This is a genomic window from Prochlorococcus marinus str. MIT 1214, assembly GCF_027359355.1.
In the GTDB taxonomy this organism is placed as follows: domain Bacteria; phylum Cyanobacteriota; class Cyanobacteriia; order PCC-6307; family Cyanobiaceae; genus Prochlorococcus_B; species Prochlorococcus_B marinus_F.
The window spans coordinates 1,592,230-1,707,572 of sequence record NZ_CP114777.1; the positions used below are offsets into that span (position 1 = coordinate 1,592,230).

Genomic DNA, 115,343 nt, shown 5'->3' on the forward strand with positions numbered 1-115,343 from the left:
TTGGTGGGAAAATAATCAGAGCTAATGAATTAATGCATGGTAAAACATCTAATGTTTTGCATAGAGGTACTGGAATATTTAAAGATTTGCCGAATCCCTTAGTGGCAACTAGATACCATAGCTTAATTGCGGAGAGAGAGGGATTCCCAGAATGCTTAGAGGTTATAGCCTGGCTAGAGGATGAAACAATTATGGGAATAACTCATAAAGATTATCCGCATATATACGGGGTACAATTTCATCCTGAGAGTGTATTGACCGAATCTGGTCATAAATTACTCTCCAATTTCTTGGATATAGCAGACGCTACCTAGTTAATCTCAAGTTATATCGACGTTATAAATTAGTCTAAACTACATTTCATCGACAATCTTGAAAGCTGACCAGAATCTTTTCATCTGCTCAATTGTTCCAATACTCACTCTAATAGAGCCTTTTAGATTTTCTTTCTTATCCATATTTCTAATGAGAATTCCAGATGTCTTTAACTTTTGCTCAACTTGTTTTGGGTTTGATTTTGGCCAAAGTAGAAAATAGTTTCCTCCATCAATATGATGCTTAACATGGTACTTCTGGAATTGATCTTTGATCCAAGTACGAGCCTCAAGTACTGCGTTTACATACGAATCAATATAGGAGTGATCTTTAAGTGCTGCAAAAGCAGCAATGACAGCAAAGCTGTTGACGTCATAAGGACCAGTCACTCTATTCACTATATTAATTACTTTAGAATGACCAATAGCAAATCCAATTCTTAAACTTGCCAAACCGGCAGTTTTAGAAAGCGATCTTAATATAACAAGATTAGGTGTATTTTGGAAATTCACAAATGGCAGAACACTATCACCTGTAAATGCCTCATAAAGTTCATCGACAACAACTAGTGTTTTAGATGAAAGTTTGCTGATCTCTATAATTCTTTCTGGGCTTAATCTTGTTCCAGTGGGGTTATTCGGGTTGCAGATGAGTAAAATTTTTGGATTATTTTGTGTAATGAATTCGCAAATACTATCAAATGGATATTGAAAATCTTTCCCCTCATAAGGTATTGCGTTGATTTGCATTCCTCGCATTTGTGCGCAAGGAGTATAATATCCAAAAGTAGGCGATGTTGTTAGCATTAGATCATCAGAATCGCCATAGGCATGAAAAATAGCATTTATTGCTGCATCTACTCCATTAAAAATACCAACTTCAGATGAGTTTATATTCACGCTTGAATTTTGTTTAATTAGAGTTTCTACTACTTTTTCTTTTAAACCAGAGTATTCAGGATAAATAGAGATTTCATCTCTGCTTATTTCTCTGAGAGATTTAATTACTAGTGGGCTTGGTCCAATGGTGTTTTCATTAAAGTCTAGTCTTAGTAAATTTCGTCTTCCTTCCAGTGGTGCAGAATATGGCTGTAAATCTTCGATATCTTTCCTGGGATTGGGTAGATCAACAAATGAATTTTCTGTTTTTTCCATTACATTCTTTCCAGAGTAGGGATGCCTAACAAACTCATTCCCAGTTTAAGTGTATCTGCAGTAATAGAGCATAAAGCAAGTCTACTGGTCCTTGCAGGCTCACTTGCTTTTAAAATAGGAACTTGATCATAGAATCTGTTAAAAATCTGACTTAATTCAAATAAATACGCGCAGAGACGATTAGGAAGCAGTTCTTTTTCGACTTCAGCGATAATACAATCAAGTTGCAATAGCTTGCGAATCAAGGCCCATTCTTGTGGTTCATTGAACTGAATATTCTGACTTGATACATTTAAATCTCCACCATTGCGCGATATTCCAGCTATTCGTACCAATGCATAAAGTAAATATGGTGCTGTATTCCCCTGCAAAGAGAGCATCTTATCAAAACTAAATTGGTAATTCGAAACTCTATTTTGACTTAGATCCGCATACTTGATGGCTGCAATCCCTACAGTCGTAGAAACTTTATCTATAAAACTTTTATTTTCGGATCTGCTTTCAGTGTTGAGACGATCTTCAAGATCTGCTCTTGCTCGTTGAATTGCTTCATCCAGAAGGTCTACTAATCTAATTGTTTCTCCTGAACGAGTTTTTAACTTCTTACCATCTTCTCCTTGCACAAGACCAAAGGGAACATGCTCAATTTGACAATCTGCAGGAATCCAATTTGCAAGCTTTGCAATTTGAAAAACCCCAGAGAAATGTGAAGCTTGACCAGCATCTGTGACATAAATCAACCGGAAAGCTCCATCTCCATGCGGAGGAGTCGTTAATCTATATTTTATCGCTGCCAAGTCAGTGGTTGCATAATTAAAACCTCCGTCACTTTTTTGAATAATTATTGGTTGAGGTTTCCCGTCTTTCCCAACTACGCCATTAAGAAAAATACATTGAGCTCCTTGATCATTTATTAGTAAATTTTTATTTTTTAAATCATTAATAACCTCTACTAAAAATTTGTTATAAAATGATTCACCTCTTTCAGTCAGTTTGATATCAAGTCGATCGTAGATCTTTTGAAACTCTTTTCTAGATTGTTTGCAGAGTAATTCCCACGCAATTAGACTTTCTTGGTCACCTGCTTGTAAATTAACAACCTCATTTCTGGATTTACTTTGAAAGATTTGATCTTCATCAAATCTCTTTTTTGCTTGACGATAGAAATTCACGAGATCGCTTATTTCCACTGCATCTTTTGTATGGAGTGCCTCTGGTAAAACCTCTTTCAGATGAGTGATGAGCATGCCAAATTGTGTACCCCAATCCCCCACATGATTGAGTCGTAAGACTTCATAACCACGGAATTCAAGTACACGTGCTAATGAGTCTCCAATAATTGTTGATCGTAAGTGCCCAACATGCATTTCTTTCGCAATGTTTGGACTGGAAAAATCAATAATCACGCGGTTATTGTTTTTCCCCTCTTCTATTTTTTCACTTCTGAATTTTTTTAGAGGCACTCCCAATCTTTTATCATTTAGACGAAAATGGATTTCCGATATAAGTGTTTTTGAATTTATAGATAGGTTTATAAAACCTGGACCTGCAATAAGTGGTGGATTGCATATTTGAACAAAATCATTATCTTTTTGTAGTTGATCAGCTATTTGTTGTGCAATTTCTCGAGGAGCTTGTTTTAGTTCTTTTGCCAGTGATAAAGCACAATTTATCTGAAAATCTCCAAATTCCGGCTTGGATGCGGGGACTAAATTAGAACCTGTAAGTATTGAAGAAGTTTTTGAACTGCGATCCTCTTTTGGGAATACTTTGATGAAAGCTCTATTAAGGGCTTCTTCTAATCTGGCGGATATTTCAATCATGATGTTTATGGTTAGGTAGATACTTTTAAGATTTTTTTGTTTTTAGGATGTTGCCAGAAAACTGTTTTTTCATCGTTTAGTCAAAGCGCATACTGAAATCTATCCATTTGCTTTTAGTCATTGGAGCACTAGTTGAGATTAGATCAATACCTGTGAAAACATAATCTGACAAATTATTTGGGTTGATTCCAGAAACTTCAATAACAATATTTTGTGAGACGTATTTGGAATTACTAATTTTTGAAAGTTGACGTAACTCTGGAACTAATTTCTCTATGGTTTGAACAGACATTTCATCAAGTAAAATCCCATCAGCGCCTGCCTCTACAGCTTCTTTAGCTTGTGAGGGAGTTTCTGCTTCGACTATTATTTTTTTTGTCCATGGAAGAGTATTTTTTAAGATTTTGATACTCTCGCTAATCCCCTGAGACCATTCAATATGATTCTCTTTCAACATGGCAGCATCATCCAACCCAAGTCTATGATTAATTCCGCCACCACAATGAAAAGCATATTTTTCGAATATTCGTAGACCTGGAGTCGTTTTACGTGTGTCTGCTAACTTAACATTGGATCCTGATAGTTTAGTTACCAGTAAAGCTGTCGATGTAGCAATGCCAGAAAGATGCATGGCTACATTAAGAGTTACTCTCTCTCCTGCTACTAAGGAAGAGGATGATCCTTTTAATTCTAGGAGTTTTTGGTTCTTTTCAAACTTTTGACCATCCTCTAATAGAAGTTGAATATCAACTTGGGGATCAATTTTTTTAAATATTAGTTTGACAAGATCTCCACCACAAAAAGTGCCATCCTCTTTTGCAATCCAATGAGCTGATGCACTGCTGTCGTTGAGGACAGATCTTGTGAGGTCTCCATCACCAAGATCTTCCTCAATCCAGGTATCTAATATTTTATGTAGCTTTGGTGAGCGAAGATCCACAATACAACAAATACATTCATCACTATAACAATCCTGAAAGCAGTTATAAAAAATATTTTTTTCTATTTTTTAAATTTCATCTAATATCTTTTTCTTAAATATATTTAAGAAAATAGAAATTTTTTAATATTTTTTCTTTCTGATATGTTACGCATATGCTTTAATTAGCTTACTCTCGACTGTTTGGATCAAGTGGACGTAGTTCATAGTGTGAATATTATGGTTGCTCTATTGATTGGAGGAGTTTGCTATTACTTATATTATATTTTTACAATCGACAATAACTAGACGAAAAAAAAATTGCTTGATTATTTGCCAATACAGAATTTTGAAAATATATTATCAAGTAAGCTTTCAGTTAAATCCTCTCCTGTTAGTTCTCCTAAATAATTAATAGCTTGTCTTAAATCGATCGTCCAGAAATCCCATGGTAGCTTTTCATCAAAAACTTTATTAATATTTTCCAGGGATTCCAAAGTTGACTTAGCTAGATCAAGTTGTCTTTCATTTAGAGCAATATCGAATCCATGCATTTGATCAGAACCACATATTTTTAGTAGGTAATTAATTAGATCGTCTTCTCCATTTCCGGTTTTTGCACTTATAATAACAAGATTTTCTTTTTCTAATATATATTTTGGAACTTTTTCAAAAGATTGATTATTCTTTAAATCAGATTTATTGCCTACAATCAAAAGTGGAATATTTAAGGGTAATTGTTTTAGTATTGATTCATCCTGGCTATTCCAACCGTTTGAATAATCAAAGATTAATATGATGAGATCAGCTTGAAATAAAGTTTTTTTAGTTCTTGAAATACCAATTTTTTCGATGATATTTGTAGTCTCTCTTAGACCTGCTGTATCAATAAAAGTTATTGGTATTCCCTCTAAAACAATCTCACTTTCCAAAAGGTCTCTAGTAGTTCCAGGTAGGTCAGTCACAATGGCTTTTTCTTGCTTGGAAAGCCTATTAAGTAAGGAGCTTTTCCCTACATTAGGTTTCCCGGTCAGTGCAACTTTTAAGCCAGAACGAACCCAAGATCCTCTTTTAGCATTATCAATTAGTTCGTTAAGATCTTTTTGGATTGCGATAATTTTATTCTTTACCTGTGTTTCATCTAAAATTGGAAGGTCTTCTTCAAAATCTAGTCTTGCTTCGATTTCCGTGAGTTCTTCTATCAATCGATTCCGGATTAAAAGCATCGTAGTTTGAATATTTCCTTCAATTCCTTTAATAGCGAGCTCTGCTGCTTTTCTACTTCTTGCTGCGACTAATTCGCTAATTGATTCTGCTTGAGTCAGGCTTATACGACCATTCAGTACTGCTCGTTGACTAAATTCACCTGGTTCTGCTCTTCGAACGCTTGGCATATCCAGTATTCTTTCCAGGATCCTCTGGACTGCAATAATTCCACCATGGCAATGAATTTCCACCACATCTTCACCTGTAAAGCTTCGTGGACCTTTCATTATCAGTATTAATACTTCATCGATATATATTTTTTGATTTGTTTCGGTTACATGTCCGTATAGCACTTTGTGAGTGGCCCAATCGTGCATTCCAGGGATATGAACAATATTTTGAGTTATCTCAATTGCTGAGGAGCCCGAGATCCTAATGACAGCGATGCTTCCTTGGCCGGGAGAAACGGCAGTTGCAATTGCAGCAATAGTATCTTCAGTAGGGGAAAACGAATTCATTAATCAATAATCACGCAATCTTCACTAAGATCAAATCTAGTTTTCTTTTTTATGACCAAGATTTTTAAAATATGAAAAAAATCTTTCTAAATCTAATACAAAGAATTCGTAAATTTATCTCTTGGCTGTGGAAACAAGAAGGTTCTCCGTCTCAAAGAGCATTAGGGTTGGGCGTGGGGATATTTAGTGGTTGTTTCCCATTCTTTGGCTTGCAAACCTTGATGGGTGTTTTTTTAGCAAAAATTTTTAGGGGAAATAGTATTTTGGCGGCTGTTGGTACCTGGATTAGTAACCCATTTACTTATGTTCCTCTTTATTATTTTAATTATAGAGTAGGCTCTTTAATACTTAACAAAGAAAAAAATATAGTTGATTTTAGTCATATAACTACTAACCAATTGTGGTCTCAAGGTTGGTACTTAAGTTCTCGACTGATAATTGGCTCGATATGTATGGGTCTTTTGGCTGGAATCGTTGGTGGACTTGGTTTGTATTTTTTACTCAAAAAACTTTCTAATAAAATTTAAATTTATATATTAGATATCATTCAGTTGTTATAAATAATCTTTCGGATTATTTATAAGGTTAATTAATTCCTGTCCGTGCAATATCTAAGACATCAGCCATTGAACGTATTTGATTGATAGTGATTTCTAATTGATTAGCGCTTTCCAGTTCAACTCTAAGGTCTATGCATGCAGGTTTGCCATGAGATGTCTTTACTCTTGCATCGATTACATTAATTCCTCTATCAGAAAGTCTCATTAATATGTCTTTAAGTACTCCCACTCTATCAATAACTTCAATTCTTAATTGAATAGGAAATTTCTCTTCTTTGATAGGTGTGTTGCTATTCCACTTGACTGATAGTCTTCTATTGTTAGGGACTGATTGTATATTGACACAATTAGTCCGATGTATCGTGATTCCATGATTACCAAGTGCAACTGTTCCGAGTATTGATTCTCCTGGCAAAGGGCTACAACATCCCCCGAGTCTATAGTCAAGTCCTTCAAGGCCAACTATTGGCGAATACTTTGTTTGAGATGTTTTTGATTTGTTTGAAGCTAGATTTGCTTGTGATCCAATTTGATTCGCCAGCTCGATATCACTTAATTCAGCCTCAGGTAGCTGGTTTTGTATTTTGATCTCTTCTCTAAATCTATTAATCACTTGATGTAGGGTTAATGCTCCAAATCCAAGTGCAGCTAATAAATCTTCCGTAGACTTTAGATTACATCTCTCAGCAACTTTTGTTATCGCATCACCTTTGAGTAAATTATCAATTCCTTTACGACCAAATTCTTGTTCTAGGAGTTCCTTTCCTCTTAATATTGTTTCTTGACGATGACTTTTTTTGTACCATTGTCTAATGCGATTCCTAGCTGTGGGTGTGGCTACATAGTTTAGCCAATCTAAACTTGGATGAGAGCTCTTGTGAGTGAGGATCTCAACGAAATCTCCATTTTCAAGAGGTGTTGATAGAACGCAAAGACGATCATTAATTCTAGCACCATTGCAATGATTTCCTACTTCAGAGTGAATACGATAAGCAAAATCGATTGCTGTTGAACCATTTCTTAATCCTAAGACATCTCCTTTTGGAGTGAAAACAAAAACTTCTTCATCAAATAAATCCTCTTTAATTGATGCAAGGTAGTCATTGTGATCATTAACCCCATCTTCTTGTTGCCATTCAACTAGTTGGCGTAACCAATTAAATTTTTCTGAATCTGGATTAGCAGGAGATCCTCCTTCTTTATACTTCCAGTGAGCTGCAATTCCAAACTCTGAAACCCTATGCATTTCTGGAGTCCTGATTTGCACTTCAATAGGTCTGTGCCGGCCAATTACAGCTGTATGTAGCGACTGGTATCCATTTGCTTTTGGGAGGCCTATATAGTCTTTAAATCGACCAGGAATTGGTCTGAATGTGTCATGGACAACGGCAAGAGCTCGATAACATGTCTCGACATCTGAGACAAGAATTCTTAGAGCAGCAACATCAAAAATTTCATGAAATTCTTTTTGTTGTCTTTGCATTTTGCTCCATATTCCATATAAATGCTTTGGCCTTCCACTAACCTCACATTGGCTAAGTCCTGCTGAGCTCAGGCGGTCTTTTAGTAATTGAACAGTTGTATTTAATCTCTCTTCCCTTTCACTACGCTTACTAGCTATTTGTTGTTGAATTTCTCTGAAGGGATCTGGCTCTATAAGTTTAAATGCTAGGTCTTCTAGTTCCCATTTGAAGCGTCCTATTCCTAAACGGTTTGCGAGTGGAGCATAAATTTCTCTCGTTTCTTTAGCTATTCGTGTTTGCTTCTCTTTGTCTAAGTAACTAATAGTTCTCATATTGTGTAGCCTATCTGCAAGCTTCACCAATACAACTCGAATATCGCTAGCCATAGCTAGAAACATTTTACGTAAGTTTTCTGCTTGCGCTTCTGTCCGATTATTAAAATGGATTCCGCCCAATTTAGTTACACCTTCAACTAGATATCTAACTTCACTACCAAAATACCCCTCGAGTTGTTCTGGTGTGATGTCTGTATCTTCGACGACGTCATGTAAAAAAACTGCTGCAATCACACTAGCGCTTGCACCTATCTCTCTTAGCAAGTCCGCTACCGCAACTGGATGGGTTATGTAAGGTTCGCCACTTTTTCTGTATTGCCCTTTATGTAATTGAAATGCAAGGTCAAATGCGGCAACTAAAAGTGCTTCTGAATCTCTTGGGCAGCTTGCTCCTATCCCCGGTGGAATATTTTCAATGCAATTTTTTAACCACTCTGGCAGAATAATTTCATAATCATCAATATGTTTGATTTGATGAGTTCTAAGTTGCGGCTGGCCATCAAAAAATTCATCACAGACGATATGAGTCTGGTTTGAGTTGTGCGCAGAGGTGACTTTAGGCATCAGCACTGAAGCTTAATTTATTTTATTCAGACTCAACATTTCTTGCTACCTTTTTATGAATAATTCATCAAAAGAAGTTTTAAAGATAAATAAATTAAATGCTATTTATCCAAACACTTCATCTTATGTGTTAAGAGGACTAAATCTGCATATAAATCGTGGCGATAGGCTTGCATTAGTTGGTAGTTCAGGATGTGGTAAAAGTACTGTTGCTAAGGCTGTAATGCAGCTTCTTCCCAATGGATGTGATTGTGATGGCGAGATTGTTTTAAATGGAAAAAATGTATTGGATCTAGACAAGGCTTCTTTGCAAACTATTCGAGGGAAAGAGGTGGGATTGATTTTTCAGGATCCAATGTCACGTTTGAATCCTTTAATGACTGTTGGTGATCATTTGGTTGATACTTTTAAAGCTCATGATGATTCTGAACCAATGGATAACTTAGTGAAAAAAGCTAAAAGCATATTAGAAAAAGTTGGAATAGACCCTTTAAGATTTAATTCTTTTCCGCATGAATTCAGTGGAGGGATGAGACAACGTGTAGCAATTGCTTTGGCAATTTGTTTAAGACCTCCTTTGATAATTGCTGATGAACCTACAACTAGTTTGGATACAATCGTAGCTGATCAAATCATGAGTGAACTGAGTTTACTTTGTGATGAAATTGGAACGGCCTTACTATTAATTAGTCATGATTTATGTATGGCATATAAATGGTGTAATAAGATTGCAATACTTGATTACGGTCAAATAGTAGAATCTGGAAATATAAAAGAGATCGTTGGTAATCCAAAAACTGAGATTGCTCAAAGATTAGTGAATTCAGCAAGAATTTTAGAAGGTTCTCAGAGAGAAATAATGAATAAAAGCGATGCATTATTGAGAGTAAATAGATTACGTTGCTGGCATGATTTAGGCTTTTGGCCTTTCAATTCTTTTTGGTTGAAAGCTGTTAATGAAGTTACCTTCTCTTTGTATGAAGGTGAAACCCTTGGTATCGTAGGTCCATCAGGATGTGGCAAGAGTACTCTTTGTAGAGCGTTGACTGGCTTATTGCCTACTAGAGGTGGAAGTGTTTTTTTTCTTGGAAAGAATATTTCAAATATGAATAGAAAATCTTTAAAACAATTACGTAAATATATTCAAATTATTTTTCAAGATCCTTCTGCCTCTTTGAATCCTAAGATGTCAGTAATGGATGCAATTATAGATCCAATTCTTATCTATAAATTGCTAAGTCGATCTCAAGCTAGAGAAAAAGCTCGTAATCTTTTAGAACTAGTTGGTTTAACGCCTACAGCAATGTATGAACAACGCTTACCTTCTCAGCTTTCAGGAGGACAACAGCAAAGAGTAGTTATTGCAAGAGCACTTGCACTTAGTCCCAAAATACTTATCTGTGATGAAAGTGTCAGTATGTTAGATACTGAAATTCAAGCAGAAGTTTTGGAGTTACTACGCTCTTTGCAAGAAAAATTCAAATTGTCTATGTTGTTCATAACCCATGATTTATCTGTTGCTGCAGGATTTTGTCACAGAGTATTAGTGTTCGATAAAGGGGAAATTATCGAAGAGAATTCTGGTAAGAATTTGTTCATGAATCCTAAAAAATATCTCACAAAAAAAATGGTAAATGCATGCCCTAGACTTCCGAAATAACATTATTTTTATATTGTAAAATTTTTAAAAGTCGTTCAAAATCTGCAGGTAATGGAGCTGTAAATTTCATTTTTTTTAATGTTATTGGGTGTATTAAACCCAATTCAACTGCATGTAAAGCTTGGCCACCAAGCTTAATAGGTAATTTTTTACACCTACTGTAAGTTTGGTCTCCAATAATAGGATGACCTATGTGTGCACTATGAACACGAATTTGATGCGTTCTACCCGTATCAAGTTTGAATTTAAGAAGAGAAAAATTTCCCAGATTTTCAATTAATTTCCAATGTGTACATGCATATCTACCAGATTCCTCATCAACTACAGCATATTTTTTTCGATCTTTTGGATGTCGACCAATACATCCAACAATCATCCCTTCATTGTCTTTAATAGATCCATGGACAACAGCAATATAATTTCTTGAGGCTACTCTTTTTTGAATTTGTATTTGTAGTTTAACTAAGGCTTCTTGGGTTTTCGCTACGACAATGCATCCAGTTGTGTCTTTATCTAAGCGATGAACTATTCCAGGCCTTAATTTACCTCCGATGCCTGGTAAGTCTGGGCAATGATTGATTAAACCATTAACTAAAGTTCCTGATTTATTCCCTGGTGCAGGATGAACTGCTATCCCAGCTGTTTTATTGATGACTATTAAATGATTATCTTCATATAAAATATCTAAATCAATTTTTTCTGGTTTTAAGTAAGGAAGAGGCTCAGGTGGCGGAACCCAAAGTTGAATAATGTCACCTGGCCTAATGGGAGTTTTTGCTTTTCCAGTTTTACCGTTCACTCTTGCAAAACCCGCTTCAATGAATTTCTGAATATGAGCCCTACTTTGTTCGGCTCGTTGACTTACCAGCCATCTATCAAGACGCATAGGCAAAGGTTTGTTATATTCACTCTCAAATAATTCACCTGGTCCCTGCCCAAATTCATGTTTGATTTCTTTATTCATTAGGGGAGTTCAAGAGAAATATTACCCAACAAATTTTTGCGAAAATCATCAAGTAATCTTTGAGACATTCTTCGAGTATCTCCAGAAGTGTGACGTTCTGCGGCTGAAAGTAGCCATAAAGATTTGTCTTTAATAGTTTCATTGACAAATATTCCATATCTATTTTGAAGACACATTGACTTGATTCCCGCTTCTTGGGTGGTTTCTAATGTCTCAAGAAGTTTCATAAAGTTAATGGCTACTTGTTCAGTATCGTATGCGGCTTGACCAATATCATCACAAATGGCCAATTTTAACGCGGCATTTTGATCTTCAATTCTAGGCGGCAGAACACCAGGAGCATCCAATAGATCAAGATCTTGTCCCAATCTTACCCATCTCAAACTTCTTGTGACCCCAGGTTTTCTTGAGCTAGATACAACCTTCTTTTTAACGAGTCTGTTAATGAGAGCAGATTTCCCAACATTTGGGAAACCAAGAGTTAGAACTCTAATTGCACGATTTTTCATTCCTCGGTCGAGACGTCTTTGATTTAATTCTTGCCCAGCTCGAATAGCGGCTTGTTTTATTTGGAGAACGCCTGTTCCAGTTTTTGCATCACACCACCATGGGACTTTCCCTTCTGACCTTAATTTTTTATCCCAAGCTTTATGGGCATCAACATTAATCATGTCTTTTCTATTAATAACTAATATTTGCTTCTTTCCTTTTAACCATTTTTGAAGATATGGATGAGAAGTGGCGAGAGGTATCCTTGCGTCTCGCACGTCGAAAACTAGATCAACTTTATTCAGATGCTCCTTTAACTGTTTTTCTGCTTTAGCAATATGCCCTGGATACCATTGTATAAGCTGCTTGTTCACTGAATTTTAAAAGGAAGTTGGATTAAATTGACTAATTTAAAAAATTGTCAAAGTTGATTTTTGATTTCTTTTGGGAGTGTAGTTTTACAAATTCTAAGTTCAACTTATCATCTGAAAAGATTAAATAAATTGATAATAATAATTGAATTATTCAGAATATCCCGATAGGAGTTAAATTTTTTGATGAATCTAGATTAACAGAATTACAATATTTAATAACTTGCCGGTGAAAAAATTTCTCATGCATTAAGGTTCAAAAAAAATTGATTTGTTATCCTTGAATTAGAAGTTTACTTTGTCTAGTAATTACAGTAATTCTAGTGGTAATTAATTATAGTAACCATAGATTTTAAATATCTAAAAAGCCGTTTTTAGTTTCTTTGGCGTTTAGGCAGATTTTTTCTGTGTCTTAGTAATTACCCAATTAGTGCCTTTCAAGAGCTATGGTCACTCAGTTTCCTTTCTGAATCCCATACATTATGTCTAAGCGTTCCCTGTCAAGTCTCGGCGCTGATGACTTATGCGGCAAACGTGTTTTAGTAAGAGTTGATTTTAATGTCCCATTAGGAGATGAGGGGCAAATAACTGATGACACAAGAATTCGTGCTGCTTTACCAACTATTAATGACCTGCTTGAGAAGAGTGCAAGAGTTATTCTTTCTGCTCATTTTGGTAGGCCAAAGGGAGCGGTTAATGAAACAATGCGTTTGACTTCTGTTGCTCAAAGACTAAGTGAATTGCTTGGTAAAACAGTTGTGAAAACTGAAAGTTGTGTAGGAGCTGAAGCCAAGTCAAAAGTAGATGCTATGTCCAATGGCGATGTTGTTCTTTTGGAAAATGTTCGATTTATTGCTGGGGAAGAAAAAAACGATACAGAATTTGCAAAGGAATTAGCTTCTTTGGCAGAAGTTTATGTTAATGATGCTTTTGGAGCTGCCCACCGCGCTCATGCTTCAACCGAGGGAGTTACAAAGTTCTTAAGTCCTTGTGTTGCTGGTTATTTAATGGAAAAAGAACTTAAGTACCTTCAGGGAGCTGTAGATCAACCTAAAAGACCATTGGCAGCTATAGTTGGCGGTTCAAAAGTAAGTAGTAAGATCGGAGTGTTGGAGTCTTTGATTGATAAATGTGACAAGATAATTGTTGGTGGAGGGATGATATTTACTTTTTATAAAGCTAGAGGATTATCGGTTGGTAATAGTCTTGTAGAAGAAGATAAGCTTGAATTGGCAAGTGCTTTGGAGAAGAAAGCGAAAGATAAAGGAGTTGAGTTTCTTTTGCCTAGTGATGTTGTGTTGGCCGATAATTTTTCTCCTGATGCAAATAGCAAATCTTCAAAAGTTGATGCTATTAGCGAAGGTTGGATGGGATTGGATATTGGTTCAGAATCAGTTTCACTTTTTCAGGATGCGCTGAAAGATTGCAAAACAGTTATTTGGAATGGACCAATGGGTGTGTTTGAATTCGAGAAATTTGCAAATGGAACCAATGCGATAGCAAATACTTTGGCTGAATTAAGTGCTCAAGGATGCTGCACAATTATTGGAGGTGGAGATTCAGTGGCAGCAGTTGAGAAAGCAGGTTTAGCGAAAAAAATGTCTCATATCTCGACTGGGGGTGGTGCTAGCCTTGAACTCTTGGAAGGGAAAGTTCTTCCTGGTGTTTCTGCTTTAGATGATGCTTAATAATTTCAATTTAATTTTATGATTAATAAAAGTAGGTTTTATAAACCTACTTTTATTTTTTTTGTAATTAAATAAATCCCTTCTGGATGCGTTATGATTGCTGATATAGTTTGAGAACCAGGGTTTAAGGGCGCTTGAATATATTTAAATAGACCACCTGATTGATTCGGCTTAATACCAAAGATATCATTTGATACTTTTTTATTATCCTCGTCTTTAAGTACGATCATTCCACTAGCAGTTAAAGAATTGTCTAATGGGCTTTCAATAATTAAATTCATTTCATATTTTTCACCAGTACGAACTTTGTCTGGAGAAACAATTTTTATAATAAGAGGTGAATTTTGGCTATTCAGAATTGATTCTTCATCAATAACTTCATATCCTTTGATTTTATTTTTGTAGGTCTCTAACTTGACAGTCTGTTTAGTATGTAGATGATAAATTATATCATTAATTTTTCTTTTAGATATGATTTTGATATCTAGAAATGATTTATCTTGATCATTGCTTAATGGTTGAATTGACCATTTTGCATTTTTATATTTTTTTCTGAAGTCTAAATACTGTTTATTAAATTGATTGAATGATTTGTGCAGAAATAGATCTTTTAGCAAATTATCCTCTCTTTTATTAAGATGTTTCTCCAATTGGTTAATTAATAACTGATTATCTATATTTTTACTAAAAGCAGAATTGATCATTAGGGGATATAGCAATAAAAAAACTATTGATTTCGCTATGAGTGAATTTCGCACGCCTACCTTTTTTACTCAATATAACTTAGCCTTCAAGGATAAGTTATATTGAGTTTATGCCTCGCCTTTTAATTGCTGCAAGCGGAACGGGTGGGCATATTTATCCTGCATTGTCTTTTGCGAATTCACTTCCAAATTCTTGGAAAATTGAATGGTTAGGTGTTCCAAATAGGCTAGAGATTGAACTGGTTCCCAAGAAATACAATTTAATAAAGCTTAGAGTCGGAGGATTACAAGGAAATATTTTTAGAAAAATGTTTGATTTATATAAATTACTCTTTGCTTCTATCCGGGTCTCTTTTCTATTACGTCAAAAAAAAATTAATGTTGTTTTTACTACTGGGGGGTATATCTCTGCTCCTAGCATTCTCGGTGCAAAACTGACTGGCATCCCTGTAGTGTTGCATGAATCTAATGCTATTCCAGGGAAAGTAACTAGGTTATTAGGTAGATTTTGTGACCATGTTGCGTTAGGAATTTCATCAGCATCTGATTATTTGCCAGGGTGTAGAACAAGTTTTACTGGAACACCTGTAAGGTCAGAATTTATTTTGGATCAGTCTCTTCCACCTTGGGCTCCCCTTGGAGAGGGGATATTGATTGTAGTTATGGGAGGCAGTCAAGGCGCAATAAAAATGAATGAAATGGTGAGGAATATCTTACCTTGGTTGCTTGCTAAGGGTTGTAGAGTTATTCATCTGACCGGTAAAAATGATTATTTCTATAAAAAATTAGATAAAGTTGATACTAACGCTAATTTGGTTGTAAGAGAATTTAGTAATGAAATCTCGGCCTTGCTTCAAAATGCTGATCTTGCAATAAGTAGATCAGGATCTGGTGCTATTTGTGAATTAATGGTATCTAAGACCCCTTCAATCTTAATACCTTTCCCAGCTTCTGCTGATCAACATCAAGAACTAAATGCTGCTTATATGGCTAGATATGGAGGGGCTGTAATAGTGAATCAACATGATCCAGAAAAAGATATTTTGAAAAAAACTATATCTCATTTGATTGATTCTAATTCTCTCATTGAAATGAAAGCAAATATGAATAATTATGATTATATTAATCCTGAAAAAAAGATATTTGAGATTATCAATTCGATTAGTTAATATAATCTTTTAAAGTATTAATAATTTTAATATTTTGCTTTCGTTTTTGGAGACTTATTCTAATCCAGTTTTCATCTAGAGTTTTAAATGATCTACAGTCTCTTAATAAAATTCCTCGCTTTTTTAAATTTTCAATAAGATTTAATATAGAACTATCACTTTGAATTAATTGAAAATTCGTAGTTGTGGGTAGAGGCTTAATAGTCGAAAAATCTGACAAACTTTTATGTAACCAGTTACCTTCTTCTTCTACCCATCTATGGATTTTAATTAATCTTTTTTTATGCATTTTAGAATCTTTCATGATCATATTAGTTACATTTATTGCTAGCGTATTTACTGGCCATGGATCTCTTATCTCTTTCCATTTTAATAATCTATCTGAGTTCGTTACGGCGTATCCAATTCTTAATCCTGCAATACCTAGAAACTTAGTTAAACTTCTTATCACTATTAGGTTATTATGGCTTTTCGTTAAATTAATGACTGATTGATTTTCCCCACCGGGTGTAAGAGGAATAAATGCTTCATCGCAAATTATAAGCTTATAGTTATTTAATAATTTTTCTATCGATGAACGACTCCATAATTGCCCCGTTGGATTGTGTGGGTTTGTAATCCATAATACATCTGTTTTTGGTCTAATTGGAAATGATTGTGGATTGCTATTAGTCCAAGATAAAGGAATAGGACTACGTATATAAGAAGCATTCCAGCATTTTAAAGCTCTTTGATAGTCTCCAAAGCAAGGCGAGGGTAAGGAACTTATTCCATTTAAACTTGCATCTCTTGCGGCCCATGTAAATAATTCAGAGGCTCCATTACCAGGTATGACCATTGAAGGGTGAATATTATGCCATTTTGCAATAGAATTTTTGACTTCAAAATAACTTCTATCAGGATAATATTTTATAGATCCTTTCTTAAGACTATTAATGAGATAATTATTTAACTTTTTAGGTAATTTAAAAGGGGCTATTGATGCACTTGCATCGATTATTTTATCTTTAGATAGTCCTAACTTCCTTGCTTCTTTCTCAATATTACCCCCATGAATATCAAAGTCTATTTTCATTATATTTGTTATAGTATTGTGTTCAGTTTAAACATAACCATCATTAATTATTGAAATCATTTGTGTTTTTATTTCCATGGTTCTTCCGAGCCGATTACCTCTTTAATATTTCGGAATCCGTGTTTTTCCATTTGCAGGATTAATCCATCTAAGATTTCTGGAACTAAATTTGGCCCTTCAAATATCCAACCTGTATACACCTGAACCAGTGATGCCCCAGCGGCAATTCTTTCCCAAGCTGTTTGTGCTGAACTGATTCCACCTACACCAATAAGCGGTAAAGCCTTATTAGTACTACTCCTTAGCCTTCTAATAACTTCCAGTCCTCTTTTTTCTAAAGGGAGTCCACTTAAGCCTCCATTTTCTTGTTCTAAAGTATTTCCTGTTTTGATTCTTAAGTTTTTTAAGTTAAATCTATTTAAGCTTGTATTGATTGCAATTATTCCATCAATACCATTCTCAATTGACACTCTCGCAATTTCGTCAATTTCTTCATTTGAGAGATCTGGAGCAATTTTCACAAGCAAAGGAGGACAATTTGAAAAATCTTTTAGCGTGCATATTAACTTTTTAATTTCTTTTGTTCCTTGTAATGAGCGAAGGCCTGGGGTATTCGGCGAACTAACATTGATAACGGCATAGTCTGATATAGGAGCCAAAAGTCTTAAAGATAAAAAATAGTCTTTATGGGCTTCATCTAGAGATGTGATTTTTGACTTTCCTAAATTGATTCCCAGGACACACGGTCTATTTCCAGGCGCTGGGATTTGTTGTTTTTCTATGGTTTTAAGAAATTTTTCAGCGCCTTCATTATTGAACCCCATTCGATTCAATGCAGCTTTCTCTTTGGCAATTCTGAAAAGTCTGGGTTTTGGATTACCTTTTTGTGCATGCCAAGTAATGGTTCCTAATTCTGCGAAACCAAATCCAAAATAATTCCAAAGACCTGCTCCTACCCCATTTTTATCAAATCCAGCAGCAAGCCCTATAGGGTTTTTAAAGTGCGAGCCAAAGATGATTTGATTTAAGCTTGAATTGCTTCTTTGCAAATCACTTGATGCTTTTAGAAGGATATTAGAAATTATTGGAAGATTTCTATTTAATGAAGCAAATTTAATGGCGTTAAGAGCTGAATTGGTAAGTATTTCTGCATCAATACCCTCGTCTTGAGATAGAAGCTGACCAAGCAGAATATTGTAAAAATCGTTTTTTTTATTATTATTTGACAAAATCTTTTAGCTGTATTTTTCGACCTTTAGAAAAAGCTACAGCAATTGCATCAACTCTATCATTATCCTTCTCTCCGCTATGTCCCTTGACATATTGAAGTTTGATTTTTGGCAGTTCAGGGTGGTCAAGAGCTTTCCACAAATCTTGATTGAGAACTTGTTTACCAGATGCAGTTTTCCATCCTTTTTTTTTCCAATTCGACATCCATCTTTCCATTCCATCAATTAAATATTTGCTATCAGTTTTGATGGTTATAGAAGGGTGACATTTTATTTTTTTTAATTTCTCAAGAACAAATAATGCCGCCTGCAATTCCATGCGATTATTTGTTGTTTCTGGGCTGAAACCACCAAATTCAACTTCGCTTCCATCCTGGAATCTAATTAATGCTCCCCATCCACCTGGACCAGGATTTCCGCTACAAGCACCATCAGTTGCTGCAGCAATAGCCAATTTTTCTTCTTTAGACATAAAAAAACCGGTCTGAATAGACCGGTTTTATATAAGCAGAAATCAGGTGTTTTTCCAGTAACAATTTTATTTTAAAGTTACTTTTCCACCAACAGCTTCAATTGCTTTCTTTAAAGCTTCAGCATCTTCTTTTGTTGCTCCTTCTTTTATTGTTTTTGGAGCAGCTTCCACTAAGGCTTTTGCTTCGCCAAGGCCTAGACCTGTAGCATTTCGAACTTCTTTAAGGACTTTGATTTTAGATGAAGCGTCAAAGCTTTCTAAAACCACCTCAAATTCAGTTTTTTCTTCGGCAGCATCAGCACCATCGCCACCAGCAGCAGCTCCTGGAGCTGCCATGACAACGCCAGCAGATGCGGCGGCAGATACACCAAAAGCTTCTTCTATTTGCTTGACAAGCTCTGAAGCTTCAAGCAAAGAGAGGCTTTTTAATGAATCTAAGATTTCATCGGTTTTTGCAGACATGGTTTAAATCAGCAACTAAGTAAGTAGAAAACAAATTGTGAAACAAGGAGTATCAGCTCTCGCCGCTCTCGGAATGTTGTTTAAGAGATCTCGCAAGTCCAGATGGAACCTCATTTATACCAATAGCAATTTTGCTTGTTATGGAATTCATTGCACCAGCAATTTGTGCCATAAGTGCTTCCTTGCTAGGAAGTTTTGCAATCGCTTTGATCTCATCTTGAGATAAAAGTTTGCCTTCGAAAAGACCTCCTTTAGTCTCAGACTTTTGAGTTTCCTTTTGAAATGCTTGAACAGCTTTAACAGCGCTCCCAACATCTCCTTTGATTAAAACAAAGGCGTTAGTTCCAGTAAGCAATGAATCCAAACCAGTCCAGGAATCTTTTCCTTTTATGGCTTGACGCATCAAGGTGTTTTTCGTGACCTTGCATACGCCATCGCTTTTTTGCAATCGTGAGCGCAAGTCGGACATCTCTTTTGTGGATAAGCCCTTGTAATCAAGAACTAAAGCCATTTCGGAGTTGTCTAGTAGACCCTCTATTGTTTTGACGATCTGTTTTTTGCTTTCCAGCGTGCGGCCCATAATAATTGGATCGAATCGGGGGAAGAACTGGACATACGGCCATATTCCCTAGGGGAATCGAGGCCGCTAACGATTCAATCCAGAAAGATAAAACCTGCGTATACCTCGGCGGGATTTATAGTGTCCATTAAACGATAAAGTTTAATAGATTCAGACCTGCTGTCTTTGGTTGGGCGCATGCCCTTGTGGCTATACCACTGAGCTAATTTACAACAACAAGGGTCACTTTTCTTTTTGCAAGTCTTGTAATTCGCTGATATCTACTTCTACTGATGGTCCCATGGTGGATGTAATAAAGAAGCTTCTCCAGAATTTTCCTTTTGCTCCACTTGGTTTATTTTTTTCTATGGTTAATTGCAATGTCTTCAAATTTTCAAGGAGAGCATCTTCCGAAAAACTTGCTTTACCAAATCGAACATGCACTATTCCTGCTTTGTCTGCTCTAAATTCAAGTTTTCCTGCTTTAAATTCTTTAATAGCTCCTGCTAAATCGGTTGTAACTGTTCCCGCTTTTGGATTAGGCATAAGTCCTCTAGGACCAAGGACTCTTCCAAGTTTTGCGACCTTTGGCATCATATCTGGAGTCGAAATTAGGAGGTCGAAGTTCATCTCTCCTTTGTTTATTGAATCGACTAAATCTTCCTCTCCAGCCAGATCAGCACCTGCTTTAGTTGCTTCAGAAACTTTTTCACCGCGTGTAACTACTGCTATGCGTACTTTCTGGCCTGTACCACTTGGTAAGGCAACTGTCGTTCTTAGTTGCTGATCAGTATATTTGGGGTCAATGCCTAATCTTATGTGAGCTTCAATAGTCTCATCGAATTTTGCATTTGCATTCTCCTTGACTAGCTTTATGGCTTCAATTGGAGAATATGAACGCTCTTCCACTTTGGAAAGTAACGTTGTCATTCTTTTAGAAAAATTTTTCATAATAATTGGGGTCCATTCGACTTTTAGTCTCCCCCTTTAAGAGAACGTTTGATAATTTTACGATTTAATTAGTCCTTTATGGAAACTCCCATATTTTTAGCGGTTCCCTCAATAACTTTCATCGCTGACTCGATGCTACTGCAATTGAGATCTGGAAGTTTTGTTTTAGCAATTTCTTCAAGTTGACTTTTACTAATCGAACCAGCAGTTCCTTTCGCTGACTCTCCTGAACCTTTCGAAATACCTGCTGCTTTAGTTATCAAAACCGAAGCAGGAGGAGTTTTTGTTATGAAAGTAAAACTTCTATCTTCGAAAACTGATATTTCTACAGGGATAACAAAGCCAGCTTTGTCTTGGGTTCGCGAATTGTATTCCTTACAAAATGCCATTATGTTTACCCCATGTTGACCAAGCGCAGGGCCAACGGGAGGGGCTGGGTTTGCTTTGCCAGCCTGTAAGGCCAACTTGATCAGGGCTACTACTTTCTTTGCCATCGGCTAAAAATTGAACTAAAGCGGAACACCTGAAACTAATCAGGTTAAATTATCTAATAAACTTAACTCCTAGACTGACCAGACAGCAAAAGGAAATTAAAAATCAATTTTGTTTAGTTATTTGAGAAAATTCAAGCTCAACAGGAGTTTCTCTACCAAAAATAGATAAAAGAGCTTTTAGTTTGTTTCTTTCTCCTGAAACTTCAATTACTTCACCTTGGAAATCTTTAAAAGGACCAGAGGTCACAACAATCTGATCACCTTCTTCTACATCCAACTTAACGACAGTTTTCTTTTCAGCTGCACGTTTAAAAATCCTATTAACTTCTTGCCTGCTGAGAGGACGAGGTTTTATATGTCCGCGTGATTTACCCGTAGCTCTTCGGTCTTCTGCACCAACAAAATTAATTACATTTGGAGTACTTCTTACAGCCATCATTGTGTCTTCATCTAGCACCATACGAACTAATACATAGCCAGGGAAAACTTTTTCTTCTGTCGTCTGCCTGCTACCATCTTTTTTTAGCTTAACTGCAGGTGTTTGAGGAATCTCTATTTCTATGATTCTGTCACTAACACCAAGAGTTATAGATCTTTGTTCAAGTGTTGCTTTTACCTTCTTTTCGCAACTTGAGGCAACTTGAATAGCGTACCAACGAGCAATATTCGTTTTTATTGTCTGATTTGAAAAATGTGATTGATCATCCTCGATTGTTTCTGATGTATCAATTATTTTTGAATCTTTGTTAGGTGTGGTTTCAATCTCTGACACTGGAAAAAATTGTGAGTGGTTTAAGAATTTAGGTTCGTCAACTCAGCGGAATATCTGAGTAGAAGCCCATCCGTAAAAACGGCTTACAGCAGCAATTGATACTGCTGATAAAGTTACCATTAAAATCACAGCAACAGATTCGCTGAACAGTTGTTGGCGTGAAGGCCAAACAACAAGTTTCATTTCATCAATTGTAGATGACAAAAAACTTTTTTTTAAAGCAGTCTTTTCCTGTGTTTTAGGAATTACTTTTTCTTGATCCTCTTTAGAGGTTGGACTTGTCACTTTGGGAAGATTAAAAGAAAGGTACTTTTAAAAAGAATGGCTATAAAACTAGAATAACTTATGTTTGATAGATTAGTTATCTATTAAAAAAAGAAGTTTTTTAGAGTCATCATCACTAGTCTTAACCTTAATTGATCTGGCATCTGCAAAAGCCTCCTCTAAAATTTGTGTTGCCAGTGGGTTTTCTAATCTTCTTCGAATCACTCTTCTTAGTGGTCTGGCCCCATACTCAGGTTCATAGCCTTCATCAGCAAGAGTTTTAATGGTGTTTTCATCAACATAAAGATCTAACCCTTGGTGCTTGAGCAGCTTCCTTAGCTCTTCAAGTTGAAGTCGCACTATTTGTTCTAAACTTTCAGGCTTTAGTGGACTAAATCGTATTACTTCATCAATGCGGTTCAAAAATTCTGGTCGAAAATGTTTTGCTAGAGCTTCGTTGATTTTTTGGTCTAATTCTTGCGCAAGAAAATTTTTATTTGAATTTTCGCTTTGCACTTTAAGTGAATTATTTAAGATTGCTTTGCTAGCAAGATTGCTGGTCATAACAATAACTGTATTTCTAAAATCCACTGTTCGACCTTGAGAATCGGTGAGTCTGCCATCATCTAACACTTGTAAGAGGATGTTAAAAACTTCTGGATGTGCTTTTTCTATCTCATCAAGAAGTAAAACTGCATAAGGTCTTTTTCTAATTGCCTCTGTTAATTGCCCACCTTCTTCGTAGCCTACGTATCCAGGCGGTGCCCCTAAGAGTCTTGAAACAGCATTTCTCTCCATATATTCACTCATATCAAGTCTCAATAAAGCGTCCTCTTCATCAAATAAAGAACTTGCTAGTGACTTAGCAAGTTCAGTTTTTCCAACACCTGTAGGACCTAGAAAAAGAAAGGATCCTATAGGTCTTCTTATGTCCTGCATTCCTGCTCTTGCTCTACGAATTGCTGCTGAGACCGCTTGAACAGCATTTAATTGACCGATGACTTTTTTTTCTAAGTCTTGTTCTAAATGCAAAAGTTTTTGTCTTTCACCTGACAAAACTTTGCTAACAGGAATTCCTGTCCATCTTGAGACAACATCAGCTATATCTTCTGGGTCAACTTGGTCTGTTAGTAAGGAATTGGCATATTCATTATCTTCTTGAATAGAAGCTTCTATGTCTTTGATTCTTTCTTTGATTTGAAAAAGTTGTTGATATTTAAGTCTTTCTACTTCTTCAATATCATCAGAGATTTCAGCTTCTCTTATTAAATTTCTTAATTCTTCAGCTCTTATCTTTAGATCTTGTAATTCAGCTGATGTATCAATTTGATCTTGCCATATTTGTTTAATCTGAGCTAGCTCATCGAGTAGCAATTCTTTCTGTTCTTCAAGATTATTTATAGTCTCTAATGTTGTCTCTTTGTTTGCATTTTGGATTGATGACTCTAAAAGATTGATCTGAGATTCTTTCTCTTCTATGATTTTCGGTTTTGATGAAGATTCGATTCTTACTTGGGCTGAAGCCTCGTCAATCAAGTCAATAGCTTTATCAGGTAGGCATCTATCACTTATATATCTATGAGATAAACGATTTGCTGTAATTAGTGCTTCATCAGTGATGGTTACTCCGTGATGAGATTCATAATTTTCTTTAAGTCCTTTTAGGATTTCCAAACTTAAATCTAAGCTCGGCTCTTTAATTGATACTTGCTGAAATCGTCTATCAAGTGCTAGATCTTTTTCGATCGTACGTCTATAATTATCAGGAGTTGTTGCACCAATACAACGTAAGTCTCCACTGGCCAGTAATGGTTTTAATAGACTACCAGCATCAGTATTTGATCTATCTTTGCTTACAATTGAGTGTATTTCGTCTATAAATAGAATTACTCCTTTTTCCTTATCGCTGATTTCACTTAACAATGATCTAAATCGTTCTTCAAATTGCCCTCGGAATTTGGCTCCAGCTGTTAATGCACCGATATCAAGTGATATTAGTCTTAAACCTTGAAGAGAATCAGGAAGTTCGTTAGCTATGATTTTTTGAGCTAATAATTCTGCCACTGCTGTCTTCCCAACACCTGGCGCACCAATTAGCACTGGATTATTTTTGCCTCTTCGAGATAAAACTTTTGTAATTGCTTTGATTTCCGACTCTCTGCCGATCACAGGGTCTAATTTCCCATTTTCAGCTTCGGCTGTAAGGTCTTTGCAGAATAAATCCAATGCACTTGGCGTTTCATTAAGTTTTAAGGGTTCTTGTTTTGATGTGATCGCTTCCTTAGTGATAGGACTAAGTAGCTCGGGGTTCGAATTTTTTGAAGTGTTTTTGGTAGGCAAGGAAGACCTTAGATTTTTTTTTGATCTATCTTCTTTTTGTTGAGTTGTAATTCTTTTTGATTGTTTAAATGATGTAGGCGCTGGTAGTCGTCTCAATTCCGCTTCAAGAATTTCACTAGGGAGACCTGCTTGGTAAAAAAGATCTTCTCCTAAGCGCTTGTCTCTACCAATTGCGATAAGAACGTGAGATATCTCTATTTGGTTAGATCCCCATCGAGAGCGAAAATCATCAGCTGTTTCAAGAAGAATTTCTAAATCTTCTCCAATAAATAAGTCTGATTGGTTGTTTATTGGAATTTCAGCGATAAAGTTTTCTAAAATTTCATTTACTTCTTCATGATTTACAGGTAGGGAATTTGTATATTTCTGAAATTTTTTATTTCGAAAAAGAACTTGAATAAGATGCTCAACATCTAAATTCTGATGTCGCCACCTTCTGGCTGATTGTTCAGCTATGAGTAAAAGACTCCAAGCTTCATCGCTAAAAGAATCTGGTTCTGTAGTTAGACTTCCTTTCATTTTCGATCAATTTTGATTCAAAGTGGTCATGTGCCTTCTGTATTTTGATTGAGACCTTTTTATCGATACGTGTATTTCTTGTTAAGACAAATTTGATTGATTAGGTCTTGGAAAGCAAGCTAGATTGGCAATTCAGGAACATATAGGAATAATGTAGTTCATAAGATCTAAAAATCATCTTAAATTCGTGGCTGACTCTCTAGAACTAGTAATTGATACCATTATGGCTCGAGAAGTTTTGGATTCTCGTGGGAATCCAACTGTAGAGGCTGAAGTGCTTTTAGAAGGTGGAGCTATTGGACGTTCGATTGTTCCAAGTGGCGCAAGCACTGGAGCCCATGAGGCTCATGAATTAAGAGATGGTGGAAAACGTTATCTGGGTAAAGGAGTTATCAAGGCTGTTGGTCATATAGAAGAGACTATTGCGCCCGCTTTATGTGGTCTTTCTGCCTTAGATCAAGCCACAGTTGATTCGGTAATGAAACAACTTGATAATACAGACAACAAATCAAATCTTGGTGCAAATTCAATTCTTGCTGTCAGCATGGCTACAGCAAGAGCAGCGGCTAATGGATTGGGATTGCCTTTGTATAGGTATTTAGGAGGACCCATGTCATCTTTATTGCCAGTGCCATTGATGAACGTCATTAATGGAGGAGAACATGCTGCAAATAATTTAGATTTTCAGGAATTCATGTTGGTTCCGCATGGCGCTGAAAGCTTCAGAGAAGCATTAAGAATGGGAGCTGAGGTTTTTCATACGCTTAAAAATTTATTGAGTCAGAAAGGTTTATCAACTGCTGTTGGTGACGAAGGCGGATTCGCTCCAAATCTTGAAAGTAATAAGGCAGCAGGTGACCTTCTAATGCAAGCAATTGAACAGGCTGGATTTAGACCAGGCGAGCAAATCTCTTTAGCTTTGGATGTTGCAAGTACGGAGTTTTATAAGGACGGAAAATATTTTTATGGTGGGAATTCCTATTCCAGCGAGCAAATGGTTGATGAATTAGCTGGGTTAGTTAATTCATTTCCAATAATTTCTATTGAAGATGGATTAGCTGAAGATGATTGGAATGGTTGGAGCTTGCTTACGAAAAAACTTGGTAAAAGTGTGCAATTGGTTGGAGATGATTTATTTGTGACCAATACACTTCGTTTACAAAGAGGGATTGATGAGAATATTGCAAATTCAATATTAATTAAGGTTAATCAAATAGGTTCTCTGACTGAAACACTTGAAGCTATAGAGCTTGCATCAAGATCAAGTTATACAACTGTAATAAGTCATAGAAGCGGAGAAACTGAAGATACAACTATTGCTGATTTATCAGTAGCAACTAAATCTGGTCAAATTAAAACAGGTTCATTGAGTAGGAGTGAAAGAGTCGCGAAATATAATCAATTACTTCGTATTGAGGATGAGTTAGGGAATCAAGCGACATATGCTGGACTTGTTGGATTGGGACCAAGAGGAAGTTTGCAGAGTTGATTCTCACTATTTAAAGACTTTTCTTCCTTGAAAATCATCTATACGACTTTCGTTTCTCATCTTAAATTTTAATTTAATCCAGCTTAGAGCTATTGGAAATCCAATAGTTATTGGTATGAGAAATAAAAAAGGTCTATTAGTTGAAGCTAATAAAGCAGATGATATTGCCAGTGAACCGAGAAGAACAGCATTCCCAAGTGATTGTTGAGCATTAATCATTCTTCTGAGTTGTCTGTCTGATTCACCCATGCGAACTTGAAGTTGCAAGTCTCCTTGTTCCAGTCTTTCTAAATTTTCATCCAAACGTTTTGGCAACCCGACAGCTTTACTGCCTATTTCAGTAACTTGTCTTCCTAATTCATTAAATAAGTCATTAGAGTCTGGATTCTTTGAAGTCATTAGAGGGAGAAGGAAGGGTTTTGCTATTGCTATTAAGTTAAATTCTGGATCTAAATATCTTCCAACTCCTTCAAAAGTTGATAATGCTCTAAAAACAAAAATCAACTCTATTGGTATTCTAAAGGGTTTTCCATAAGCAAGTTCAGATATATCCCCAGAAAGCTTTTCTATTATTTGAGAATCAAATGGAGGGGTAAGAGCTTCATTTAACATTATTCTAATTAATCTTCTAACTGGACCTATTTCAATATCTTTTTCTATTAACCCAGCGATTTGAAGTTCTTTGACTAGTCCGCTCACATCTTTAAGCGCTGCGGCTTTAATCATTGAATTGAGCCTGCCTCTAATACGCTCCGAGACAAAACCCATCATCCCGAAATCATAGTAAATAAGAGAACCACTCTTGGAAACAGCTAGATTGCCTGGATGAGGATCAGCATGAAAAAAACCGTAATTAACTAATTGTTTTAAATAACTCGTAGCCCCAATCTTTGCGATTAAAGAAGTATCAATATCATTACTTTTTAGTGATTTAATATCATTAATCTTGATTCCTGGTAAATACTCCAAACATAAAAGTTTACTAGTGCTTAAATCCCAAAATACACTTGGGATTAAAACATCTGAGTCGTCAATAAATTGTTGTTTAAATCTTGCAGCATATTGAGCTTCAATTCTAAAATCTAGCTCTCTGAGTAATACTCTTTTAGATTCCTTTGCAATGCCTATCCAGTCATTACCTCGACTTAGAGACTTTATTCTTTGAACTACTTTGGCAACTTGATTCATCACATCTAAGTCAAGCTTGAAAAACTTTTCTATATTTGGTCTTTGAACTTTAAAAATAACTTTCTTGTCATTAATTAACCTAGCTATATGAACTTGGGCAAGCGATGCTGAGCCAATTGGAATCTCATCAATACTTATAATTTTTTTATATGAATTTCCAAGTTCTTTTATTAATATTTTTTGAACTTTTTCAAATTCAAAAGCTGGAACTCTATCCTGTAGAGAGGTAAGCTCATTTACCCATGCAGATGGGATAACATCTGCTCGTGCAGATAAAAGTTGACCTAATTTGATAAATGCTGACCCAAGCTTAACTAATTCTTTTGTAAGCCACTTTGCTCTTAAAGTATTTCTTTTATGTCTTCTTTTGTCTGTATATCCTTTTAAATAAGACCATTTTTTAGAATCAAACCATAAGTAGAAAAGTAAACCTAATAATATTGTCCAAATCCTAAGTGCTCTAACAAATCTTTGAAGTTGACTAGCTAGAAATATCAATTTTTCTCCTCAATATCTTTATTAATATCGATAACCTTTGATCTGAGATTATCGATTTGAATCTGAATGAAATCTTCTTTAATTAATTGCTCCTTAGCACTTTTCTCTTTTGATGCATTAGTCTTTTTTTCTAGACGTTCAGATTCTTGAATAACCTCTTCTTTAAATCTAGACCATTCGTTTTGGAGTTTTTGAGGTAATTCTTCAGCAATTTGATTGAATTCTTGGGCAGAATTGATCACTTTTTCAGTTATCCGAGCTGCTATTCGGTTCATGGCTGCTTTTAGCAGTATCTCTGAGTCGCTCAATGATTTCATTAATCAGCTTTCACTTTAGAAGATCCAGGGTTTTTTGTGTCTTCAGATTGAAACTGGATATATGTAGATTTGCTCTTAATCCATTAAATCTATTTAGAAGATTGTTTGTTATCGCTCAACCTAGAATATTTTCATTAGAGTTGAAGAATACAAACATTTGATTTGATTTGATTTGATTTGGGTTAAAAGTCTAATCTATTAACCCAAGTGATCTCAAAACATCCTTTTCTCTTCTTGAAAGAGAGCAAAACCTAACCAAGAGATTTTCCATTGGAAACCATTGAAACTGATGTTGTAATAGTTGGTGGTGGGCCTGCTGGTTGCAGTTGTGCGCTTTACACTTCCCGAGCAGACTTAAGAACAGTAATTCTCGATAAGAATCCCGATGTAGGTGCGCTAGCAATAACACATCAAATTGCCAATTATCCAGGAGTTTCTAGTGAAATGAGTGGAGAGGCCCTGTTGAAATTGATGAGAGATCAAGCTACTCAGTATGGGGCTGATTATCGCAGAGCTCAAGTTTTTGGAATTGATGCTAGTGGTGACTGGAAAACTATTTTTACCCCAGAAGGGACTTTTAAAGCTAAGGCACTTGTTGTTGCGAGTGGCGCAATGGGAAGGCCAGCATCATTTAAGGGTGAGGCTGAATTCCTTGGTAGGGGAGTAAGTTATTGCGCTACTTGTGATGGAGCTTTTTATAGAGATCGTGAAGTCGCCGTTGTTGGTATTAACAAAGAAGCAATTGAAGAAGCAAATGTTCTTACAAAATTTGCTTCCAAAGTTCATTGGATAACATCGAATGATCCAAAATCAGATGATCATCATGCGCAAGATCTCTTATTAAAACCAAATGTGAACCATTGGAGTAAGACTAGGTTAATGCAGATTGAAGGTAATGATTCAGGTGTAACAGGCATTAAGGTCAAGAACCGTTCAATTGATACTCATCAAGACATAGCTCTTGAAGGCGTTTTTGTTTATATGAGCGGTTCAAAGCCTATTACCGACTTTCTTGGTGAACAGGTTGCTTTTAAGGAGGATGGCGGAGTTTTGGTGGATGACTTTATGTCTACAACAGTCGAAGGGGTTTGGGCGATTGGAGACATCCGAAATACCCCATTTAAACAAGCTGTTGTTGCAGCATCGGATGGATGTATTGCCGCTATGGCAATAGATAGATATTTAAATAGTCGGAAATCAATTCGCGTCGATTGGGTTCATGCTTAATTCGTGCAATTGATAAGTATTCTTAAAGAGGAGTTGCTTCAGAAACATAGGCAACACCACCGTAGTAGCTAAGCACAGTTTTTATATTGTCTCGTATCTTGTCGATTATCTCTTGCTCACAAAAAATAATTACGTGTGCATTTGATCCAAATCCAGTGAATTCCATGTCTTCAGTGACAATTCTTTCTGGACCTCTCCCGGTAGCATGCTTCATAACCGTATAACCAGGAACTTCAGCTTTTTCTAATGCTGAGAGAACATCATCTAGTTCTCTTTCACTAAAAATCAAGTCGAGTCTTTTCATGAAAATGATTTATCCAATTGATGGAATCATTGTGTTTACTAAGCCCATATATACTGGTATCCCTATGATTATGTTAAAAGGAAAGGTTAATCCAAGAGTGGTCGAAATGTAATAACTAGGTCGTGCTTCAGGAACAGTCATTCTCATTGCTGTTGGTACAGCTAAGTATGAAGCACTAGCGCAGAGAACTACAAATAACAGAGCATTGCCTGGATCTAAATTTAAAAATCTAGCTACTATTGATCCAAGTACAGCATTAATTATAGGCATGAATATTGAAAACAAAATGAGAAAGGCACCAGTCTTGTTTAGACGAGCGAGACGTTGAGCAGCCACAATTCCCATGTCAAGAAGGAAAAAGCATTCTGCGCCATAGAACAATTCAGCTGTGAACGGTTCCATTTTTTTTATGTCAGATGGATCAATCGCGGATGTTAAAAAACCTATTAAAAGGCTTCCGAGTAATAAATAGACAGAACCATTTAACATCGACTCATGCAAAATTGATCCCCATTTCATTTTTCTTTTGATGGGCCTATCTTTGGGGGCTCCAAATTTGACTAAGAGAAGACCAATTATTATTGCTGGAGACTCCATTAGTGCTAAAGCTGCAACCATAAAACCATCAAAGGGTATATTTTGACTTTCTAGAAAACTTTCAGCAGTAATAAATGTCACTGCACTTATTGATCCATATGCTGCTGATATTGCTGCTGCATTAAAAACATCGAATTTAAATCTCAGTACAAAAAAGCAAATAAGTGGGATTAGTAGGGACATTAATATTGCTGCTATCACAGTTGGAAGAACTGGATAACCAAAGCCACTTTTTTGAAGCTCAATTCCGCCTCTGAATCCTATTGCAAGTAAAAGATATAAAGAAAATAATTTTGGTAGGGGCGCAGGAATTTCAAAATCAGACTTTAAAGCATATGCAATTGCACCCAAAAAGAAAAACAGTATTGGTGGACTTAAAGCATTTTGAATGAAAAGGTTTTGTCCCATTTCTTCTTAGTTCTTAAAACAATCAATTAGTTGAAAATATTAATTATCAGCCATTTAGGCTGTCAATTGCAGCTGTGAGCGCTTCTTTCCTTGTACCAATTACATCGACTCCAAATTTAGCAAGTCTGTCTTTTACTCTTCCTGTTGCACCAGCTACATATGCTTTCCTTGAGTTGTTTAGCGCTTCCTGAACCATATCTTCTATTGCGAGGGTTGCAGTAACTCCAAGCCTAGGAACATCAGTTATATCAAGTATTAGAACTTTATAGTTTCTTACAAGCATCATTCTTTCAGTAATTCCTTTTGCTGCTCCAAAACTAAGAGGCCCTTTCAATCTAAATAGCATTACTTCTCCCGCACAACGATCTAATAGTGCTTTTTCATCTGAGGGGAGTTGTGCATTTGCTGCATTGTTATTTGATGTTGAATCAAATGGGTTGTCAGCTTCCATCCCCTCCAATTGTGTCTCTGTAATGGAATCTATCGTGAGCATATTGGCGATGAATACCCCAACTAGTACAGCCCATATCAAGTCCCAGAAAACTGTCATCAAAAGGACTCCATACATCACACTTGCGGTTTTAAGTGAAAGTCTATGAGCTCTTAATAAAAATCCCCAATCAATAATGTCTAAGCCAACTTTTATTAAAATCCCCGCAAGAAGTGCTGTAGGTATCTGAGCCGCTAGAGGACCAGCCCCAACTAGAACGAATAGCAATACAACTGAATGCACCATCCCTGAGATTGGTGTGGAACCTCCAGATTTGACATTTATTACTGTTCTCATGGTTGCCCCTGCTCCAGGTAAACCTGTGAAAATCCCAGCTACTGCATTTCCAATACCTTGTCCAATTAGTTCTCTATCAGAATTGTGCCTGGTTTGAGAAATATTATCGGCTACAAGAGATGTAAGAAGAGAGTCAATAGCGCCAAGAACAGCAAGGACTAGTCCGGCTTTAAGAATTATTGGGAAGAAATTGTCAAAGCTTGGATCTGGGAGACTTAAAGAAAGACCACCCTCTGGTATTTCACCTATTCGGTCTATCGAACTATCGCCAAAAAGAAGTATTGATAAAGGAGTAACTATTAATAATGCTAAAAGAGGAGACGGGACCCATTGACTTATTTTACGGGGGGTGAGAAAAACTATCGCAAGTGTCATTAATGCCACTCCTATTGCAGCCCCATTTGGTTCGAAATTGTTAACTAAAGTTGAAAGAGACTCTAATACTCCTCCTCGAGTTGATATTCCAAGTAAAGGACCTATTTGAAGCGTGATTATGATTACTCCAATTCCAGACATAAAGCCTGAAACGACAGAGTATGGAACAAGTGTTATGTATTTACCAAGTCTTAGTAGACCAAATAAAATCTGAAATAATCCTCCAATGACTACCGCAGCCATTACTAAGGGAAGAATTTCGCCAGCAGATAAATCTCTAGGTACTCCTACGGCCGCCAAGCTCGCAACTACTCCAGCAACTGTTACGCTCATCGGCCCAGTGGGACCACTTACTTGTGCAGGAGTTCCTCCAAATAAAGCTGCGAGGAATCCAACGACAACTGCTCCATAAAGCCCATAAATAGCGCCCCCAGGGCCAAGTGCCGCATTACCAAACGCTAAAGCTAGTGGTAGGGCTACAACTGCGGCAGTCAAGCCGCCTAATACATCACCTCTAATATTTTTAAGGTGAAAGCCATTAATTAACGCCAATCGACTCTCCTTACTTGATTTGACTTGAATTAGCCTATCTCTTCAAGGTTCCATTAAGTTTTGGAATCTCTACTTTTAAATACTTATATTGAATAAGAATCATTGAAAAAATTGATTTTTTCTAAGAATGCAGCGTGATTTCGATGGCATTAGATGATTTTAAGGATTATTTCAAAATCCTTGGCGTTAGTAGAAATGCTACCGATAAAGAAATCAAAAGTGCTTTCAGGAAACTTGCTAGAAAATTTCATCCTGATTTACATCCACATGACGAGAGGGCAGAGTATGAGTTCAAAAAAATAAATGAAGCTTACGAGATTCTTTCAGATGAGAATAAAAAAAAGTCTTATGAACAATTTCTAAATTATTGGTTCAAAAATAGAGATGGAAAGTCGAGAGATTTTTCTAGGGAAAATAATGATCAGGGGTTTGATGAATATATAAACTTTGATGATTTTTTGAGTGATTTAATTGGAAGATTTAGTGATGTTGGTAAAGAAATTTACTCAAATATATCTTCAGATAATAGTGCTCATTCATTAAATCTTGATGCTGAATTTAATTTGCAGATTAGTTTTAGAGAGGCTTTGAATGGAACAAAAAAGAATCTTTTAGTGAATGATGAACGTATCGAGGTGAAAATTCCAAAAGGAACTGAAACAGGATCAAAAATACGTCTTGAAAATAAGGGTAATATACAGTCCGGGAAAGGGAAAAGAGGAGATTTATTGATTGAAGTCAGCATTAAGTCTCATCCGATTTGGAAAGTGAAAGGTTTAGATGTGTATGCAGATTTACCTATTTCTTTAGATGAATTAGCTTTGGGAGCAAATATTTCGGTTGCATCCCCTCAAGGAGTAACATATTTATCAATACCTTCTGGAAGTTTACCTGAGCAAAAATTGAGATTAAAAGGTCAAGGATTACATAACTTAGATACCCAAGGAGATTTGTTTTTTACTCTAAAATTGAAGTTCCCTAAAAATTGGTCAGACAAGGAGTTGAGACTTCTTGAAAAGCTTAGATCTGTTCGAATAGATGAACCTCGTTCGACTTGGTTCGATCAGGCTAGGACTTAAAGGAAGTAAAATGTAGTTATCTCTCATGTAGTTATCTCTATTGGTTAATATGGATCTTACTTATCGGCCCCGTCGTCTTCGAAGAACAAACTCTTTAAGAGATATGGTTAGAGAGCATAGTGTCTCTGCTTCTGACTTTATTTACCCTCTTTTTGTTCATGAAGGTTCAGATATTCAAGAAATAGCAGCGATGCCAGGTGCATTTCGCTGGTCAATGGATAGCTTGGTTGATGAAGTTAAACGTGCTTGGAATCTAGGTATTAGATGTGTCGTTCTATTTCCAAAAGTTCCGGAAGAGCTGAAAACAGAAGATGGAGCTGAATGTTTTAATGAAAAAGGTTTAATACCAAGGGCTATTGAAAGATTGAAAATAGAGATACCTGAAATGTGCATCATGACTGATGTCGCTTTAGATCCTTATTCTTGTGATGGTCATGATGGAATAGTTAGTAATCAAGGAATAATTTTGAATGATGAAACCGTTGATTATTTATGTAAACAAGCAGTGGTCCAAGCACAATCAGGAGCAGATTTAATTGGACCTAGCGACATGATGGATGGAAGAGTAGGAGCTATAAGAGAAGCCTTGGATGATGAAGGTTTTGAACATGTAGGAATAATTAGTTACACCGCAAAATATGCATCTGCCTATTACGGGCCTTTTAGAGAAGCTTTAGATTCTGCCCCTAGATCATTATCAAATAAGCCTATACCGAAAAATAAAAATACCTATCAGATGGATCCAGCGAATGCCAGAGAAGCCATAACAGAAGCTCAACTTGATGAACAAGAGGGATCGGACATCCTAATGGTTAAACCTGGTTTGGCTTACTTAGATATTATTTATCGTTTAAGGGAAGAATCAGAATTACCAATCGCTGCATATAACGTTAGTGGAGAGTATTCAATGGTTAAAGCTGCTGCTCAAAGAGGTTGGATTGATGAAAAGGCAATAGTTTTAGAAACTTTATTGAGTTTTAAAAGAGCTGGAGCAAATCTGATCCTTACGTATCATGCGTGTGATGCCGCAGGATGGTTAAAAGAACAATAGAGTCAATTAAGAAAATTATTAAAAATTTCAATTTTCAATCAAAAGTAATGCTAGAAAAACACTCTGACTTAAATAATGAAAGAGTTCATCGGCTCGGCCATGTAGCTATAAGAGTGGATGATGTTGATAGGGCTAAAAGTTTTTATTTGAGCTTGGGAATGAAGCTTGTGTGGGATGATCCTGATTGGTGTTACTTAGAGACAGGAGAGCACAAAGATGGCCTAGCTTTGCTCGGTCCGAGCTATAAAGCGGCTGGTCCACATTTTGCATTTCACTTCACTAAAAAGGATGAAATAGAAAGAATTCATTCTTCTCTAAAAAATCAAGGTGTACAGGTTGGCGCTTTGCATGATCATCGAGATGGAACTTCTTCTTTTTACTTGAAAGATACAGAAGGTAATTGGTTGGAAATGCTTTATCACCCATCAACAGGAATTCCAACAAATCAATAGAATTCAGGTAGACGAATGGAATTTACAATAAATCATGATGAGTCTGCAAAAACACAAATAATTCTGGAGTCTTTGGAGTTACTTGAATGGCCAACTGTTTGTAACCATTTGTCTACATTCGCGGTTACCCAACAAGGTCGTAATAAATGTAAAAGCTTTGATTTGCCATTAGATATATCTCTTAGCCAAGAGCTATTGTCCCAAACGTTAGAAATTGGATCATTAGATATTTCTCTTGATGGAGGAATATCTTTTGAAGGTATTCATGATTTGGAAAATATTCTTTTTATATGCTCCAAAGGTGGTGTCGCAATAGGTGAGGATTTATTAAAAGTTGCTGATACTTTAAGAGCTGCTAGAAAATTACGAAAACTAATATTTGATCAATTAATACGTCCACGACTTTCTGAATTACTCAAAGATGTTGCAACTTTGCCTGATTTGCAAAAACTACTTGAATTTGGCCTGGATGAAGGTGGGCGAATTGCAGATCGTGCTAGTCCAAAACTTTCTGAATTACGACGCCATAGGAATTCGGTACGTCTTCAAAGAAAAGATATTCTTCAAGATATTATCCGGAAATATGGAGGATTACTTCAAGATAGTATTATTTCAGAGCGGTATGGAAGACCTGTTTTAGCATTTAAAGCTGGGACTTCCGACCAGATTAAGGGAATGGTTCATGATAGTTCCGCTTCAGGAAATACGATCTATGTCGAGCCACAAGTTGTCATATCAATAGGGAATCGTTTGGCAAAAATAGATTCTGAAATCTCAGATGAAGAGAGGAGACTTTTAGCTAATTGGAGTAAAGAGGTTGGGTTTAATGCCGATGTAATAGCTCATTTAGGAGAGATTCTTTTACAGATTGAGTTTGCATTGTCACGAGCTCGTTACTCTAGATGGCTTAACGGGGTACCAGCAATTCTTGATGAGAATGAAAATACACTATTTGAGATTAAAGATTTTCGTCATCCTTTATTAGTATGGAATGATTTTCATGAGAAAAAAAATACAGTAGTTCCAACCACTTTTGATGTTCCAGCTGATTTAAAAGTTGTTGCAATTACAGGTCCTAATACTGGAGGCAAAACAGTTGCGTTAAAAAGTATTGGTCTAGCAGTTTTAATGGCAAAAGCAGGAATACTTTTACCATGTAATGGCACACCAAGATTACCTTGGTGTAAAAATATTTTAGCCGATATTGGTGATGAGCAATCATTACAGCAAAATTTATCTACATTTAGTGGACATATTCTTCGTATAAGTCGAATACTCGATGCGATAGCTTCTTCCCATGGGACGACTCTTGTTCTTTTAGATGAAGTTGGAGCAGGAACTGATCCCTCTGAAGGTACAGCTTTGGCTATGGCTCTGTTAAAGATAATGGCAGATAGAGCACGACTAACTATTGCTACTACTCATTTTGGAGAATTAAAAGCACTGAAATATAGTGATTCAAGATTTGAAAATGCTTCAGTTTCTTTTGATAGTGAAACAATAAAACCAACCTTTCATTTGCAATGGGGCATTCCTGGTAGGAGTAATGCAATTGAGATTTCACAAAGACTTGGTCTTGATTCGGAAGTGATAAAACGTGCTCAAGAGTTTATCAATCCTGCAAGCGTTGATAATGTTAATCAAGTTATTAAAGGCTTAGAAAAACAACGTGAGCGGCAACAATCAGCAGCTGAAGATGCCGCGGCTTTATTGGCAAAAACTGAATTGTTACATGAAGAATTACTTGATAGTTGGCAGAAACAACGTCAACAAACGGAGAGGTTTAATGAACAAGGAAGGTTCAAACTGGAGTCATCAATTAGAGAAGGTCAAAAAGAAGTTAGACATTTGATTAAACGTTTGCGCGATCAAAATGCTAGTGGTGAAACAGCAAGAATTGCTGGTAAACGATTACGGCAAATGGAGAAGGGATATCGAAGTAATAGGCGGGTTCCGCATGTGCCGGGCTGGGTTCCGAAAATTGGGGACAAAGTTAGATTGTCTTCTATAGGTAAAGCAGGTGAAATAATTTCTTTCTCAGATGATGGAATGCAATTAACAGTATTGTGTGGGGTATTTCGAAGCAAAGTCAATTTAATGGAAGTAGAAAGTCTTGATGGTCAAAAGGCCGAAATAAATCCAAGTGTGCAAGTAAAAACTTCGCAGGTAAGAAAGAATTTTTCTTTAGTACGTACTAAAAAAAATACCTTAGATGTGAGGGGGTTACGCGTACATGAAGCCGAGGGAGTAATTGAAGAAAAATTGAGAAATTGTTCCGGAGCTTTATGGGTTATTCATGGAATTGGTTCTGGAAAACTAAAAAAAGGTTTGAGGAAATGGTTTGATTCACTTTCATATGTTGAAAAAGTAGCCGATGCTGAACCTCATGATGGAGGCCCTGGATGTAGTGTTGTGTGGATGGTTGATTGAAATTCAGGTGAAAGTTATAAACAGTGTTTTCAGTTCTTTAATTGAGCAAGGATAAATGTAAGAATTATTATTTAGTTAATTGATTAGAGATATTTTTAAATGCAATTTATTGATCAGGCTATTATCGATGTCAAAGCAGGTTCAGGTGGTGATGGTATCTCTGCTTTTAGAAGAGAAAAGTATGTTCCAGCAGGTGGTCCTGCGGGAGGAGATGGAGGGCAAGGAGGAAATGTTGTTTTAGAGGCTGATGATAATTTGCAAACTCTTTTGGATTTCAAATTTCAGAAATTAATTTCTGCCGAGAATGGCCAACGAGGTGGTCCCAATAAATGCACTGGAGCATCAGGAAAAGACACTGTACTTAAAGTTCCATGCGGAACAGAGGTAAGACATCTCTCTACAAATATTATTCTTGGTGATTTAACTCATAAAGGCCAACAACTCGTTGTCGCGTTTGGTGGAAAAGGAGGTTTCGGGAACGCTCGCTATTTATCAAATAGCAATAGAGCTCCAGAAAAATTTACTGAAGGAAAAGCAGGTGAAGAATGGTCATTGCAATTGGAATTAAAACTTTTAGCAGAAGTAGGAATTATTGGTTTGCCTAATGCAGGCAAAAGTACTTTGATTTCTGTACTCTCTTCTGCAAGACCAAAGATTGCTGATTATCCATTTACAACTTTAATTCCTAATCTCGGAGTAGTAAGAAGACCCTCAGGAGATGGAACAGTTTTTGCAGATATTCCTGGTTTGATTTCTGGAGCCTCAAAAGGTATTGGACTAGGGCATGATTTTCTTCGACATATTGAACGCACAAAGGTTTTACTGCATTTAATTGACTCAGCATCAACCGATCCGATAAATGATTTTGAAACCATTAATGAGGAATTAACGTCTTACGGTCATGGTTTGATTTCTAGGCCTAGAATTTTTGTTCTGAATAAAAAAGAACTCTTAAAAGAGAATGAAATTAAAAAACTTCTAAATAAAATTGAGAAACTAACTATGAAAAAGGTACATATAATTTCCGCAGTAACGAAATTTGGTCTGGATGATTTGTTGAGTTCTATTTGGAACGAACTTGGATATTAATTAATTGTTATGAGTGAATCATACCTACTTGTCTTACAGTTGATTGTTGGTCATAACTAAAGAGAGTTATTAAAATTATGGATTTTTACAGTTGTTTTGATGGACAAGGAGAAATTATTGCTCGCTGCCAGACTGATCAAGATATTGATGTTCTAAAGAAAATGGGTAGACCAATCGCTGAAGTACGTCAGATGAAAAATGAAGAGGCAGTTGTCTGTTCTTTAACTGGAAGTCCTTCAGATTTTAATATGGATTATTAATAGGATCTAATAGAAAAAAAGGGGGAGGCTATAGCCTCCCCCTTTTTTGCTGTTGATTGTTTTTAAATATTAATCGTCGTATACCAAGCATTCAGGTTCGTCAGGGTTGGCGTCGCAGAAAAGTTCAAGTGCATTTGGATCATGCTTGTCTTCAGGATGGTGTTCCTTATATTCCTTAAGAGAGTTAAGTTCATCTTCTAAGTGATGCAGCTTAGATTCATTCCCCTGGGCTTTGGCTTGTTGGATTTCAGATTCATCTTTTTTAATATGCTCGTCAATGGTTTTCATGGCTTCTTGTTAAGAGCAGGATTATTGATTTATACAATAATTATGACGGAGGAATAATGCACGTGGTTTGTAAATTTGGTTGGATTTCCTCACCATTTCCTGACTTAAGACCTCCAAAAGGGATATTTTTTAAGTTGCTTCCTTGAATTGATAATTGGTTGGTTTTCTAAACTATTGAGATGCTTTTAGCTTCCTTTGGATTTCTAAAAAATCAAAAACGCTCTTATCTCCTATATCTGCCTCTGCTGGTAGGTTGAATTTTCTTATTCCCAATATTAGCAATAGAAAGGACGACACCACTAGCATTGTAAAAGTAAAACTTTCATTAGCTAATTCAGTTAAATATCCAGTTAAAGCAATTGGAATAAAGATCGTTATACCTATTGCTTCAATTCTTCTAAAACAAAAAAACTCTTTGAAACCAATCCCCGTTAAAGAGGCAAAAAGTGGACCTATAAGTAATATCGATTTTGGATTTTCTCTAATACCATCGATGAGATTTGTTACTCCAAAATGATATGAAAGTATTAAAAATCCAATACAACCTAGTCCCCAGAAAATTGTTAGTATTTGATGTAAAGGTCTTAAATATATGTGAATCCACTTAAGACTAAATCCCGTACTTATTAACATGCCAATTAGCCAAACCCATATTTGATCAGATCCATTTGCATACCATTGAGCTATTCCTATTGAAAAGAATAATCCGCAGAATAAAATTGATAATCGGTAAAATATAACTTCTTTTTTATCGTTAGAAGTTACTATGAAATCCCCATAAACTCCTTTAATTGAATTTGAAGGTTGAAGATAGGAATTTAATGTTTTCATGTTTGATAATTACTGATTGACAATTTTTCTTATACTTTCACCTTGTGGAATAATACTACTTGGATTTAATGGAAATAAAGCTCCAAAATAATCTTTTCTCCAAGTATCTGCATTACATGTTTCTTCAATATTGTATAAATTAAAAATAGTTTTTCTCCATTTTATTATATTTGAAAATGATTTAATTGGCTGCTTGCTGCACTTGAATAGTGGCTCATAAACAGATTCCCATCTGATTAGAGTAGGAAACAGCCTTATATCGGCAATTGTTAAATCTTCTCCACATAGCCAAGGCCCATTTAACTTAAGACTCTCTTCGATAATATTAAGAGTTGAGAACAAATCTTTAGATGCTTTTTCATAAGCTTTTTGGTTTCTTGCAAATCCACATTTATAAACTCCATTATTAATATTTTCTTGAATTAGATTCTGCCAATTCAATATTTTTTTATGATGTATTTTGGGATTGAGGTCCATATTATTAGTATTTACAGGCCATTTGTTTAGAATCTCTAATAGGTCAGCGCTTTCATTATTTATTATTCTGAATTTTGATTTAGCCTCTTTACCTGGATCAAATAACATTGGTACAGTAGCTCTTTTGATTTGGTAGTTATTACATTTTTTATATAGATCTTGAAGTGTTTTGCATCCTTTTAGCTTGGGTTGAAATATCCATCTACCGCTAGAGGTGTTCACTTGAGCGATATTTAGATTAATAGTAGCTTTTAAACCTTTTATTTTATGTATTATCCATACCCTGTGAGCCCAGGGACAACTTTTGCCAACAATCAAATATGGCATTTGATCCATATCTCTATTTTCTAAATCATCTTTGGTGGGGATTTGAATTTTTGGTTGGACGTTCTTAGGCCTCTTGTAGTTCCCTTGAGAATCTGAAGGTCCAAGCCCATTCATCAAAATCTTCCATTCGCAATTCCAAATTTCTTTAGCTGCTTTAACAAGTATTGGTGGTGTAGCCATGAATTCCTTTTAAGCTTATAAGTATAAATTAATTTTTTATTGATGATGCAGCTACAGGTGCTTCTAGTGGCTGGTACACATGGTAATGAGATAAACGGTATTTTTCTTTTCGATCAATGGAAAAAATCACCTTTTTTAATCAATACTCACGGAATTAAAACTTTTAAGGTAATTGGAAATCCAGAAGCGCAAAAGGCTGGAAAAAGATACATCCACCAAGATTTGAATAGGAGTTTCCAAGAAGAATCAATGCTATCTATTAGTTCTTCAAATTTTGAGGGAAATAGAGCAAATGAATTAGTCAATCTTTACGGAGAGGAAGGAGAAAACCCCTGTCAAATAGCATTAGACTTCCATACGACAACAGCTTCCATGGGAAGTTGTTTGGTTGTTTATGGCAGAAGAGATGCAGATTTAGCTCTGGCTGCTTTAATTCAAAATCAATTAGGCTTACCAATATATATTCATGAATCTGATCAAAAACAAACAGGTTTTTTAGTTGAATCTTGGCCTTGTGGACTTGTTATTGAAATTGGCCCTATAGGACAGGGCCTTTTGAATTCAAGAATTATTTCGCAAACAAAATTGATTCTTGAGGCTTTTATGGAACAAATTCATCAAGTTCAGAACTTAACTTTCTATCCCCCTGAAAAGTTAATAATTCATAGGCATATTAAAAGCATTGATTTTCCAAGAGATGAACAAGGCAATATTGATGGATATGTTCATTCTCTAAGACAATCAAAGGATTGGCAGGAATTGAAGAAAAACGATGAATTGTTTTTTAAATTAAATGGAGAAATAATTGGATTTGAAGAAGAAGAACCTTACGTGCCTGTTTTTATTAATGAAGCAGCGTATGTGGAAAAAAACATCGCTATGAGCTTTACTAAAAGAGAATTATGGGATTGTAAAAAAGAATGGAAACAATCACTTATTGATCTAGTACATCAGAAATAAGTTCTCTCGCTCCAATAAACAACCGCCCCTTTTGCCTCTAATTCATATTTTCTGTGTCGCGCATCACACAAAGGGACTCTGTCTTCACCCCTATGCCCGTTAATCAGCCACTTGATTAGAACCAAATTCGAGACCTCAGAGGTTAAATCTTAAAAGAATCTTAAGCCCTCTTGAGTGCGCATTAAGTTCAGCTTACTGATTCTCTTCATAAATTGTCCTACATATTGGCCACAGAAAGGATCATTCTCATTTAATATCACTGCTGGCAGTCTAATTAGCTGCTCTTATTTACTCGTCCCGTTAGGGACATATACATTCGTCCTCATGACCACCATTCAGCAGCAACGTTCTTCGTTGCTCAAAGGTTGGCCACAATTCTGCGAGTGGGTTACTTCTACCAACAACCGTATCTATGTCGGTTGGTTCGGTGTATTGATGATCCCTTGTCTTCTTGCGGCAACAACTTGTTTCATCGTTGCATTTATCGCTGCTCCTCCAGTTGATATCGACGGTATCCGTGAGCCAGTAGCTGGTTCATTCATGTATGGAAACAACATCATTTCTGGTGCTGTTGTTCCTTCAAGTAACGCTATCGGCCTTCACTTCTACCCAATCTGGGAAGCAGCAACTCTTGATGAGTGGCTATATAACGGTGGCCCTTACCAGCTTGTAATCTTCCACTTCCTTATCGGTATCTCTGCATACATGGGACGTCAGTGGGAGCTTTCATACCGTTTAGGTATGCGCCCATGGATCTGTGTTGCTTACTCAGCTCCTGTATCAGCAGCTTTCGCTGTATTCCTTGTTTACCCATTCGGTCAGGGTTCATTCTCTGATGGTATGCCTCTAGGAATTTCTGGAACATTCAACTTCATGTTCGTTTTCCAGGCTGAGCACAACATCTTGATGCACCCATTCCACATGGCTGGTGTAGCAGGTATGTTCGGTGGTGCTTTGTTCTCTGCAATGCACGGTTCTTTGGTTACTTCATCACTTATCCGTGAGACCACAGGACTTGATTCACAGAACTACGGTTACAAGTTTGGACAAGAAGAAGAGACATACAACATCGTTGCAGCTCATGGCTACTTCGGTCGTTTGATCTTCCAATATGCAAGCTTCAACAACAGCCGTAGCCTTCACTTCTTCTTGGCTTCATGGCCAGTGATTTGTGTTTGGTTGACATCTATGGGCATCTGCACCATGGCGTTCAACTTGAACGGTTTCAACTTCAACCAGTCTGTAGTTGATACTTCAGGCAAGGTTGTACCAACCTGGGGTGATGTACTTAACCGTGCAAACCTTGGTATGGAAGTAATGCACGAGCGTAATGCTCACAACTTCCCACTTGACCTAGCAGCTGCTGAGTCTACTTCTGTAGCTCTTGTTGCACCTGCAATCGGTTAAGTCTTTAACTTGATTTTTTAAAGCCCTCTTTTAGAGGGCTTTTTTTTTGCCTTTTTGCTCTATACATTTGCTGATTGGTTTGTTTTTTATCAAGTATTGATTAACATTTTGTAGATAGGTTTATTTATGGGAAGTAGTTTCGGAAAACTTTTTATTATCAGCACCTTTGGTGAATCCCATGGTGGAGGTGTTGGTGTAATTATTGATGGCTGTCCACCAAGGTTGAAGCTTGATATCAATCAAATACAAAATGAGCTCAATCGAAGAAGACCAGGACAAAGCAAAATCACTACTCCAAGAAAGGAAAGTGATGAGGTTGAAATTCTAAGTGGTCTCTTAGGGAACAAAACCTTAGGGACGCCAATTGCGATGCTTGTAAGAAATAAAGATCATAGGCCGAAGGATTATTCAGAGATTAAAAAAACTTTTAGACCATCCCATGCGGATGCTACTTATCAGAAAAAATATGGAATTCAGGCTTTAAGTGGCGGAGGGCGAGCGTCCGCCAGAGAGACGATAGGTAGAGTCGCCGCTGGTTCTGTCGCAAAGCAACTCCTCCTTCAGTCTTCTAATACGCAAATACTCGCTTGGGTAAAAAGGATTCATGATATTGAAGCTGATATTCAACCCAGTGAAGTTACTTTTGATGATATTGAGAAAAATATTGTTCGGTGCCCCAACCAAACAGCTGCAAGTTTAATGATTGAGAGAGTGGAGGCTTTTGGTAAAGAAGGAGACTCTTGTGGCGGAGTAATAGAATGTGTTGTTCGAAATCCGCCAGTAGGCCTTGGTATGCCTGTTTTTGATAAGTTAGAAGCTGATTTAGCAAAGGCATTAATGTCTTTGCCTGCCACTAAAGGCTTTGAGGTAGGCTCTGGTTTCGGAGGTACTTATCTGAAAGGAAGCGAACATAATGATCCTTTTTTGCCATCGGATTCTGATCAATTGAAAACTGCTACAAATAATTCAGGAGGAATTCAAGGAGGTATTACTAATGGTGAGAATATAGTCTTGAGAGTTGGATTTAAACCAACAGCAACGATTAGGAAAAGTCAAAAAACAATTGATGAAGATGGTAACGCCACAACTCTTAAGGCAACAGGAAGACATGATCCTTGTGTTTTGCCAAGGGCAGTACCAATGGTTGAAGCAATGGTTGCTCTTGTTTTGGCTGATCATTTACTTAGACAGCAAGGCCAATGTACTGACTATTGTTCAAAGGATTAATCATCTCCTCCGCTAAAACCTCAATAAGGAATTAATTTTTGATTTTAAAAATCGATTATTAATAATCTTTGAGCCATATCTCTAGATCTTTGTCAGGTATTTGATTGCGTAATTCTCTCCCAAGAACCAATGCATCATATCCACTTTGTAGTAATTTTTTTAAGTTTTGACTTTTAATTCCACCGGCACCAATAAAAAAAATATCTTTTTTTTTCAATTCTTGTAATTCGTTCACAAAGTTAATTCCCAATTTTGATACAGGAAAGATTTTTATTATTTTATATCCTAGGTTGATAGCTTCTTTGAAATTTTCAATATTAGAGATCCCTGGAATGAGTAATTGGTTGTATTTGATTGCTTGAAGATGAATTTCTTTGTTAAAGTAGGGACTCATGGAATAATTTAGATTTAATGGAAGAATTGTGTCTAAAGCTTGTTCTGATGAAATTGAAGCAGCACCAATATTAATTGACTGAAAATTCTTTTTTATTTCTGATATCAAATTTACCCATTCTGGATTTGAATCCCATCCTATCTCAATATTTTTTATACCATAATTAGAGAGATTTTCGATTTTTAATAGTAAATTTTCTCTTTTTTTTGAGATATTAAAAAAATGACTTTCCAGTCTAATTACAACTACAAGAGGCTGTATTTTCAGAGAATTTATTAAATTATTTTGTTTAACTTCCAAAAATTATATTTTCAAATTATGCATACTCAGCAACTTTGACTTCATGGCGAATTAATAAATCCTGGAATTCAAGAGAATCAACGGTTTCAGTTTCCATAAGCATTGCTGTTAACTCTTCAAGTACTTGACGATTTTCATTTAATGCCTTTTTAGCTCTTTCATATGCAATTTCAACAAGTATTGAGACTTCTGAATCAATAGTTGCAGCTGTATCTTCAGAAAAATCTCTTTCTGCAGAGATATCTCTTCCAAGGAACATCCCACCTTGTGATCGTCCAAGAGCTACAGGTCCTAACTTGTCACTCATGCCAAATTTAGTAATCATTTGCCTTGCAACTGAAGCTACTTGCTTTAAATCATTTGATGCACCAGTAGTCACCTCATCTTCTCCGTAAATAATTTCTTCTGCAACTCTTCCTCCTAGAGCAACAGCCATTTGATTTTGAAGATAAGACCTTGAATAAAGACCAGATTCCATTCTCTCTTCACTAGGCGTGAAAAAAGTTAAGCCTCCAGCCTGCCCTCTTGGAATGATTGAGATCTTTTGTACAGGGTCATAATCGGGCATTACAGCACCAACTACTGCATGACCAGCCTCATGATAGGCAACTAGCCTTTTACGCTTTTCACTAATGACTGTGTCTTTCTTCTCGGGCCCAACCATGATTCTCTCAATTGCAGCACCTATCTCTTCGTTACTGACTTCTGTTAGCTCTTTTCTAGCAGCTAATATCGCAGCTTCATTTAAAAGGTTTGCTAAATCTGCCCCAGTAAAACCAGGTGTTCTCCTAGCTACTTGATCAAGATCAACTCCTTTGGAAAGAGTTTTACTTCTTGCATGTACTTTAAGTATTTGCAATCTTCCTGCATAATCAGGCCTATCTACGGTTACCTGCCTATCGAATCTTCCTGGTCGCATGAGTGCTGAGTCGAGCACGTCAGGTCTATTAGTTGCGGCAACAATAATTATTCCTGAATTCCCTTCAAACCCATCCATTTCTGTTAGTAGCTGATTTAGCGTTTGCTCTCTTTCATCATTACCTCCTCCAAGGCCTGCTCCTCGCTGACGACCTACAGCATCTATTTCATCAATAAAAACTATGCAGGGTGCATTCTTTTTAGCTTGTTCAAAAAGATCTCTAACTCTGCTGGCACCAACTCCAACAAACATTTCTACAAACTCAGAACCAGATATGGAAAAGAAGGGAACTGAAGCTTCACCTGCTACTGCCTTTGCAAGCAAAGTTTTACCTGTACCTGGAGGACCAACTAATAAAACACCTTTAGGAATTTTCGCACCGACAGCTGTAAAGCGATCAGGGTTTTTTAGAAAATCAACTACTTCAGTAAGTTCAAGCTTTGCTCCTTCAATACCAGCAACGTCTCCAAAAGTAATCTTAGTTTCTGGCTCCATTTGAAGTCTTGCTTTACTCTTTCCAAAACTCATTGCGGGATTTCCACCACCACCAGAGCCAGCTCTTCTAAATAGAAAAAATAGGCCTCCTAATAAAAGTATTGGGAAAATTAGGCTACTAGCGGCTTGCTGCAGTGGATTTGCTTGAGTAGTTGGTTGTACAGCAATATCAACGTCGTTATCAGTTAATAGTTGAAGTAATTCTTGATCAGGAGCCAAATTAACTAAAGCTCTGTTCCCATCACTTTCAACAATTTGAGCTGTACCTTTATCTGGAGATATTAGTACTCTGCTTACCTGTCTTTCTTGAACAGCTTCTATGAAGTCACTATACCTAAGTGTTCTAGATGCTTTTATAGGACTTGGCTTATCGAAAAAAGCACTTCCAACAAAAATCACTACTACAACAATTAGGACATAAAGACCAATGTTTCTCCAGCGTTTGTTCAATGTTCTTCTATATCTTTTAAGAGTTTAATAGTATTAGGTCCAACTATGCGGCTCTTAGTACATCAACGACGCTTTTAAATGCAAACCATTCAGGAATTTCTTCTCCACTCCTAAGCATTTTCCTGAATTGAGTGCCGCTCAATTTTTTTATGTGTAAACCTTTTTCTTTAGCATAATCAGCGGTTACGTAGCCTTCCTCCTCAGTAAATACAAGATTTAAAGATGGAACTGTTTGCATTTCTAATTCTTCGCAGCACTCGTTTGCAAAATTTTGAGCATCATATGGTCCATAAAAATCTTCTCCGCTGAGAGATGACTTGCAGCCAGCCATGTCTCTTCCGATGATGAAATGAGTGCACCCATAATTCCTTCTGATAATCATGTGCTGTAGAGCTTCTCTTGGCCCAGCCATATGCATCGAATAAGGAAGATATGACCACCTAATTTTTGGATTATTTACTTCAGAAGCAAGTTTTTCATAGGTTTGAAACCTTACTGATCCAGGGATGTCATCTTCTTGAGTTGGTCCACAAGTTGGATGAACAAGAACAACCCCATTTTCACTGACATTATTGGCTTGTAATGCTCTTGTGAAAAGCTCATAATGGGCTCTATGAATTGGATTCCTACACTGGAATGCAACTACATCTTCTCCCGAAGGAAGGTTTTTTCTTACTTGAGAAGGAGTTTGGCAGGTAAAAACTCTTTTAGGTAATTCTAGGCCTTTTATTGAGCCCCCTAAATAATATTTTTTCCTCTCCATGGAGATCATTCTTACAGCAGGATGTTCCAAAGAAGTTGTTCCATAGCAAAATTTGGCCTCAATAACTTTGTCAGGGGTCCATTTTTCTTGTACTTCCAAAATTGCTAGTTCTTGATCTTGGTAATTGAGTAAAACTGAATCTCCTGGTTTTATATCTTCTCTATCTGTATCCATCACAATTGGCAAACCAAAAAGCAAGCCTGATTCGAGTCGATTTTGTTGAACAACTGAATTGTAATTTTTCTCACTCATGAAGCCATTCAATGGAGAAAAAGCACCAATCAAAAGAAGTTCAATATCACAAGCATTTCTATCTGAGCACTTTAAAGTTTTAAAAGAATTTTTGTTTAAATCTTTTGCTTCTTGATTAGAAGCCATAAGGTTTATAAGTTCTCCGCCATAGGGTTTGATCAAACCTTCGAGATTTTTATTAGAGCTTTGCTTGCTAGTCATTTTCCCTTAAAGTAACCGGCAAATTCTCCCAGATAAAGGGCCCATATTTTAGAAATTGTTTTCATTAAATCCAGCCAAAAAAAAAAAGGGGGTTTTACCCCCCTTTTTTTAATTGATTAAGATGGTTATTTTTTAGGCTTTGCGACCATAGAAGATACCCTTAATTTTGATATCAACAGGATCTTTTGATCCAAGGTCATTGTCTGAAGGTTGGATAGCAACAAACTGGCCGCCAAATTCATCAGTGTCTTCATCAACACTATCGACAGTAAGTGTTATTTCACCTTTGCCGCCTAGATCATCTTTAACATTTTCCCTTGCAAGATCCTCATCATCACCACCACGAGCAATGAGAGCTTGAGCATATTCAACACCAGTTGATTTAGCTCGACTCTTTGGATCAAGAAAGTCTGCAGATCTATAACTTGGAGTTGTTGTTGGACCTGAAAATTCTGCTCCTGGTTCAATTGATTTTCCTTTTTTGGATTCAGCAACCATCTCTTTAACAGAGAAGGCAAAAGGAAATTCCTCTCCATTCGGAGCTAGAACTGTAATGAGAGAGAAGTCAATACCACCTTTTTCAGTGAATTTCCCTCCAGAAAGATCTCCATAAACTTCATCCAGACTTGTATTGAAGCGAGGACTGATAATTTTTGCTATCGCAAAATCAGATTTGTTTCGCTTGTTAGCTGGAAGTTTTACTGAAACTTCTGTTGGCTGAAGGCATAAGCTTTTAAATTGACCATCAGCATTAATAGAACCCGATGACCCCGCTGGTAAAACAGTGCAAGCATCAGCTTGGCCAGTATTAACAACATTGCCAAAACGAGCATTACCTTGCTCGCGCCCTTTTAAAGCTGCAGATGCGCTTGATGGGAGAGTTGTAAAGGTGAGACAAAAAGCCAGCATCAAAGCCAGCAGAGGACGAAATCGCATGAGAGGGCTAGATGACTGCGGTCGAAACCGCCCAAATAATTCAGTTGGGATATTACAGGTGTCAAATACTTCTTATCACAAGCATTTGACAGCTCTATACAACCCGTAGCTTTTGCTTTATCAGATTTGGTGCTCAGATTTCATTCAAAACCCTTTTGCAGCAGCCATTGTTGGCGTTAAGACTCTAATTTTTGGAAAAAAACAAATTCGGAAAAAATCAATAAATTGTCGATTTTATATTTCGAATTTCATCTAAAAGTTGATGGGATATTGCAAGTTTTGTTGAGAAAGGTAAGTTTTTGACCATTTTCTTTGGGCCTAGCAAAAAACCACTATTGAAGTTTTTATTAAATCCTTGCCCAGCTCTATCAATGGGATTTGCCATGAGAAGGTCACAACCTTTTAAAACCATTTTTTTCTTACCCTTTTCAATGATTTCATTATCACTTCCTGTTTCAGCAGCAAAACCGAGGAAAATTTGATTTTCTAATTTTTTTCTCGTTTGATTTTTTATTAGGTCTGGAGTCATTTCTAAATCATCAAAAATGGACTTTAAAAAAAATTCTTTAGAGATTTTTTGCTCACTTGGACTATTTTTTTTGAAATCTGATATTGCTGCAGCCATAACAATGACTTGAGCAGATGGTTGTAAATCATCAATCTTTTCACCCATTTCTGATGAGCTTCTCACTGGATATGTATTAATTCCTTCAAGAAGATCTTCTTGGACGCTTATTGGACCATGCACTAAATCGACTTCTGCCCCTCTTAACTTTGCAGCTTGCGCTATCAAAACTCCCATCATTCCACTACTTCGATTTGTTAATTGTCTTGCGGCATCAAGATCTTCGACTGTAGGACCAGCTGAAACGAGAAATCTTATGTTTTTTAGATCTTTGGTGAGGAATTTTTTTTCTACGTTGAAAATAAATGCACTTTCAGAAGCTAATTCAATAATATCTAAATTAACCATTTTCCCATCACCAATCCTGTCGCAAGCTAAAAGTCCCTCGCTAGGTTCTAGGCTAATCACTTGGTCAATAGTCTTTACGTAATTCCAATTCTTTTTTACTGATTGATTTTCCCACATTGAAGTGTTCATTGCAGCAGCAAAAACCATTTGAGATTTACTAGCTAAGAGAATGCTCGCTAAAAGTCCCTCACCATTTCCACTGGTAAATTTGGATAAAGAGGTGGCGCTCAAAGGTGCAACAATAATGAGCTCTGCCCATTCAGCCAAAGCAATATGCAAAGGCTTGGTTTGAGAGTCATCCCACTGATCTTTATCTTGATAACATTTATTTCTGCTTAAAGTAGATAAAGATAACGGACTAACTAACTTAGATGCACTTTGCGTTATTACGCATTTGACTTCTACTCCGGCTTTAATTAGGCGACTAACTAAAATAGGAGCTTTAACAGCTGCAATACTTCCTGTGACAGCAACTAATATTTTTTTTCCAGATAAAGAGGTTAGATTATTCATGATATTTTTATTTTATATCAAATAGACCTTTAAAAGATATTTCTCAAATTTTAAATAATGTGGATATTTCATATTATAAGAAATCTGATTTTTAAATCTCTTATGTAAATAATTTATTTTTGCTTTATTAGATCTTTCATTTATTATATTTATGTTAGTGATTTGTCTAATGAAAAAATTCTGAGTTAATTTTTTATCTTTTCTCTTATGGCTCCAAGAATACAGAAAACATTTTTATATAAGTCATCCACACTTTTTGTTGACAGGTTAGCAAATTGGGCGATAAATCCATGGAGAAGGTATTCATTGTTAGCAATAATTTTTTTGATAGGTTTTTTAATAGGTAGTTCTCTAGGTATGATTAATGGTGTACTAGCGTTGATGGATCCTGTTGGAGCATTTATTGCATTAATATTTTTGGAGATACTAATTAAAGCTAGATTTATTTTTCTAAAGTCTAAAAAACAAATAATACTGGTTAGGCTTTTTGATATGTTTAGAATAGGATTAGCATATGGACTCTTTTCCGAGGGTTTGAAACTCTTATAAATATAATTAATTTTTTTGATTTAACCCCAGTAAATACAACAAAGCCATTCTTATTGGAATACCATTTTCTACTTGCTTACTTATAAGATTGATTGAATTGTCTTCCACTAATTGACTGCTTATTTCTATTCCTCTATTCACTGGCCCAGGATGAAGAACAGGAACTTTCTTGTCACACCATTGTAAGCTTTCATGTGTTATTCCATATTGTGAAAAATAACTATCAAGATCAGTAAGCATATTTTGCTTCATTCTCTCTTTCTGTAATCGAAGTGTCATAACTGCATCAGTATTTTTTAATGCATCTTTTAGTGATCTTTCGATCAAAACTGATCCTCTCTTGTTGATTGGATCTAATCTTTGCCCTGGGGGGGGATTGAGAACAAAATCAACGAATTCATTTGGAAGAAGGCTTGGAGGTCCACATAGTGTTACCTCAGCCCCACATGCAGTAAGAGCCCAAAGGTTTGATCTGGCAACTCTAGAATGAAGAATATCTCCAACTATTGTGATCTTTTTATTTAAAAGACTATTAGTTGATGGTTCGCTTGGATTAAAGAAAGTAGCAAGTGTAAATAGATCCAAAAGACCTTGACTTGGATGGCTATGAAATCCATCACCGGCATTAAGAATGGATGTATTGATGTTATTTATGTCTACGTAATTAGCCAATTCTGCGGGCACATTTGTTGATTCATGCCTAATTACTAAGATATCAGCGCCCATTGAGATGTAAGTGAGAATCGTGTCTAAAGGAGTTTCTCCTTTGCTTAGAGAACTTGCTGATACAGAAAAATTTTGAACATCAGCAGATAGTCTCTTCGCTGCAAGTTCAAAGCTTGTTCTTGTTCTTGTACTTGGCTCGAAAAATAAGTTGGCGATTAATCTCCCTTGAAGCGCGGGAAGTTTTCGAGAGCTTGATTTATGGACATCTTTAAATCTTGTTGTTAGTTTTAAAACTGTGTTGTAATCCTCCAGAGAAAACGTAGATAGATCAAGAATGTGATTATGTTTCCAATTATTCATAATCCCTCAAATGTGGATGGTGACCAACACTTATTTTTTGGTGGAATTCTATCTCCTTTAACCCTTTTGCTAACACTTCTACTACTTTGAAGGTACCAACGCCAAGGTATATCTTTAGCTTGCGAAATGCCAATTCTTGTGGTCTGAACAATATTTCCCATTCTTGTTATGTTTTCTCCCTCTTTTAACCAAAAATCATTTGCAGGTGACAAGGGTAAATTATCAAAATTCCTATTTAATCCAAATCTTTTTGCCAATAATCCTGGCCCAGAAGCAATTCTTTCGTTTTCTCCTTTTATCGCTATAGATCGAAGAAGTACGCCATTTGCCCAGTTTTTCTTTCCGGTAACAATATTTACGCAACTATTAATGCCGTATGAAAGATATATATAAAAGTTGCCAGGTTCACCAAAGAGGGTTTCGTTCCTTTGAGTTCTTCCTGAGAAACCATGGCATGAGGCTTCTTCTTGAGAATAAGCCTCGGTTTCAACAATTACGCCAGAAAGATAGCTGTTTTTTGATATACGCTTAATTAAAAAACAGCCAATTAGGTTAGGCGCGACCAAATGAGATGGCCTTGAGAAGAATTCTCTTGTAAGAAGTGAGATTTGCTTACTATTCCTTTTTAATTCATATTACTGACTGAATAATAGATTTCTCTATCTTGTGGATCAATCTACTAACACTTAGGATTTCCTAAAAGGCATTCAGATGGCAGAATGGTGCACGAACTTATTCTTCTAGAGGAAAGTCCTAGATCTTTTACTAATAAGGCCTCCTTCTCATTATCTAATTATCTTCTTAATTTTCTAACATAAAAATGACTAAAATCTCTTCATCTGATGTCCGTAAGGTTGCAAAGTTAGCTCGTTTAGAACTTCCAGAAGATCAAATAGAAACGTATACAGATCAACTAGAAGAAATACTTTCATATGTTGATCAACTGAAAGAAATAGATACTGACAATATCCTTCCAACTACTAGAGCTGTAGAGGTGGTTAATGCAATGAGAGAGGATTTAGTTGAAGTTAATTGTTCAAGAGAAGATCTTCTTAATCAAGCACCTCATAGGGAAGGTGATTTTTTTAGGGTTCCGAAAATACTTTGAATTTTGTAATTATCTTTTACTTTCTGTTCTAATTCTTGTTTTATGGATTAATTTTATATATTTTTTTCTCCAATTATTTTTTGGTAATATTCTTGCCATTGTTCTCATATTACTTCGGCTTTCTTTGTGACTTCTAATTCCAAAAAAAACATCATAAATAAAATTTAGACTATCTTTTTTACTTTCAAAAATCCCCATTCTTTGAGGTGAACCTTTTTGATCTAAAAGTGGTTTTGTGGCCTCGTAAGCTGGCTTATATTCAAACCATGGAATAGAGGGCCATAAATGATGAACTAAATGATAATTTTGTCCCATTATTAGTAAGTTCATTAATTTACTTGGATAAACTCTTGCATTTCTCCATCTATTCCTAGAATCAAAAGGTCGATGTGGTAGATAATCAAAAAATATTCCTAAAGTCACTCCAACCATTAATGCTGGTCCGAACCATAAATTATAAATAACATTCATAAAATTATATTTAACTCCTGCAATTATGATGCAAATAAAGATTCCTCTCTCAATTCCCCATTGCATTAGTTCAAACTTTCTCCAAAGTTTTCGCTCAAAGAAAAAATATTCATGGTAAAAAAATCTTGGAGCAATTAACCAAATAGGACCAAAAGTGCTAACTATGTGATCGGGGTCGTTTTTTGGGTCATTAACGTATTTGTGATGCTCTAGATGAACTCTTGTGAATACTGGGAAACTAAAACCTAGTAATATGGCTGATCCATGACCCATGAATTGATTGATCCATTTATTTGGATGGGCAGCATTGTGACAGGCATCATGAATAACGGTCCCTTCCATATGAAGAGCTAAATAAGCCAATGCGACCAAAATTGGTAACGGCCAGTTCCCCTGATACCACTGCCAAACAGTAAGAATTGCAAGAAAATATCCACCAAAGAAAAGACCTAAAGTTACGTTTAAAGGCTTAGGAGGATCAAGATATTCTTGGATCTCATTTTGCCAGTCGCGTAATGACTTCAGTTTTTCCGTTGCCTTATTTTTGTCAGACCTCGATAAGCACTGGGTCATTACTTGATGTGATTGAGATTAAATGAGCTAGTACAGCTTAATTAAAAAATGCCCACCGGGAGACTTGAACTCCCACGACATAAAGTCACTGGTACCTAAAACCAGCGCGTCTACCAATTCCGCCAGGTGGGCCAAAGGCTTTGACCGATTGTCAGTTAATTCTAGCAGCTCATTGATGGCTATTTAAAGACTATTTTTGATTCGTGAAGGTGAAAAAGTTTATGTGATTTTCAGATTTGTATATGAGAAGTTTGAAAATCTCTTTTTTTGACGCATGATTTTTAGTTGTTTAATCAGCGCCTTCACTACAAAATAAACTCATATTGAGAAAAATATGGTTGTTTCTATTTCTGGATACTTATTCCTTTTTGTTGGGCTTTTGATATTGGCTTTACCTTTAATGCTTGTGGAATTAAGTAGGCCTAGGGATTGGTTGATGGGCGGACTTTTTTTATTTTTAGGATTATTTCTTTTAGTAGAGAATGATCTTTTAAAAGGCTCAATAAATTTACTTGTTATTTCTATGGCAATTTTGTATGGAAAAATGATTTTAGAAATTATTCAAAACAGATGGTACCAATTAAGTTCTGAAGAAAAAAAGCGGATTGGATCGTTTAAAAGATGGTTTGAATCTTTTAAACAGCTCGGTCAAAGTTTTGCCTTAATGGGTAATGGCTTTTTAAATTTGTTTAAAGGCTTCACTACAAAATCTGAAAAACCTTTAAAAGAAAAAAAATGGGTTCATCCAGAATTGCAAGAAGAAGTTAAGAAGAAAGTAGTTGATCGATCTGGATCAATTGATTCCAATAAGCTCAGAAATAAAGAATTCTCTGAAAACGAAGAAACTTCTTGATAAGGTTAAAAGGCCTCAGGCAACCATGATGACTAATGAATATTTCTCAAAGTGAATAATGTCAATAAAGATTCTCAAAAGGATCGTCCCACTTACAAAGACACTCTCAACCTTTTGCAGACTAATTTTGGGATGAGGGCAAATGCAACTCTAAGAGAACCTGAGTTGCAAGCTTTTTGGAGTGAAAAAAAGATAGATTTTGAATTAGGCTTAAAGAATTCTGGAGAGACTTTTACGTTGCATGACGGCCCACCATATGCAAATGGGACGCTTCATATGGGTCATGCTCTAAACAAAGTACTTAAGGACATAATCAATAAATTTCAAATAATGAAAGGAAAAAAAGTTTGTTATATACCTGGATGGGATTGCCATGGATTGCCTATTGAATTGAAAGTTCTACAAGCAATGGATAAAAAACAACGAGCCGAATTAACCCCTATTAAGTTGAGAAAAAAAGCAGCTGCTTATGCAAAAAAGCAAGTTTCCCAACAAATGGATGGTTTTAAAAGATGGGGAATATGGGGGGATTGGGATCAACCATATTTAAGTTTAGACAAAAAGTTTGAAGCCTCTCAGATCAAGTTGTTTGGCCAAATGGTCTTTAAAGGATATATATATCGAGGTCTAAAACCAGTTCATTGGAGTCCAAGTTCTCAAACAGCTTTGGCCGAAGCCGAATTAGAATATCCGATCGGTCATGTTAGCAAAAGTATTTATGTGGGATTTAAAGTTGATCAAATTCCAAGAACATTAACTCAAGAAATTTCAAAGCAAGCTCCAGATCTATTTAATTCTGAAGGACAAATAAAAGAAGTTAAACTTGTTATTTGGACTACCACCCCCTGGACAATTCCTGCAAATGAGGCCATATCTGTTAACCAAAAATTAGATTATGTAATAGCACAAAGTGCTGATGGCCTATTGATAATTACTGCTAATGATCTTTTGGATGAAGTATCTGAGAGTGTGGGAATTAATTATGAGAAAAGGGTATTAATAAAAGGATCAATATTAGATGGAATTATATATAAACACCCTTTATTTGATAAAAGAAGCCCTGTTGTTTTAGGAGGAGATTATATTACAACTGACTCAGGTACTGGACTAGTGCATACTGCTCCAGGTCATGGTGTTGATGACTTTAATACTGGTAAAAAATATAAGTTACCAATTTCTTGCCCAGTTGATGCAAAAGGTTTTCTGACTAAGGAAGCTGGAAAATTTGAAGGCCTAAATGTATTAAAAGACGCTAACATTGTTATAATAAAAGATCTCATTAGTACTGGATCTTTACTTAAAGAAATTCCATATGAACATAAGTATCCTTATGATTGGAGAACTAAAAAACCAACTATTTTTAGAGCTACAGAACAATGGTTCGCTTCTGTTGAAGGATTTAGGGATAAAGCACTTTCTGCAATAGAAGATGTTATTTGGCTACCTGAATCTGGAAAAAATAGAATTGATTCTATGGTTAGAGAAAGAGGGGATTGGTGTATTTCTCGACAAAGAACTTGGGGAGTACCAATACCAGTATTTTATGAAAAAGATGGAAATCAAATTTTGCTAAATAAAGAAACCATTGCTCACATAGCTGACTTATTTTCTATCCATGGAGCAGATATTTGGTGGGAATATGAAGTGTCTCAGCTATTACCTCCTTCGTATGTAAATGAGGCAGATCGATGGCAAAAAGGTACTGATACTATGGATGTTTGGTTTGACTCTGGCTCTAGTTGGTCTTCAGTTATTTCTAAGAAAGAAAGTTTAAATTATCCAGCAGATTTGTATTTGGAGGGATCAGATCAGCACAGGGGTTGGTTTCAGTCCTCTTTATTAACTTCGGTAGCAGTAAATGAACATGCACCTTTCAAAAAGGTCCTTACACATGGTTTTGCATTAGATGAGAATGGCAGAAAAATGAGTAAATCCTTAGGAAATATTATTGACCCTTTAGTTATAATTAATGGTGGTTCAAATAAAAAAGTAGACCCTGCTTATGGAGCTGATGTGTTAAGGCTTTGGGTTAGTTCTGTTGATTATTCTGCAGATGTTCCTATTGGATCAAATATACTTAAGCAAATTTCTGATGTTTATCGTAAGGTTAGAAATACATCTAGGTATCTATTAGGAAACCTATATGATTTTGATTATAAAACTGACGCCATAGAGATTTCAGAATTGCCTTTATTAGATAAATGGATGTTGAATAGAACAGCTGAAGTAATAGATGAAATAACAGATGCATACTCTAATTTTGAATTCTCGAAATTCTTCCAAACAATTCAGAATTTTTGTGTAGTTGACCTATCCAATTTTTACTTAGATATTGCAAAAGATAGGTTGTATGTGAGCTCTAGATCTGAATTCAGGAGAAGAAGTTGTCAGACGGTTTTATCCTTGCTTATTGAGAAAATATCTGGATTAATTGCACCTGTTTTATGTCATATGGCAGAGGATATTTGGCAAAATATTCCATATAGCTTAGAGGAAGACTCAGTCTTTCAAAGAGGATGGCCTAAGGTTTCGGAATTATGGCGAAATAATAGTCTTAATGTTCATGTAGCTGAACTCCGCAAACTTAGAACAGTTATTAATCGTATGTTGGAGAGCTGTCGAAATAATCAGGAACTAGGTTCTTCTTTAGAAGCCTCAGTAAGAGTTGATACCTCTGATGAAAAAGTGAAAGATGCTATCGAATGGTTATCTCAAGGAGAATCTAATAAGGTTGATGTCTTGAGAGATTGGTTCCTTGTTTCATCTCTCCAAATTGGTGGTGAGCCTTGGGCTGAAGTTTTAGTTAGTGAGGATAATGATATCGCTTCCGTCGACATTGCTAAAGCTAAAGGATTTAAATGTGAAAGATGCTGGCATTATGAAATTGAGATGAGCAATAATAAACAACATCCTAATATTTGTAAAAGGTGCGAAAAAATAGTTTTAGCTATTTAAATAGGAATTAACATTTAATATTAAAGTTATGAGTTTTAAAATTTACCGGCGAAACGACCATTCTTTGGCAATTGGATAATTAACCATTGAAGTAAACCTATTAAATATAATATAAGAGCTAAATATGCAAAAAATGTAGCAAATCCTATGCTCCAATTACCGTCTAAAACAAATTTTATTATTGTTTTTGTTGTCATGAAAGAATGAAATGGAATTTCTCTCCAAGTATCACAATAGCTCTCATTAATTGAATTTAAGCATCTCCAACTAAATAGATGTAGTCCAGTATTTAATAGGGACCAAAAAGATAAAGTCCATCGCCAAATTCGTGTAGTTAAAGCAATGGGTTTATAAGAAGGCATTTCATCAATTTCTTCATTGAGATCAAACCAAAACCAAATAGAACCGACCATCAGTATTGGTGCAATGAATGAGATTAATTGCCCCAACTGGCTTTCAACACTAAGGAATAAAAGGTTTATCGCATAAAGACTAGAAACTTTCCAGTAAATTGATAAAAGTCGATCAATAGATCTTAAATTCGAAATTTTTGCCCAAATCAATAGGTATAATGGGAGTCCAAATGCGAAGGTAGCCGCAATTCGATATGAGAGCCAAACTAAAATTTGGAATTGAGTTTCAGTCAAAAAAAAATCACATTCAGATGTATTATCAACCTTAATGTATTCTTTTTATGATTAATCTTAATGATTAAAGTGTTTTCTATATATTTGAAGACCTTCTTAGTCTTTGCATCCAATTCAGCTCATAGATTGATTAATGATTATCTATCTACTCAAGTCAATTAATTATTAGACTCTAAGTAAAAAATTTATAAATTGGTTGGTGTTTATACTCTGTTTTGAAAAGATCAATTAACTTGCTAATATAAGAAACTGATTTATTGATATCCAGTTCAATTCTGTGAGACAACATGTAAATCCTCTAAGTCAATTTTTTCAGTTACCATTATCACTTCCAAGTAAGAATGTTCTTTTTAAGAAATCTCATAATCCAATTCATTTAGATATTGGATCTGCGAAAGGTGAATTCCTTATGGAATTAGCAATAAAAAACTCTGACTGGAATTTTGTTGGGCTTGAGATAAGAGAACCTCTTGTTAGATTATCTGAAAAAAAAAGAATAAAATTAAACTTAAACAATTTAAAATTCCTATTTTGTAATGTGAATGTCAGTCTAGATGAATGGTTATCAGATTTAGACTATGGCCAATTAAAAAGAGTTTCAATACAATTTCCAGACCCGTGGTTTAAAAGAAAACACTTCAAAAGGAGAGTTTTACAAAAAAATCTTATCAACTCAATTGCTAAATCTATGATTAAGGATGGTGAAATATTTATTCAAAGTGATATTTTAAAACTTTTTGAGTCTATGACTAATACGATTGATAAAAGTAGATACTTTAATAGAAAAGATCTAGGAGATCTTAGCTTTATTGATAAGAACCCTTATAATGTTAATACAGATAGAGAATTATTCTCTCTAAAGAAAAATTTTCCAATTTACAGAGTAATGTATATTAGGAATAGTCTATTATTCATTGATTAAGTAAATTTATTATTAAGATATAGGATATGTTTTAATTCAAAGTTTATGCATATAATTAAAAGTATAAAGTATTAATTCTGATGATTGATAAAACCAATGAAGCTAATGAAATAGGCTCCATTCAAAAAATTTTTTTAGTTTTTCTCAGCCTTTTATTAGTTGTTTCATTGTTCCTCTTTCGCGATGGGTTTAAAGCTAATGTAATGCTTGACCAATTGGCTAAGAACTCACTTGAACCAGATATAGCTTTGTCAAATGGAAAACCTACTGTATTTGAATTTTATGCGGATTGGTGCGAAGCTTGCAAGGAAATGGCTCCAGATATGGTTAATGCTGAAAAATTAAATTCAGATATGATAGATATAGTTTTGCTTAATGTTGATAATTCTAGGTGGTTTGATTTGATTGATAAATATGATGTTAACGGTATTCCTAAATTAATTTTTTTTGATGATAAAGGTGAATTTAAAGGATTTTCATTAGGAGTTAGAAAATACAATGAACTTAATGAAATCTTTCTTGCTTTAATTAATAAATCTGAATTACCATCTTTTACTAACTTATCAAATTCAACTCAATTAATTTCTAAAAATAATATTAGATTAAAAGAACCCAGAGATCATGGTTAGTTTAGCCAATTCAAAGCGGATGAAACGACAGGATATTCCTTTGAAAAAATATTTTTACATTCTTTTGCAATATTCATATGCTCTTTTTGTGTTCCATGACCAGTTCTTAGATTGATGTAATGAATCCAGGATCGGCATGATCCTGTCATGTAAATTCTGGTTGGGGTAGCAAGTGGAAGTACAAATCTTGCACATTCTTTGGCGATTCCAGCTTCTAGCATCTCTTCATAAAGTTTTTTATTTTGATCAAATTGACTTTTGATTTTTTTGTTAAATGTATTAATAATTTGTTCCGATAAGTCTGAAATAGAATTTTGTCTATTTTTATTATCTTGCCTTCTTAATTCTGGTATGGGAATTTCTCCTAATTGTCTGCTGTCCGCATAGCGTTGCGAAAACTCTTGAAAAGTAAATGATCGATGTCTTAAAATTTGGGCAGCAATTCCTCGAGTAGTTTCTATTTGCAAAGTCATATAAGCTTGCTCAAATACGCTCCAATGTTCATTCTTAATGCAATATGCAATTAATTTAGTAAAGTCATCATTGTCTTGATTCTTTGGATTGCTAACTCTGGCGATGTACGCCATGCTTTTTTCAGCGTCAGGTGTAGAAGTTATTAATTGAACACAACTCATTTTTAAACTTTTGCTAGGGTTACTCTTTCTTTTTGGTATTGATATTTGCCTTTTCTATCACTGTAAGTTGTTTCACAAGGATCTCCTTCAAAGAAAAGCAATTGGCAGATTCCTTCATCAGCATAAATCCTGCAATCTGCGCCAGAGCTATTACTGAATTCAAGGGTTAAATGACCTTCCCAGCTTGCTTCAGCAGGAGTCGTATTTACTATTATTCCTAAACGGGCGTAGGTGCTTTTCCCAAGGCAAATAACAGTAATATTTGGCGGTACTTTCATTTTTTCTAATGCAACACCAAGGCCGTAAGAATGGGCAGGCAAAATAAAATATTTACCATCCTCGTCTTCTTTTAAATCTGTAGGTTCTAAATTGGCAGGATTAAATTTTTTCGGATTCATTACTGTTCCAGGGACATGCCTGAAGATCAAAAACTCTTTAGAGGAGAGACGCAAATCATATCCATATGATGAACAACCAAAGCTTAAAACAGGAGATTTTTCTGACTCTGGCTCAAGATGTCTTATTAACTTTTCTTGAAAAGGTTCAAGCATTCCTAATGAAGCCTGTTCAGAAATCCAACGATCGTTTTTTAACATTTAATTGCAGCGTAATTCAGTGATTTGATCAGCCATTTCAATTACTTTAGGAGGGATTGATGGTCCTGTAAGAATAATATCTGTGAATGATGGTCGATTATTTATCATTAGAATTAAATCATTTTCTTCAATGAAACCAAGGCTAATAGCCATTCCTATTTCATCAAGAACTATTTTATCTATTTTTTTTTCGGTTAAACGCACGTTACAAAAATCCCAAAGGTCCTTGATAGCTTTTTCTTCATACTTTCTTTTCAAAGATAAGTGTTCTTCCGATATTTGCTCTGGTAAGCATGTTTCAATTGCTGGTCTTAGCCACTCAAGTCGCCCACAAAGATTTATTGCCCCATTTGGTCCTTGATTGACTCCACCTCTCAAGAATTGAGCTATTAAAACCTGGCTTCCCAACCCTGCAGATCTAAGTGCTTCACTTAGAACAATAGAAAAACTGCCTCTAAAAGTAGAAGTGTGGATTTGAACTTGACCTTGTGTCGCAACTAGTTGTAAAGGCTTTCTAATGGGTATAGGCCTTAGAGAATTCTCTTTTGACGGCGATGAACCCCTCTGTTCAGCATTAATGCTAACTCGTGCATTCATCTCGATCTTATAAGAATGTCTTTAAGACAATCTAGCGGTATTAAATTTCTAATCAACCAACTCAACACTATCTGTGGTGTATAAAATGATAATTCTTGGTTGTCATAACAGTTGAAATCGCAAAAGTGATTCAAAGAAGAAAATGTATCTTTTAATACTTTTTGATAGCATTTTTAGCCTTTGAGGGTTAAAAGATAGAATTTATAAGTAACCATACGCTTGGTTTTAGGAACTTAGCTTCAAAAAAGTCGCCATGGCTACATATCGTTTTTTCTCAACTTATTAACCTTCTCTGAACATTAAATTAAATATGGTCACTTCTTATCGTGGCTTTACTCGTTTCAACCAACAAAGAAATAGCCAGATGGGTGGCAATTCATCATCTTCTTTGCCACCCAACAAAACTCTCTTAGATGTAATTAAATCTTTGGAGGGTGTTTCTACTGAAGTTGTTGATAGGTCAAAGACCATTTTTTTTCCTGGCGACCCTGCTGAAAGGGTTTATTTAATAAGGCGTGGTGCAGTTCGATTGAGCAGGGTTTATGAAACAGGTGAAGAAATTACAGTTGCGTTATTGAGAGAAAATAGTCTTTTTGGAGTTTTATCTTTATTGACTGGACATAGATCAGATCGTTTTTATCATGCTGTTGCTTTTACTCGAGTTGAACTAGTTTCTGCTCCGGCCACATCAGTAAGGAATGCAATTGAAGAAGATGCTTCTGTTGGTTTGCTTCTTTTACAAGGTTTATCAAGTCGAGTACTTCAAACTGAAACGATGATTGAAACATTAACTCATAGAGATATGTCCTCCCGTCTTGCAAGCTTTTTGCTGGTTTTGTGTAGGGACTTTGGAGTGCCTGGCGAAAAAGGAGTAACAATTGACTTAAGACTTTCTCATCAAGCTATTGCTGAAGCAATAGGTTCGACGAGAGTAACTATTACACGACTACTTGGTGAGTTGAAAAGCTCCTCATTATTAGCAATAGATAGAAAAAAAATAACTATATTTGATCCAATAGCTTTAGCAAAAAGATTTAATTAAAGTCCATTACATACTAAGGTTTAGGAGGTCTGATTACTTATCCTTCTTTCTCTCTGTGACAGTCTGGCTTAAAATTCTTTTGTTATTAATCTTAGGTGGAATACTTTCTACTCTGGGAGATCGCTTGGGTACTAGAGTTGGCAAAGCGCGTTTAAGCATTTTTAAATTAAGACCAAAAAGTACAGCTGTTTTAATAACTGTTATTACAGGAAGTATTATTAGCGCTATTTCATTCGCAACTATGGTTGCATTTGATAGGGATTTAAGGATTGGATTATTTCAATTAGAGGATATTCGAGAAAAGATTCTAGAGAGTGAAAAAGAATTAAGAAAATTAGAAAAAAATCTATTTGCTTTTAGAAGTGGAAATGTAGTAATAAGTAGTGGGCAAACTTTAGTGACTAAAACTATTAGATTAAATAAAAATAGTGATACAAAAAAAATTATAGAGAGTATTTTGCAGCAAGCAAATTTTTATGCTTTTAATTTAGTAAAAACAAATCAATCTAAATATCGAAGAATACTATTAGTTCGTAAAGATGATATTGAGAAGCTTGAAAATAAAATAGCTGATAATAGAAGTTGGGTCGTTAGGATTAAATCAGCAGGGAATATACTTAGAGGTGAAAATTATGTTTATGCATTTCCTGAAGTTACATTAAATAAAATCATTACGAAAAAAGGAGAAATTATTGCTCAAGAAAATATATCTTTATCAAATTCTGATTCTGAATCAATCAGTAAGAAGATTAATCTTTTAATGGCTTCTACTTTGGCTGAGGTTAGGCGAAGAGGTTCATTAAGTTCTGAGTTAAAATTTAATCCTAATCAAATTAACAATTTAGGAAAATATTTGATTAGTAAAAAAAATGAAGATTTTCAAATTATTGCTCGGTCTATTGATAGTAGTCAAAGTGCAGATAAAGTCTCGATTTCATTGGAATTAAAATATTTAGAAAAATCTATAATAAATAAAAGTTAAATGAGTTTATATATATCTATAGATCCAGGGATGAAAAAATGCGGTTTATTATTGGCCGATATTAAATCCGGAAAAGTTCTTGAGGCAGGTATAGCTTCATTCAATAAATGTTCTGATTTGGTTTCGTTGTGGAATGAAGATTATCAAATTTGTAAGATAATAATTGGTGATGGAACTAATTGTAAGAATATAGTAAATCAATTAAAAAAAAATAAACTTACAAATATAAACTATGTTAATGAAAGAGGCTCAACATTAAGAGCAAGGTTTAGATATTGGGAGATTTGGCCTCCAAATTTTCTCATCCGTTGGATGCCGAAAGAAATTCTTTTCCCTCCTGAAAATCTTGATGCAATTGTCGCGTTGATTTTATTAGAAGATTTTTTAAATTATACATTTGATTGGCCAGATAAAGTAAGCATTAAAATTTGGCTCTAACTGTAAAAATATAATCTCCACCAGATTCAAGTTTATAATCAGATTTTACTAAATATCTCTCTAATGCATCTTTTATCAGCGCCCTACCTAGTGGTGGTTCGACAAAAAGTTGTCCCTGGTTGAAGGCCCAAATAAAACTCCATTCAAAATTTCCCGCACGGACAATCCCCTCAACTTTTTTTTGATTAAAGCATTGCTTATGAATTTGCAGATATGCAGTAGTTGATGGTTTGTTATACATTTTCCTAAAGTTATTTATTGTCAGGTTTATAAGAATTTAGCCGAGTAGTTATCTTTTCCCAATTATTAGATGCGATTGATTCAATACAACTAATAATTTCCTCAATGATGAAATTTAATATGATAAATTCTTCATTTGTAAATCTTCCTAAAACGTGCGAAATAGTTTTAGATTTTCTATCTTTTTGATCGTGACTTGGCGGGCCTATCCCAATCTTTAATCGCTTAAATTCATCAGTACCTAGATGGTTAATAATGCTTCTTAACCCATTATGCCCTCCTGAGCTGCCTTTTGAGCGAACTCTTATTTTCCCCAGGGGAAGATCCATGTCATCTACCAAGACTATTAATTGATGATTTTCATAATTAAACCAATCTTTTGCTGATCTTACTGATTTTCCACTTTCATTCATATATGTGCTAGGCATTAAAAGCCTTGTTTTTTCGATACCTGTGCCGTATTCGCAGGTCCTACCTAATAGTTTTTTGTTTTCAAGAAAACTACAATTATTTTTTCTTGCAATTTCCTCTAAAACCATAAATCCAACATTGTGCCGAGTTTTATTGTATTTAGCCCCAGGATTGCCTAAGCCAACTAATAATTTCAAGTCATCGGACAACATACCAATTGGAAATAATCGTTGTTGATTCTAATTGTTTAATATCTAGATAGTTTTGGGGAGATTAATTTTCTTTGTCCACAATGTTTTCGTTTGAAGACTCTTCTTCAGTCATGGCATTTTTTATTTCACGCTCAAATTCCGTAGAGGCGCTTTGCAGCCCTTTGAGGGTTTTTCCTATTGTTCGCCCAAGTTCAGGAAGACGTTTTGGACCGAAAATAACTAGTGCCAAACCAGCAATAACAGCTATTTCGGGTAAACCAACCCCAAAAATATTCATGGGCGAATCTCAACTTCTCAGAATTTAATCAATTCAACCGTTCCAGTCGACAGAAAAACCTTGTAAAAGAAGTGATTGATTATAAATTTGGAGCATAATCACTAGAAAAACCAGTAGTAAAACTCCTATGAAAGCCATTACGGGGACTGCTCCCCAACCTGGGACAACTTTTCCTTGTCCAGAATTGCCAATGGATTTAAGCAAAGATCCAAGTGCTGTTTTTTGTCCCATGTCGTTTCTCTTAGCTCAGATTTGTATAAGTCAAGATATTGTATGAGAACTTGTCCAAAAGAAGAAGAGACTGTAGAAACTTGTGATGGAATGAACCAAAAAAATACGATATTTGATAATTTGGTATCAAATAAGTTAAAAAACGAGAAAAATTACAAAAGAAAAAAGGAAATTAAAGATTTTAGGAATTCATATGAGAAAGAAAAATTGATCTTTCTATTTATTTCCCTTGCGATGATTGGCTTTTTGGGCTTGGACAACGAAAAAGAATTTTTTTCATTTCCAAAAGTCTGTAACACCTTTGGTTTTTTCATTGGAGTTATTGACTTCATAGGATAGGTTTAATCTCTATTTAGTTGGTTCGGATTCATGCTTGCCCTCAAGATTTCCGTATATACGGTCGTCTTTTTCTTTGTCGGGATCTTTTTGTTTGGTTTCTTGGCAAGTGATCCAACAAGGACGCCCAATAGAAAGGATTTGGAAAGTCCTCAAGACTAGAAATGACACGCTAATTACTGGTCTAAACAAGCTCCTGTAGTTATTTTATTAGGTATTATCTTTTCGTCGGCTTAATTCATTTGGCGACGAAGAAAAAATATCTATTGTCTTTAAACCTTGGAATTCTAGGGTTTAGTATTTTCTTGTATTTATTTGAGACTTCTAAAGCAAAGGAGTATTTACTTGAAAATTCATCTCAAGAGAAAAGCCATAGTTATTCTGTAGGTAAGTTAGTTGAAAACCCTAAGAGTTCGCCTTTAGAAAAATTAAAAGTAGAAAATGAAGAAAGTATTTTTTTAACTTTAAAGATTTTTGCTGATAAGCAATATGATTATGATCAAAATATTTATCTAGCTGAGGGTAATGTCAAAGCAATAATAAATGGTGGCATATTAAGATCAGACTCGCTCAGTTATGAAAAATCAACTGGTAATTTATCTGCTAAGGGCAATATTAGATTTAGAAAAGGAGGGCAATATTTTAAAGGTAAAGAATTTCAATTTAATTTATTAAATAAAGAAGGAATTATTAAAGATGTATACGGAATCATAGATATAAAGAATGTATTGAATGACTTGAAACTTGACTCTGATTCAGAAGAAATACTATTAAAAGAAAGATCATTATCTAAAAGGGAAAATAGTTACAATGATGGAATAGAATTTGCATTAGGAAATATTGAATTACCAGAAAATAAAATCACTAGATCTAATAAATCAATAGGTTTAATTAATAATTGGAGATTTAAATCGAATTCAATTACTATTGATCAAAAAGGCTGGAAATCTAATAAGATTATTTTTACTAATGACCCATTTGATCCTAATCAAATTTCCTTTGAGGGCGTAGATGTTATTGCAGAAGAAGAAGAAGATGGTAACTTACTTATTACTAGCTCTAAAACAAGTTTAATTCTAGAAAACAGAAATAAAATTTTTATAGGTAAAAGAATATTTGGAGGTAAAAAGAAAAAGAAAAATAAATTTCAGTTCATATATGATACTAAAGATCGTGATGGATTAGTCTTAGTAAGAAGAAGTAATACAAAAAATATTAATAATAATATAAAACTTGAATTACAGCCTCAGTTTTTAATTAATAGAGCTATTTTAGGTAAAACTTATAGTTACAAAAATAGTCATGATGAAAATATTAATTTTTCTGACTTATTTGGTTTAAATGTAAAAGTTACAGCAAGTGAGGGGGATTGGAGCTTCGAGAGTTTAAACGATTTAAGCACATTAAATATAGCTAGAATTTTCAGTGGATTAAGGCATTCAACCTCTTTTCGAAAGTACTTTCGAATGCCTGTTATGGAAGACTCAAGTTTTAATATTTTTACTACTTATAGATCCAGAGCTTGGAATGGAAGTATTGGAGAGACTGAGATTAAATCTGCACTTGGAAGCTTTATTGAAAAGACGAAGTATTTTACCAATGGTGAAGTAAAAAATAACTTAAACATTCGGATAGGAACCGCTAAATATGAATCAGAAAAATTGACAAGCAGCGAAGTGATAAGTCTTTGGCGTTCGAGTCTTTTTGCTTCTTTAGATAGTGAATATACAATCTGGAAGAATAATACAAACAATCTTGATAAAAAGAATGAGAAGCTTTTATCTCCTGTTTCAATCACTCCTGAACTAGTCTTCAGAACTAATATTACGTCAGCCTATTATAAATATATAAATTCAATTGATCAAGGCTTTCTCAAACTGAGTCTTGGCCCTGAAATTAGACTAGGTAATTTAGAGAAAAATTTTCTTGATTATACAAAACTTTCGCTTATGCCAGGAGTGAAAATTAAGTTTGGAAATAGTCCATTTAAATTTGATAACGCTATTGATTTAAAAACACTAAATATAAGTTTAATACAACAAATATATGGACCTTTAATGTTTGATGTTATCTCTAATTTAAATATTGATAGTAGTTCAAAAAAATATGGAGATTATTATGATACAAAGTTAGGCCTTTTGTGGCAAAAAAGATCTTACGAATTTGGAATGTACTTTCATCCTAATAATGATGAGGCAGGATTATATTTTCGTTTAAATGGATTTAAATTTGGTGATTCTGTTAAAGCAGAATTTTAGATTTATTGTTTGAAATTATTTAGATAAGGTAGATTTTTGACTGTATGATTGATTTTTTCCTCTGCATCCAATAGTTGAGAAGTAGCATCCCATTTCCCTGAATAAAGCATTTTGTATGCTCCTCCTTCCAGTTCGAGTCTAAAGCTTTCTTTTTGATTAGAAATTGAAAGTTCTTTAAGATTAAAATCCCAAATTTGATTGGAGTTCTCAATTACTAGGTTTTGTAATTTATTAATTTCTTGTTTTGAAGCTGTCATACAAGGTATGCCAAGTGCAAGACAATTTCCAAAGAAAATTTCAGCAAAGCTTTCCCCGATAATTAATCTTATCCCCCATCTCATAAGAGCCTGTGGAGCATGCTCGCGACTTGAGCCACAGCCAAAATTATCATTAACAATAAGAATATTGCTTCCGTGATGCTGGTCGAGATCAAAGGGGTGATTGCCATGAAGTTCTTTTCTGTCATCTGCAAAGACTTGTTCGCCTAATGCTGAAAAACTTACACATTTTAGAAATCTTGCTGGAATAATTCTGTCAGTATCAATATCATCGCCTTTGATTACTAAGCTGCGGCCTCTAATTACGTTGATTTTTCCTTTTGGGAATTCCTGTTTCATTGATTAGTAACGTTATTTGTAGTTTTATTGTCGGAGTAATTTTCTTACATCCGTAACCTTCCCATTGATCGCAGCAGCAGCAACCATAGCTGGACTCATCAATAAGGTTCTTCCATTTGCAGACCCTTGTCTCCCTTTGAAATTGCGATTGCTTGAGCTAGCACTTATTTGTCTTCCTTCTAACTTGTCTGGATTCATTGCTAAGCACATTGAGCAACCTGGTTCTCTCCATTCAAAACCTGCAGTAAGGAATATCTTATCTATTCCTTTTTTTTTGGCTTCTTTCGCAACCTTTTGAGAACCAGGTACAACAAAAGCTCTAATTCCAGCAGAGACTTTCCTACCTTTAACAATTTTTGATGCCTCTTGGAGATCACTTAATCTTCCATTCGTGCAGCTACCTATAAAGCAAACATCAATTGAAGTTCCTTCTATGGGTTGGTCTGCCTCAAGATTCATATATTTGCATGCATCTTTAGCTATTTGTTGTTCATTTTTTGGTAGTTCTTCAGGATTTGGAATTTTTTCTTTAATTGAAATACCTTGACCAGGAGTTATACCCCAGGTAACTGTGGGTTCTATAGATGATCCATCCAATTTAATCTCATCATCAAATTTAGCCTCTGAATCACTTACTAAACTTTTCCACCAATCAATCGCTTTATCCCATTCTTTACCTTTGGGAGAATATTCTTTCCCTTTAAGATATTCAAAAGTAGTTTCATCTGGATTGATATATCCACACCTTGCACCCCCTTCAATAGCCATATTGCATATGGTCATTCTTCCTTCCATTGAAAGTGATGCTATTGCAGGACCAGCAAATTCATAGGCAAATCCAACCCCTCCTTTGACGCCAAGCAAACGGATGATATGAAGAATAAGGTCTTTGGCATAAACTCCTTTTTGCAATGAACCATCTACCCATATTCTTCTTACTTTTAATTTTTTCATCGCCAAACTTTGGCTGGCTAAAACATCTCGAACTTGACTTGTTCCAATACCAAATGCAATTGCTCCAAATGCTCCATGCGTTGATGTATGTGAATCTCCGCAGGCTACCGTCATCCCAGGTTGGGTTAGTCCTAATTCTGGAGCCATAACATGTACTACGCCTTGAGAATTGCTTCCAATCCCGTGAAATTTTATGCCATGCGTTGTGCAATTTTTTTCTAAAGTAGCCAGCATTTCCTCTGCAAGAGGATCACTAAAAGGACGCTGTTGGTTTAATGTTGGAACTATATGATCGACAGTAGCAACTGTAAGATTGGGAAATTTGACTTCAAGATTTTTTTCATTAAGAGCAGAAAAAGCTTGTGGACTTGTAACTTCGTGAATCAAATGAAGACCAACAAAAAGTTGCGTTGATCCTCCCGGTAATTCTTTTACCTGATGGAAGTTCCAAACTTTGTCGTAGAGGGTTCCAGAACTCAACTGTCAAATCCAACAATTGGGACTTATTTGTCCATGATTATAGACAAACGTAATCTATCAAGAGCATTTAAAACGCTTAATTTTTGAATATCTTCTCTTGTCTTATTAGATCCAAATCTTTCCTCCCATGTAATGAGGCTCTTTGGACCTTTGATACAAAAATTGACTAGACCAACTGGTTTTAATTTATTTCCTCCAGTAGGCCCTGCAATTCCACTGACAGATATTGCCCAGTTAACTTTGAATTTTTTTTTGACACCTTCTGCCATTGATTCAACTACTGGCTTTGATACGGCACCATAGGTATTAATTAATTCCTCAGGGACACCTAATATTCTTTGCTTAATTGAATTGTTGTATGCGATGATTCCGCCATGGAAAATTTTCGAAGATCCAGGGACTTTTGTAAGTTTAGAACCTATTCCACCTCCAGTGCAGGATTCTGCAACAGCAATTGTTTCTTTTCTTTTCAGTAATAATTTAAATACTAATTCTTCAAGAGTTTCATTATCTTTACCAAAGCATTTTAATCCAGTGATTTGAATTAATTCTTTTTCAATAGGCTTTATTAATCTATTAGTTTCTTCTAAATTACTCCCTTTTGCTGTTATTCGCACCTTGACTTCACCAACACTTGCATAAGTTGCAACAGTAGGGTTATTTACTTGAAGTAAATGTGGAATTTTATCTGCTAATAATGATTCACTTATACCTGCAAAGTGTAAAACTTTGCTAGAGATAATTTTGGTTGAGAAATTATTATTAATTAACCATTTTGCAGCTTCTTTAGTCCACATTTCTTTTAATTCACTTGGAACTCCAGGGAAAGTAAGTATTGTAAAGTTATCCTTCGGACTCCATATGATGCCTGGCGCTGTTCCTGAGTAATTGTTTATGATTTTAGAACCTTTTGGGACTAAGGATTGCTTCTTTTGACTTTCAGATAATTGACTATCTTTATCTTTTAACTTATTTTTTAGGTCAATCAAAATATCATTTCTTTGTTCCATTGGTGTGTTAAAAGTATCAGCAATTATCTTCGTTGTTATATCATCTGGTGTTGGCCCTAGACCACCCGTTGTTATTAGAATTTTAGATCGGTTTGACGCTTCAAGTATCGCTTCTTTTAATCTTTTAGGGTTATCTCCTACCACAGTTTGTCTAAAATGTGGAATTCCTAAAACTGCTAATTGCTCTGCTATCCATTGAGAATTAGTATTAACAATATTTCCTAGAAGTATTTCACTGCCAATGCATAAAACCTCTGCTCCAAGAGGATTTGTATTGTTAATATTAATTTCTTTAAATGTTTTCACTATATAAAGGAAACTTATTGCAAAGGTCAGAAACTTTTTTGATTGATTTTTCTTTTATTTCTTCATCTTCAGGGTTAAGCAGTCTATCTGCAATAACATCCCCAACATCCTTAAAGGCTTGTTCATCAAAACCTCTAGTGGTTAGTGCTGCTGAACCTAGTCTTAGCCCACTAGTAACAAATGGGGACTCGGGGTCAAAAGGTACGGTATTTTTGTTGGCAGTTATTTTGATATCACTAACTAATTTATCGGCAATTTTACCTGTCATACCAATACTTCTTAGATCAAGAAGAACTATGTGATTTTCAGTTCCATTGCTCACAATTGAAATTCCTCTTTTTTGAAGTTGATCAGAAAGAGCGTTGGCATTTGAGATCACTCTTTGGCAGTAGAGCTTGAATTCGGATTCAGAAGCTTCTTTGAATGCCACAGCTTTCGCTGCGATTACATGTTCTAAAGGACCTCCTTGGGTACCTGGAAATACTGCCTTATCAATTTTTTTCCCTAGTTCTTCATCTTTTGAGAGAATTAGTCCTCCTCTTGGCCCTCTAAGAGTTTTGTGAGTGGTTGTTGTGACTACATCACAATATGGGATTGGACTTGGGTGAAGACCACTTGCAACTAAACCAGCAATGTGTGCAATATCAGCTAATAAATACGCATTTACCTCATCAGCTATTGATCTAAAAGCTTGGAAGTCAATTTTTCGTGGATATGCAGAGAATCCACAAATGATTAGTTTAGGTTGATTTTCAATTGCTTTTTCTCTGATTGCATCCATATCGAGCATTTCGGTTGTTTTGTCAACTTCGTAGTGGCACGTCTTAAACCACTTACCACTCACATTTACAGGCGAACCATGTGTGAGGTGTCCCCCATGGGATAGGTCCATTCCCATGATTGTGTCACCAGGCTTTAGAAGGCTTAAGAAAACTGCAAAGTTAGCTTGTGCTCCGCTGTGTGGTTGGACATTTGCCCATTTAGCGCCAAAAAGGGTTTTTGCTCTATCAATCGCTAGCTGTTCAATTTCATCAATATGTTCACACCCTCCGTAATAACGTTTGCTAGGAAGACCTTCCGCATATTTATTGGTTAGGACTGATCCTTGAGCCTCCATTACTGCCTTAGAGGCAAAATTCTCGCTTGCAATAAGTTCTAAATGAGTTTCTTGTCTTGATAATTCATTGTTTATTAATTTCGCAATAATTGGATCACATTCCATCAAAGAAGATTTAATAGTCACTTTATTCTTTTATTTATGATGTGATAGTAGGCATATGTTTGCTCTAATGAGAGAAAACTTTCTCTTATTTTTTGGTTATATAAGGATTTACAAATTTTTTAAACGCGCCTGGAGAGATTCGAACTCCCGACCCTCTGATCCGTAGTCAGATGCTCTAATCCGCTGAGCTACAGGCGCATAAAAAAACAATATCAGATTGACTCCCAAACAATAGGAAAATATGTTTGTATCTATGCCTAAAAGATCAAGTAAAATGCGATCTTGAAACCTAAAAACTTATTGTTCGATTAATTTTTTTAATTTTAGATAGTCACCAATCTCTATCTAAGGTCACGAACAAAAGAAAAAACTATGTTTTTATGACCAACTCTATAGATTCATCGCAAATTAATGAGCTAGCTGCATCAATAGCTGACAGATTATTTATTCAAGTTGGAAATTGGAACCTTTATCTAGGCGATGCTGGCTTTGCAAAGGACTTAGCTATTGAATGTCAGGCTAACTTTGATCAAGGTGCATATGTTGCAGCTAGAAAAGGTCTTGAAGCAATTCAAGTAAAACTTGGCGGAGGCCAAACGAGATTGCCATTGTCAAAATTAATTCCATCAAATCAATTTTTTGACCTTGAAGAGATTTTAGAACCCTATTGCAGATAAGATTTGATCAATTGCTTTGTTATCTTTGCTAATCATTCAGGTGACTAATGCCAGAGAGGTTGTAAGGCAGCGCATTGGTCGCTTAGGAGAGAGACTTATAGGGAAAGTTGCTGATGCTGATGCACAGGTTGAAAAGGAATTAATGAAAGAGATGGAAATAGCTTTTCAAGAGTTTGGTATCGAAGCGAGAATTCTCTCAGTAAGTGGAGTAAAAACTGATGAAATGAATTGCTTGGAAATTCCACTTAAAGTTAGATCAGAAAAAGATGTTTTTCTTAAAGACGAATAAATTTCTCTTTTAAAAACTTTTTAAAATTATCAATATCATCAATTTTAAGAATAATTGCTAGATAATAAAAGATAAGAAGACTAATCCCAGATGATATTAATATTCTCAATAATAAATTAATGAAACCATAGGGTAAATATATAATTTTAAAAATAAAAAGTGAGCTAATACCAGTAATGCAACCAATTAAAATAATTTTAAAATTCTGAGATACTATTTTTGATAATTTCAGATTATTTAGTTTATTATTTAATTTCAATAGTAACAGTATGCAAGCAAAGAAATTAACAAATGTAGTAGAATATACTAAACCATTTACTCCTAAGTCGATTGGAGATAGTTCCCCCCATGGACTTTTCCCCCCTATTAAAAACCAGTCAAAAAATAAATTTAATAATATTGCTATAATTGATATTCTAAATGGTGTTTTCGAATCTTCAATACCATAAAATACTCTAACTAATAGATCTCTTAATAGATAAAAAGGCATACCTATTCCATATGCAATTAATAGTTGACTTACAATATCTATGGCATTTTGATTAAATGAACCTCTACCATAGATTAATATTACTATTGGAGCAGATAGTGAAATAAATATCGAACCTAGAAATACCATCGAAGAAGAGGAAATAATTATTCCTTGATGGATTTTCTTGATCAATTTTAGATGATTTTCGCGAGCTCTTAAACTTACAAAAACTGGCAATAATGGAAGTAAAATAGAATTTGATATTATTCCAAGAGGAGCTTGAACTAAAAAGTTTGCGTAACTTAGAGCAGCTGCCGCTCCAACTATTTTTGATGCAAAGAATAAATCAATAAGAACATTGACTTGCATCATTCCTGAAGAAAGTGAAGCAGGGACAATCATTCTCCAAGCTCTTTTTACCTCTGAATATTTTGTTTTGATTGAAAAACTTATAGTAAATATTCCTTTTTTAATTAGAAAAGGTATTTGAACTAAGTATTGAGATAGAGCTCCTATAAATGTTGCCCTTGCAAGAATAATTCCTCCTCTAAGATTTAATTCATATATATCAGCTGAATTTTCTTTATTTATCCAAAAGTTTGATACAGCCATTATAATTATTAGACTTGAGAGTAATGGAGATATAGAAGGGATGAAAAAATTTTTTTTTGCATTTAGAGATCCAAGACTTATTCCTAGTAGTCCAGATAAGAATATAATAGGAGACATTATTTTTAATTGATAAGATGCTATTTCTTTAATCTCAGGGGTTAAACTCGGTCCAACTAAATGAATTAATAAATCGGATGAAAAGAAAATAAAAAAACTTATGATTAATAATATGAGAGATAAAATATTATTGATTGAACTTATAAATAATCTACTTTCAAGCTTGTTTTTCTCTGCCAATAGTGTAACCATTGAGTTATGCAATGGCCCATTAATACCTCCTAAAAGAACTAAGAAAAATCCAGGTATAATATAAGCATAATTATATGCATCATATGCAGCACCAATTCCAAAAGTACCAGCAATAACTAATTGCCTTGCCATCCCTCCAAATTTGCTTAGTAAAGTTCCTAAACTTACGACGAAAGCAATTTCTTTGATCGATTTCGGCATGTTAGATTTGAAAAAAAGAGCTTTCATTTTTCTAGAATATTTTTAGTTCTTGTTTTAACTGGATATTAATTAAGTGATTGAGATTGGAAAAACCATTATTAAGTTTCCCCCGCTTGAAGAGGGAATTTTAATTAAGAGATATAAGAGATTTTTGGCTGATGTTGAGTTGGCTGATGGTCAAATTGTTACCGCTCATTGTGCAAATACAGGACCAATGAAAGGGGTTCTTTGGCCTGGTGGTCGAGTCAGACTTAAGTACTCTCCTTCTCCTAAACGTAAATTAGATTGGTCTTGGGAGCAAGCTGAGGTGCCAAGTCATAATGAGATGAATAGATGCTGGGTTGGTATAAATACATCTTTACCTAATAAATTAATTAGGAATTTGATTGAGGCGAATGGCTTAGAGAAGCAATTGGGTTTAATTGCTAATATCAAGCCTGAAGTTAAATATGGTTTAGAAGGTAAAAGTCGAATTGATTTATTACTTATGCCTGAAACTAGCAATGCGGATAATAGGAATATATATGTAGAGGTTAAAAATACGACTTGGTGTGAAAAAACCTTGGCTTTGTTCCCGGATACGGTTACTACAAGAGGTCAAAAACATTTGAGAGAACTAATGAGTATTTGTACTAATTCAAGAGCGGTATTGATTCCGTGCATAAGTAGAAGTGATATGGAAATTTTTGCACCTTGTGATTTAGCAGATCCTTTATATGGGAAATTATTTAGAGAGGCAATATCTGTGGGAGTAGAGGTTATTCCATGTGCGTTTGGTTATTTTTCAGACCACATAACTTGGGAAGGTGTTAAACCCTTTCAGATTTCACAAAAATAAAAATCTAGAAAAAATACTTTGGAAGATCTATTTTAACTATTTGAGCTAGATTTTGATTTTGATTTTTAATTTTAGGATTTAATTCAATTTGAAAATTTAGTCAACTCACACACAAAATGTGTAAATAAAAACATATCTGTAGCACCAAACTCTTTTTTTGTATCAACACCTACATCTTGTCAGTATCAGTTGCATTCATATTAATAAGTGTATAAATTTTGGATTAATTATCCATTTCTTTTTTCGAAGTAAGCATCATTTATGACCACTGCTTTGCAATCGCCTCCAAGGCGAAGTACTTCTCGTCTTCAAGACGCAAGTCTTTTGAACGGGCCAATGCTTCTTCTAAGAAGCATTAAAGGTTTTAGAAGAAGTCAATCTTGGGCATGGCTAGCATCTGTCCCATTGGCACTTTTAGGATTAGGTGTTTTCACTTTCTCTGCTAGAGCTGAGGTTGCACTTTCAGATTTAACTGGACCTCAAGCTGCTGCATTCTTGGCAGATAACCTTTGGTTATTTATAGCCACAATCCTCGTGATTTTTATGAACGCAGGATTTGCAATGGTTGAAGCTGGTATGTGTCGCCAAAAAAATGCGGTGAACATATTAGCTAAAAACTTATTTGTTTTTGCTCTTGCCGTTACGGCCTATTGGGTAATTGGTTATTCCCTAATGTATGGCGGTTCAGTAATTGATGGATGGCTTTATTTCCAAGGCTTATTTGTTGATCCTGATCCTTCAGGTGCACTAGAGTGTGCAGCTGCTGGTGACACTGGTTGTCTTGTTCCAGCAGTTGATTTCCTTTTTCAGTCTGCTTTTGCTGGTACTGCAGCAACTATCGTTTCTGGACTCGTAGCTGAAAGAGTCAAGTTTGGTGAGTTTGTCGTTTTCTCTGTTGTTTTAACTGCTTTCATCTACCCAATTGCTGGAAGCTGGCAGTGGAATGGAGGATGGCTTGCTGAACTTGGTTTTATTGATTTTGCAGGTTCATCTATCGTTCACTCTGTTGGAGGATGGGCAGGTCTTGTTGGAGCTATGCTTCTTGGCCCACGTATTGGCAAATTTGTAGATGGCAAAGCTCAAGCTATGCCTGGTCACAATATGGCTATTGCAACTTTAGGAGCCCTAATTCTTTGGATTGGTTGGTATGGATTTAATCCTGGCTCCGAATTAGCAATGGATCAATATGTTGCTTATGTAGCGGTAACAACAACTTTGGCAGCAGCTGGTGGAGCAATCGCAGCTACAGTTCTATCTACTATTACTTCTGGGAAGCCTGATCTGACAATGATCATCAACGGTATTCTTGCTGGATTAGTAAGTATCACTGCTGGTTGTGGCAATATGACTTTTGCTGGATCTTGGCTCGCTGGCGCAGTGGGTGGATTAATCGTTGTAGTTGCAGTAGCTGCTTTAGATTCTGCAGGTATTGATGATCCAGTTGGTGCCTTCTCAGTTCACGGTGTTTGTGGGGTTTGGGGCACTGTTGTTATTGGCCTTTGGGGCGTTGATGGCATGGACCCAGGTGCTGTAGGAATCGGTCTCCTGAATGGAGGAGGAATTAATCAATTCTTTATTCAAGCCTTAGGTGCAGCTGCTTATGGTATCTGGACTGTGGTTACATGCTGGATTGCTTGGCAAATTATTGGTGGCTTCTTCGGTGGCATCAGAGTTAGCGAAGCAGAAGAGACACAGGGTCTTGACATTGGAGAGCATGGAATGGAAGCTTATCCAGACTTTGCTTCTAGTTAGTTCACTTGTTTAATTCTCTAACATTAAACTCAAAAAAGCCCGGATCTATTCCGGGCTTTTTTAGTGTGGTTTAATAGTGATGTGAATCCTATCAATTTGTTTATAACTATTTAATTGAAATGGATACTCAAGCATTTAAGCAAACTCTTCATAAATCAGATAGATACAACAGGAGAGGATTTGGCTCTGCGAATAAACGAGCTCAGGCCTTAGCAGAGGCTTATCAAAGTGGATTGATTGGATCAATTAGAGATAACGGAAATGAATTGAAGCATGGTCGACTCAAAGTTAAAATTGCAGAGGCTTTTGGTTTTTGTTGGGGAGTAGAAAGGGCTGTAGCAATGGCTTATGAGACTAGAAAGCATTATCCGAATGAAAAGATATGGATTACTAATGAAATTATTCATAATCCTTCAGTCAACGATCAGCTTAGGAAAATGGATGTCCTTTTTATTACTGAGGAGAAAGGAATCAAAGATTTTTCAGGTGTAAAAGATGGAGATGTTGTAATCCTTCCTGCATTTGGTGCAACTGTGCAAGATATGAAAATGCTTCATGATAGAGGCTGTCATATTATTGACACCACTTGTCCATGGGTTTCAAAAGTTTGGCATACAGTTGAAAAGCATAAAAAACATACATTTACTTCCATAATTCATGGGAAATACAAACATGAAGAAACACTTGCTACTAGCTCATTTGCAGGAACTTATCTAGTTGTATTTGACTTAGATGAAGCCAATTATGTAGCTGAATATATTCTTGGTAATGGAAATAGAGAGGAATTCTTAAAGCGTTTTGCTAAAGCATCTTCTACTGGGTTTGATCCAGATAAAGATTTGAAAAGAATTGGGGTCGCAAATCAGACAACCATGCTTAAAAGTGAAACAGAAGAGATAGGTAAATTATTCGAAAAAACGATGTTAAAACAATACGGTCCAGCTGATTTAAATGAACACTTTCTAGCTTTCAATACTATTTGTGATGCCACTGAAGAAAGACAAGGAGCAATGTTTTCTCTAGTTGATGAACCCCTTGATCTAATGGTTGTTATTGGTGGTTATAACTCGTCAAACACTACCCATCTTCAAGAAATTGCTGTTAGCAGGGGTATTCGCTCTTTTCATATTGATACTCCAGAGAGAATTGGAGAAGAGACTAATACTATTACTCATATGCCACTTGAAGGAGAATTGATTACTGAAAGGGAATTTCTTCCAACTGGCAATATTAAAGTTGGTATTACCTCCGGCGCCTCTACTCCAGATCGAGTGGTTGAGCATGTTATCCATAAGCTTATGAAAATAAGTGAAAAAAATTAATTAGGATAAATCACAATTTTGACCAAATTTCTCGTAGGATAGATTATCAATATTTGTTGAAGATGGCTCAACCTACAAGTTCTAATATTAAAGATTCTGACTCACAAAAGGTTGAAGTCGTTGTACAGAGCCCTGAAGGGGAAGTGAATATTTTTGGAGAACTTTCAATATTAGTTCTTAGAGTTAGTTTTAGTTTGTTGATGGTTCATCACGGCTTGGAGAAATTAAATGATCCAGGAGGATTTGCTGAATTTGTTGTGGGTAAATACTTCAGTTTTCTTCCTGGTGATCCTGTGATTTGGACATATATGGCCGCTGTAACTCAAATAGTTTGTCCAATTGGTTTGGCTACTGGGGTTTTGGCAAGATTATCCTCATTGGGCTTGTTATCAACTATGGTATTTGCCTTATATTTCCACTTTATAGACACTGGTTTAGAAGGATTCCCTTTCGCGGTAGTAGAAAATCACAATTATATATTTGAATTGTCAGCAATCTATGCAGCAATATCATTTTATTTTTTATGCGCTGGTCCTGGAAGGCTTTCACTCTTTAGGAAATCAAATAAAATAACTTATTACCCTAAAGGTACATAAATTAAGATTAATTTTTCAGCTTAGATAACAAAATTAAAAATTAATCATAATTAATATTAATGTAAAAAATGTCTTTTCCCAGTGAGGACCATTTTTATTCCTAATTCATTGCATGCGTTAATAGAATCTGTATCTCTGATACTTCCCCCTGGCTGAATAATTGAACTAATACCGTAATCAGCGGCCATTTTTACAGTATCGTCGAATGGGAAAAAACCATCACTAGCCAAAACTGCACCTTTTGCTTTATTGCCAGCAGCTTCTAATGCAAGTTTTGCTGAACCTACTCTATTCATTTGACCAGCTCCAATTCCTAGACTCTGCAGATTAGATGCTACCGCTATTGCGTTTGATCGTATATGTTTGACAATTTTCCACGCAAAAGATAAGTCATTTATTTCTTCTTCTGTTGGTATTAGTTTAGTAACATTTTCCCATTCTGTTTGATCAACATTTGGTTCATCTAAATCTTGAACTAATAAACCACCAAGTATGCTTCTGATGTGATTTTTATCTGCTTTTTGAATAGACTCAGCTTTTAACTCTAGTAGTCTTAGATTTTTCTTTTTTGAAAGTATTTCTTTTGCATTATTATCAAAATATGGAGCAATAACACATTCAATAAATATATTTTCAAGTTCTTTAGCTGCAGCTTCATCAACAGGGCAATTGATAGCAATAATCCCCCCAAAAGCACTTACTCTATCCCCATCTAATGCTCTTTTAAGAGCTAAGTATGGAGATTCTCCAATTGCGACTCCACAAGGATTTGTATGTTTAATAACTACCACTGCTTTTTGATATGAAGGGCTACTAATAGTATTTTCATATCCAAATTCACGAAGAGTAGATAAAGCAGCCTCCAGATCGAGAAGATTATTTGTACTCAATTCTTTCCCTTGTAATTGATTAGCTCCACTCCATCCTTTCCCAGGCTCTCCATACCATGAGGCCTTTTGATGAGGATTTTCTCCATATCTAAGTTCTTGTTTCAATGGCAAGCTTTGCAACCAATAAGCCTTTTTTTTGGTATTTTTGTTGGCAATCCATTTACTTATTGTTTGGTCATAGATGGCAGTATGCTCAAAAGCTTTTTGAGAATAGTTTCTTCTTAATTCAGTAGTGATCTTTTTTGATTTATAGGCATCAATTAAGTTTGAGTATTGACTTGGATCAGTCACTACAAGAACATCTTGATGATTTTTTGCTGCTGCTCGGATCATTGTTGGTCCGCCAATATCAATATTTTCGATAGCTTCTTCCCAAGACACATTCTCTTTTGAAATTGTTTTTTCAAATGGATATAAGTTAACAACTACCAAGTCTATTGGATTGATATTTTGTTTATCTAAATCATCTAGATGAGATTGTTTATCTCGTCTAGCTAATATTCCTCCATGGATTTTAGGATTTAGTGTTTTCACTCTTCCTTCAAGAATTTCTGGAAATCCTGTGTAATCTGCGACTCGTGTAACAGGAAGATTTTCACTCTCAATTAACTTTGCAGTCCCTCCACTGGAAATGATTGTGAAGCCCAATTCATTAACTAAGGCTTTAGCTAGAGGAATTAAGCCAGTTTTGTCAGAGACACTTAGCAGAGCTATGGGTGACATTTATTGTTTGAAATCGATTGTTCTCGATAACCTACGCATCAAAGAGGCATATTGCATTCAACATGACTGAACAAGTCTTATTAAATTCTGAATCCGCAACAAATAGATTGGTTTTACTCCATGGTTGGGGGGCTGATGCAAATGATCTACTACCTGTTGGGAAATTATTAACTGAGGGGTTAAAAGATCGTTTTGAAATAGTTTCTTTCTCCGCTCCTCAGCCTCATCCAAGCGGATCAGGTAGGCAATGGTATCCGTTGTACCCACATGAATGGGAACAGGTTCCAAAAGCAGTATTAGATCTTGAAAAGCGTTTAAATAATTTTTGCTTTAATAACATACCCTTGAATAAAACATTGCTATTAGGTTTTTCTCAAGGCGGTGCAATGGCCTTAGAGCTTGCAACAAGAAATAAATTTAAGGCAGTTTTTGCATTTAGCTCTTATCCACATCCAGAGTGGAAACCTTTAAAAGGTATGTCACCTGTTTTTCTTTGCCATGGAAATATAGATCAAGTAGTCCCTAAAGAGGCTTCTGAGAGAAGCTTTGATAAGTTGGTAAAAAATGGAGTTAAATCAGAATTATATTTTTTTGAGGGAGGCCATGAAATAACAAATGATCTAATTGACCATTGCCGTGGAAAAATTAAACAACAATTTCTTAGTTAAACAAAAGCGTATTCATACTCTTCGATTTCTTCCCAATCATCTGCAGTAAGTTCTAAACCAGCAAAAATTTTGTCTTCACCAAGAAATTCAACAATTACTCTCAGGGAAGGAAAAAGAAAGTGATTCTCCTCAGCGTACTGAGCACTAAACAAACCTTTCTCTCCCCAGAAGAAGCGATCAGTAGTGTGTTCATTACGTCGCACATTTAGTATCGCTGGCGCGTATAGTCCCTCTTCAGCGATGAAGCGTCTTGCCGCCGTTACAGGCTTATGTTGACCTGTTCCTAAATGAAAAATAGGGACATGAGACATTACTCGCTGACCTGCAAGTCTGCGTCTGCTAATTCTTTTACGCTTCTTAGACATGAAAAAAAATACCTTTATTGGGGGTGAGTGAAATAGGGACTTTCATTTTTAGCTCTTGCTGAAGCTAAAGTTTTTTTAGAAAAATTAGATTTGAAATTGAGATGGAAAGTTATTCTCAAATAATTTAAAGTGGTCTACGGAGGTTTCCCATCAATCTTTTCCGCAGACTCAAAGTCACTCAAAGTGCTCACTTTTTAATTGAATTTGAGATAACCTCCTGTTAGGGATCTAAAATCTTTATTTACATCTTAATACTTTTTTCAAATTTTTCAAGTTTTTGAATACTTCTTTCTCCTTGTCTAAGATTGCATAATGACCTCAATGCAGTATTCAGAACGATTTTTGAATTTTGTTCAACAACAGTTGATGAGCTTTCAAGCTGATCAACAATTGGAGCATGTTGTTGTTTATGTAGCTAGATCTGGAGATAGTGGTTCGCCCACTTTAGAAGTTGTTGGACAGTGGCCTAAATCAGAAAAAATATTACAGCCAGTAGAAACTGATATTGCTCTTCGTACACCCTCGTCAAATAGAAGATGGTACCCATTACAAGAGGGATCAATATTATTGGGTGTTATTCGTGCGGAGCGAATTGCCTCTGATGAAGAATGGCCTGAATACCTTGATCAGCGCTTGCAATCAATGTCAATCTTATTGGCGAACTCTCTTGCCTCTGAACTTGATAGAAAAAGGTTGTTAGATCAATTGGATGATCAAAAGGAGCAGATATCATTAATGGTTCATCAATTAAGAAATCCATTAGCTGCTCTTGGAACATATGCAAAACTTCTTTTGAGAAAAATAGGCCCTGATAGTGAACATGAAAACCTTGTAAAAGGATTAATATCAGAACAAGTTCAAGTTAATAAATATCTTTCGGCACTAGATCAACTTAGTCAAGTGAAACTACCTCAAGCAGATGATGGATCAAATAGATTGCTCTTGCCTCCATTATTGCCAACCGAGACAAATATCAGCGTAAAAAGCTTAATAGAGCCATTGATTGAAAGAGCTAAAGCGAGAGCTAATTTGCAAGGCAGAAAATGGTTTAGTCCTTCAGAATGGCCAGCATGGATGGAATCAAGATCTATTTCAGAGGGGGTTATTGCTGAAATTGTTGCGAATCTCTTGGAAAATGCATTTCGTTATAGCCCTCCTCAATCATCTATCGGAATAGAATTAGTAGAAGAAGGTATATGCATTTGGGATGAAGGCATCCCTATAAATGAGGATGAAAGAGAAAAGATTTTTGAGAAAGGTTTTAGAGGTGAAAGTGGTTTGAAAATGTCTGGTAGTGGAATAGGTCTTGCTCTTGCTAGAGATTTGGCTAGACAATTAGGCGGAGATCTTAAGTTGGTTGTTAATCCGAGTAAATTTAAAAATTCTTTACCTGAGTCAGGTAATGCTTTTGTTTTTAATTTGGAGCCAAAATGATACTTAATAGTAATAAATAAGTTGTTTCTGTTATTACTAAACTTGCTCCATAGCTATCACCACTATGTCCACCTAAGGATTTATTGATTAAGTTTGGGATTAGAATTGAAGTTATTAAACCTGATAAAATGCAATAGATTAATAATAAAGCATTATATATATTTAAATTAGTTGAAATTAGAAAAACTATTATTCCTATAGAAATTATTATCACTGACGGTCTTATCTCATTAGATATTCCTTTCCAGTTTTGATGATGAATGGAGCTGTATTTTTTTTTAAAAATGTATTCATGATTTTCAATTGCGAAAATTTGAGATGTTCTCCCCCAAAATGCAGCTAATGGGAATGCAAGAGGAGCATAAAAACTTAGTTTCATTATTGCGGCTATTTGAAGAATCAATATGATTGCCAAACTTTGCACGCCTATTGCACCAACTCTGCTGTCTTTCATTGCTTCAATTCGCTTCGATGGACCTGCTCCTATTCCATCAGCCGTATCCATTAACCCATCAATATGAAGTCCACCAGTGATTAAAATGCTAATTGCAATCGATATTAAGGCGATAGAAATATTTGGCCAATTAAAGAATTTCAATAAAAGCCAAGAAAATGATTGTAAAAAGCCAATTAAAACTCCTATCAAAGGGGCAAAACGAGCAATTCTTTTGAATCGAGGCTTGATTAATGGCCATTGAGGCAAAATAGTGTAAAACACCCATGCACCTGCAAGGTCTCCTAGCCAGTTTTTAAAAATCAGAATTACAACCTCAACTGTTTCTTAGTTCTCAAATTAGTTATATAAGTAGTTTAAATTATCGAATATTTAGGAATAATTGAAAAAGCCTTTCTTCGATTTCCAAATAGACAGTAGATGTAAATCGACATTAGCTAGAGCCTGTTCTATTAAAACGCCAAATGGAATTGTAAATACTCCAAGATTTATGCCTGTAGGTACTTTAGGAACAGTCAAGGGTGTTACCTCTAATCAACTAGAGAAAACAGGAGCTGAAATGATTCTTGCAAATACTTTTCATCTTCATCTTCAACCAGGAGAAAGAATAGTTCAAGACGCAGGCGGACTACATGAATTTATGAACTGGAAGAAACCAATACTCACTGACTCAGGAGGTTTTCAAGTATTTAGTTTGGCAAAGTTAAATAAAATTGATGATGCAGGAGTTTCGTTTCAAAGCCCAAGGGATGGTAAACAGATTTTTTTGACTCCTGAAAAAGCCATTGAAATTCAAATGGCTTTAGGGTCTGATATCGCAATGGCTTTTGATCATTGCCCTCCTTACCCAGCCAGTGAGTCAGAAGTTGAAGAGGCTTGTAAAAGAACACACCATTGGCTTGAGAGATGTCTAAATGCTCATAACAAAGACGATCAAGCAGTTTTTGGCATAGTTCAAGGGGGTTGCTTCCCAAATTTAAGGAAAATTAGCGCAAAAATCGTCTCAGGATTTGATTTGCCAGGGATCGCTATAGGAGGGGTGAGTGTAGGCGAACCCATAAGTCAAGTGCATAAAATTGTACGAGAGACCTGCCCTCTATTACCTGAAGACCGACCAAGATATCTTATGGGAATAGGAACATTACGAGAAATGGCCGTAGCTGTGGCCAATGGAGTAGATCTGTTCGACTGTGTAATCCCTACGCGTTTAGGAAGGCATGGGAGCGCTTTGGTTAACGGAGATACATTCAACTTAAGAAATACGCGTTTTAAAGACGATTACAAGCCGCTGGATTCATCTTGCCCCTGTGAAGCTTGTACTGGATACACAAGAGCATATATTCATCACTTGATTCGCAACAAAGAGTTGCTAGGTCTCACGCTTTTGAGTTTGCATAATCTCACTCATTTGATCCGTTTTACAGGTGCTATGAGGCAAGCAATTCTGGAAGGTTGTTTTTCAGAGGATTTCGCTCCGTGGCAGAGTGACTCTAAAGCGCGTCATACGTGGTAGCGTGCGTGCTTAATACGTCCATTATTTCTTAGGGATGGCACTGATTAATCTCGACTTGCTTGCTGAACTTCCGGTTGCTTACCAGGCTTTTGCACCAACAGTGGATGTACTTCCGCTTATACCTCTTTTCTTCTTTCTGCTTGTTTTTGTTTGGCAAGCGGCAGTTGGCTTTCGTTAAAAGAGAAGTTTTTTCTTCTGGTTTTTTTACAATTTAAGCAATCTATTAGAGATTCTTAACAAAATAAAATTTCTGCCCGAATTAAGAAATCGGGCAGAAATTTTATTTTTTTTAGTTAGTTGATCTGGCTTATTTAAATTCCTTTTTTAAGCAAAATGTCTTCACTTGGCATTGATACTGCCTTCTCAATTAAATCAGCAAGGTGTAATGCTCTAGATGCTTGAAGACCTCCAACTGCAGGCTTCTCCTTGCCTCTAACACATTGCAGGAAATGCTCCAGCTCTGCATATAGAGGTTCGATTGATGTTGTACTTACTTCTTCAATAAACCCATCGTTTCTATAAAGCAGCTCGCCGTGATCAGCTGAATACCATTCATGAGCTTTCCTATGGATGTGAATATTGTGATTTAGAAAATCTGTTTCTATAAGACTTTGTTTGCAATGAGCGCTCAAACTTCTTATTTTTTTGTGACTCATTTTGCTTGCTGTCAGACTTGCAACCACTCCATTTTGAAATCCCAGTGTCGCGTTAACATAATCCATAGGACCATCTCCACTACATCCTCCAACTGCAGCAAGCCTTATCACTTTTGAATTTGCAAGTTCAATAACTAAGTCAATATCGTGAATCATTAAGTCCAATACGACTGACACATCATTAGCTCTCTCAGGATGAGGACTATGCCTTCTGGCCTCAAGAACTACAACTTCTTCATTAGCAACTACTTTTGTTAATTCTCTAAAAGCCGGATTAAATCTTTCTATATGGCCAACTTGTAATAACTTTTTTGCTTTGTTTGATGCATTAATCAACGATGATGCTTCTTCTTTATTTGCTGCTATGGGTTTTTCAATTAACACATGTTTCCCGGCGTTTAAACATTCTAGACCTACTTCATGGTGAAACATTGTAGGTACAGCAACACATACAGCCTCTGCTTGATGTAATAAGTCCTTGTAATTTTTGTACCAATTACAATTAAATTGCTCCATAGCTAATTTCCCTCTTTCTTCGTCTAAATCTGCAACTCCTACCAACTCAGCATCTTTGAGAAGACTAAGTACTCTAGCGTGATGCCAACCCATATTTCCAATTCCTATTACCCCAACTTTTACAGGAATAATATTTTCGTTGATCTTGGAAATTTTTTTCATGTTTACTTTGTTATTAATTATTATTTAGGAAGTATTATTTTTACTTTGTTTATTCTTGGACCTTTCATAGAAAGAATTTCAAAGATAATTTCATTATGAATGAATGTTTCTCCGGAGTTGGGAATTTCTTGGAGTTTTTCCAAAACAAATCCAGCAAGAGTGTAATGATCATCAGCTTCTGGCAATTCTAATTTAAGTTCTCTATTTAGTTCTATTACTTCTATTTCTCCAGAAGTAATCCATATTTTTTTTAAGTCATCAATAGGTCTTAGCTCAGATTCTTTATTGTCAAATTGAATCTCATCACCAACAATTTCACCTGTTAAGTCTGCCGATGTTATTAATCCTTCAGTGCCTCCATATTCGTCAACAACCAACAGAAGCGGGTTCCCATTTTTTATTACGGGAAGTAATTCGGCCAAAGTAGAAGTTTCTAAAACACGAACAACTGGTTTGATATAAGGTTCTAATAATGAGTTGGCTTGCATTTCTCCTTTTGCTATTGGATCAGCAAGTTGCCTTAAATCTAAAACTCCAAGAACATTATCAAGTGAATCATCAATTACTAAGTATCTTGCGTGACGAGTTTTATGAACTTCTTCCATCATTTGAGTGAAGGAAACCTCTCTTGGAAGAGTAACCATCCCTGACCTCGGAACCATTACCTCTCTGACTTGTGTATCCCTTAAAGCAAAAACACCTTCAAGTATGTTCCTTTCATCAGGTTTTAAGCCTGTTACTCCACCAGTTTCAATTAACTTCTCTAATTCTCCTGCAGAAAATGCAGCTGTCGTAAGACTTTCTGATTGAGTATTAAGTCCAAATAATCTAAGAATTAATAAAGACAGTCCTTCTAGTAAAGAAAGGAATGGTGACATCCATTTTATTGCTGCTTCAATTAGGGGCGATAATTTAAGAGCAGAAGTCTCTGGTTGATTAAGAACAAGTGCTTTTGGAAGAAGACCAGATATCAGAGTTGCTAAAAGTACAACAATAATAAAAAGTGCTAGATCTAATAAATAATTAATTGAAGCATTGTTTCCCCACAATTGACTTGCAAAATTTTTGCAGATCCAACCAATTGAAATTAATGAAATAGTGATTCCTAACTCTGCTATTAAAAGTGTTCTTCTTAGCCTTTTCTGCAGGCGAATTATGGAATTGGAACCAGGAAGTCCATCTTCTACTAGTCTTTGAACCTTAGTTGAACGAAGTCGCAAAATAGCAAACTGACCTGCATTAAAAAATGCAGGTATTACAAGCAATATACAAAGAAGTAATAAACTCATTAATAATTTTTCTATGGGGGTGGCGAGGATCGAACTCGCCTAAGGCGAATTATGAGTTCGCTGCATTCACCAGATTGCTACACCCCCAAAAAAGCAGAACTAAAACTTTTTTTGATAATAGTTAATTAGTTTGCCTAAAGTAAATATATATCTAATCCCACCAAGATGTTTAATAATTAAACTTGCATATAAAGATATGAACCCATTGAATCCTTCATTAGTTGCTGCGAAAGAAAATCTTTTAACATTGTTAGCTCAAAAAGCTTATAGGTATGGAGATTTTTCTTTGGCTTCTGGAAAGAAAAGTTCTCATTACGTAAATTGCAAGCCAGTATCTCTCTCAGGTTCAGGTCTATTCTTGATAAGCTCACTATTCTTGAAACAAATAAATGAAGGTGATAGTGCAGTTGCAGGCTTGACTTTGGGGGCTGACCCTCTAGTTAGTGGCGTTGTAATGCTGGCATCTCAATCAGGCATTGATTTAAGCGGTTTAATAGTAAGGAAAGAAGCTAAAGGTTATGGAACTGGAGCATGGTTGGAAGGGCCTCTGCCTCCCAAGGGTTCTGTTATTACTGTCCTAGAGGATGTGGTTACTACTGGTGGCTCTTCTTTAAAAGCTGTTGAAAGACTTAGAACTCAAGGTTATTTAGTTAACAAAGTGCTAGCAATAGTAGATAGAGAAGAAGGAGGAGTAGATGCAATGTCCAAAGCTGATTTGGATTTAAATAGTCTTTTCTTTTTAAAAGAGATTGTTGAAAGGGCTAAAAGCTTGTAATGTCAAAAGATAAACCATTGATTTGGGATGAAACATTCCCTTCATTACTTCTAAAAGGTGAGGGAACTGCTGCTTTTTTACATGGTCAAACGACTGCTGATATTTTTGCTCAAAAACAACTAGAAAGAATTTTCTTGAGCTGTTGGTTATCAACTAAGGGAAGTTTAAAAGCTTTGTTGGAAATTCGACTTTCAAGTAATATGGCTGAAATAGTCATAATCAGTGGTGAAATTAATTCTATAGTTGATGGATTTGAATCAGTAATATTTCCAGCCGATAAAGTAAAGTTAGAAGTGATTAAACCAATTAGAAGAATACAAAAAATAAATAAATATCAATCATGGAAAGAGTTTTCTCCAATTTGGATAGCTAATAGTGATTTAATTCAAAATGAAATTTCTGACTTTGCTCAAGTAACTAAAGAAGAGTTGGAAATATGGAAAATAAGACAGGGAATACCAAGATTTGATAGAGAAATAAATGGAGAAACAAATCCTTACGAATTAGGTTTAGGAGATATTATAAATCTTGATAAAGGTTGTTATTTAGGACAAGAATCAATTGCAAGATTCTTTAGATCTAAATCTTTAAAATATCAACTACGTTATTGGGAGGCTTATGGGAAAGCTGATGATTTTGATATTGGTAAAAAATTTTTTAATACTAATCAAGATAACGAATTGAAAAAGAAAGTAGGAGTTGTTACATCTTCAATTAAAATTAACGATAATTTTTTTTATGGACTTGCATTGATCAAAAACAATTTTATTAATAAGAGTATTTGTTTTTCTCAAAAAGATGAAACTATAACTATGAAAAAGCCAATCTCATTTGCTTTGCCTTTTTAATCTAATAAGATAGTTTCACTTTTGATCTATTAGCCACTTTGCGATCATTAAGGTAGCAATACAATCATCACGATTATATTTAAAGATTGAATTTAAATTTTTTGAGTAAATGTTATTTGATTTGCGAGATTTTTTCCATTGTCTCCACCATAAAAGAGCTCTAGCTCCGTCAGAATTAGATTGTTCCCATTCAAATCCTATGAATTCGGAGATTGATTTAAGACCATAATTTCTTACTGGAAGGCACCAGTATTCTCTAATTAATAAATGTATGTCAATAAATCTTTTTCTTAATTCATCAATTTCAAGAGAACTTGCCCCTTGTCTTAAGCCTAGCTTTAGTAAAGATATGGGTTCTGTTTCACCATAATGGAGAATTGGGAGATCTTTATGATGATCTAATTTTCTCTTTATTCTTTTCCATAGGTAACTTTCTGTATCCTTTTCAAGATTAAGCAATGGTGAATATTTAGTTTTTTCTAAACTTATTTCGTTTTTAATATTTTTTGGTAATCGAATAAATCCATGTAAAAAGTCATGCTTAATATCTGGGTCAGATTCAATATCATAAATTAATAAACCTCTTGCTTTTTTTAGATTATTCAAAGATATTTTCGGATTGAGCTTGATGGCCTTATTTGTTGATTGAGATTGAGATTGTAAAATTATTTGTTTGGAAATATCACCATGCTGTGTCCCAAATGCTTCAAGTTTTGTCTTTAACGTATAATGATTAACCTTGGCTAATTCCTCTATATTATTTATCCCAATTTTATTTAATAAAATTTCTCTTTTCGCTCCAATTCCACTAATTTCACTTAGATGTCCTTCTTTGATCGCTTCAGCATCACAATTTCTTTTCCATGAACATATGGTACATTTCTTTCTGTTAGAAGTGATTGGTGGAGGCACTTTAGATTGAATATCTTTCTCTAGAGTTAATAATGAATCTATTAATTCTTTATTCATATTATCGGTTAATCTTATTTTTTCGACTTTCACAACTTCATTCTCTTTGTGTAGTATTAAGCCTTTCTGGACCTGATATTTTTGTAAATTAGTTATTAATAAACCGTTCATTGCAAGTATTAACTTGTGCTCTCTTGTGACTTTTTTACCTTGTCTTGCCAACACAGGTTGATAAGAAAAATTACCCCAAATACTCTCTCCTAAGCTCTTTCTTAGAATCGGTAAATTTCCTTTGATTATTATATTTTTTAGTAGCGGATATTTAAGTCTGAGCCCATAGGCGATATTTTTCCCCTCTTCACAAGCTTGAATTCCTATCCCATAACTTTTTTGTGAGAGATTATGAAAGCAGTCGATTTGATGATTTAATTGAAGTGTGCTATGAGCGGTCCACAACTTTTTTTGTTTATCACCATAAATTTCTAGCCACGCTTTTCTTCTGCATCGAATCCAACTCCTTAAAAGGTGATCATTAATCGGTTTGGATTTATTACATTTCATACTTAGAGATTAATCTGAATTTCTTTAATAACAAAGTTTCGCCAACATAAAGATGAAAAAGAAAAAGTTGAATCTCACTAAAGAGGAAATTTCTTTCGGAACAGATGGATGGAGAGGGATATTAGGCGTTGATTTCACTTTGGAAAGATTACTTAAAGTTGCAGCAGCAGCAGCTCAAGAGCTTGCTTATGTGAAGGAGAAAAAAAATAATAAAATAATCATTGGTTATGACCGACGTTTTCTCGCAGAGGAGATGGCTGAGGCGGTTGCATCTGCAGTTAGAGGAGTGGATTTAGTACCTTTGTTGTCTTCTTCTGCGCTGCCAACTCCTTCTTGTAGCTGTGCAATAGTTGAAGAAAATGCCCTTGGCGCACTTGTGATTACAGCAAGTCATAACCCATGCGAATGGTTGGGTTTGAAAATAAAAGGTCCTTTTGGAGGCTCAGTTGATAGCTCTTTCACCGATTCCGTACAAAAAAGATTAGATGCTGGAGGGATATCAATTCCAATCGAAGACGTAACCGAGAGAGTTGATTTTCGAAAACAACATCTATTGAAGATTAGTCAGAAATTTGACATACCTTTGATTTCTAATGGCTTGAGAAACTTAGGTGTGAAAATATTTGTTGATTCAATGCATGGATCTGCTGCGGGCTGCATGTCTGAATTATTTGGCTCTGATGGTGATGAGCTTATTTATGAATTAAGAACAAAAAGAGATCCTTGTTTTGGCGGGAACCCACCAGAACCTATGAAGGCTTACCTATCTCAATTAATAGAAGAAGTTAAGGATTCGTTCAAAGACGGTAAGTTGTCCATGGGCATAGTTTTTGATGGAGATGGAGATCGAATTGCGGCAATAGATGAAAAAGGTAGATATTGCAATACACAGTTGTTAATGCCTGTTTTGATAGATCATCTAGCAAGATTCAAAAATATGGCAGGTTGTGTTGTTAAAACTGTAAGTGGTTCGGACTTGATGCGATTGGTTGCGGAGGACTTGGGGAGAGAAGTGCTCGAGAAGCCAGTTGGGTTTAAATATATTGCTGAAGAAATGCTTTCAAGAGAAGTTCTTATTGGAGGAGAGGAGTCAGGGGGAGTTGGATTTGGACATCATTTGCCAGAACGTGATGCTTTGTTTACCGCTTTGCTTTTGATGGAGTCAATAGTTGCTGATAATAAATGTTTAGGAGAGAAAATAGATTCTCTTCATGCTCGTTTTGGCGAGAGTCATTTTGAACGTATTGATTTAACTCTCAAAGATATGGAAATGAGAAGGAACTTGGAAAATTTTTTGAAGCAGAAAACTCCTTCTTCAATAGGTCATAAATCAGTTTTAGAGGTTATTGCAACTGATGGAATAAAACTTGTACTTGATAAAAGTCATTGGCTTATGTTCCGCTTCTCTGGAACAGAGCCTCTTTTAAGAATTTATTGTGAAGCTCCATCCAATGCGGAAGTTACTTCAACTTTGTATTATGCAAAGCAACTTATAGATAATAGTTTTGGATAATCTCCCTCTAGTAATTGCTAGTGGCAATAAAGGTAAAATCGGAGAATTTAAAAAACTTTTGGACGATTTTCCATTTGATTTATTGACTCAACCTGTTGGATTTGAGATTGAGGAAACAGGAAATACATTTATGGAAAATGCAAGAATCAAAGCCCTTGCTGTCAGTCAAGCAACAGGTAATTTGTCTCTGGCTGACGACTCTGGGTTAAGTGTTGAGGCTCTTGGAGGTGCTCCAGGTATTTATTCTTCTAGGTATGCAAACTCAGATAACGAACGAATTGAAAAACTATTAGCAGAGCTAAAACCTTTTCCAAATAGAAAAGCTAAATTTGAATGTGCATTATGTATAGCTAGTGGGGCAAAAGTGTTGATAGAAGTTTCAGGCTTTTGCGAAGGTCTAATAACTTTTTCCCCGAAAGGGAAAAATGGGTTTGGTTATGATCCGATTTTTGAAGTTTCAGGATTAGGTGAGACTTATGCGGAAATGGACCAAGAAAAAAAGAAGCATATTGGTCACAGGGGGAATGCATTCAAATTGCTCGTGCCAGAATTGAAAAAACTATTGGTTTCAATATAAAAGTAGTTTTTTTCTCTTGCAAAACTATTAGTTTTTAATTTTCAACCCAGCTTCCGTGTAATCCATGTGGGATTGAAATTGGAACTTCAAGAATAGCTTTTTCAGTCAGATCTTGAGAATCAAGGAGTATTAAATCAGTTCCTGATCTAATACTATTCCAAACCAATGCAACAACCCATCCTTTGTCTTCTTCAGATTTTGATTCTTGGGATGGAATAAATATAGGTTCACTTACAAAACCTCTTGGAGCAGCACTCCAACTTATCTCTTTATTATTAGATAAATCGATTTTTTTTATTGCTTGTAGTGGCCCATTCCCTTCTTTTTCTTCTGCAGTTGCCATCCAACTGAACCGGGCCTTTAATCCTTCGAAATGAGGATTAACCATTGCAAATTCACAACATTGGTTGCTTATGGTTGAACATGTAAATGTATTTTCTATTGGATCGATTTCACTTCTTTTCAAAATTCCCTCTGGTAAAAGATCAAAATCAATTTCTCTGAAATTATCTTCAGGACCAATACTAGGGAAATTGTCATAAAAAATACTTTCAATGTTGATTTTTTCATTATCTTCCCATGCATTTAGATGATGAAAAACAAAACCCTTGGGAGCATCAACTGATTTTGGAGGTTGACCAGCAAATTTGCCAGCATCCCTTGGTATTAATAAAAATTTTGGAGTCCCATAGGGTTTGGAAGCTAAACATTGTGCGGCTCCTTTTTGTCCAAGCAGGAAAGGGAGAGGATTAAAATTAATAGCATTTTGCAGAAATATTGCCCAGTTTGGAGTTATGGCAAAATCATGCAAGAACGCAAATCCATTAAAAGAATCTTTTCTATCACTTAAAAGAGAACCAATATTTTCTCCCTCTGTGGAAAATTCCATCAATCTAATTGTGCTTTTAGGACCTGTAGACACACCAAAAGTGACCATTCTTTGACTTTTATGATGGCCAGGGTCAAATCGTGGATGAGCACTAAATGCCTCACCTTTTTTTAAAACTCCTTTTAAATTAGATAAACCATTGGTCTCAAGGGTATTTGGATTAAGTGAATATGGACTGGATGCTTCCCATAAAGCTAGTAGATCATCTCCAAGTTTTATTACGTGAGTATTGGCAATATTTTTTAGCCTTACATCAAAAGCATTAGATAATACCCCGCCTTCTTTTTGAGTTCCAAATACACCTCTATATAAAAATTTCTGGGATTTTTCTTCTTCAGCCCATTCCTTTGTGCGAACAAAACGATTTGTTAGGCTTATTTTCCCATTTTTAAACTTGAAGGCAGCAATCATGCCATCTCCATCAAATGGATGATGGACCCATCTTCCGCCTCTTTCTAATCTGCCTGGCCCATTTCGATAAAAGGTACCAGAAATTTGTTCAGGAATTGATCCTTTTACTAGTTTGAGTTCAGCGTGATCTAATTCTTTTTCAACATTGCAATATGCGCTTGACCAATCTTCTTGGTTGAAGATTGTTTGCTGTGGTGATGTTTCTCTTTTTAAATAACTAACTGCCACTATTTTGCTTAGATTGAAACTTGATTTTCGCTTAAACTTCTTACTTTTGCGAGCTTAAGGTCAAAATGATTTATTTAAATAAGGAGTTTTTATTGACCAGCCTGTTCAAGAACTCCTTTACTGCTTGGAATTTGACTTGATCTTCTAGGGTCAATTTCAGTAGCCATCCGAAGAGCTCTTGCAAAAGATTTGAAAGTAGCCTCAATTATGTGATGAGTATTATTTCCCGCCAGTTGTCTGATGTGGAGAGTTAACCCACCATTACTGACAACAGCGCCAAAAAATTCTTTAACCAACTCGGTATCATAAGTACCCACTTTTTGAGAGGGAATATCTAAATTAAAACTTAAATGGGGCCGACCGGAACAATCAACCACAACCTGAATAAGAGCTTCATCAAGCGGAGCTAAAAAATGACCAAAGCGTTTTATTCCAACTCGATCCCCCAATGCTTTTGACAAAGCTTGTCCAATAGCAATTCCAACATCTTCATTGCTGTGATGATCATCTATGTGAGTATCTCCATTAGCTCTTACTTCAATATCAAATAAGCCATGACTAGATAATTGTTGGATCATATGGTCTAGAAAACCAATCCCGGTATTTGCACTGCATTTCCCAGAACCATCAAGATCAATTTTTACAAAAACATCAGTTTCCTTAGTTTTCCGGCTAATCTCTCCCTCTCTAGTTTTTTTCATATTTGATTGGCAATTTGAGTTGGCTTGAAATTACATTCCATTTATGCAATAACCTGCATCAACATAAACAGTTTGTCCTGATATACCACTCGAAAGATCGCTAAGCAAGAAAGCAGCGGTATTACCTACCTCGATTTGAGTAACGGTTCTTCTGAGGGGAGCTTTTTCTTCGACGTTATGAATCATGTCCAGAATTCCTCCAATAGCTGAACTCGCGAGAGTTCTTATTGGTCCAGCACTAATAGCATTCACTCGAACCTGATTTTCAGGACCAAGTTCCTCCGAAAGATATCTAACGGATGCTTCCAAAGCTGCTTTAGCAACTCCCATTACGTTGTAATTGGGAATCGCTCTTTCTGCTCCTAAATAAGTCAAGGTGACTATGCCTGCACCTTTACTGAAAAGAGGTTTTGCATATTTACATAGTGGGGCGAGTGAGTAAGCACTAATTTCAAGGGCTCTTGAGAATCCCTCTGAAGAAGTTGCACTGTAATTACCTACTAATTCTTCTTTCCCTGCAAAGGCTAGACAATGAACTAATCCATCAAGATGGCCCCATTGATTTTTAATGGCCTCAAAAACTTCTTCAATTTGAGAAGAGTTTTGAACATTAAGTGGTAAGAATAGGCTTGGATTTAAAGGAGAAGTAAGTTCTTTTACTTTTGCTTCAAATCTACCTTTTTCATCGGGCAAGTATGTAATTCCTAGTTCAGCTCCAGCTGCTTTTAACTGTTGTGCAATGCCCCAGGCAATTGATCTGTTGTTTGCTATTCCTGTAACAAGGATTTTTTTGCCACTAAGATCGAGAAGCATCTTTCGGACTCATTTGGTTAGTATTACTAATTGTCCCTTATTTAGGGCTAAGACTCATAGTTAAATGAATATATAGTTAAAAGTTCTTTAATCCATCAACCCACAAAAGTATAAGAATCATGGTTCGAACAGAGTCAACAATGCTTCCATTAGGAACTCAATTGCCTTCTTTTGATTTAGGTGTGGTTTCAGGCGTGAACCTCGCTCCCGATGATGCTTTAAGTGGTCTTAGTCATATCAGTAGTTTTGAATTAACAAAAAGACCATTGTTTTTGATGGTCATATGTGCTCATTGTCCATTTGTTAAACATGTAGAAAGTGGAATCACAAATTTATTCAATTCTTTTGGTGATGACGTTCAATTTTTGGCTATTTCTAGCAATAGCGTGAAAACACACCCGCAAGACGCGCCAGAATTCCTAGCCTCTCAAGCCAACCAACTGGGATGGAAGTTTCCATATTTATTTGATTCTGATCAAAAATTAGCAAAGGCGCTTAAGGCCGCATGTACCCCTGATTTTTATATTTTTTGGCCTTCTTCAGATGGAGGCTCAAGATTGAGATACAGGGGACAAATGGACGGAAGCCGACCTGGGAATGAAATACCTGTCTCTGGAGATGATATTCGTCTAGCACTCAGATCATTATTAAATGGAGAAGATATTTCAGCTAATCAAAAACCTTCTATTGGTTGCAATATTAAATGGCATCCTGGTATGGAGCCTGATTGGTTTGGATGAATTAATGAGTTTCTTTTTGATTATTTATCGTTGCAACTTAATTTAAATAGTTATGCATATACCTCCTTTTAGCCTTGAAGCTCAAATTTCTGAAATTGGAGAAGAGATTGAAGAAGCTTTACTAAAGGTTTTTAGAAGCGGAAAATATATTGGAGGAGAAGAGGTAACTTCCTTCGAAAAAGCTTTTGCCTTGGCTACAGAAACTTCTTATTCAGTTAGTTGCAATAGTGGAACTGATGCATTAATTCTTGCTTTAAGATCACTAAATATTGGACAAGGTGATGAGGTGATCACCTCATCATTTAGTTTTTTTGCGACTGCAGAAGCAATTACAAGTGTTGGAGCTAGACCGATTTTTGTAGATATTGATCCTGAAAATTATCTTATGGATCTAGATTTAATAGAAAAAGCAATAACTCCTAGAACAAAAGCTATTTTGCCGGTGCATTTGTTTGGTCATCCACTAGATATGGATAAAATAATGGCAATTGCTGAAGGAAACAAACTAAAGGTTATAGAAGATTGTGCGCAAGCAGCTGGTACGTATTGGCGAGGTAAACCCGTGGGAAGTTATGGGGATGTAGGTTGTTTTAGTTTTTTCCCTACGAAAAACTTAGGTGCGGCAGGAGATGGAGGAGCTATAACTACTAATGATTTTCTTCTGGCAAAAACAATTAGGGAATTAGCTATTCATGGGATGCCAAAGAGATATTTTCATACAAAGATTGGATATAATAGTAGACTTGATTCATTACAAGCTGCGATCTTAAATGTTAAGTTGGCTCGATTAAATAAATGGATCGAGCAAAGAAAAGGAATAGCAATTAATTATATAAATAAGCTATCAATGATAGAAGGAATAAAATTACCTTCTAATACTTTGATCAATAATTGTGATCATTCTTGGAATCAATTTGTAATAAGAATAATGGACAATTCTTTTGTTAAAAATTTAAAATTTACTTCCGAGGACCTTCTTGATACTCCAAGCAGAGATTTATTTAAAACTGAACTTCAAGGGTTTGGAGTAAATACAATAATTTATTACCCAATACCCATACATCTTCAGCCTGCATATAAAGAGTTAGGTTATAAAGAAGGTTCTCTTCCTGTTACTGAAAAAGTATGTAGTCAGGTTATTAGCTTGCCTATTTTCCCGGAGTTTAAATCTATTGATCAATTATATGTAATTGACAAAATAAAGGAAATTTTTAAAAAATAATCTACTTAATACTCGAATATAATTCTTTGAAGATTGATGTTTGAATTTTATGGTTTATTATAGGTTTGGGATAGCTATTTCTCTCCGCAGAAATTATTTCACCTGAAAGTAAATTAGGCGTCGAAATGTGTGATAATTCTGGAACCCACTTTCGGATATAATTACCATCTTCGTCAAATTTAGAAGCTTGTCTAAAAGGATTGAATATTCTCATAGGTTTTGGATCCATTCCACTGCTAGCACTCCATTGCCAACCTCCATTGTTTGATGCCAAGTCACCATCAACTAAGCTTTTCATGAAGAAAAGTTCTCCCCATCTCCAATCAATCAAAAGGTCTTTTACTAGAAAAGAAGCAACAATCATTCTGCATCGATTATGCATCCATCCAGAATCCTTAAGTTGTCTCATTGCAGCATCAACTATTGGGATACCAGTCAATCCATTTGCCCAAGCTTCAAACCAATCAGAATTATTTTGCCATGGAAAATTTAACCATTTTTCTCTATATGGACCTTTCTCAAGCTCTGGAAAATTAATGAGTGCATTTTGATAAAACTCTCTCCAAGCAAGTTCCTTTATCCATGTATCAATAGCATTTGTTTGATATTCGTTTGTTGCCAAATTTTTTGATTGTTGAGCCCCATTCCATACTGCCCTGCAACTTATTGTCCCTAGACTTAAAGCAGCACTTAGATTTGAAGTTGATTCTAACGATGGAATATCTCTTGCTTGATTATATGAATTTATAATTCCTGAATTTATGAAAAAGTTTAATTGCTTTTTTGATTCAGACTCCCCTGGTTTACAAGGACAAAGATTAGTGTCTTTAAATCTATTTAAAGAAAGTAAATCATAAATAGGCTTAGTTTCGTTAGTAATGCAATAGTTTAAGTCTGAGTTTTTAATTAATGATAATTCTTTCTCATCTAGACCTTGAATTTTTCCAGATGTTCTTGAAATTTGTATTGAATTTCTATTGGCAATATTGGTCTGATTGATTATATCAATCCATTTACGATAAAAAGGTCCATATACCTTATAAGGTTCATAATTGTTTGTTTTGATATTAGCTGGATTAACAATTAATTGATCTAAAAATGTGTATATTTTTCTCTTATCTTTTGAAAGTTTCTCTGTAATTATTTTGTCTCTATTGATTTCGTAGGGCTCAATATTATCATTCCAGTAAATACATTCGGCTTGAATTAAGTCCGCTAATTTAGAAATTAATTTAATAGGATCTCCATTCAATATTAATAAACGACTCCCTCTTCTTTCCCAATTCTTTTGGAGTTCCAAAAGACTTTCGCCCAAAAACCAATTTTTAGCCTCAGATGTAGTTCTGTTGAGATTTAAAAGATTGGGATCTAAAACATATACTCCTATGAGATTTTTTGAATTTTTAGATGCTTCACATAGACCTATATTGTCTTCAATTCTTAAATCTCTTCTATGCCAAAAAATTGATCGAGACGTTATCATTTTTTATTCAAGATTTGGCATGCTCTGAACCATGCAGTAATGGTTTTCCCATCAAGTGATTCTTCTCCACTTGCAATAATTTTATTTAATTTTTCGGGGGCAATTTTTAAGACTTCAATATCTTCATCTGCATCGCCCTCAGGCTTCTGATTAAGTTTAGTTAAATCTCTTGCAAGAAAAAGATGAATTATTTCGTCTGAATATCCTGGACAAGGAAGCATTTCTCCAAGATTGTCCCATCTTTTGGCAGAGTATCCACTTTCTTCTTGAACTTCTCTTTTAATTGATTCAAGTGGACTTTCACCTGCTTCTAAAGTTCCAGCTGGAAACTCGAGAATTCGTTGCGAGCAAGCAAATCTATATTGACGAAGAATAACGACTTCTCCAGAATCTGTTATTGGTACTGCCAATGCAGCTCCTGGATGACGAATAACCCCAAATTCCCCCTCCATTGAATTGGGTAAAAGAAATTTATTAATTTCAAAACGAATTTTTTTTGCATCAAGACACGCTTTTGTCTCAATAATTTTTGAGGGTTCAGGTCCTGGAATAGACATACATTTTTTTGTATTCATATAGGATGACTGATTTTTTTAGAAAAGGTTGGTGATTTTTGTTACGAGTTTTATTCAGGCCAAATGTTTTTTGAGATGATTCGTTTCGGTTTCCCTTGAGACTTTGATAAAACCTCTGCAAGGGGAATTAAAACAAAGTTTCTTTCACTTAATCTTGGATGAGGCAAAATAAGGGTTTCTGTATTTATCTGCAGTTCTCCCCAAGAAATGAAATCAATATCTAAAGACCTTGGCCCCCAAAAAAATTCTGTCTTTTCTCTTTCCCTACCTGCAATTTTTTCTAATTCTAAAAATTTTTTCATTAAACATATAGCTGCTTTTTTATTTGGAGTTACTGAGGCAAAATCCTCTCCCGCTACAACAAGTACAGTATTAATAAATCTTGGTTGATCAAATGGTCCCCCTAAAGGATCAGTCTCAAATAGCGGCGCCCATTGAAAAGATAAAGACTTATCAATATTTTGAGAGTCGATTTTTGGACAATTTAAAGCAACATTCCATTCAATTATGGTTTTTTCTATTTGCGGCCTTATGGCAGAGATTGTTCTTATGGGATCTCCAAGAATGCCAGGGATATTTGCGCCTATTGAGATGACGAGTTTCAATTCTGGTTTTTGTTTTGCATAAGTCATGCGAATATTAAAAGACTTTTAAAAATTTGCTTGCTTTATCCAACCCTATGGTTTCCAGCGGATTGAATAACAACAAAATGTCTTCGGCTTCAAAAGACATTGCAGTAATAGAAAGAGCGAATCGTTCTTTCCCTTTGGCTGCAATTACAGGCCATGGAACTTTAAAGCTTGCTTTAATGCTTGCCGCAGTTGATCCAGGTTTGGGAGGAGTGATAATTGCTGGTGGTCGTGGCACTGGTAAATCGGTTTTAGCTAGAGGCTTGCATGCCCTTCTTCCTCCAATTGAAATAATTGATTTAGACAAATTAAGCAATACGAATGGTGATGAAGAATCATTTATTTTTCCAGTAGGTAGAAATTTAGATCCTTCTTTTTCAGGTGAGTGGGATGAATTCACTAAACAGCTGTTTGCAAAAAATATAGGAAGTCTGGAAAATACTAATGACTTAGAGAGTATTCCCAAGAAAGTTGTTCCTGCCCCTTTTATTCAGGTTCCCTTAGGAGTAACCGAGGATAGGCTTGTTGGTGCAGTTGATGTTGCCGCTTCATTATCAAGTGGAACGCCAGTATTTCAGCCAGGGTTATTAGCTGAAGCTCACAGAGGAGTTCTGTACATAGATGAATTGAATTTGTTGGATGATGGCATTGTTAATCTACTTTTGGCTTCAGTTGGAGCAGGTGAAAATAGAGTTGAACGAGAAGGTTTGAGCCTAAGTCATCCATGTCGACCTCTTTTGATTGCTACTTACAATCCTGAAGAGGGGTCATTGAGAGACCATCTTTTGGACAGATTTGCAATTGTGTTGTCTGCAGATCAATTAATTACAAATGAACAAAGAGTTGAAATAACCCAGTCTGCTATTGCTCATGGTCAATCTAGTGAAGCTTTTTCTAAGAAATGGTCTGAAGATACAGAATCTCTATCAACGCAATTACTGCTAGCAAGACAATGGCTCCCAGATGTTCAAATCAGTAAGGATCAAATTGAATACTTAGTTTTAGAGGCCATTCGTGGAGGCGTAGAGGGACATAGGTCAGAGCTTTATGCAGTAAGAGTTGCAAAGGCTCATGCTGCTTTATGCGGTAGAGATTCAGTGGATGCAGAAGACTTAAAGGCTGCCGTAAGACTTGTAATCGCCCCAAGGGCTATGCAAATGCCTTCAGAAGAAGAAATGGAACCCCCAGCCCCTGAAGATCAGCAGCCACCGCCTCCGCCTCCTGAAGACTCTGAAGAAAACAATGATCAAGAAGAAGATCAAGAAGAAGATCAAGAGGAGGAGCAAGAAGAAGAGTCATCCCCTCCAATTCCGGAAGAATTTATGCTTGATCCAGAAGCATGTGCTGTTGATCCTGATTTGTTATTGTTTTCATCCACTAAATCAAAGAGTGGAAATAGTGGAAGTCGATCAGCTGTTTTAAGTGATAATCGAGGAAGATATGTAAAACCAATTCTTCCAAGAGGTCCAGTTAGAAGGATTGCAGTTGATGCAACTTTAAGAGCTGCAGCTCCTTATCAGAAAGCTAGAAGAGAAAGAGAACCTAATAGGAAAGTTATTGTTGAGGAAGGTGATTTGCGCGCAAAATTGCTCCAACGTAAAGCAGGTGCATTAGTGATTTTTTTGGTCGATGCCAGTGGATCTATGGCTCTAAATAGAATGCAAAGTGCAAAAGGAGCAGTTATTCGCTTGCTAACAGAAGCTTATGAAAATAGAGATGAAGTTTCTCTAATTCCTTTTAGAGGAGATCAAGCAGAAGTCTTGCTTCCGCCGACAAGATCAATCACAGCGGCAAAAAGAAGACTTGAGGCAATGCCTTGCGGTGGTGGATCTCCACTTGCTCATGGTTTGACTCAAGCCGCAAGAGTAGGTGCAAATGCTTTGGCGACCGGAGATCTAGGTCAGGTTGTTGTGGTCGCGATTACTGATGGTAGAGGAAATGTTCCATTAAGTACTTCATTAGGTCAACCGGTCCTCGAGGGAGAAGAGCCCCCTGATTTGAAGCAAGAGGTTCTTGATGTCGCTTCTCGATATAGAGCGCTTGGGATTAAATTGCTTGTAATAGATACAGAAAGAAAGTTTATAGCAAGTGGCATGGGTAAAGATTTAGCTGAGGCATCCGGAGGGAAATATGTTCAATTACCTAAGGCTAGCGATAAAGCTATTGCTTCAATTGCAATGGATGCAATTAATAGCGTCACCTAATAAAATTTGTCCTTTAAGGATATATATCATCAAATAATTTACTCAAACCTATAGTCAATGTTTTTAGAGCATTTATAAGTTCTTTATCTTCAATAATATTACCCATATTTGAACTCATTTTATCAATCTTCTTTGTTAGAGAACTAGAAGTTGAGGCGATATCCTGGATGTCTTTAAGTGTATTTGGATTGTCAAGGCTTTCAAGAATATTGTTTAAATGAAATGCAGCTTTTGTCAATTCAGAAATTATAGGCTTCGCTCTTATGAGTTCTGATTTAGATAACAATACTAGTTCATCAAGATTGGCTTGAGTGCGATCAAATTGTTGAATAGATTCTGATACTTTATTAACTATTGCTTGTCTATCGGCCTCATTAATAATCCCATCTAAACCCTCTGTAAGACTTGATATGCTTACAATTTCTAAGCCTTTAATCTTGTCTCCACTGCATAGTATCCTTTTACTAGGACAATCTTTGCTGACTGTAAATAGTTCGCTTTTATTTAATGGTTTACCTAATGAGACTAGGGATAATTGAGCATCTCCACCAAGCATGGAACTTGTAACTATTTTTGCAATTACAGGTTTTGTTAAAGTTAGATTATTATTGTTTAATTTGATTTTAGTTTCAACAGTGCTTGGAGTGAAATTGATCTTTTGAACAGAGCCAACAATGATTCCCCGATAAGTAACTGGAGACATCTTTGCAAGACCACTTGCATCTTTGAAGTCTGCAGAAATCTCCCAACTTTTTGAGCCCAAACGAAAATCTCTTAACCAAAGCATTGCTCCTGAAAAGATAAGTAATCCACCTAAAAGTGAAAATCCAACAAACGCATCTCGTAAACTTCTTCGCATGAATTTATAAATCCTCAGGTTGCATTGGTCCTTGGAGATTACCTGTTCGAAATTGTTTTACATAGGAATTTTCACTTTGTTTAAATTGATCTATGGATCCGTCCCATTTAAATTTTCCATCATAAAGCAAAATAACTCTATTAGCTGTTCTTTCAATTGTACTGGAAACGTGACTTACTACTATTGAGCATCCTTCTGCAGTATCGGTTGTTTTAATAATTAGATCTTCAATTCTAGTGCAAGCTATTGGATCTAATCCAGCAGTTGGTTCGTCATATAAAAGAAGTGGAATTGAGTTTCTTTCTTTCTTCGAGTTACTAATTAAGGCTCGAGCAAAACTGACTCTTTTTTGCATTCCACCACTCAGTTGATTTGGAAATTTTTCTGCAACATCAAATAAGCCCACTTTCTGTAAACAATTTATTACTTTTTTATTAATAATCTCCTCAGAAAAGACTTTTTGTTTTTCAAGCAAAAACCCTACATTTTCCCTAACAGTTAATGATGCTAATAATGCTGGATTTTGAAAAACTAATCTCACATCGGGTGGGTTATTTTGATCGAGCCTTAAATAATTTTGTTTAACACCTGATATTTGAAGGCTTCCTTCGGAAGGCAAGAGCAATCCAGCTAGTAAGCGAAGTATTGTTGATTTGCCTGAGCCCGATGGACCAACAATTGCCAGTCTTTCTCCAGCACTCATGGCTAGATTGACTTTATCGAGAACTTTATTTGATCCCAGTTGCACACTGAGATCTTTCATCAACATCACTTGAGTGTTTTTTGGCACACTCTCTCCTAAGGTTTGTTTGGCTATCTCATTTTGTATGAGATATGTGAATTGGGAAGTTTAATTAGAGCTTATGTGAATTAATTATCTAGTTTTATTTGTTGTAATTTTCTCAAACCTGAATCCATTGAAAAAAAGAAGAAAAAGAAAATTAAGAAGATCGACTTTGCGTAAAAGCTTTTGCGATAGTTTGTCTTTTAATCTTTACGCTCGCTTTAAAAGAGCTATCCGATGGCTTTTGCCAGGGCTAGTTGTCAAAAGATGGATGATTACATCTGGTTTGGGATTATTAATTGCTTTGATTGGGGCCTCGATTTGGGCTGATCTACGCCCAATTTATTGGGTTGTTGAAATACTTTTTTTGTTTTTAGGATTCATAACTAATTTTTTACCTAGAACTATTTCTGGACCAATAGTTTTTTTGATAGGAATATCTCTTTTAATTTGGGGGCAAGGAAGAAGTTTTGAATCTATTAAGCAGGCTTTAGGCTCAAAAAAAGATACTTTTTTGGTTGATGCGTTAAGAGCTAAACAAAGATTAAATAGGGGGCCAACTATTGTTGCTATTGGCGGTGGTACAGGTTTATCTTCATTGTTAAAAGGCTTAAAAAGATATAGCAGCCGTATTACAGCAATAGTGACTGTTGCAGATGATGGAGGAAGTAGTGGAGTGCTTAGGAGGGAGCTGGGTGTTCAGCCTCCAGGAGATATAAGAAATTGTTTAGCAGCTTTAGCAACGGAAGAGCCTCTTATAAAAGGTCTTTTTCAGTATCGCTTTCCTTCGGGCAGTGGTCTTGAAGGCCATAGTTTTGGGAATCTTTTCTTATCTGCCTTAACTGCGATAACTGGAAGTTTAGAGACTGCAATTACTGCTTCAAGTCGTGTTCTTTCTGTTCAGGGTCAAGTTGTACCAGCTACTAATGTAGACGTTCGATTGTGGGCAGAACTTGAAAATGGTGACCGAATTGATGGTGAATCCGCTATTGGAAAAGCTCGCTTACCAATAATCAGAATTGGTTGTTATCCTTCAGCGCCCCCAGCTTTGCCAAGAGCTCTGGAAGCCATCAGAAATGCTGAAATTATTTTGATAGGTCCAGGAAGTCTTTATACTTCAATCCTTCCAAATCTTCTTGTCCCTGAAATAGTCGAAGCGATTGAGAGGAGCAAAGTCCCAAAATTGTATATATGTAATTTGATGACTCAACCAGGAGAAACTGATGGACTTGATGTTACTGGTCATGTGAGGGCTATAGAAGCTCAATTGGCATCAAGAGGAATTACAAAGAAAATATTTAATTCAATCCTTGCTCAAGATGAGTTAGAACCATCCCCATTGGTTGATTACTACAAATCAAAAGGTGCTGAACCAGTCAAATGCAATAAAATAGATCTTCTGTCGAAGGGTTATAAGGTGTATCTAGCTTCTCTTCAGGGTTCAAAGGCTACTCCAACTTTGAGACATGATCCTAGGAGTCTCGCTTTAGCAATAATGAGGTTTTATAGAAGATATAAAAAAAGTAAATAAATCAGTATGCATCTTGCATTTCATAAAAATCTGGCTGAATATAGTCTTTTCTAAGTGGCCATCCTTTCCAATCTTCAGGCATCAAAAGCCTTTTTGGATGCGGATGACCTTTAAATTTAACACCATACATATCAAATGTTTCTCGTTCTTGCCAATCGGCACCTCTGTAAAGGCCATACAAGCTAGGAATAGTTAAGTCCCCATCTCTAGATAGGAATACTTTTAGTCTTACTTCGCGGGGTGCAATATCTTTTTTTATTTCACTAATTTCTATTAGATTATAAAAACAAACAATATTTAAACCAGGGCCCTCATCATATCCACCTTGGCATTGAAGATAATTAAATCCATCATTTTTTAAAGCTTCAACTATTGGCAATAGATTGCTTGGCATGATTTTTATAACTTCAACACCTAGGTGGTCTTCTGGAAGAGGAAGGTTCTCAAATCCTTTGTTTGAAAGCCAATCACTTATTGGAGCTGAGGTTTTTTCTTCAACCACTATTTCTGATTCATTTTTCATAGTTTTTTAATAAGAGATTTTCAATCGCTTGAAAGTTCCTCAGATATTTTTTGGATTTCTTTTAACGATTGATCAAACTCTTCTGATAAGGAGGGATTTAAAGCAATTAATTGTGTTTTCGCTTTTAGGTATTTTCCATTTACTTTTGACTCAGATCTGTTCATTTTATGAGGGATAGTTAAATACCTATGAGTTTGAGTAATCTTTGATCTCTCTGAAATTGATTCGTTGGCAACTTTTTTTCTTAATTTAATTACAGCATCAAAGATTGCTTCTGGTCTTGGAGGACATCCAGGAAGGTAGAGGTCAACAGGAATTAATTTGTCCACACCTCTAACTGCAGTAGTTGAATCTGCGCTGAACATGCCACCAGTAATAGTGCAAGCTCCCATTGCAATTACATATTTTGGATCTGGCATTTGTTCATAAAGCCTTACAAGAGCAGGTGCCATTTTCATTGTGACAGTGCCAGCCACTATAAGTAGATCTGCTTGTCTAGGAGAACTTCTTGGGACTAATCCAAATCTGTCAAAATCAAATCGAGATCCAATTAGAGCTGCAAATTCAATAAAACAACAAGCAGTCCCATAAAGAAGAGGCCATAGACTGCTTAATCTTGCCCAATTGTGAAGATCTTCAAGGCTAGTTAGGATTATATTTTCGCTTAGATCATTAGTGACTGTGGGAGCCCCTACGGGGGCGCAGGAAGCTTCTCTCAGGTTTCTTACTGCTTCAGAAGAAGGAGTTTTTTTCAAGGGATTTAACTCCATTCAAGGGCACCTTTTCTCCATGCATATGCTAAAGCCACAACAAGTATTGTGATAAAAACAAGTGCTTCTATAAATGCTAGTAACCCAAGTTTGTGAAATGCAACTGCCCATGGGTAAAGGAACACCGTCTCTACATCAAATATAACGAAAACAAGTGCAAACATGTAGTAACGAATATTAAATTGGATCCATGCCCCTCCTATGGGCTCCATGCCTGATTCATATGTAAGTTGCCTCTCTCCTGCTTTGCTTTTAGGAGCTATTAGCTTATTGGTTGTGAGAGCAAGAATGGGAACTGCTCCAGAAATAAGAAGAAATCCTAAAAAATACTCATAACCCTGAAGGGAAAACATGAATGAATTACTGATTTCAATATCATTCTGACAGTCATTTCCTAGATTAGTGCCATAGAGTTGTTATATGTGAAAGTGAAAACTGTGAGTGAAGACACCAAAACTAATTCAAACTCTTTTGAGGATTTGAATTCTGATGAAAAACAAAATCAAGTTGTTTCATTTGAACCAAAAAATTCAATTGATGACTTTGATCCAAAATTTAATCGATTTGAGTGCATGAGCTGTGGTTTTATTTATGACCCTGTTGAAGGTATAAAAAAGCTAAAAATTGAACCAGGAACGTCATTCTTAGACATAGATAGAGAGAATTTTAGATGTCCAGTCTGTCGGGTAGGATTTAGTGGATACAAGGATATTGGACCCAAGTCAAAGCCTAGTGGATTTGAAGAAAACCTTACTTATGGCTTTGGATTTAATAAACTTCCTTCAGGCCAGAAAAACGTTCTTATTTTTGGAAGTCTGGCTTTAGCAGCTGCCTGTTTTCTCTCTCTTTATTCTTTGAAATGAAACGCCTGTTTTCAAACTTCATTAATTTGACTCTTGTCTTGATAGTTGGAGTTGCTCTTAGTGGATGTACTGTTAGCAATGCTTCAATAGGATCATCAAGTCCCTGGTCCTTAGTTGATCTAGACACTGAAGCAAATCCATTAGATGTTGACTTTGTAGATGACAAAAATGGATTCTTGGTTGGCACAAATAGGTTGATCCTAGAAACAAATGATGGAGGGATTACCTGGAAAGAAAGAAATTTGGACATTCCAAGCGAAGGGAACTTTCGTTTAATTAGTATTGATTTCAAAGGGCAAGAAGGGTGGATAGCAGGCCAACCAGGATTGATTCTTCATTCATCTGATGGAGGAAAAAATTGGACTCGTCTAGACCTTGGAAATAATTTGCCAGGTGATCCATACTTGATAACAACAATTGATACTGATACTGCTGAATTAGCCACTACCGCTGGAGCAATTTATAAAACTACTGATGCAGGAACTAACTGGGAAGCAATAGTTTTGGATACATCTGGTTCTGGAGGTATAAGAGAATTAAGACGAACAAATAAAGGTGGTTATATAAGTGTTAGTAGCCTTGGTAACTTTTTCTCAGTTCTAAGCCCAGGAGAGGAGTCATGGAGCCCTCATCAAAGAGCAAGTAGCAAGAGAGTTCAAAGTGTTGGTGAGCAGCCAAATGGGGATTTATGGATGCTTTCTAGAGGGGCTGAAATCAGATTTAATGCAGATCCTGCTGATATCGACTCTTGGTCTAAGCCCATCATCCCAATCGTAAACGGTTATAACTATCAAGATCTTGTTTGGGATCCATCTAAGTCCATTTGGGCCGCTGGAGGAAACGGAACTTTATTGGTGAGTAATGATGATGGAAAAACTTGGAAAAAAGACCCTGTGGGTGAATCTGTTCCAACAAATTTCATCAGAATTTTATTTGTGGACGATTCTAATATTGACAGCCCTAAGGGATTTGTATTTGGAGAAAGGGGGAATTTATTGCGATGGCAGGGGTGAAATCATAAATTTTTGATGATTTCCATGACTCTGTGTAACCACCTTGCAACAGATATCCTTTCTTTTGGTTTCGCTTGATAAGATCACTGAGCTGATTAAGTGAGGCTATGGCTGCCGGCTCTACCGGGGAACGCCCGTTTTTTGAGATCATTACTAGTGTCCGCTATTGGATTATCCATGCAGTGGCACTTCCTGCGATCTTCGTGGCAGGATTTTTATTTGTGTCTTCTGGGCTTGCCTACGACGCTTTTGGAACTCCTAGACCAGATACGTATTTTCAGGCTGGAGAAAGCAAAGCTCCTGTTGTTGTTCAGCGCTTTGATTCCAAGGCTGAACTGGACACGCGTCTGAAATAACCAAATTTCATCTGATTGCTTTATTATCCATGCAAGTCAATCCAAATCCAAATAAAGTTCCGGTTGAATTAAACCGAACAAGTCTTTATCTTGGACTCTTACTTGTTTTTGTAATGGGAATTCTTTTTTCCAGTTACTTCTTTAACTAAATCTCTTTATCATGAGCAAATTAAAAGGACCTGATGGACGAGCAGGAGATCGTCTTTCAAATGGTATGCCTGCAGTCTCCTGGGAAAGACGGTGGACAGAGGGAGCACTGCCTTTATGGTTAGTAGCTACTGCAGGTGGCACTGCTGTTATTTTTGTTCTTGGTATTTTCTTTTACGGTTCATACACTGGTATTGGTAACGCTGGTTAGTTTTAACTAGAAAAATACTATTTATTTGAAATAACTTAAAAACCAACAGTCATTTATTGTCTGTTGGTTTTTTTAAAGCCAGTATTTATCTGTAAATAGTTTGATCTTGGCTCTAGTTTTATCTGATACATGCTCTTTTGGAGTAACCAGTGCATTTTTTAATGCATTATGAAAAGAGCTTGAAGGCCTTAATGATGAGATTCTTTTAGCGGCAGCAGAGATTATTGATTTTGCAAAATTTGCATTTTCCTGGAGATTCTCAATGACCATCTCGACAGATACATTGTCGCAATTTTGATTCCAACAATCATAATCAGTAACCATGGATAGGCTTGAGTAAGCGATTTCGGCTTCTTTTGCCAATCTAGCTTCTGTATGGTTTGTCATCCCTATTATTGAGCATCCCCAATCTCTATATAAATTTGATTCTGCTCTTGTTGAAAATGCGGGCCCTTCCATAGCAAGATATGTCCCTCCAACATGCATTTGTTTTGCTTTAGTTAGAATTTTTTCTATTTCTTGCGAAAGTATTTGAGAAAGAGTTTCACAAAAAGGATTTGCCATGCTTATGTGAGCTACAACTCCATCATTAAAAAAAGTCAATGGTCTTTGATGAGTTCGATCTATAAATTGATCAGGAATAACAATGTCGCAAGGTTTGATATCTTCTTTTAACGATCCCACAGCTGATGCCGAGATTAACCATCTTACGTTTAGAAAGCGCATAGCCCAAATATTTGCTTTATATGGAATTTCGCTTGGATTTAAAGTATGTTTCTCTCCGTGGCGAGCGAGAAAAACAATCTCTATTCCAAATAGATTGCCTATTAGTAACTTATTAGAAGGTTTTCCATAGGGAGTGTCTAAGCTTAATTCGACTATATCTTTAAGATTTTCAATCCTATATAGTCCGCTTCCTCCAATAATTCCTAATCTTGCTTTTTTGAAATCATAGGCATCTGATTGTGTTCCAGAAATATTTAAAAAATCATGTTCAGTGATCATCTCGTTCTAGCTGGTGGTGGTCATACTCATGCCCTTGTGTTGCTTAGATGGGCAATGAATCCAAAATTGAAGCCTGCTGGAATGATTACTTTAGTCAATAAAGAAAGTACAACCATTTATTCTGGGATGTTTCCAGGTGTCCTGGCAGGTAAATACAAGATTGATGAAATAATAATTGATTTGAGGACTCTTGCTTCAAAAGCAGGAGTTTCATTTGTGATGGCGGAAATTGAGGGGCTTGAACTTAAGAAGAAAAAATTACTTTTAAAAGGGCGCCCAGAAATTGAATATTCGTCTTTGTCTCTGAATATAGGAACAAAAACTAACTTCAATTCTAAATCTTTAATTAGAGGGGATAATGATTTTGCTGTTACAATTAAACCTTTTTCTGAATCATATAAGTTTATTCTCGATCAAGATATCCACAAGGATGATTCTTCTGCAAAACCATTTGTAATTGTTGGTGGTGGATTTGCTGGGATAGAAATAGCTTTTTCTTTAAGAAAAAGATGGCCAAAAAGAGCTATTCTATTAAAAGTTAAATCAGGAAGAAAGATTAATAAAAATCTATTGAAAAATTTAAATGATTTCAATATTAAGATTACACAAAAGAGTCCATCTATTTTATATCCAAAATTAATTTGTACGGGTAATAAATCATTTAATTGGATAAAAGATAGTGGTTTACCTATAGATGGATATGGGAGGGTGCTAACAAAAAATACTCTTCAAGTCCTCAATAATCCTGATTTATTTGCTGTAGGAGATTGTGGAGTTATTAATAATCATACTCGTCCTTCTTCAGGAGTATGGGCAGTCCGTTCCGCAAAACCACTTGCAAAGAATTTAGAGTATATAAGTCAAGGTCTAAAACCTAATGAATGGAAACCTCAAAGAAAAGCAATACAACTTTTAGATATAAATTCAGGAGGAAAGTCTTCTAAAGCTTTTATTTCTTGGGGTGAAGTTATAGTTGGACCTTTTAATATTCTATCAAGATTAAAAGAAACAATTGATAAAAATTTTATCTCAAAATTTAATCTTATTAAAGATAAAAATTCAGAAATGTTGTCTAAAAAAGAGATGATTAAATGTAGAGGATGTGCGGCAAAATTAGCTTTTACTCCATTAAATTCAGCATTAAAAAAATTAGATTTAATAGAGTCTTCAAATGATGATTCTATAGATATTGGAATCTTGAATTCTAGGAAGACCTTAATACAAAGTGTAGATGGATTCCCTTCTTTAATTAGCGATCCATGGCTAAATGGGAGGCTTTTGGCTTTTCATTCTTGTTCTGATATTTGGGCATGTGGAGGATCTGTTATCTCGGCACAATCTGTTGTGAACTTACCATTATTACCAAACAATTTACAGCAAGAACTTTTATTTCAAGTATTGGAAGGTATTAATTCTGCTTTAACCATTCAAGGGGCAAAACTTATAGGTGGGCATACATTAGAATCAAGAAAAATATCTGAAGAGCCTTTTTCTCTTGGAATTGAAAGCTCACTGGCTGTAAATGGAATTGTTGATGAAAAACAATATTTTTGGTCTAAGGGAGGAATGAAAAAGGGAGATCAAATTCTAATTAGTCGTTCTTTAGGGACTGGAATTATTTTTTCTGCGTTTATGAATGGCCATGTAAAACCTTATATACTTGATTCTGTTTTAAAAGAAATGAATAAAAGTCAGCATGATATTGTTAATTATATTAATCACTTAACTAATATAAATCCAAACCAAAAAATTATTAATGCATGTACTGATATAACTGGCTTTGGTTTGTTAGGTCATTTATCTGAGATGTTGGACTCTACAAATAGAGATCAATTAAAGATGAATTCAGAACCCTTGAAAATCATTCTTGAGCTAGACAATATTCCCGTATATGATGGTGTAAAAGAACTTTTTGATATAGGTTTTGAGAGTAGCTTAGCCCCTTCAAATGAAATTTTTTTGAAAAATATTGAGGGAGATAAAGATTTAAAAGTTGAGCTGGTATCTAATAATTTTATTCCGAATAGCCCATCTTATAATACTATGCTAAAAATTTTATTAGACCCACAAACATGTGGCCCTTTGGTTGTTAGTTGTTCATCCATTTACTCTGAAAAACTTATACAAGAAGGGCCTTGGATTAAAATAGGCTTTATTCCTTGATAAGTACTTATTAACTTTTTCAAGAAATAATTTTTCCATCAATTAACTTCATTCTTTGTCGTTTAATTTCTATTCCTATTTCTGGTCCAGGTTCCCAACCTTTAGCTATTAAATCATCTCCTTTTATTGGAGACTCTATATCTTTCCAGTTATATAGCCAAGATGATAAATAATCTTTTAGGGGATTCTCCCTACATATTTCAAGTATGAAAGAAGATTCATTAGCATCTAATTCCTCTAGAACAGTTGTCCACTTAGATGGAGACCAATTTGTATATAACTTATTATCTATTATATTAGCTAGAAATTTTTTTAATTGACAAGCTCCTTTTATTATTTCTTGTTGTTGTTGATTTAATTGTAATCTTTTAGCTAGACAGATAGGGTCTTTAGATTCATAAACTAATGCAGTTAGCGGCTCTATATCTGAATTCTTTGCAGTCAATATTTTTTCGATGAGTCTGGTATCATTTTGTAATTTCGAATCTACTATTTTTAGGCCTCCCCAGTCTTGTAGATTTTTTAATGCTTTCTTCCAATAGTTATTTTTTAAAAGCAATTCGAGTTCCATTTTTAATCTTATTGATAATGCTGAAGGGGCTAAATCAGTATTATCTTCAATATGCCAATTCCATGGCCACTTATTTATTGTATCTTTTATTTGTTTTAAGGCTTGATTTGATAGATGAA

118 protein-coding genes and 3 tRNA genes (2 of these 121 only partly in view) are annotated in these 115,343 nt (G+C 35.6%); 52 read left to right on the forward strand and 69 right to left on the reverse strand.

The genetic code is table 11. The annotated features are described in order from the left end of the window. Positions 1-314, forward strand: partial view of an anthranilate synthase component II gene (locus tag O5639_RS08775; RefSeq protein ID WP_269624159.1) — the 3' portion only. 283 nt of this gene lie to the left of the window's left edge; the window shows 314 of its 597 coding nt (coding positions 284-597); its start codon lies off the left edge, out of view; it ends in the stop codon at positions 312-314. Positions 315-353: 39 nt separating this feature from the next. On the opposite strand, the gene O5639_RS08780 is transcribed toward O5639_RS08775, so the two are convergent. From O5639_RS08780 to mnmE, 4 genes are all read right to left on the reverse strand, one after another. Beyond that, positions 354-1,469, reverse strand: a complete 1,116-nt coding sequence (locus O5639_RS08780; RefSeq protein WP_269624160.1) for a pyridoxal phosphate-dependent aminotransferase — start codon at positions 1,467-1,469, stop codon at positions 354-356. Next, complete coding sequence (gene argS / locus O5639_RS08785; protein ID WP_269624161.1) at positions 1,469-3,292, reverse strand: arginine--tRNA ligase; 1,824 nt, start codon at positions 3,290-3,292, stop codon at positions 1,469-1,471. Before argS ends, O5639_RS08780 begins: the two co-directional genes overlap by 1 nt. A gap of 76 nt (positions 3,293-3,368) precedes the next feature. Continuing rightward, positions 3,369-4,232 (reverse strand): carboxylating nicotinate-nucleotide diphosphorylase, encoded by an 864-nt coding sequence (nadC, locus tag O5639_RS08790; protein ID WP_269624162.1) that lies wholly within the window; start codon positions 4,230-4,232, stop codon positions 3,369-3,371. 308 nt (positions 4,233-4,540) lie between these two features. Continuing rightward, on the reverse strand, positions 4,541-5,935 hold the full coding sequence (gene mnmE, locus O5639_RS08795) for a tRNA uridine-5-carboxymethylaminomethyl(34) synthesis GTPase MnmE (protein ID WP_269624163.1): 1,395 nt from the start codon (positions 5,933-5,935) through the stop codon (positions 4,541-4,543). A 71-nt stretch (positions 5,936-6,006) separates the two neighbouring features. On the opposite strand from mnmE, the gene O5639_RS08800 reads away from it, so the two are divergent. Further along, entirely contained in the window at positions 6,007-6,462 is a 456-nt protein-coding gene (locus tag O5639_RS08800) for a DUF2062 domain-containing protein (protein WP_269624164.1), read from the forward strand. 58 nt (positions 6,463-6,520) lie between these two features. Here the strand turns inward: O5639_RS08800 and O5639_RS08805 are convergent, their stop codons facing one another. After that, entirely contained in the window at positions 6,521-8,857 is a 2,337-nt protein-coding gene (locus O5639_RS08805; RefSeq protein WP_269624165.1) for a RelA/SpoT family protein, read from the reverse strand. Between the two features lie 55 nt (positions 8,858-8,912). On the opposite strand from O5639_RS08805, the gene O5639_RS08810 reads away from it, so the two are divergent. Then, on the forward strand, positions 8,913-10,517 hold the full coding sequence (locus O5639_RS08810) for an ABC transporter ATP-binding protein (RefSeq protein ID WP_269624166.1): 1,605 nt from the start codon (positions 8,913-8,915) through the stop codon (positions 10,515-10,517). Here O5639_RS08810 and O5639_RS08815 read toward each other — a convergent pair. Next, positions 10,501-11,481 carry an RluA family pseudouridine synthase gene (locus O5639_RS08815; RefSeq protein ID WP_269624167.1) on the reverse strand — a complete coding sequence of 327 codons (981 nt, stop codon included), beginning with the start codon at positions 11,479-11,481 and terminating at the stop codon, positions 10,501-10,503. The two genes, O5639_RS08810 and O5639_RS08815, sit on opposite strands and share 17 nt — an antisense overlap. Next, a complete protein-coding gene (gene ylqF, locus O5639_RS08820; protein ID WP_269624168.1) occupies positions 11,481-12,344 on the reverse strand; it encodes a ribosome biogenesis GTPase YlqF in 864 nt (287 codons plus the stop codon). Before ylqF ends, O5639_RS08815 begins: the two co-directional genes overlap by 1 nt. A gap of 479 nt (positions 12,345-12,823) precedes the next feature. Here ylqF and O5639_RS08825 point away from each other — a divergent pair, with 479 nt between their 5' ends. Continuing rightward, positions 12,824-14,029, forward strand: a complete 1,206-nt coding sequence (locus O5639_RS08825; protein WP_269624169.1) for a phosphoglycerate kinase — start codon at positions 12,824-12,826, stop codon at positions 14,027-14,029. A 38-nt stretch (positions 14,030-14,067) separates the two neighbouring features. Here the strand turns inward: O5639_RS08825 and O5639_RS08830 are convergent, their stop codons facing one another. Further along, complete coding sequence (locus O5639_RS08830) at positions 14,068-14,733, reverse strand: hypothetical protein (protein ID WP_269624170.1); 666 nt, start codon at positions 14,731-14,733, stop codon at positions 14,068-14,070. Between the two features lie 110 nt (positions 14,734-14,843). Between O5639_RS08830 and O5639_RS08835 the strand changes: the two genes are divergently transcribed. After that, complete coding sequence (locus O5639_RS08835; protein ID WP_269624171.1) at positions 14,844-15,902, forward strand: UDP-N-acetylglucosamine--N-acetylmuramyl-(pentapeptide) pyrophosphoryl-undecaprenol N-acetylglucosamine transferase; 1,059 nt, start codon at positions 14,844-14,846, stop codon at positions 15,900-15,902. Here O5639_RS08835 and O5639_RS08840 read toward each other — a convergent pair. The 10 genes from O5639_RS08840 to O5639_RS08885 form a co-directional block, all read right to left on the reverse strand. Further along, positions 15,895-16,977 carry a pyridoxal phosphate-dependent aminotransferase gene (locus tag O5639_RS08840; RefSeq protein ID WP_269624172.1) on the reverse strand — a complete coding sequence of 361 codons (1,083 nt, stop codon included), beginning with the start codon at positions 16,975-16,977 and terminating at the stop codon, positions 15,895-15,897. The two genes, O5639_RS08835 and O5639_RS08840, sit on opposite strands and share 8 nt — an antisense overlap. A 68-nt stretch (positions 16,978-17,045) precedes the next feature. Then, positions 17,046-18,206, reverse strand: a complete 1,161-nt coding sequence (locus O5639_RS08845) for a quinone-dependent dihydroorotate dehydrogenase (RefSeq protein WP_269624173.1) — start codon at positions 18,204-18,206, stop codon at positions 17,046-17,048. Further along, the gene (rnhA, locus tag O5639_RS08850) at positions 18,196-18,678 is read right to left on the reverse strand and encodes a ribonuclease HI (protein ID WP_269624174.1); all 483 of its coding nucleotides are present in this window, start codon (positions 18,676-18,678) and stop codon (positions 18,196-18,198) included. The genes O5639_RS08845 and rnhA overlap by 11 nt, the downstream gene beginning before the upstream one ends. 66 nt (positions 18,679-18,744) lie before the next feature. Beyond that, the gene (gene rplL, locus O5639_RS08855; RefSeq protein ID WP_011823058.1) at positions 18,745-19,140 is read right to left on the reverse strand and encodes a 50S ribosomal protein L7/L12; all 396 of its coding nucleotides are present in this window, start codon (positions 19,138-19,140) and stop codon (positions 18,745-18,747) included. Positions 19,141-19,192: 52 nt separating this feature from the next. After that, positions 19,193-19,720: a 50S ribosomal protein L10 gene (gene rplJ / locus O5639_RS08860; RefSeq protein WP_269624175.1), complete on the reverse strand. Its 528-nt coding sequence runs from the start codon at positions 19,718-19,720 to the stop codon at positions 19,193-19,195. 222 nt (positions 19,721-19,942) lie between these two features. Beyond that, positions 19,943-20,650 (reverse strand): 50S ribosomal protein L1, encoded by a 708-nt coding sequence (gene rplA, locus O5639_RS08865; protein ID WP_269624176.1) that lies wholly within the window; start codon positions 20,648-20,650, stop codon positions 19,943-19,945. A gap of 68 nt (positions 20,651-20,718) precedes the next feature. Beyond that, on the reverse strand, positions 20,719-21,144 hold the full coding sequence (gene rplK / locus O5639_RS08870; RefSeq protein WP_269624177.1) for a 50S ribosomal protein L11: 426 nt from the start codon (positions 21,142-21,144) through the stop codon (positions 20,719-20,721). Between the two features lie 103 nt (positions 21,145-21,247). Further along, positions 21,248-21,856 (reverse strand): transcription termination/antitermination protein NusG, encoded by a 609-nt coding sequence (gene nusG / locus O5639_RS08875; RefSeq protein ID WP_269625541.1) that lies wholly within the window; start codon positions 21,854-21,856, stop codon positions 21,248-21,250. A 102-nt stretch (positions 21,857-21,958) separates the two neighbouring features. After that, on the reverse strand, positions 21,959-22,201 hold the full coding sequence (gene secE / locus O5639_RS08880; RefSeq protein ID WP_269624178.1) for a preprotein translocase subunit SecE: 243 nt from the start codon (positions 22,199-22,201) through the stop codon (positions 21,959-21,961). Between the two features lie 72 nt (positions 22,202-22,273). Beyond that, entirely contained in the window at positions 22,274-25,039 is a 2,766-nt protein-coding gene (locus O5639_RS08885; RefSeq protein WP_269624179.1) for an ATP-dependent Clp protease ATP-binding subunit, read from the reverse strand. Between the two features lie 187 nt (positions 25,040-25,226). Between O5639_RS08885 and eno the strand changes: the two genes are divergently transcribed. Beyond that, positions 25,227-26,528, forward strand: coding sequence for a phosphopyruvate hydratase (gene eno / locus O5639_RS08890; RefSeq protein ID WP_269624180.1), 1,302 nt, complete (start codon positions 25,227-25,229; stop codon positions 26,526-26,528). 6 nt (positions 26,529-26,534) lie between these two features. On the opposite strand, the gene O5639_RS08895 is transcribed toward eno, so the two are convergent. Together O5639_RS08895 and O5639_RS08900 are read right to left on the reverse strand one after the other, a co-directional pair. Further along, a complete protein-coding gene (locus O5639_RS08895; protein ID WP_269624181.1) occupies positions 26,535-28,214 on the reverse strand; it encodes an ABC1 kinase family protein in 1,680 nt (559 codons plus the stop codon). Beyond that, positions 28,211-28,531, reverse strand: coding sequence for a hypothetical protein (locus tag O5639_RS08900; protein ID WP_269624182.1), 321 nt, complete (start codon positions 28,529-28,531; stop codon positions 28,211-28,213). The genes O5639_RS08895 and O5639_RS08900 overlap by 4 nt, the downstream gene beginning before the upstream one ends. A gap of 270 nt (positions 28,532-28,801) precedes the next feature. Here O5639_RS08900 and O5639_RS08905 point away from each other — a divergent pair, with 270 nt between their 5' ends. After that, positions 28,802-29,758 (forward strand): NAD(P)/FAD-dependent oxidoreductase, encoded by a 957-nt coding sequence (locus O5639_RS08905; RefSeq protein ID WP_269624183.1) that lies wholly within the window; start codon positions 28,802-28,804, stop codon positions 29,756-29,758. Positions 29,759-29,780: 22 nt separating this feature from the next. On the opposite strand, the gene O5639_RS08910 is transcribed toward O5639_RS08905, so the two are convergent. From O5639_RS08910 to O5639_RS08920, 3 genes are read right to left on the reverse strand one after another with little or no spacing between them, the layout of a single operon-like run. Further along, entirely contained in the window at positions 29,781-30,062 is a 282-nt protein-coding gene (locus O5639_RS08910) for a P-II family nitrogen regulator (RefSeq protein WP_269624184.1), read from the reverse strand. A gap of 9 nt (positions 30,063-30,071) precedes the next feature. After that, entirely contained in the window at positions 30,072-31,067 is a 996-nt protein-coding gene (locus tag O5639_RS08915) for a sodium-dependent bicarbonate transport family permease (RefSeq protein ID WP_269624185.1), read from the reverse strand. 46 nt (positions 31,068-31,113) lie between these two features. Further along, positions 31,114-32,781: a SulP family inorganic anion transporter gene (locus O5639_RS08920; RefSeq protein WP_269624186.1), complete on the reverse strand. Its 1,668-nt coding sequence runs from the start codon at positions 32,779-32,781 to the stop codon at positions 31,114-31,116. A gap of 143 nt (positions 32,782-32,924) precedes the next feature. On the opposite strand from O5639_RS08920, the gene O5639_RS08925 reads away from it, so the two are divergent. The 6 genes from O5639_RS08925 (at position 32,925) to O5639_RS08950 (ending at position 39,142) form a co-directional block, all read left to right on the forward strand. After that, entirely contained in the window at positions 32,925-33,860 is a 936-nt protein-coding gene (locus O5639_RS08925; protein ID WP_269624187.1) for a DnaJ C-terminal domain-containing protein, read from the forward strand. 49 nt (positions 33,861-33,909) lie between these two features. After that, positions 33,910-34,911, forward strand: coding sequence for a porphobilinogen synthase (gene hemB, locus O5639_RS08930; protein ID WP_269624188.1), 1,002 nt, complete (start codon positions 33,910-33,912; stop codon positions 34,909-34,911). A gap of 47 nt (positions 34,912-34,958) precedes the next feature. Continuing rightward, positions 34,959-35,363: a VOC family protein gene (locus O5639_RS08935; RefSeq protein ID WP_269625542.1), complete on the forward strand. Its 405-nt coding sequence runs from the start codon at positions 34,959-34,961 to the stop codon at positions 35,361-35,363. 15 nt (positions 35,364-35,378) lie between these two features. After that, positions 35,379-37,793, forward strand: a complete 2,415-nt coding sequence (locus O5639_RS08940) for an endonuclease MutS2 (protein WP_269624189.1) — start codon at positions 35,379-35,381, stop codon at positions 37,791-37,793. Positions 37,794-37,892: 99 nt separating this feature from the next. Beyond that, positions 37,893-38,882, forward strand: a complete 990-nt coding sequence (gene cgtA / locus O5639_RS08945; protein ID WP_269624190.1) for an Obg family GTPase CgtA — start codon at positions 37,893-37,895, stop codon at positions 38,880-38,882. A 77-nt stretch (positions 38,883-38,959) separates the two neighbouring features. Next, a complete protein-coding gene (locus O5639_RS08950) occupies positions 38,960-39,142 on the forward strand; it encodes a hypothetical protein (protein WP_269624191.1) in 183 nt (60 codons plus the stop codon). Between the two features lie 69 nt (positions 39,143-39,211). Here O5639_RS08950 and O5639_RS08955 read toward each other — a convergent pair whose 3' ends face one another. From O5639_RS08955 to O5639_RS08965, 3 genes are all read right to left on the reverse strand, one after another. Beyond that, the gene (locus tag O5639_RS08955; protein ID WP_269609516.1) at positions 39,212-39,430 is read right to left on the reverse strand and encodes a CP12 domain-containing protein; all 219 of its coding nucleotides are present in this window, start codon (positions 39,428-39,430) and stop codon (positions 39,212-39,214) included. A gap of 171 nt (positions 39,431-39,601) precedes the next feature. Further along, positions 39,602-40,261, reverse strand: a complete 660-nt coding sequence (locus O5639_RS08960) for a DUF2301 domain-containing membrane protein (protein WP_269624192.1) — start codon at positions 40,259-40,261, stop codon at positions 39,602-39,604. A gap of 9 nt (positions 40,262-40,270) precedes the next feature. Next, positions 40,271-41,245 (reverse strand): glutathione S-transferase family protein, encoded by a 975-nt coding sequence (locus O5639_RS08965; RefSeq protein WP_269624193.1) that lies wholly within the window; start codon positions 41,243-41,245, stop codon positions 40,271-40,273. A gap of 42 nt (positions 41,246-41,287) precedes the next feature. Between O5639_RS08965 and O5639_RS08970 the strand changes: the two genes are divergently transcribed. The 3 genes from O5639_RS08970 (at position 41,288) to aroC (ending at position 44,839) form a co-directional block, all read left to right on the forward strand. Next, positions 41,288-42,205, forward strand: coding sequence for an aspartoacylase (locus O5639_RS08970; protein WP_269624194.1), 918 nt, complete (start codon positions 41,288-41,290; stop codon positions 42,203-42,205). Positions 42,206-42,529: 324 nt separating this feature from the next. Next, positions 42,530-43,612 (forward strand): photosystem II q(b) protein, encoded by a 1,083-nt coding sequence (psbA, locus tag O5639_RS08975; protein WP_011294225.1) that lies wholly within the window; start codon positions 42,530-42,532, stop codon positions 43,610-43,612. Between the two features lie 126 nt (positions 43,613-43,738). Next, positions 43,739-44,839, forward strand: coding sequence for a chorismate synthase (gene aroC / locus O5639_RS08980; protein ID WP_269624195.1), 1,101 nt, complete (start codon positions 43,739-43,741; stop codon positions 44,837-44,839). Positions 44,840-44,897: 58 nt separating this feature from the next. On the opposite strand, the gene O5639_RS08985 is transcribed toward aroC, so the two are convergent. The 5 genes from O5639_RS08985 to coaBC form a co-directional block, all read right to left on the reverse strand. Next, the gene (locus tag O5639_RS08985) at positions 44,898-45,533 is read right to left on the reverse strand and encodes a bifunctional 4-hydroxy-2-oxoglutarate aldolase/2-dehydro-3-deoxy-phosphogluconate aldolase (RefSeq protein WP_269624196.1); all 636 of its coding nucleotides are present in this window, start codon (positions 45,531-45,533) and stop codon (positions 44,898-44,900) included. A 16-nt stretch (positions 45,534-45,549) separates the two neighbouring features. Beyond that, the gene (ftsH, locus tag O5639_RS08990; protein WP_269624197.1) at positions 45,550-47,397 is read right to left on the reverse strand and encodes an ATP-dependent zinc metalloprotease FtsH; all 1,848 of its coding nucleotides are present in this window, start codon (positions 47,395-47,397) and stop codon (positions 45,550-45,552) included. Between the two features lie 43 nt (positions 47,398-47,440). Next, a complete protein-coding gene (gene sat / locus O5639_RS08995; RefSeq protein ID WP_269624198.1) occupies positions 47,441-48,613 on the reverse strand; it encodes a sulfate adenylyltransferase in 1,173 nt (390 codons plus the stop codon). A gap of 132 nt (positions 48,614-48,745) precedes the next feature. Further along, entirely contained in the window at positions 48,746-49,549 is an 804-nt protein-coding gene (locus O5639_RS09000; RefSeq protein WP_269624199.1) for a photosystem II manganese-stabilizing polypeptide, read from the reverse strand. 217 nt (positions 49,550-49,766) lie between these two features. Further along, positions 49,767-51,035: a bifunctional phosphopantothenoylcysteine decarboxylase/phosphopantothenate--cysteine ligase CoaBC gene (gene coaBC / locus O5639_RS09005; RefSeq protein ID WP_269624200.1), complete on the reverse strand. Its 1,269-nt coding sequence runs from the start codon at positions 51,033-51,035 to the stop codon at positions 49,767-49,769. 207 nt (positions 51,036-51,242) lie between these two features. On the opposite strand from coaBC, the gene O5639_RS09010 reads away from it, so the two are divergent. Then, on the forward strand, positions 51,243-51,584 hold the full coding sequence (locus O5639_RS09010; RefSeq protein WP_269624201.1) for a DUF565 domain-containing protein: 342 nt from the start codon (positions 51,243-51,245) through the stop codon (positions 51,582-51,584). 6 nt (positions 51,585-51,590) lie between these two features. Here the strand turns inward: O5639_RS09010 and O5639_RS09015 are convergent, their stop codons facing one another. After that, positions 51,591-52,610, reverse strand: a complete 1,020-nt coding sequence (locus O5639_RS09015; RefSeq protein ID WP_269624202.1) for an aspartate carbamoyltransferase catalytic subunit — start codon at positions 52,608-52,610, stop codon at positions 51,591-51,593. Continuing rightward, positions 52,607-53,176, reverse strand: a complete 570-nt coding sequence (locus O5639_RS09020; RefSeq protein WP_420063657.1) for a DNA-3-methyladenine glycosylase — start codon at positions 53,174-53,176, stop codon at positions 52,607-52,609. The genes O5639_RS09015 and O5639_RS09020 overlap by 4 nt, the downstream gene beginning before the upstream one ends. 254 nt (positions 53,177-53,430) lie before the next feature. Between O5639_RS09020 and gatC the strand changes: the two genes are divergently transcribed. Continuing rightward, positions 53,431-53,718, forward strand: a complete 288-nt coding sequence (gatC, locus tag O5639_RS09025; RefSeq protein WP_269624203.1) for an Asp-tRNA(Asn)/Glu-tRNA(Gln) amidotransferase subunit GatC — start codon at positions 53,431-53,433, stop codon at positions 53,716-53,718. A 9-nt stretch (positions 53,719-53,727) separates the two neighbouring features. Here the strand turns inward: gatC and crtR are convergent, their stop codons facing one another. Together crtR and O5639_RS09035 are read right to left on the reverse strand one after the other, a co-directional pair. Then, the gene (gene crtR / locus O5639_RS09030; RefSeq protein WP_269624204.1) at positions 53,728-54,762 is read right to left on the reverse strand and encodes a beta-carotene hydroxylase; all 1,035 of its coding nucleotides are present in this window, start codon (positions 54,760-54,762) and stop codon (positions 53,728-53,730) included. Between the two features lie 49 nt (positions 54,763-54,811). Then, positions 54,812-54,894: transfer RNA gene (locus O5639_RS09035), tRNA-Leu, on the reverse strand. A 202-nt stretch (positions 54,895-55,096) separates the two neighbouring features. Between O5639_RS09035 and O5639_RS09040 the strand changes: the two genes are divergently transcribed. Next, entirely contained in the window at positions 55,097-55,615 is a 519-nt protein-coding gene (locus O5639_RS09040; RefSeq protein WP_269624205.1) for a hypothetical protein, read from the forward strand. Positions 55,616-55,666: 51 nt separating this feature from the next. Further along, positions 55,667-58,570 (forward strand): isoleucine--tRNA ligase, encoded by a 2,904-nt coding sequence (gene ileS, locus O5639_RS09045; protein WP_269624206.1) that lies wholly within the window; start codon positions 55,667-55,669, stop codon positions 58,568-58,570. A 35-nt stretch (positions 58,571-58,605) separates the two neighbouring features. On the opposite strand, the gene O5639_RS09050 is transcribed toward ileS, so the two are convergent. Then, a complete protein-coding gene (locus tag O5639_RS09050; RefSeq protein WP_269624207.1) occupies positions 58,606-59,217 on the reverse strand; it encodes a DUF3177 family protein in 612 nt (203 codons plus the stop codon). A gap of 277 nt (positions 59,218-59,494) precedes the next feature. Here O5639_RS09050 and trmB point away from each other — a divergent pair, with 277 nt between their 5' ends. Both trmB and O5639_RS09060 read left to right on the forward strand, forming a co-directional pair. After that, entirely contained in the window at positions 59,495-60,139 is a 645-nt protein-coding gene (trmB, locus tag O5639_RS09055; protein ID WP_269624208.1) for a tRNA (guanosine(46)-N7)-methyltransferase TrmB, read from the forward strand. Positions 60,140-60,219: 80 nt separating this feature from the next. Further along, entirely contained in the window at positions 60,220-60,768 is a 549-nt protein-coding gene (locus tag O5639_RS09060; protein ID WP_269624209.1) for a thioredoxin domain-containing protein, read from the forward strand. Here the strand turns inward: O5639_RS09060 and thyX are convergent. Genes thyX through O5639_RS09075 form a run of 3 tightly spaced genes read right to left on the reverse strand, consistent with a single transcriptional unit; the run spans position 60,765 to position 62,596 of the window. Beyond that, the gene (thyX, locus tag O5639_RS09065; RefSeq protein ID WP_269624210.1) at positions 60,765-61,403 is read right to left on the reverse strand and encodes an FAD-dependent thymidylate synthase; all 639 of its coding nucleotides are present in this window, start codon (positions 61,401-61,403) and stop codon (positions 60,765-60,767) included. The two genes, O5639_RS09060 and thyX, sit on opposite strands and share 4 nt — an antisense overlap. Positions 61,404-61,405: 2 nt before the next feature. Beyond that, entirely contained in the window at positions 61,406-61,999 is a 594-nt protein-coding gene (dcd, locus tag O5639_RS09070; RefSeq protein ID WP_269624211.1) for a dCTP deaminase, read from the reverse strand. Then, positions 62,000-62,596 carry a cob(I)yrinic acid a,c-diamide adenosyltransferase gene (locus O5639_RS09075; protein ID WP_269624212.1) on the reverse strand — a complete coding sequence of 199 codons (597 nt, stop codon included), beginning with the start codon at positions 62,594-62,596 and terminating at the stop codon, positions 62,000-62,002. It lies immediately after the preceding gene. A 310-nt stretch (positions 62,597-62,906) separates the two neighbouring features. Between O5639_RS09075 and ntcA the strand changes: the two genes are divergently transcribed. Genes ntcA through O5639_RS09090 form a run of 3 tightly spaced genes read left to right on the forward strand, consistent with a single transcriptional unit; the run spans position 62,907 to position 65,058 of the window. After that, the gene (ntcA, locus tag O5639_RS09080; protein WP_269624213.1) at positions 62,907-63,638 is read left to right on the forward strand and encodes a global nitrogen regulator NtcA; all 732 of its coding nucleotides are present in this window, start codon (positions 62,907-62,909) and stop codon (positions 63,636-63,638) included. A 55-nt stretch (positions 63,639-63,693) separates the two neighbouring features. Beyond that, entirely contained in the window at positions 63,694-64,620 is a 927-nt protein-coding gene (locus O5639_RS09085) for a DUF3084 domain-containing protein (protein WP_269624214.1), read from the forward strand. Next, positions 64,621-65,058 (forward strand): hypothetical protein, encoded by a 438-nt coding sequence (locus O5639_RS09090; protein ID WP_269624215.1) that lies wholly within the window; start codon positions 64,621-64,623, stop codon positions 65,056-65,058. It abuts the gene before it with no gap. On the opposite strand, the gene O5639_RS09095 is transcribed toward O5639_RS09090, so the two are convergent. From O5639_RS09095 to psbH, 4 genes are all read right to left on the reverse strand, one after another. Beyond that, a complete protein-coding gene (locus O5639_RS09095) occupies positions 65,042-65,299 on the reverse strand; it encodes a DUF3146 family protein (RefSeq protein WP_269624216.1) in 258 nt (85 codons plus the stop codon). The genes O5639_RS09090 and O5639_RS09095 overlap by 17 nt on opposite strands. 10 nt (positions 65,300-65,309) lie before the next feature. Beyond that, positions 65,310-65,921: an aminoacyl-tRNA hydrolase gene (pth, locus tag O5639_RS09100; protein ID WP_269624217.1), complete on the reverse strand. Its 612-nt coding sequence runs from the start codon at positions 65,919-65,921 to the stop codon at positions 65,310-65,312. A 61-nt stretch (positions 65,922-65,982) separates the two neighbouring features. Continuing rightward, a complete protein-coding gene (locus O5639_RS09105; RefSeq protein WP_269624218.1) occupies positions 65,983-66,198 on the reverse strand; it encodes a TatA/E family twin arginine-targeting protein translocase in 216 nt (71 codons plus the stop codon). A 33-nt stretch (positions 66,199-66,231) separates the two neighbouring features. After that, positions 66,232-66,429 (reverse strand): photosystem II reaction center phosphoprotein PsbH, encoded by a 198-nt coding sequence (psbH, locus tag O5639_RS09110; RefSeq protein ID WP_011294251.1) that lies wholly within the window; start codon positions 66,427-66,429, stop codon positions 66,232-66,234. Positions 66,430-66,471: 42 nt separating this feature from the next. Between psbH and O5639_RS09115 the strand changes: the two genes are divergently transcribed. The 3 genes from O5639_RS09115 (at position 66,472) to O5639_RS09125 (ending at position 69,023) form a co-directional block, all read left to right on the forward strand. After that, a complete protein-coding gene (locus O5639_RS09115) occupies positions 66,472-66,768 on the forward strand; it encodes a hypothetical protein (RefSeq protein WP_269624219.1) in 297 nt (98 codons plus the stop codon). Between the two features lie 30 nt (positions 66,769-66,798). Then, the gene (locus O5639_RS09120) at positions 66,799-66,927 is read left to right on the forward strand and encodes a photosystem II reaction center protein I (protein ID WP_011294252.1); all 129 of its coding nucleotides are present in this window, start codon (positions 66,799-66,801) and stop codon (positions 66,925-66,927) included. Between the two features lie 104 nt (positions 66,928-67,031). Further along, complete coding sequence (locus O5639_RS09125; protein WP_269624220.1) at positions 67,032-69,023, forward strand: DUF3769 domain-containing protein; 1,992 nt, start codon at positions 67,032-67,034, stop codon at positions 69,021-69,023. Positions 69,024-69,025: 2 nt separating this feature from the next. Here the strand turns inward: O5639_RS09125 and O5639_RS09130 are convergent, their stop codons facing one another. From O5639_RS09130 to O5639_RS09150, 5 genes are all read right to left on the reverse strand, one after another. Beyond that, positions 69,026-69,640, reverse strand: coding sequence for a 3-isopropylmalate dehydratase small subunit (locus O5639_RS09130; RefSeq protein ID WP_269624221.1), 615 nt, complete (start codon positions 69,638-69,640; stop codon positions 69,026-69,028). 24 nt (positions 69,641-69,664) lie between these two features. After that, a complete protein-coding gene (gene leuC / locus O5639_RS09135) occupies positions 69,665-71,074 on the reverse strand; it encodes a 3-isopropylmalate dehydratase large subunit (protein WP_269624222.1) in 1,410 nt (469 codons plus the stop codon). Positions 71,075-71,097: 23 nt separating this feature from the next. Next, positions 71,098-72,390, reverse strand: coding sequence for a competence/damage-inducible protein A (locus O5639_RS09140; protein ID WP_269624223.1), 1,293 nt, complete (start codon positions 72,388-72,390; stop codon positions 71,098-71,100). Then, positions 72,377-73,612 carry a serine hydroxymethyltransferase gene (gene glyA / locus O5639_RS09145; RefSeq protein WP_269625544.1) on the reverse strand — a complete coding sequence of 412 codons (1,236 nt, stop codon included), beginning with the start codon at positions 73,610-73,612 and terminating at the stop codon, positions 72,377-72,379. The genes O5639_RS09140 and glyA overlap by 14 nt, the downstream gene beginning before the upstream one ends. Positions 73,613-73,736: 124 nt before the next feature. Further along, positions 73,737-73,810: transfer RNA gene (locus O5639_RS09150), tRNA-Arg, on the reverse strand. A 182-nt stretch (positions 73,811-73,992) separates the two neighbouring features. Here O5639_RS09150 and O5639_RS09155 point away from each other — a divergent pair. Together O5639_RS09155 and O5639_RS09160 are read left to right on the forward strand one after the other, a co-directional pair. Beyond that, positions 73,993-74,289: a DUF3181 family protein gene (locus O5639_RS09155; RefSeq protein WP_269624224.1), complete on the forward strand. Its 297-nt coding sequence runs from the start codon at positions 73,993-73,995 to the stop codon at positions 74,287-74,289. A gap of 40 nt (positions 74,290-74,329) precedes the next feature. After that, positions 74,330-74,578 carry a hypothetical protein gene (locus tag O5639_RS09160; RefSeq protein ID WP_011294259.1) on the forward strand — a complete coding sequence of 83 codons (249 nt, stop codon included), beginning with the start codon at positions 74,330-74,332 and terminating at the stop codon, positions 74,576-74,578. Here the strand turns inward: O5639_RS09160 and murJ are convergent. Next, on the reverse strand, positions 74,565-76,172 hold the full coding sequence (gene murJ, locus O5639_RS09165; protein WP_269624225.1) for a murein biosynthesis integral membrane protein MurJ: 1,608 nt from the start codon (positions 76,170-76,172) through the stop codon (positions 74,565-74,567). The genes O5639_RS09160 and murJ overlap by 14 nt on opposite strands. A gap of 73 nt (positions 76,173-76,245) precedes the next feature. Here murJ and sfsA point away from each other — a divergent pair, with 73 nt between their 5' ends. The 4 genes from sfsA (at position 76,246) to O5639_RS09185 (ending at position 80,680) form a co-directional block, all read left to right on the forward strand. Then, positions 76,246-77,010, forward strand: a complete 765-nt coding sequence (gene sfsA / locus O5639_RS09170; protein WP_269624226.1) for a DNA/RNA nuclease SfsA — start codon at positions 76,246-76,248, stop codon at positions 77,008-77,010. 261 nt (positions 77,011-77,271) lie between these two features. After that, a complete protein-coding gene (locus O5639_RS09175) occupies positions 77,272-78,762 on the forward strand; it encodes an ammonium transporter (protein ID WP_269624227.1) in 1,491 nt (496 codons plus the stop codon). Between the two features lie 119 nt (positions 78,763-78,881). Further along, positions 78,882-80,084, forward strand: coding sequence for a 4-hydroxy-3-methylbut-2-enyl diphosphate reductase (locus O5639_RS09180; RefSeq protein WP_269624228.1), 1,203 nt, complete (start codon positions 78,882-78,884; stop codon positions 80,082-80,084). Between the two features lie 62 nt (positions 80,085-80,146). Continuing rightward, on the forward strand, positions 80,147-80,680 hold the full coding sequence (locus O5639_RS09185) for a DoxX family protein (protein WP_269604430.1): 534 nt from the start codon (positions 80,147-80,149) through the stop codon (positions 80,678-80,680). 56 nt (positions 80,681-80,736) lie between these two features. Here the strand turns inward: O5639_RS09185 and purH are convergent, their stop codons facing one another. Beyond that, complete coding sequence (gene purH, locus O5639_RS09190; protein ID WP_269624229.1) at positions 80,737-82,293, reverse strand: bifunctional phosphoribosylaminoimidazolecarboxamide formyltransferase/IMP cyclohydrolase; 1,557 nt, start codon at positions 82,291-82,293, stop codon at positions 80,737-80,739. A gap of 62 nt (positions 82,294-82,355) precedes the next feature. Here purH and O5639_RS09195 point away from each other — a divergent pair, with 62 nt between their 5' ends. Beyond that, positions 82,356-82,961, forward strand: a complete 606-nt coding sequence (locus O5639_RS09195) for an alpha/beta hydrolase (protein WP_269624230.1) — start codon at positions 82,356-82,358, stop codon at positions 82,959-82,961. Here O5639_RS09195 and O5639_RS09200 read toward each other — a convergent pair. Further along, positions 82,958-83,326 carry a DUF3155 domain-containing protein gene (locus O5639_RS09200; RefSeq protein ID WP_011294267.1) on the reverse strand — a complete coding sequence of 123 codons (369 nt, stop codon included), beginning with the start codon at positions 83,324-83,326 and terminating at the stop codon, positions 82,958-82,960. The two genes, O5639_RS09195 and O5639_RS09200, sit on opposite strands and share 4 nt — an antisense overlap. Positions 83,327-83,638: 312 nt before the next feature. Between O5639_RS09200 and O5639_RS09205 the strand changes: the two genes are divergently transcribed. Continuing rightward, on the forward strand, positions 83,639-84,760 hold the full coding sequence (locus tag O5639_RS09205) for a sensor histidine kinase (RefSeq protein WP_269624231.1): 1,122 nt from the start codon (positions 83,639-83,641) through the stop codon (positions 84,758-84,760). Here O5639_RS09205 and O5639_RS09210 read toward each other — a convergent pair. Then, positions 84,741-85,478 carry an adenosylcobinamide-GDP ribazoletransferase gene (locus O5639_RS09210; RefSeq protein WP_269624232.1) on the reverse strand — a complete coding sequence of 246 codons (738 nt, stop codon included), beginning with the start codon at positions 85,476-85,478 and terminating at the stop codon, positions 84,741-84,743. The genes O5639_RS09205 and O5639_RS09210 overlap by 20 nt on opposite strands. Positions 85,479-85,596: 118 nt before the next feature. Between O5639_RS09210 and tgt the strand changes: the two genes are divergently transcribed. Next, positions 85,597-86,727, forward strand: a complete 1,131-nt coding sequence (gene tgt, locus O5639_RS09215; protein ID WP_269624233.1) for a tRNA guanosine(34) transglycosylase Tgt — start codon at positions 85,597-85,599, stop codon at positions 86,725-86,727. A 34-nt stretch (positions 86,728-86,761) separates the two neighbouring features. Continuing rightward, complete coding sequence (locus tag O5639_RS09220) at positions 86,762-86,905, forward strand: photosystem II reaction center protein K (protein WP_269604438.1); 144 nt, start codon at positions 86,762-86,764, stop codon at positions 86,903-86,905. 133 nt (positions 86,906-87,038) lie between these two features. On the opposite strand, the gene O5639_RS09225 is transcribed toward O5639_RS09220, so the two are convergent. From O5639_RS09225 to O5639_RS09235, 3 genes are all read right to left on the reverse strand, one after another. After that, complete coding sequence (locus tag O5639_RS09225) at positions 87,039-88,061, reverse strand: Gfo/Idh/MocA family protein (protein WP_269624234.1); 1,023 nt, start codon at positions 88,059-88,061, stop codon at positions 87,039-87,041. Between the two features lie 20 nt (positions 88,062-88,081). Further along, a complete protein-coding gene (locus tag O5639_RS09230; RefSeq protein WP_269624235.1) occupies positions 88,082-89,350 on the reverse strand; it encodes a hemolysin family protein in 1,269 nt (422 codons plus the stop codon). Between the two features lie 14 nt (positions 89,351-89,364). Continuing rightward, positions 89,365-89,437: transfer RNA gene (locus tag O5639_RS09235), tRNA-Ile, on the reverse strand. A gap of 109 nt (positions 89,438-89,546) precedes the next feature. Between O5639_RS09235 and pyrE the strand changes: the two genes are divergently transcribed. Both pyrE and O5639_RS09245 read left to right on the forward strand, forming a co-directional pair. Further along, entirely contained in the window at positions 89,547-90,125 is a 579-nt protein-coding gene (pyrE, locus tag O5639_RS09240; protein WP_269625545.1) for an orotate phosphoribosyltransferase, read from the forward strand. Next, the gene (locus O5639_RS09245) at positions 90,125-90,973 is read left to right on the forward strand and encodes a folate-binding protein YgfZ (RefSeq protein WP_269624236.1); all 849 of its coding nucleotides are present in this window, start codon (positions 90,125-90,127) and stop codon (positions 90,971-90,973) included. The genes pyrE and O5639_RS09245 overlap by 1 nt, the downstream gene beginning before the upstream one ends. A gap of 15 nt (positions 90,974-90,988) precedes the next feature. Here O5639_RS09245 and O5639_RS09250 read toward each other — a convergent pair whose 3' ends face one another. Beyond that, positions 90,989-92,443, reverse strand: coding sequence for a TM0106 family RecB-like putative nuclease (locus O5639_RS09250; protein WP_269624237.1), 1,455 nt, complete (start codon positions 92,441-92,443; stop codon positions 90,989-90,991). A gap of 52 nt (positions 92,444-92,495) precedes the next feature. Between O5639_RS09250 and O5639_RS09255 the strand changes: the two genes are divergently transcribed. Then, entirely contained in the window at positions 92,496-93,956 is a 1,461-nt protein-coding gene (locus O5639_RS09255; RefSeq protein ID WP_269624238.1) for a phosphoglucomutase/phosphomannomutase family protein, read from the forward strand. Beyond that, on the forward strand, positions 93,949-94,533 hold the full coding sequence (rdgB, locus tag O5639_RS09260; RefSeq protein WP_269624239.1) for an RdgB/HAM1 family non-canonical purine NTP pyrophosphatase: 585 nt from the start codon (positions 93,949-93,951) through the stop codon (positions 94,531-94,533). Before O5639_RS09255 ends, rdgB begins: the two co-directional genes overlap by 8 nt. Positions 94,534-94,567: 34 nt before the next feature. Here the strand turns inward: rdgB and O5639_RS09265 are convergent, their stop codons facing one another. The 3 genes from O5639_RS09265 to fabI all read right to left on the reverse strand — a co-directional run bounded on the left by O5639_RS09265 (position 94,568) and on the right by fabI (position 97,575). After that, positions 94,568-96,061, reverse strand: coding sequence for a carotenoid oxygenase family protein (locus O5639_RS09265; protein WP_269624240.1), 1,494 nt, complete (start codon positions 96,059-96,061; stop codon positions 94,568-94,570). An 89-nt stretch (positions 96,062-96,150) separates the two neighbouring features. Then, entirely contained in the window at positions 96,151-96,762 is a 612-nt protein-coding gene (gene hisB, locus O5639_RS09270; protein WP_269624241.1) for an imidazoleglycerol-phosphate dehydratase HisB, read from the reverse strand. A 30-nt stretch (positions 96,763-96,792) separates the two neighbouring features. Beyond that, entirely contained in the window at positions 96,793-97,575 is a 783-nt protein-coding gene (fabI, locus tag O5639_RS09275) for an enoyl-ACP reductase FabI (RefSeq protein ID WP_269624242.1), read from the reverse strand. 119 nt (positions 97,576-97,694) lie between these two features. Between fabI and O5639_RS09280 the strand changes: the two genes are divergently transcribed. Then, on the forward strand, positions 97,695-98,315 hold the full coding sequence (locus tag O5639_RS09280) for a thioredoxin family protein (RefSeq protein ID WP_269624243.1): 621 nt from the start codon (positions 97,695-97,697) through the stop codon (positions 98,313-98,315). 52 nt (positions 98,316-98,367) lie between these two features. Beyond that, positions 98,368-99,537, forward strand: a complete 1,170-nt coding sequence (locus O5639_RS09285) for a DegT/DnrJ/EryC1/StrS family aminotransferase (RefSeq protein WP_269624244.1) — start codon at positions 98,368-98,370, stop codon at positions 99,535-99,537. 1 nt (position 99,538) lies between these two features. On the opposite strand, the gene O5639_RS09290 is transcribed toward O5639_RS09285, so the two are convergent. The 3 genes from O5639_RS09290 to folK form a co-directional block, all read right to left on the reverse strand. Next, the gene (locus O5639_RS09290; protein WP_269624245.1) at positions 99,539-101,020 is read right to left on the reverse strand and encodes a cryptochrome/photolyase family protein; all 1,482 of its coding nucleotides are present in this window, start codon (positions 101,018-101,020) and stop codon (positions 99,539-99,541) included. Beyond that, positions 101,017-101,577, reverse strand: a complete 561-nt coding sequence (locus O5639_RS09295; protein ID WP_269625546.1) for an NUDIX hydrolase — start codon at positions 101,575-101,577, stop codon at positions 101,017-101,019. Before O5639_RS09295 ends, O5639_RS09290 begins: the two co-directional genes overlap by 4 nt. 68 nt (positions 101,578-101,645) lie before the next feature. Next, positions 101,646-102,227 (reverse strand): 2-amino-4-hydroxy-6-hydroxymethyldihydropteridine diphosphokinase, encoded by a 582-nt coding sequence (folK, locus tag O5639_RS09300; RefSeq protein WP_269624246.1) that lies wholly within the window; start codon positions 102,225-102,227, stop codon positions 101,646-101,648. 47 nt (positions 102,228-102,274) lie between these two features. Here folK and bchD point away from each other — a divergent pair, with 47 nt between their 5' ends. Beyond that, positions 102,275-104,428, forward strand: a complete 2,154-nt coding sequence (gene bchD / locus O5639_RS09305; RefSeq protein ID WP_269624247.1) for a magnesium chelatase ATPase subunit D — start codon at positions 102,275-102,277, stop codon at positions 104,426-104,428. A gap of 13 nt (positions 104,429-104,441) precedes the next feature. Here the strand turns inward: bchD and O5639_RS09310 are convergent, their stop codons facing one another. Then, positions 104,442-105,287 carry an MlaD family protein gene (locus tag O5639_RS09310; protein ID WP_269624248.1) on the reverse strand — a complete coding sequence of 282 codons (846 nt, stop codon included), beginning with the start codon at positions 105,285-105,287 and terminating at the stop codon, positions 104,442-104,444. Positions 105,288-105,291: 4 nt separating this feature from the next. After that, complete coding sequence (locus O5639_RS09315; RefSeq protein ID WP_269624249.1) at positions 105,292-106,077, reverse strand: ABC transporter ATP-binding protein; 786 nt, start codon at positions 106,075-106,077, stop codon at positions 105,292-105,294. A gap of 127 nt (positions 106,078-106,204) precedes the next feature. Between O5639_RS09315 and O5639_RS09320 the strand changes: the two genes are divergently transcribed. Next, positions 106,205-107,602, forward strand: a complete 1,398-nt coding sequence (locus tag O5639_RS09320; RefSeq protein WP_269624250.1) for a gluconeogenesis factor YvcK family protein — start codon at positions 106,205-106,207, stop codon at positions 107,600-107,602. A 1-nt stretch (position 107,603) separates the two neighbouring features. Here the strand turns inward: O5639_RS09320 and O5639_RS09325 are convergent, their stop codons facing one another. The 3 genes from O5639_RS09325 to O5639_RS09335 are packed head-to-tail and all read right to left on the reverse strand — an operon-like array spanning position 107,604 to position 109,248. Then, a complete protein-coding gene (locus O5639_RS09325) occupies positions 107,604-108,125 on the reverse strand; it encodes an NAD(P)H-quinone oxidoreductase subunit J (protein ID WP_269624251.1) in 522 nt (173 codons plus the stop codon). Between the two features lie 20 nt (positions 108,126-108,145). Further along, complete coding sequence (gene nuoB, locus O5639_RS09330; protein ID WP_269624252.1) at positions 108,146-108,895, reverse strand: NADH-quinone oxidoreductase subunit NuoB; 750 nt, start codon at positions 108,893-108,895, stop codon at positions 108,146-108,148. Further along, positions 108,886-109,248 carry an NAD(P)H-quinone oxidoreductase subunit 3 gene (locus O5639_RS09335; protein WP_011294293.1) on the reverse strand — a complete coding sequence of 121 codons (363 nt, stop codon included), beginning with the start codon at positions 109,246-109,248 and terminating at the stop codon, positions 108,886-108,888. The genes nuoB and O5639_RS09335 overlap by 10 nt, the downstream gene beginning before the upstream one ends. Positions 109,249-109,332: 84 nt before the next feature. Here O5639_RS09335 and O5639_RS09340 point away from each other — a divergent pair, with 84 nt between their 5' ends. From O5639_RS09340 to O5639_RS09360, 5 genes are all read left to right on the forward strand, one after another. After that, positions 109,333-109,758: a rubredoxin gene (locus O5639_RS09340; RefSeq protein WP_269624253.1), complete on the forward strand. Its 426-nt coding sequence runs from the start codon at positions 109,333-109,335 to the stop codon at positions 109,756-109,758. Beyond that, complete coding sequence (locus O5639_RS09345) at positions 109,755-110,771, forward strand: photosynthesis system II assembly factor Ycf48 (protein ID WP_269624254.1); 1,017 nt, start codon at positions 109,755-109,757, stop codon at positions 110,769-110,771. The genes O5639_RS09340 and O5639_RS09345 overlap by 4 nt, the downstream gene beginning before the upstream one ends. A 107-nt stretch (positions 110,772-110,878) precedes the next feature. Further along, positions 110,879-111,127, forward strand: a complete 249-nt coding sequence (gene psbE / locus O5639_RS09350) for a cytochrome b559 subunit alpha (RefSeq protein WP_011294296.1) — start codon at positions 110,879-110,881, stop codon at positions 111,125-111,127. 29 nt (positions 111,128-111,156) lie between these two features. Further along, positions 111,157-111,276, forward strand: coding sequence for a photosystem II reaction center protein L (locus tag O5639_RS09355; RefSeq protein ID WP_011294297.1), 120 nt, complete (start codon positions 111,157-111,159; stop codon positions 111,274-111,276). 11 nt (positions 111,277-111,287) lie between these two features. After that, complete coding sequence (locus tag O5639_RS09360; protein WP_269624255.1) at positions 111,288-111,485, forward strand: photosystem II reaction center protein J; 198 nt, start codon at positions 111,288-111,290, stop codon at positions 111,483-111,485. 72 nt (positions 111,486-111,557) lie between these two features. On the opposite strand, the gene mtnP is transcribed toward O5639_RS09360, so the two are convergent. After that, positions 111,558-112,490 carry an S-methyl-5'-thioadenosine phosphorylase gene (mtnP, locus tag O5639_RS09365; RefSeq protein ID WP_269624256.1) on the reverse strand — a complete coding sequence of 311 codons (933 nt, stop codon included), beginning with the start codon at positions 112,488-112,490 and terminating at the stop codon, positions 111,558-111,560. Here mtnP and selD point away from each other — a divergent pair. Then, positions 112,476-114,653, forward strand: coding sequence for a selenide, water dikinase SelD (selD, locus tag O5639_RS09370; RefSeq protein WP_269624257.1), 2,178 nt, complete (start codon positions 112,476-112,478; stop codon positions 114,651-114,653). The two genes, mtnP and selD, sit on opposite strands and share 15 nt — an antisense overlap. A gap of 19 nt (positions 114,654-114,672) precedes the next feature. Here selD and O5639_RS09375 read toward each other — a convergent pair whose 3' ends face one another. After that, positions 114,673-115,343, reverse strand: partial view of a CCA tRNA nucleotidyltransferase gene (locus O5639_RS09375; protein WP_269624258.1) — the 3' portion only. It continues 586 nt past the right edge of the window; the window shows 671 of its 1,257 coding nt (coding positions 587-1,257); the start codon falls outside the window, past its right edge; it ends in the stop codon at positions 114,673-114,675.

What these genes read in the sequence shown, in the direction of transcription:
- O5639_RS09115 (WP_269624219.1), top strand. Translation starts at nt 66,472, where the DNA reads ATGAGAACTTGTCCAAAAGAAGAAGAGACTGTAGAAACTTGTGATGGA.
- O5639_RS08780 (WP_269624160.1), bottom strand. Translation starts at nt 1,469, where the DNA reads ATGGAAAAAACAGAAAATTCATTTGTTGATCTACCCAATCCCAGGAAA.
- bchD (WP_269624247.1), top strand. Translation starts at nt 102,275, where the DNA reads ATGGTTTCCAGCGGATTGAATAACAACAAAATGTCTTCGGCTTCAAAA.
- O5639_RS09155 (WP_269624224.1), top strand. Translation starts at nt 73,993, where the DNA reads ATGACCAACTCTATAGATTCATCGCAAATTAATGAGCTAGCTGCATCA.
- O5639_RS09180 (WP_269624228.1), top strand. Translation starts at nt 78,882, where the DNA reads ATGGATACTCAAGCATTTAAGCAAACTCTTCATAAATCAGATAGATAC.
- O5639_RS09130 (WP_269624221.1), bottom strand. Translation starts at nt 69,640, where the DNA reads ATGAAACAGGAATTCCCAAAAGGAAAAATCAACGTAATTAGAGGCCGC.
- O5639_RS08970 (WP_269624194.1), top strand. Translation starts at nt 41,288, where the DNA reads ATGATGCAGCTACAGGTGCTTCTAGTGGCTGGTACACATGGTAATGAG.
- mnmE (WP_269624163.1), bottom strand. Translation starts at nt 5,935, where the DNA reads ATGAATTCGTTTTCCCCTACTGAAGATACTATTGCTGCAATTGCAACT.
- O5639_RS09280 (WP_269624243.1), top strand. Translation starts at nt 97,695, where the DNA reads ATGGTTCGAACAGAGTCAACAATGCTTCCATTAGGAACTCAATTGCCT.
- O5639_RS09040 (WP_269624205.1), top strand. Translation starts at nt 55,097, where the DNA reads ATGGTTGTTTCTATTTCTGGATACTTATTCCTTTTTGTTGGGCTTTTG.
- murJ (WP_269624225.1), bottom strand. Translation starts at nt 76,172, where the DNA reads ATGCCGAAATCGATCAAAGAAATTGCTTTCGTCGTAAGTTTAGGAACT.
- fabI (WP_269624242.1), bottom strand. Translation starts at nt 97,575, where the DNA reads ATGCTTCTCGATCTTAGTGGCAAAAAAATCCTTGTTACAGGAATAGCA.
- pth (WP_269624217.1), bottom strand. Translation starts at nt 65,921, where the DNA reads ATGTTGTCCGATGACTTGAAATTATTAGTTGGCTTAGGCAATCCTGGG.
- O5639_RS08835 (WP_269624171.1), top strand. Translation starts at nt 14,844, where the DNA reads ATGCCTCGCCTTTTAATTGCTGCAAGCGGAACGGGTGGGCATATTTAT.
- O5639_RS09090 (WP_269624215.1), top strand. Translation starts at nt 64,621, where the DNA reads ATGAGTTTATATATATCTATAGATCCAGGGATGAAAAAATGCGGTTTA.
- O5639_RS08940 (WP_269624189.1), top strand. Translation starts at nt 35,379, where the DNA reads ATGGAATTTACAATAAATCATGATGAGTCTGCAAAAACACAAATAATT.
- rplA (WP_269624176.1), bottom strand. Translation starts at nt 20,650, where the DNA reads ATGAAAAATTTTTCTAAAAGAATGACAACGTTACTTTCCAAAGTGGAA.
- O5639_RS09325 (WP_269624251.1), bottom strand. Translation starts at nt 108,125, where the DNA reads ATGAAAAATGAATCAGAAATAGTGGTTGAAGAAAAAACCTCAGCTCCA.
- O5639_RS09075 (WP_269624212.1), bottom strand. Translation starts at nt 62,596, where the DNA reads ATGAATGCACGAGTTAGCATTAATGCTGAACAGAGGGGTTCATCGCCG.
- O5639_RS09015 (WP_269624202.1), bottom strand. Translation starts at nt 52,610, where the DNA reads ATGAATAATTGGAAACATAATCACATTCTTGATCTATCTACGTTTTCT.
- O5639_RS08910 (WP_269624184.1), bottom strand. Translation starts at nt 30,062, where the DNA reads ATGAAAAGACTCGACTTGATTTTTAGTGAAAGAGAACTAGATGATGTT.
- psbA (WP_011294225.1), top strand. Translation starts at nt 42,530, where the DNA reads ATGACCACCATTCAGCAGCAACGTTCTTCGTTGCTCAAAGGTTGGCCA.
- O5639_RS08965 (WP_269624193.1), bottom strand. Translation starts at nt 41,245, where the DNA reads ATGGCTACACCACCAATACTTGTTAAAGCAGCTAAAGAAATTTGGAAT.
- O5639_RS08805 (WP_269624165.1), bottom strand. Translation starts at nt 8,857, where the DNA reads ATGCCTAAAGTCACCTCTGCGCACAACTCAAACCAGACTCATATCGTC.
- O5639_RS08950 (WP_269624191.1), top strand. Translation starts at nt 38,960, where the DNA reads ATGGATTTTTACAGTTGTTTTGATGGACAAGGAGAAATTATTGCTCGC.
- O5639_RS08915 (WP_269624185.1), bottom strand. Translation starts at nt 31,067, where the DNA reads ATGGGACAAAACCTTTTCATTCAAAATGCTTTAAGTCCACCAATACTG.
- O5639_RS09220 (WP_269604438.1), top strand. Translation starts at nt 86,762, where the DNA reads ATGGCACTGATTAATCTCGACTTGCTTGCTGAACTTCCGGTTGCTTAC.
- sat (WP_269624198.1), bottom strand. Translation starts at nt 48,613, where the DNA reads ATGACTAGCAAGCAAAGCTCTAATAAAAATCTCGAAGGTTTGATCAAA.
- O5639_RS09335 (WP_011294293.1), bottom strand. Translation starts at nt 109,248, where the DNA reads ATGTTTTCCCTTCAGGGTTATGAGTATTTTTTAGGATTTCTTCTTATT.
- O5639_RS08925 (WP_269624187.1), top strand. Translation starts at nt 32,925, where the DNA reads ATGGCATTAGATGATTTTAAGGATTATTTCAAAATCCTTGGCGTTAGT.
- nuoB (WP_269624252.1), bottom strand. Translation starts at nt 108,895, where the DNA reads ATGGAGTTAAATCCCTTGAAAAAAACTCCTTCTTCTGAAGCAGTAAGA.
- O5639_RS08885 (WP_269624179.1), bottom strand. Translation starts at nt 25,039, where the DNA reads ATGAAAGGAAGTCTAACTACAGAACCAGATTCTTTTAGCGATGAAGCT.
- O5639_RS09000 (WP_269624199.1), bottom strand. Translation starts at nt 49,549, where the DNA reads ATGCGATTTCGTCCTCTGCTGGCTTTGATGCTGGCTTTTTGTCTCACC.
- purH (WP_269624229.1), bottom strand. Translation starts at nt 82,293, where the DNA reads ATGTCACCCATAGCTCTGCTAAGTGTCTCTGACAAAACTGGCTTAATT.
- O5639_RS09230 (WP_269624235.1), bottom strand. Translation starts at nt 89,350, where the DNA reads ATGAGTTTATTACTTCTTTGTATATTGCTTGTAATACCTGCATTTTTT.
- O5639_RS09105 (WP_269624218.1), bottom strand. Translation starts at nt 66,198, where the DNA reads ATGAATATTTTTGGGGTTGGTTTACCCGAAATAGCTGTTATTGCTGGT.
- O5639_RS09195 (WP_269624230.1), top strand. Translation starts at nt 82,356, where the DNA reads ATGACTGAACAAGTCTTATTAAATTCTGAATCCGCAACAAATAGATTG.
- O5639_RS08955 (WP_269609516.1), bottom strand. Translation starts at nt 39,430, where the DNA reads ATGAAAACCATTGACGAGCATATTAAAAAAGATGAATCTGAAATCCAA.
- O5639_RS09360 (WP_269624255.1), top strand. Translation starts at nt 111,288, where the DNA reads ATGAGCAAATTAAAAGGACCTGATGGACGAGCAGGAGATCGTCTTTCA.
- folK (WP_269624246.1), bottom strand. Translation starts at nt 102,227, where the DNA reads ATGACTTATGCAAAACAAAAACCAGAATTGAAACTCGTCATCTCAATA.
- O5639_RS09345 (WP_269624254.1), top strand. Translation starts at nt 109,755, where the DNA reads ATGAAACGCCTGTTTTCAAACTTCATTAATTTGACTCTTGTCTTGATA.
- crtR (WP_269624204.1), bottom strand. Translation starts at nt 54,762, where the DNA reads ATGACCCAGTGCTTATCGAGGTCTGACAAAAATAAGGCAACGGAAAAA.
- cgtA (WP_269624190.1), top strand. Translation starts at nt 37,893, where the DNA reads ATGCAATTTATTGATCAGGCTATTATCGATGTCAAAGCAGGTTCAGGT.
- rplL (WP_011823058.1), bottom strand. Translation starts at nt 19,140, where the DNA reads ATGTCTGCAAAAACCGATGAAATCTTAGATTCATTAAAAAGCCTCTCT.
- rplK (WP_269624177.1), bottom strand. Translation starts at nt 21,144, where the DNA reads ATGGCAAAGAAAGTAGTAGCCCTGATCAAGTTGGCCTTACAGGCTGGC.
- rplJ (WP_269624175.1), bottom strand. Translation starts at nt 19,720, where the DNA reads ATGGGCCGCACGCTGGAAAGCAAAAAACAGATCGTCAAAACAATAGAG.
- ntcA (WP_269624213.1), top strand. Translation starts at nt 62,907, where the DNA reads ATGGTCACTTCTTATCGTGGCTTTACTCGTTTCAACCAACAAAGAAAT.
- mtnP (WP_269624256.1), bottom strand. Translation starts at nt 112,490, where the DNA reads ATGATCACTGAACATGATTTTTTAAATATTTCTGGAACACAATCAGAT.
- psbE (WP_011294296.1), top strand. Translation starts at nt 110,879, where the DNA reads ATGGCTGCCGGCTCTACCGGGGAACGCCCGTTTTTTGAGATCATTACT.
- psbH (WP_011294251.1), bottom strand. Translation starts at nt 66,429, where the DNA reads ATGGGACAAAAAACAGCACTTGGATCTTTGCTTAAATCCATTGGCAAT.
- O5639_RS08825 (WP_269624169.1), top strand. Translation starts at nt 12,824, where the DNA reads ATGTCTAAGCGTTCCCTGTCAAGTCTCGGCGCTGATGACTTATGCGGC.
- O5639_RS09205 (WP_269624231.1), top strand. Translation starts at nt 83,639, where the DNA reads ATGACCTCAATGCAGTATTCAGAACGATTTTTGAATTTTGTTCAACAA.
- O5639_RS09310 (WP_269624248.1), bottom strand. Translation starts at nt 105,287, where the DNA reads ATGCGAAGAAGTTTACGAGATGCGTTTGTTGGATTTTCACTTTTAGGT.
- gatC (WP_269624203.1), top strand. Translation starts at nt 53,431, where the DNA reads ATGACTAAAATCTCTTCATCTGATGTCCGTAAGGTTGCAAAGTTAGCT.
- O5639_RS08830 (WP_269624170.1), bottom strand. Translation starts at nt 14,733, where the DNA reads ATGATCAATTCTGCTTTTAGTAAAAATATAGATAATCAGTTATTAATT.
- glyA (WP_269625544.1), bottom strand. Translation starts at nt 73,612, where the DNA reads ATGGAATGTGATCCAATTATTGCGAAATTAATAAACAATGAATTATCA.
- coaBC (WP_269624200.1), bottom strand. Translation starts at nt 51,035, where the DNA reads ATGAATAATCTAACCTCTTTATCTGGAAAAAAAATATTAGTTGCTGTC.
- O5639_RS09200 (WP_011294267.1), bottom strand. Translation starts at nt 83,326, where the DNA reads ATGTCTAAGAAGCGTAAAAGAATTAGCAGACGCAGACTTGCAGGTCAG.
- O5639_RS08900 (WP_269624182.1), bottom strand. Translation starts at nt 28,531, where the DNA reads ATGAAATCATTGAGCGACTCAGAGATACTGCTAAAAGCAGCCATGAAC.
- O5639_RS09120 (WP_011294252.1), top strand. Translation starts at nt 66,799, where the DNA reads ATGCTTGCCCTCAAGATTTCCGTATATACGGTCGTCTTTTTCTTTGTC.
- O5639_RS08800 (WP_269624164.1), top strand. Translation starts at nt 6,007, where the DNA reads ATGAAAAAAATCTTTCTAAATCTAATACAAAGAATTCGTAAATTTATC.
- O5639_RS09290 (WP_269624245.1), bottom strand. Translation starts at nt 101,020, where the DNA reads ATGATAACGTCTCGATCAATTTTTTGGCATAGAAGAGATTTAAGAATT.
- O5639_RS08810 (WP_269624166.1), top strand. Translation starts at nt 8,913, where the DNA reads ATGAATAATTCATCAAAAGAAGTTTTAAAGATAAATAAATTAAATGCT.
- aroC (WP_269624195.1), top strand. Translation starts at nt 43,739, where the DNA reads ATGGGAAGTAGTTTCGGAAAACTTTTTATTATCAGCACCTTTGGTGAA.
- rnhA (WP_269624174.1), bottom strand. Translation starts at nt 18,678, where the DNA reads ATGTCTAAAGAAGAAAAATTGGCTATTGCTGCAGCAACTGATGGTGCT.
- hisB (WP_269624241.1), bottom strand. Translation starts at nt 96,762, where the DNA reads ATGAAAAAAACTAGAGAGGGAGAGATTAGCCGGAAAACTAAGGAAACT.
- O5639_RS09095 (WP_269624216.1), bottom strand. Translation starts at nt 65,299, where the DNA reads ATGTATAACAAACCATCAACTACTGCATATCTGCAAATTCATAAGCAA.
- O5639_RS09010 (WP_269624201.1), top strand. Translation starts at nt 51,243, where the DNA reads ATGGCTCCAAGAATACAGAAAACATTTTTATATAAGTCATCCACACTT.
- pyrE (WP_269625545.1), top strand. Translation starts at nt 89,547, where the DNA reads ATGAACCCATTGAATCCTTCATTAGTTGCTGCGAAAGAAAATCTTTTA.
- O5639_RS09225 (WP_269624234.1), bottom strand. Translation starts at nt 88,061, where the DNA reads ATGAAAAAAATTTCCAAGATCAACGAAAATATTATTCCTGTAAAAGTT.
- O5639_RS08815 (WP_269624167.1), bottom strand. Translation starts at nt 11,481, where the DNA reads ATGAATAAAGAAATCAAACATGAATTTGGGCAGGGACCAGGTGAATTA.
- O5639_RS09285 (WP_269624244.1), top strand. Translation starts at nt 98,368, where the DNA reads ATGCATATACCTCCTTTTAGCCTTGAAGCTCAAATTTCTGAAATTGGA.
- O5639_RS09175 (WP_269624227.1), top strand. Translation starts at nt 77,272, where the DNA reads ATGACCACTGCTTTGCAATCGCCTCCAAGGCGAAGTACTTCTCGTCTT.
- argS (WP_269624161.1), bottom strand. Translation starts at nt 3,292, where the DNA reads ATGATTGAAATATCCGCCAGATTAGAAGAAGCCCTTAATAGAGCTTTC.
- thyX (WP_269624210.1), bottom strand. Translation starts at nt 61,403, where the DNA reads ATGAGTTGTGTTCAATTAATAACTTCTACACCTGACGCTGAAAAAAGC.
- O5639_RS09355 (WP_011294297.1), top strand. Translation starts at nt 111,157, where the DNA reads ATGCAAGTCAATCCAAATCCAAATAAAGTTCCGGTTGAATTAAACCGA.
- O5639_RS09060 (WP_269624209.1), top strand. Translation starts at nt 60,220, where the DNA reads ATGATTGATAAAACCAATGAAGCTAATGAAATAGGCTCCATTCAAAAA.
- O5639_RS09185 (WP_269604430.1), top strand. Translation starts at nt 80,147, where the DNA reads ATGGCTCAACCTACAAGTTCTAATATTAAAGATTCTGACTCACAAAAG.
- O5639_RS09245 (WP_269624236.1), top strand. Translation starts at nt 90,125, where the DNA reads ATGTCAAAAGATAAACCATTGATTTGGGATGAAACATTCCCTTCATTA.
- O5639_RS08840 (WP_269624172.1), bottom strand. Translation starts at nt 16,977, where the DNA reads ATGAAAATAGACTTTGATATTCATGGGGGTAATATTGAGAAAGAAGCA.
- O5639_RS09250 (WP_269624237.1), bottom strand. Translation starts at nt 92,443, where the DNA reads ATGAAATGTAATAAATCCAAACCGATTAATGATCACCTTTTAAGGAGT.
- O5639_RS09255 (WP_269624238.1), top strand. Translation starts at nt 92,496, where the DNA reads ATGAAAAAGAAAAAGTTGAATCTCACTAAAGAGGAAATTTCTTTCGGA.
- hemB (WP_269624188.1), top strand. Translation starts at nt 33,910, where the DNA reads ATGGATCTTACTTATCGGCCCCGTCGTCTTCGAAGAACAAACTCTTTA.
- O5639_RS09295 (WP_269625546.1), bottom strand. Translation starts at nt 101,577, where the DNA reads ATGTCTATTCCAGGACCTGAACCCTCAAAAATTATTGAGACAAAAGCG.
- dcd (WP_269624211.1), bottom strand. Translation starts at nt 61,999, where the DNA reads ATGTTAAAAAACGATCGTTGGATTTCTGAACAGGCTTCATTAGGAATG.
- O5639_RS08935 (WP_269625542.1), top strand. Translation starts at nt 34,959, where the DNA reads ATGCTAGAAAAACACTCTGACTTAAATAATGAAAGAGTTCATCGGCTC.
- selD (WP_269624257.1), top strand. Translation starts at nt 112,476, where the DNA reads ATGTTCAGTGATCATCTCGTTCTAGCTGGTGGTGGTCATACTCATGCC.
- O5639_RS08960 (WP_269624192.1), bottom strand. Translation starts at nt 40,261, where the DNA reads ATGAAAACATTAAATTCCTATCTTCAACCTTCAAATTCAATTAAAGGA.